Origin of the sequence: Pseudomonas versuta, assembly GCF_001294575.1 — a bacterium.
Lineage (GTDB): Bacteria > Pseudomonadota > Gammaproteobacteria > Pseudomonadales > Pseudomonadaceae > Aquipseudomonas > Aquipseudomonas versuta.
Genome location: NZ_CP012676.1, coordinates 3,880,001 through 3,994,305 on the forward strand (window position 1 = coordinate 3,880,001; position 114,305 = coordinate 3,994,305).

The 114,305-nt window shown below is 59.7% G+C and carries 106 protein-coding genes (2 of these 106 running past the window's edge); 64 read left to right on the top strand and 42 right to left on the bottom strand.

The window, feature by feature from the left end:
• A protein-coding gene (locus AOC04_RS17390) for a CoA-acylating methylmalonate-semialdehyde dehydrogenase (protein WP_060695522.1) crosses the window boundary here: on the bottom strand, window positions 1-142 show its 5' end (the start). The gene continues 1,352 nt to the left of window position 1, outside the view; 142 of the gene's 1,494 nt are visible here — the first part of the coding sequence; it begins with the start codon at window positions 140-142; the stop codon falls past the left edge of the window.
• 85 nt (window positions 143-227) lie between these two features.
• Window positions 228-1,577 (bottom strand): omega-aminotransferase AptA, encoded by a 1,350-nt coding sequence (aptA, locus tag AOC04_RS17395; protein ID WP_060695524.1) that lies wholly within the window; start codon window positions 1,575-1,577, stop codon window positions 228-230.
• 123 nt (window positions 1,578-1,700) lie between these two features.
• Between aptA and AOC04_RS17400 the strand changes: the two genes are divergently transcribed.
• The 4 genes from AOC04_RS17400 to AOC04_RS17415 all read left to right on the top strand — a co-directional run bounded on the left by AOC04_RS17400 (window position 1,701) and on the right by AOC04_RS17415 (window position 5,104).
• A complete protein-coding gene (locus tag AOC04_RS17400; RefSeq protein ID WP_060695527.1) occupies window positions 1,701-2,621 on the top strand; it encodes a LysR family transcriptional regulator in 921 nt (306 codons plus the stop codon).
• A gap of 47 nt (window positions 2,622-2,668) precedes the next feature.
• The gene (locus AOC04_RS17405) at window positions 2,669-3,319 is read left to right on the top strand and encodes a TetR/AcrR family transcriptional regulator (protein ID WP_060695529.1); all 651 of its coding nucleotides are present in this window, start codon (window positions 2,669-2,671) and stop codon (window positions 3,317-3,319) included.
• A gap of 13 nt (window positions 3,320-3,332) precedes the next feature.
• Window positions 3,333-3,935, top strand: a complete 603-nt coding sequence (locus AOC04_RS17410) for an IMPACT family protein (protein ID WP_060695531.1) — start codon at window positions 3,333-3,335, stop codon at window positions 3,933-3,935.
• A 482-nt stretch (window positions 3,936-4,417) separates the two neighbouring features.
• On the top strand, window positions 4,418-5,104 hold the full coding sequence (locus AOC04_RS17415; RefSeq protein WP_060695532.1) for an SDR family oxidoreductase: 687 nt from the start codon (window positions 4,418-4,420) through the stop codon (window positions 5,102-5,104).
• A 42-nt stretch (window positions 5,105-5,146) separates the two neighbouring features.
• Here the strand turns inward: AOC04_RS17415 and AOC04_RS17420 are convergent, their stop codons facing one another.
• Window positions 5,147-6,232 carry a calcium:cation antiporter gene (locus tag AOC04_RS17420; RefSeq protein WP_060695534.1) on the bottom strand — a complete coding sequence of 362 codons (1,086 nt, stop codon included), beginning with the start codon at window positions 6,230-6,232 and terminating at the stop codon, window positions 5,147-5,149.
• A 222-nt stretch (window positions 6,233-6,454) separates the two neighbouring features.
• Here AOC04_RS17420 and AOC04_RS17425 point away from each other — a divergent pair, with 222 nt between their 5' ends.
• The gene (locus AOC04_RS17425; protein ID WP_060695536.1) at window positions 6,455-7,408 is read left to right on the top strand and encodes an adenosine deaminase; all 954 of its coding nucleotides are present in this window, start codon (window positions 6,455-6,457) and stop codon (window positions 7,406-7,408) included.
• A 35-nt stretch (window positions 7,409-7,443) separates the two neighbouring features.
• Here the strand turns inward: AOC04_RS17425 and AOC04_RS17430 are convergent, their stop codons facing one another.
• Window positions 7,444-8,364 (bottom strand): LysR family transcriptional regulator, encoded by a 921-nt coding sequence (locus tag AOC04_RS17430; protein WP_060695538.1) that lies wholly within the window; start codon window positions 8,362-8,364, stop codon window positions 7,444-7,446.
• Window positions 8,365-8,486: 122 nt separating this feature from the next.
• On the opposite strand from AOC04_RS17430, the gene AOC04_RS17435 reads away from it, so the two are divergent.
• Window positions 8,487-9,500: a zinc-binding alcohol dehydrogenase family protein gene (locus AOC04_RS17435; protein WP_060695540.1), complete on the top strand. Its 1,014-nt coding sequence runs from the start codon at window positions 8,487-8,489 to the stop codon at window positions 9,498-9,500.
• A gap of 125 nt (window positions 9,501-9,625) precedes the next feature.
• The gene (locus tag AOC04_RS23990; RefSeq protein WP_167344885.1) at window positions 9,626-9,796 is read left to right on the top strand and encodes a hypothetical protein; all 171 of its coding nucleotides are present in this window, start codon (window positions 9,626-9,628) and stop codon (window positions 9,794-9,796) included.
• Between the two features lies 1 nt (window position 9,797).
• Here AOC04_RS23990 and AOC04_RS17440 read toward each other — a convergent pair whose 3' ends face one another.
• Window positions 9,798-10,994 (bottom strand): multidrug effflux MFS transporter, encoded by a 1,197-nt coding sequence (locus AOC04_RS17440; protein WP_060695541.1) that lies wholly within the window; start codon window positions 10,992-10,994, stop codon window positions 9,798-9,800.
• Window positions 10,995-11,139: 145 nt separating this feature from the next.
• Window positions 11,140-11,340, bottom strand: coding sequence for a heavy-metal-associated domain-containing protein (locus AOC04_RS17445; RefSeq protein WP_073509964.1), 201 nt, complete (start codon window positions 11,338-11,340; stop codon window positions 11,140-11,142).
• A gap of 147 nt (window positions 11,341-11,487) precedes the next feature.
• Between AOC04_RS17445 and AOC04_RS17450 the strand changes: the two genes are divergently transcribed.
• Together AOC04_RS17450 and cueR are read left to right on the top strand one after the other, a co-directional pair.
• Window positions 11,488-11,868, top strand: a complete 381-nt coding sequence (locus AOC04_RS17450; RefSeq protein ID WP_060695545.1) for a hypothetical protein — start codon at window positions 11,488-11,490, stop codon at window positions 11,866-11,868.
• Between the two features lie 43 nt (window positions 11,869-11,911).
• Window positions 11,912-12,316 carry a Cu(I)-responsive transcriptional regulator gene (gene cueR / locus AOC04_RS17455; protein ID WP_060695547.1) on the top strand — a complete coding sequence of 135 codons (405 nt, stop codon included), beginning with the start codon at window positions 11,912-11,914 and terminating at the stop codon, window positions 12,314-12,316.
• 43 nt (window positions 12,317-12,359) lie between these two features.
• Here cueR and AOC04_RS17460 read toward each other — a convergent pair whose 3' ends face one another.
• From AOC04_RS17460 to AOC04_RS17470, 3 genes are all read right to left on the bottom strand, one after another.
• Window positions 12,360-13,163, bottom strand: coding sequence for a sulfite exporter TauE/SafE family protein (locus AOC04_RS17460; protein ID WP_060695549.1), 804 nt, complete (start codon window positions 13,161-13,163; stop codon window positions 12,360-12,362).
• Window positions 13,164-13,171: 8 nt separating this feature from the next.
• Complete coding sequence (locus AOC04_RS17465; protein ID WP_073509967.1) at window positions 13,172-14,737, bottom strand: bifunctional protein tyrosine phosphatase family protein/NAD(P)/FAD-dependent oxidoreductase; 1,566 nt, start codon at window positions 14,735-14,737, stop codon at window positions 13,172-13,174.
• Between the two features lie 69 nt (window positions 14,738-14,806).
• Entirely contained in the window at window positions 14,807-15,136 is a 330-nt protein-coding gene (locus AOC04_RS17470) for an ArsR/SmtB family transcription factor (RefSeq protein ID WP_003439303.1), read from the bottom strand.
• 92 nt (window positions 15,137-15,228) lie between these two features.
• Here AOC04_RS17470 and AOC04_RS17475 point away from each other — a divergent pair, with 92 nt between their 5' ends.
• Entirely contained in the window at window positions 15,229-16,092 is an 864-nt protein-coding gene (locus tag AOC04_RS17475; RefSeq protein ID WP_060695551.1) for an MBL fold metallo-hydrolase, read from the top strand.
• A gap of 140 nt (window positions 16,093-16,232) precedes the next feature.
• On the opposite strand, the gene AOC04_RS17480 is transcribed toward AOC04_RS17475, so the two are convergent.
• Entirely contained in the window at window positions 16,233-17,126 is an 894-nt protein-coding gene (locus AOC04_RS17480; RefSeq protein ID WP_060695553.1) for a PA4780 family RIO1-like protein kinase, read from the bottom strand.
• A 272-nt stretch (window positions 17,127-17,398) separates the two neighbouring features.
• A complete protein-coding gene (locus AOC04_RS17485; RefSeq protein ID WP_060695555.1) occupies window positions 17,399-18,190 on the bottom strand; it encodes an AraC family transcriptional regulator in 792 nt (263 codons plus the stop codon).
• A gap of 82 nt (window positions 18,191-18,272) precedes the next feature.
• Here AOC04_RS17485 and AOC04_RS17490 point away from each other — a divergent pair, with 82 nt between their 5' ends.
• Window positions 18,273-19,301, top strand: a complete 1,029-nt coding sequence (locus AOC04_RS17490) for a bile acid:sodium symporter family protein (RefSeq protein ID WP_060695557.1) — start codon at window positions 18,273-18,275, stop codon at window positions 19,299-19,301.
• 102 nt (window positions 19,302-19,403) lie between these two features.
• On the opposite strand, the gene AOC04_RS17495 is transcribed toward AOC04_RS17490, so the two are convergent.
• The gene (locus tag AOC04_RS17495) at window positions 19,404-20,678 is read right to left on the bottom strand and encodes an acetyl-CoA C-acetyltransferase (RefSeq protein WP_060695558.1); all 1,275 of its coding nucleotides are present in this window, start codon (window positions 20,676-20,678) and stop codon (window positions 19,404-19,406) included.
• 122 nt (window positions 20,679-20,800) lie between these two features.
• Between AOC04_RS17495 and AOC04_RS17500 the strand changes: the two genes are divergently transcribed.
• The 7 genes from AOC04_RS17500 to AOC04_RS17530 all read left to right on the top strand — a co-directional run bounded on the left by AOC04_RS17500 (window position 20,801) and on the right by AOC04_RS17530 (window position 27,646).
• Window positions 20,801-22,153: a 3-oxoacyl-ACP reductase gene (locus tag AOC04_RS17500; RefSeq protein ID WP_060695560.1), complete on the top strand. Its 1,353-nt coding sequence runs from the start codon at window positions 20,801-20,803 to the stop codon at window positions 22,151-22,153.
• 3 nt (window positions 22,154-22,156) lie between these two features.
• Window positions 22,157-23,011 carry a MaoC family dehydratase gene (locus tag AOC04_RS17505; protein ID WP_060695563.1) on the top strand — a complete coding sequence of 285 codons (855 nt, stop codon included), beginning with the start codon at window positions 22,157-22,159 and terminating at the stop codon, window positions 23,009-23,011.
• 96 nt (window positions 23,012-23,107) lie between these two features.
• Window positions 23,108-23,413 (top strand): MazG-like family protein, encoded by a 306-nt coding sequence (locus tag AOC04_RS17510; RefSeq protein WP_060695566.1) that lies wholly within the window; start codon window positions 23,108-23,110, stop codon window positions 23,411-23,413.
• Complete coding sequence (locus tag AOC04_RS17515; RefSeq protein ID WP_060695569.1) at window positions 23,410-24,159, top strand: methyltransferase; 750 nt, start codon at window positions 23,410-23,412, stop codon at window positions 24,157-24,159. The genes AOC04_RS17510 and AOC04_RS17515 overlap by 4 nt, the downstream gene beginning before the upstream one ends.
• Window positions 24,160-24,181: 22 nt before the next feature.
• A complete protein-coding gene (locus tag AOC04_RS17520) occupies window positions 24,182-24,805 on the top strand; it encodes a DUF4136 domain-containing protein (protein WP_060695572.1) in 624 nt (207 codons plus the stop codon).
• Window positions 24,806-24,833: 28 nt separating this feature from the next.
• Window positions 24,834-25,418 (top strand): DUF4136 domain-containing protein, encoded by a 585-nt coding sequence (locus tag AOC04_RS17525; protein ID WP_060695574.1) that lies wholly within the window; start codon window positions 24,834-24,836, stop codon window positions 25,416-25,418.
• 242 nt (window positions 25,419-25,660) lie between these two features.
• A complete protein-coding gene (locus AOC04_RS17530) occupies window positions 25,661-27,646 on the top strand; it encodes a pilus assembly protein TadG-related protein (RefSeq protein WP_060695576.1) in 1,986 nt (661 codons plus the stop codon).
• A gap of 117 nt (window positions 27,647-27,763) precedes the next feature.
• On the opposite strand, the gene AOC04_RS17535 is transcribed toward AOC04_RS17530, so the two are convergent.
• Complete coding sequence (locus tag AOC04_RS17535) at window positions 27,764-30,520, bottom strand: PAS domain-containing sensor histidine kinase (RefSeq protein ID WP_060695578.1); 2,757 nt, start codon at window positions 30,518-30,520, stop codon at window positions 27,764-27,766.
• Window positions 30,517-30,960, bottom strand: coding sequence for a TadE/TadG family type IV pilus assembly protein (locus tag AOC04_RS17540; RefSeq protein WP_060696975.1), 444 nt, complete (start codon window positions 30,958-30,960; stop codon window positions 30,517-30,519). The genes AOC04_RS17535 and AOC04_RS17540 overlap by 4 nt, the downstream gene beginning before the upstream one ends.
• 71 nt (window positions 30,961-31,031) lie before the next feature.
• On the opposite strand from AOC04_RS17540, the gene AOC04_RS17545 reads away from it, so the two are divergent.
• Together AOC04_RS17545 and AOC04_RS17550 are read left to right on the top strand one after the other, a co-directional pair.
• The gene (locus AOC04_RS17545; protein WP_060695580.1) at window positions 31,032-31,505 is read left to right on the top strand and encodes a prepilin peptidase; all 474 of its coding nucleotides are present in this window, start codon (window positions 31,032-31,034) and stop codon (window positions 31,503-31,505) included.
• 105 nt (window positions 31,506-31,610) lie between these two features.
• Window positions 31,611-32,414, top strand: coding sequence for a response regulator transcription factor (locus AOC04_RS17550; protein WP_082363725.1), 804 nt, complete (start codon window positions 31,611-31,613; stop codon window positions 32,412-32,414).
• A 61-nt stretch (window positions 32,415-32,475) separates the two neighbouring features.
• Here AOC04_RS17550 and AOC04_RS17555 read toward each other — a convergent pair whose 3' ends face one another.
• From AOC04_RS17555 to cpaB, 8 genes are read right to left on the bottom strand one after another with little or no spacing between them, the layout of a single operon-like run.
• Window positions 32,476-32,742 carry a DUF3613 domain-containing protein gene (locus AOC04_RS17555; RefSeq protein ID WP_060695585.1) on the bottom strand — a complete coding sequence of 89 codons (267 nt, stop codon included), beginning with the start codon at window positions 32,740-32,742 and terminating at the stop codon, window positions 32,476-32,478.
• Window positions 32,743-32,759: 17 nt separating this feature from the next.
• Entirely contained in the window at window positions 32,760-33,452 is a 693-nt protein-coding gene (locus AOC04_RS17560) for a tetratricopeptide repeat protein (RefSeq protein WP_060695587.1), read from the bottom strand.
• Between the two features lie 14 nt (window positions 33,453-33,466).
• On the bottom strand, window positions 33,467-34,351 hold the full coding sequence (locus AOC04_RS17565) for a type II secretion system F family protein (RefSeq protein WP_060695588.1): 885 nt from the start codon (window positions 34,349-34,351) through the stop codon (window positions 33,467-33,469).
• 1 nt (window position 34,352) lies between these two features.
• The gene (locus AOC04_RS17570) at window positions 34,353-35,237 is read right to left on the bottom strand and encodes a type II secretion system F family protein (protein ID WP_060695590.1); all 885 of its coding nucleotides are present in this window, start codon (window positions 35,235-35,237) and stop codon (window positions 34,353-34,355) included.
• Between the two features lie 9 nt (window positions 35,238-35,246).
• The gene (locus AOC04_RS17575; protein WP_060695592.1) at window positions 35,247-36,521 is read right to left on the bottom strand and encodes a TadA family conjugal transfer-associated ATPase; all 1,275 of its coding nucleotides are present in this window, start codon (window positions 36,519-36,521) and stop codon (window positions 35,247-35,249) included.
• Window positions 36,518-37,717, bottom strand: coding sequence for a CpaE/TadZ family protein (locus AOC04_RS17580; RefSeq protein WP_060695594.1), 1,200 nt, complete (start codon window positions 37,715-37,717; stop codon window positions 36,518-36,520). Before AOC04_RS17580 ends, AOC04_RS17575 begins: the two co-directional genes overlap by 4 nt.
• Window positions 37,714-38,940 carry a type II and III secretion system protein family protein gene (locus AOC04_RS17585; protein ID WP_060695596.1) on the bottom strand — a complete coding sequence of 409 codons (1,227 nt, stop codon included), beginning with the start codon at window positions 38,938-38,940 and terminating at the stop codon, window positions 37,714-37,716. Before AOC04_RS17585 ends, AOC04_RS17580 begins: the two co-directional genes overlap by 4 nt.
• Before the next feature lie 27 nt (window positions 38,941-38,967).
• A complete protein-coding gene (gene cpaB / locus AOC04_RS17590; protein WP_060695598.1) occupies window positions 38,968-39,903 on the bottom strand; it encodes a Flp pilus assembly protein CpaB in 936 nt (311 codons plus the stop codon).
• A gap of 337 nt (window positions 39,904-40,240) precedes the next feature.
• On the opposite strand from cpaB, the gene AOC04_RS17595 reads away from it, so the two are divergent.
• Both AOC04_RS17595 and AOC04_RS17600 read left to right on the top strand, forming a co-directional pair.
• Window positions 40,241-40,465 carry a Flp family type IVb pilin gene (locus tag AOC04_RS17595; protein WP_060695600.1) on the top strand — a complete coding sequence of 75 codons (225 nt, stop codon included), beginning with the start codon at window positions 40,241-40,243 and terminating at the stop codon, window positions 40,463-40,465.
• A gap of 5 nt (window positions 40,466-40,470) precedes the next feature.
• Window positions 40,471-40,860 carry a response regulator gene (locus tag AOC04_RS17600; protein WP_060695603.1) on the top strand — a complete coding sequence of 130 codons (390 nt, stop codon included), beginning with the start codon at window positions 40,471-40,473 and terminating at the stop codon, window positions 40,858-40,860.
• A gap of 156 nt (window positions 40,861-41,016) precedes the next feature.
• On the opposite strand, the gene AOC04_RS17605 is transcribed toward AOC04_RS17600, so the two are convergent.
• From AOC04_RS17605 to pbpC, 4 genes are all read right to left on the bottom strand, one after another.
• Window positions 41,017-42,699, bottom strand: coding sequence for a ShlB/FhaC/HecB family hemolysin secretion/activation protein (locus AOC04_RS17605; RefSeq protein WP_060695605.1), 1,683 nt, complete (start codon window positions 42,697-42,699; stop codon window positions 41,017-41,019).
• A gap of 189 nt (window positions 42,700-42,888) precedes the next feature.
• Window positions 42,889-44,157, bottom strand: a complete 1,269-nt coding sequence (locus AOC04_RS17610) for a collagen-like triple helix repeat-containing protein (protein ID WP_335337690.1) — start codon at window positions 44,155-44,157, stop codon at window positions 42,889-42,891.
• Window positions 44,109-44,603 (bottom strand): hypothetical protein, encoded by a 495-nt coding sequence (locus tag AOC04_RS24390; protein WP_335337691.1) that lies wholly within the window; start codon window positions 44,601-44,603, stop codon window positions 44,109-44,111. Before AOC04_RS24390 ends, AOC04_RS17610 begins: the two co-directional genes overlap by 49 nt.
• 454 nt (window positions 44,604-45,057) lie before the next feature.
• The gene (pbpC, locus tag AOC04_RS17615; RefSeq protein ID WP_060696976.1) at window positions 45,058-47,349 is read right to left on the bottom strand and encodes a peptidoglycan glycosyltransferase PbpC; all 2,292 of its coding nucleotides are present in this window, start codon (window positions 47,347-47,349) and stop codon (window positions 45,058-45,060) included.
• A 137-nt stretch (window positions 47,350-47,486) separates the two neighbouring features.
• Between pbpC and AOC04_RS17620 the strand changes: the two genes are divergently transcribed.
• Entirely contained in the window at window positions 47,487-47,780 is a 294-nt protein-coding gene (locus AOC04_RS17620) for a hypothetical protein (RefSeq protein ID WP_060695609.1), read from the top strand.
• Between the two features lie 52 nt (window positions 47,781-47,832).
• On the opposite strand, the gene AOC04_RS17625 is transcribed toward AOC04_RS17620, so the two are convergent.
• Window positions 47,833-52,722, bottom strand: coding sequence for an alpha-2-macroglobulin family protein (locus tag AOC04_RS17625; RefSeq protein WP_060695611.1), 4,890 nt, complete (start codon window positions 52,720-52,722; stop codon window positions 47,833-47,835).
• Between the two features lie 246 nt (window positions 52,723-52,968).
• Between AOC04_RS17625 and AOC04_RS17630 the strand changes: the two genes are divergently transcribed.
• Entirely contained in the window at window positions 52,969-54,315 is a 1,347-nt protein-coding gene (locus AOC04_RS17630) for an MATE family efflux transporter (RefSeq protein ID WP_060695613.1), read from the top strand.
• Window positions 54,316-54,321: 6 nt separating this feature from the next.
• On the opposite strand, the gene AOC04_RS17635 is transcribed toward AOC04_RS17630, so the two are convergent.
• The 5 genes from AOC04_RS17635 to AOC04_RS17655 form a co-directional block, all read right to left on the bottom strand.
• The gene (locus tag AOC04_RS17635; protein ID WP_060695615.1) at window positions 54,322-55,188 is read right to left on the bottom strand and encodes an alpha/beta hydrolase; all 867 of its coding nucleotides are present in this window, start codon (window positions 55,186-55,188) and stop codon (window positions 54,322-54,324) included.
• Window positions 55,189-55,275: 87 nt separating this feature from the next.
• On the bottom strand, window positions 55,276-57,192 hold the full coding sequence (gene speA / locus AOC04_RS17640) for an arginine decarboxylase (RefSeq protein WP_060695617.1): 1,917 nt from the start codon (window positions 57,190-57,192) through the stop codon (window positions 55,276-55,278).
• Between the two features lie 196 nt (window positions 57,193-57,388).
• Complete coding sequence (locus AOC04_RS17645; RefSeq protein WP_060695619.1) at window positions 57,389-57,760, bottom strand: translation initiation factor Sui1; 372 nt, start codon at window positions 57,758-57,760, stop codon at window positions 57,389-57,391.
• 214 nt (window positions 57,761-57,974) lie between these two features.
• Window positions 57,975-58,514, bottom strand: coding sequence for an NUDIX hydrolase (locus AOC04_RS17650; RefSeq protein WP_060695621.1), 540 nt, complete (start codon window positions 58,512-58,514; stop codon window positions 57,975-57,977).
• A gap of 3 nt (window positions 58,515-58,517) precedes the next feature.
• Window positions 58,518-59,588: a DUF2333 family protein gene (locus AOC04_RS17655; RefSeq protein ID WP_060695623.1), complete on the bottom strand. Its 1,071-nt coding sequence runs from the start codon at window positions 59,586-59,588 to the stop codon at window positions 58,518-58,520.
• A 363-nt stretch (window positions 59,589-59,951) separates the two neighbouring features.
• Between AOC04_RS17655 and AOC04_RS24565 the strand changes: the two genes are divergently transcribed.
• From AOC04_RS24565 to AOC04_RS17720, 13 genes are all read left to right on the top strand, one after another.
• On the top strand, window positions 59,952-61,913 hold the full coding sequence (locus tag AOC04_RS24565; protein ID WP_060695625.1) for a methyl-accepting chemotaxis protein: 1,962 nt from the start codon (window positions 59,952-59,954) through the stop codon (window positions 61,911-61,913).
• A 118-nt stretch (window positions 61,914-62,031) separates the two neighbouring features.
• Window positions 62,032-63,810 carry a protein-disulfide reductase DsbD gene (locus AOC04_RS17665; protein ID WP_060695627.1) on the top strand — a complete coding sequence of 593 codons (1,779 nt, stop codon included), beginning with the start codon at window positions 62,032-62,034 and terminating at the stop codon, window positions 63,808-63,810.
• Window positions 63,811-63,940: 130 nt separating this feature from the next.
• Window positions 63,941-64,396 (top strand): type II 3-dehydroquinate dehydratase, encoded by a 456-nt coding sequence (gene aroQ, locus AOC04_RS17670; RefSeq protein WP_003439222.1) that lies wholly within the window; start codon window positions 63,941-63,943, stop codon window positions 64,394-64,396.
• 25 nt (window positions 64,397-64,421) lie between these two features.
• Window positions 64,422-64,880 carry an acetyl-CoA carboxylase biotin carboxyl carrier protein gene (accB, locus tag AOC04_RS17675; protein WP_003439221.1) on the top strand — a complete coding sequence of 153 codons (459 nt, stop codon included), beginning with the start codon at window positions 64,422-64,424 and terminating at the stop codon, window positions 64,878-64,880.
• Window positions 64,881-64,897: 17 nt separating this feature from the next.
• A complete protein-coding gene (accC, locus tag AOC04_RS17680) occupies window positions 64,898-66,256 on the top strand; it encodes an acetyl-CoA carboxylase biotin carboxylase subunit (protein WP_060695629.1) in 1,359 nt (452 codons plus the stop codon).
• A 251-nt stretch (window positions 66,257-66,507) separates the two neighbouring features.
• Window positions 66,508-67,386, top strand: a complete 879-nt coding sequence (prmA, locus tag AOC04_RS17685) for a 50S ribosomal protein L11 methyltransferase (protein WP_060695631.1) — start codon at window positions 66,508-66,510, stop codon at window positions 67,384-67,386.
• Between the two features lie 93 nt (window positions 67,387-67,479).
• Window positions 67,480-68,730, top strand: coding sequence for a DUF3426 domain-containing protein (locus AOC04_RS17690; protein ID WP_060695633.1), 1,251 nt, complete (start codon window positions 67,480-67,482; stop codon window positions 68,728-68,730).
• A gap of 195 nt (window positions 68,731-68,925) precedes the next feature.
• A complete protein-coding gene (gene dusB, locus AOC04_RS17695) occupies window positions 68,926-69,939 on the top strand; it encodes a tRNA dihydrouridine synthase DusB (RefSeq protein ID WP_060695635.1) in 1,014 nt (337 codons plus the stop codon).
• Entirely contained in the window at window positions 69,936-70,256 is a 321-nt protein-coding gene (gene fis, locus AOC04_RS17700; protein ID WP_003439210.1) for a DNA-binding transcriptional regulator Fis, read from the top strand. Before dusB ends, fis begins: the two co-directional genes overlap by 4 nt.
• An 81-nt stretch (window positions 70,257-70,337) precedes the next feature.
• On the top strand, window positions 70,338-71,945 hold the full coding sequence (gene purH / locus AOC04_RS17705; RefSeq protein ID WP_003439208.1) for a bifunctional phosphoribosylaminoimidazolecarboxamide formyltransferase/IMP cyclohydrolase: 1,608 nt from the start codon (window positions 70,338-70,340) through the stop codon (window positions 71,943-71,945).
• A 189-nt stretch (window positions 71,946-72,134) separates the two neighbouring features.
• The gene (gene purD / locus AOC04_RS17710; RefSeq protein WP_060695637.1) at window positions 72,135-73,433 is read left to right on the top strand and encodes a phosphoribosylamine--glycine ligase; all 1,299 of its coding nucleotides are present in this window, start codon (window positions 72,135-72,137) and stop codon (window positions 73,431-73,433) included.
• Between the two features lie 98 nt (window positions 73,434-73,531).
• A complete protein-coding gene (locus tag AOC04_RS17715) occupies window positions 73,532-76,309 on the top strand; it encodes a hybrid sensor histidine kinase/response regulator (protein ID WP_060695639.1) in 2,778 nt (925 codons plus the stop codon).
• 100 nt (window positions 76,310-76,409) lie between these two features.
• On the top strand, window positions 76,410-77,006 hold the full coding sequence (locus tag AOC04_RS17720; RefSeq protein WP_060695641.1) for a MarC family protein: 597 nt from the start codon (window positions 76,410-76,412) through the stop codon (window positions 77,004-77,006).
• A 161-nt stretch (window positions 77,007-77,167) separates the two neighbouring features.
• Here AOC04_RS17720 and cobJ read toward each other — a convergent pair whose 3' ends face one another.
• Genes cobJ through cobG form a run of 4 tightly spaced genes read right to left on the bottom strand, consistent with a single transcriptional unit; the run spans window position 77,168 to window position 81,486 of the window.
• Window positions 77,168-78,835 carry a precorrin-3B C(17)-methyltransferase gene (gene cobJ, locus AOC04_RS17725; protein WP_060695643.1) on the bottom strand — a complete coding sequence of 556 codons (1,668 nt, stop codon included), beginning with the start codon at window positions 78,833-78,835 and terminating at the stop codon, window positions 77,168-77,170.
• The gene (locus AOC04_RS17730; RefSeq protein WP_171970594.1) at window positions 78,832-79,566 is read right to left on the bottom strand and encodes a precorrin-2 C(20)-methyltransferase; all 735 of its coding nucleotides are present in this window, start codon (window positions 79,564-79,566) and stop codon (window positions 78,832-78,834) included. Before AOC04_RS17730 ends, cobJ begins: the two co-directional genes overlap by 4 nt.
• Window positions 79,563-80,189, bottom strand: a complete 627-nt coding sequence (locus AOC04_RS17735; RefSeq protein WP_060695645.1) for a precorrin-8X methylmutase — start codon at window positions 80,187-80,189, stop codon at window positions 79,563-79,565. The genes AOC04_RS17730 and AOC04_RS17735 overlap by 4 nt, the downstream gene beginning before the upstream one ends.
• Window positions 80,182-81,486 carry a precorrin-3B synthase gene (gene cobG / locus AOC04_RS17740; RefSeq protein ID WP_290439282.1) on the bottom strand — a complete coding sequence of 435 codons (1,305 nt, stop codon included), beginning with the start codon at window positions 81,484-81,486 and terminating at the stop codon, window positions 80,182-80,184. Before cobG ends, AOC04_RS17735 begins: the two co-directional genes overlap by 8 nt.
• Window positions 81,487-81,766: 280 nt before the next feature.
• Here cobG and AOC04_RS17745 point away from each other — a divergent pair, with 280 nt between their 5' ends.
• From AOC04_RS17745 to AOC04_RS17860, 24 genes are all read left to right on the top strand, one after another.
• Window positions 81,767-82,978, top strand: coding sequence for a bifunctional cobalt-precorrin-7 (C(5))-methyltransferase/cobalt-precorrin-6B (C(15))-methyltransferase (locus AOC04_RS17745; protein ID WP_060696979.1), 1,212 nt, complete (start codon window positions 81,767-81,769; stop codon window positions 82,976-82,978).
• Window positions 82,971-84,068, top strand: coding sequence for a cobalt-precorrin-5B (C(1))-methyltransferase (locus tag AOC04_RS17750; RefSeq protein WP_060695646.1), 1,098 nt, complete (start codon window positions 82,971-82,973; stop codon window positions 84,066-84,068). Before AOC04_RS17745 ends, AOC04_RS17750 begins: the two co-directional genes overlap by 8 nt.
• Window positions 84,065-84,793, top strand: coding sequence for a cobalt-precorrin-6A reductase (locus tag AOC04_RS17755; protein WP_060695648.1), 729 nt, complete (start codon window positions 84,065-84,067; stop codon window positions 84,791-84,793). The genes AOC04_RS17750 and AOC04_RS17755 overlap by 4 nt, the downstream gene beginning before the upstream one ends.
• Window positions 84,794-85,133: 340 nt before the next feature.
• Complete coding sequence (locus AOC04_RS17760; protein WP_060695651.1) at window positions 85,134-85,532, top strand: DUF2946 domain-containing protein; 399 nt, start codon at window positions 85,134-85,136, stop codon at window positions 85,530-85,532.
• Window positions 85,533-85,580: 48 nt separating this feature from the next.
• Window positions 85,581-86,075, top strand: a complete 495-nt coding sequence (locus AOC04_RS17765; RefSeq protein ID WP_060695653.1) for a copper chaperone PCu(A)C — start codon at window positions 85,581-85,583, stop codon at window positions 86,073-86,075.
• Between the two features lie 42 nt (window positions 86,076-86,117).
• Window positions 86,118-86,489 (top strand): DUF2946 domain-containing protein, encoded by a 372-nt coding sequence (locus AOC04_RS17770; RefSeq protein ID WP_060695656.1) that lies wholly within the window; start codon window positions 86,118-86,120, stop codon window positions 86,487-86,489.
• 98 nt (window positions 86,490-86,587) lie between these two features.
• A complete protein-coding gene (locus tag AOC04_RS17775) occupies window positions 86,588-88,666 on the top strand; it encodes a TonB-dependent copper receptor (RefSeq protein WP_060696980.1) in 2,079 nt (692 codons plus the stop codon).
• 137 nt (window positions 88,667-88,803) lie between these two features.
• Entirely contained in the window at window positions 88,804-90,180 is a 1,377-nt protein-coding gene (locus AOC04_RS17780) for a PepSY-associated TM helix domain-containing protein (RefSeq protein ID WP_060696981.1), read from the top strand.
• Window positions 90,181-90,345: 165 nt separating this feature from the next.
• Entirely contained in the window at window positions 90,346-92,463 is a 2,118-nt protein-coding gene (locus AOC04_RS17785) for a TonB-dependent receptor (RefSeq protein ID WP_060695658.1), read from the top strand.
• 90 nt (window positions 92,464-92,553) lie between these two features.
• Complete coding sequence (locus AOC04_RS17790) at window positions 92,554-93,342, top strand: ABC transporter ATP-binding protein (protein WP_060695661.1); 789 nt, start codon at window positions 92,554-92,556, stop codon at window positions 93,340-93,342.
• Window positions 93,339-94,289 (top strand): ABC transporter substrate-binding protein, encoded by a 951-nt coding sequence (locus tag AOC04_RS17795; protein ID WP_060695664.1) that lies wholly within the window; start codon window positions 93,339-93,341, stop codon window positions 94,287-94,289. Before AOC04_RS17790 ends, AOC04_RS17795 begins: the two co-directional genes overlap by 4 nt.
• The gene (locus AOC04_RS17800) at window positions 94,286-95,296 is read left to right on the top strand and encodes a FecCD family ABC transporter permease (RefSeq protein ID WP_060695667.1); all 1,011 of its coding nucleotides are present in this window, start codon (window positions 94,286-94,288) and stop codon (window positions 95,294-95,296) included. Before AOC04_RS17795 ends, AOC04_RS17800 begins: the two co-directional genes overlap by 4 nt.
• 210 nt (window positions 95,297-95,506) lie before the next feature.
• A complete protein-coding gene (gene urtA, locus AOC04_RS17805) occupies window positions 95,507-96,772 on the top strand; it encodes an urea ABC transporter substrate-binding protein (RefSeq protein ID WP_060695669.1) in 1,266 nt (421 codons plus the stop codon).
• Between the two features lie 140 nt (window positions 96,773-96,912).
• Entirely contained in the window at window positions 96,913-98,415 is a 1,503-nt protein-coding gene (gene urtB, locus AOC04_RS17810; RefSeq protein WP_060695671.1) for an urea ABC transporter permease subunit UrtB, read from the top strand.
• On the top strand, window positions 98,415-99,494 hold the full coding sequence (urtC, locus tag AOC04_RS17815) for an urea ABC transporter permease subunit UrtC (RefSeq protein ID WP_060695673.1): 1,080 nt from the start codon (window positions 98,415-98,417) through the stop codon (window positions 99,492-99,494). The genes urtB and urtC overlap by 1 nt, the downstream gene beginning before the upstream one ends.
• Entirely contained in the window at window positions 99,491-100,351 is an 861-nt protein-coding gene (gene urtD, locus AOC04_RS17820) for an urea ABC transporter ATP-binding protein UrtD (RefSeq protein ID WP_060695674.1), read from the top strand. The genes urtC and urtD overlap by 4 nt, the downstream gene beginning before the upstream one ends.
• 55 nt (window positions 100,352-100,406) lie before the next feature.
• Window positions 100,407-101,105, top strand: coding sequence for an urea ABC transporter ATP-binding subunit UrtE (gene urtE / locus AOC04_RS17825; RefSeq protein ID WP_060695676.1), 699 nt, complete (start codon window positions 100,407-100,409; stop codon window positions 101,103-101,105).
• Window positions 101,106-101,137: 32 nt separating this feature from the next.
• On the top strand, window positions 101,138-101,977 hold the full coding sequence (locus AOC04_RS17830; RefSeq protein WP_060695678.1) for an urease accessory protein UreD: 840 nt from the start codon (window positions 101,138-101,140) through the stop codon (window positions 101,975-101,977).
• 99 nt (window positions 101,978-102,076) lie between these two features.
• Window positions 102,077-102,379, top strand: coding sequence for an urease subunit gamma (gene ureA / locus AOC04_RS17835; protein WP_060695680.1), 303 nt, complete (start codon window positions 102,077-102,079; stop codon window positions 102,377-102,379).
• A 9-nt stretch (window positions 102,380-102,388) separates the two neighbouring features.
• Window positions 102,389-102,922 (top strand): GNAT family N-acetyltransferase, encoded by a 534-nt coding sequence (locus tag AOC04_RS17840; protein ID WP_060695682.1) that lies wholly within the window; start codon window positions 102,389-102,391, stop codon window positions 102,920-102,922.
• On the top strand, window positions 102,919-103,452 hold the full coding sequence (locus AOC04_RS17845; RefSeq protein WP_060695684.1) for a GNAT family N-acetyltransferase: 534 nt from the start codon (window positions 102,919-102,921) through the stop codon (window positions 103,450-103,452). The genes AOC04_RS17840 and AOC04_RS17845 overlap by 4 nt, the downstream gene beginning before the upstream one ends.
• A complete protein-coding gene (locus AOC04_RS17850; protein ID WP_060695687.1) occupies window positions 103,449-103,757 on the top strand; it encodes an urease subunit beta in 309 nt (102 codons plus the stop codon). Before AOC04_RS17845 ends, AOC04_RS17850 begins: the two co-directional genes overlap by 4 nt.
• 126 nt (window positions 103,758-103,883) lie before the next feature.
• Complete coding sequence (gene ureC / locus AOC04_RS17855; RefSeq protein WP_060695689.1) at window positions 103,884-105,584, top strand: urease subunit alpha; 1,701 nt, start codon at window positions 103,884-103,886, stop codon at window positions 105,582-105,584.
• A 99-nt stretch (window positions 105,585-105,683) separates the two neighbouring features.
• Window positions 105,684-106,817, top strand: coding sequence for a sensor histidine kinase (locus AOC04_RS17860; protein ID WP_060695691.1), 1,134 nt, complete (start codon window positions 105,684-105,686; stop codon window positions 106,815-106,817).
• Between the two features lie 119 nt (window positions 106,818-106,936).
• Here the strand turns inward: AOC04_RS17860 and AOC04_RS17865 are convergent, their stop codons facing one another.
• Together AOC04_RS17865 and cbpA are read right to left on the bottom strand one after the other, a co-directional pair.
• A complete protein-coding gene (locus AOC04_RS17865; protein ID WP_060695693.1) occupies window positions 106,937-107,245 on the bottom strand; it encodes a chaperone modulator CbpM in 309 nt (102 codons plus the stop codon).
• 2 nt (window positions 107,246-107,247) lie between these two features.
• On the bottom strand, window positions 107,248-108,159 hold the full coding sequence (gene cbpA / locus AOC04_RS17870; protein WP_060695696.1) for a curved DNA-binding protein: 912 nt from the start codon (window positions 108,157-108,159) through the stop codon (window positions 107,248-107,250).
• Between the two features lie 281 nt (window positions 108,160-108,440).
• On the opposite strand from cbpA, the gene AOC04_RS17875 reads away from it, so the two are divergent.
• Window positions 108,441-109,706, top strand: a complete 1,266-nt coding sequence (locus tag AOC04_RS17875; protein ID WP_060695697.1) for an Hsp70 family protein — start codon at window positions 108,441-108,443, stop codon at window positions 109,704-109,706.
• A 113-nt stretch (window positions 109,707-109,819) separates the two neighbouring features.
• Here AOC04_RS17875 and AOC04_RS17880 read toward each other — a convergent pair whose 3' ends face one another.
• The 3 genes from AOC04_RS17880 to AOC04_RS17890 form a co-directional block, all read right to left on the bottom strand.
• Window positions 109,820-110,830: an AI-2E family transporter gene (locus AOC04_RS17880; protein WP_060695699.1), complete on the bottom strand. Its 1,011-nt coding sequence runs from the start codon at window positions 110,828-110,830 to the stop codon at window positions 109,820-109,822.
• A 157-nt stretch (window positions 110,831-110,987) separates the two neighbouring features.
• On the bottom strand, window positions 110,988-111,278 hold the full coding sequence (locus AOC04_RS17885) for a PsiF family protein (RefSeq protein ID WP_060695701.1): 291 nt from the start codon (window positions 111,276-111,278) through the stop codon (window positions 110,988-110,990).
• A gap of 64 nt (window positions 111,279-111,342) precedes the next feature.
• Complete coding sequence (locus tag AOC04_RS17890) at window positions 111,343-112,131, bottom strand: AraC family transcriptional regulator (protein ID WP_060695703.1); 789 nt, start codon at window positions 112,129-112,131, stop codon at window positions 111,343-111,345.
• Window positions 112,132-112,228: 97 nt separating this feature from the next.
• On the opposite strand from AOC04_RS17890, the gene AOC04_RS17895 reads away from it, so the two are divergent.
• A complete protein-coding gene (locus AOC04_RS17895) occupies window positions 112,229-113,116 on the top strand; it encodes a DMT family transporter (RefSeq protein WP_060696982.1) in 888 nt (295 codons plus the stop codon).
• Window positions 113,117-113,202: 86 nt separating this feature from the next.
• Window positions 113,203-113,733 carry a ferritin-like domain-containing protein gene (locus AOC04_RS17900; RefSeq protein WP_060695705.1) on the top strand — a complete coding sequence of 177 codons (531 nt, stop codon included), beginning with the start codon at window positions 113,203-113,205 and terminating at the stop codon, window positions 113,731-113,733.
• A gap of 121 nt (window positions 113,734-113,854) precedes the next feature.
• Here AOC04_RS17900 and AOC04_RS17905 read toward each other — a convergent pair whose 3' ends face one another.
• On the bottom strand, window positions 113,855-114,305 hold the 3' portion of the coding sequence (locus AOC04_RS17905; RefSeq protein WP_060695707.1) for an AsmA family protein. Its footprint extends 1,616 nt past the window's final position; only the last 451 of its 2,067 coding nucleotides appear in the window; the start codon falls outside the window, past its right edge; its stop codon occupies window positions 113,855-113,857.

Sequence of the window (114,305 nt, forward strand, 5' to 3'; positions counted from 1 at the left end):
CATCAATAGCTTTTTGAATAGTCTCGCGACTGGCCAGTGGTACCTGGTGAATCACTTTACCGGTCGACGGGTTGTACACATCGGCAGTACGGCCAGAATCACTCACCATCTCGCCATTGATCAAATGTTGAATCGTGCTCATTGGAGCTCCAAAAAGTTGTCCACAGGCGCGAACACTGCGCGCCTGTCAAAATTCAAAAATGCCTCTTCTATATAGATAGAAGAAATCAGTCGATCTGATTAAGCGCTTCACCGACCGCATCGAACAGGCGATCCAGATCCTGCGGCTTGCTGTTGAAGGTCGGCCCGAACTGCAAAGTGTCACCGCCGTAGCGCACGTAGAAGCCTGCCTTCCACAGCTTCATCGCCGCATCAAACGGCCGCACAATCGCATCGCCATCACGCGGAGCAATCTGAATCGCACCGGCCAGGCCGTAGTTGCGGATGTCGATGATGTTTTTCACGCCCTTCAGGCCATGCAACGCATTTTCGAAGTGCGGGGCGACTTCGGCCACGCTCTGCACCAGGTTTTCTTTTTGCAAAAGATCCAGGGCCGCCAGCCCCGCAGCACAAGCCACCGGGTGAGCCGAATAGGTATAACCGTGCGGGAATTCAACTGCGTACTCAGGCGTCGGTTGATTCATGAACGTCTGATAAATCTCGCTGCTGGCAATCACTGCCCCCATCGGGATCGCGCCGTTAGTGACCTGCTTGGCAATACACATCAAGTCTGGCGTTACACCGAAGCTGTCAGCACCAAACATGGAACCTGTACGACCAAACCCGGTTATGACCTCATCAAAGACCAGCAGGATGTTGTGCTGATCGCAGATTTCACGCAGACGTTTCAGATAACCCTGCGGCGGTACCAGTACACCGGCAGATCCTGCCATCGGCTCCACGAACACGGCCGCAATGTTCGATGCATCATGCAGTTCGATCAGCTTCAGCAGCTCATCGGCCAAGGCAATACCGCCCAGTTCAGGCATACCGCGAGAGAACGCGTTACTTGCCAGCAATGTGTGTGGCAAATGATCGACATCCATCATCGCCTGACCAAACATCTTACGGTTGCCGTTCACACCGCCCAGGCTGGTACCGGCAATGTTCACCCCGTGATAACCACGGGCACGCCCAATCATCTTGGTTTTGGTCGACTGGCCTTTCAAACGCCAGTAAGCACGGACCATTTTCACTGCGGTGTCCGCACACTCCGAACCCGAGTCAGTGAAGAACACGTGATTCAGGTTGCCCGGCGTCAACTCGGTAATCTTTTCAGCCAACTGGAACGACAGTGGATGCCCGTACTGGAATGCCGGCGAGTAATCGAGGGTGCCCAACTGCTTTGAAACCGCCTCCTGAATTTCCTTGCGGGTATGCCCTGCGCCACAGGTCCACAGACCTGACAGCGAATCGTAAATTTGCCGACCCTTATCGTCCGTCAGATAGCTCCCTTTGGCCCCAACGATAAAGCGCGGGTCACGATGGAAGTTACGGTTAGCGGTGTAAGGCATCCAGTGAGCATCCAGCTTGAGCTGGCTCGTCACTGTAATTTCGGCATTTTCGGGCATGTTCATGTGCAAAACCTCGCAAAGCAGAAAGCGGCGTGGGATTGAAAGCGTTGTTGCAGCTAAATTGCCATGGCTATAAAGTCGGTGAAATCCAACTCTTCTAACCTTTAGTTAGGCATTTACTAAACTATGAGCAGCCGTCGCCCTGATGCACTGGCCCAAGTCAGCGACTTTGATATTCGCTTGCTACGCATTTTTCGCAGTGTCGTGGAATGCGGAGGCTTTTCGGCGGCCGAAACCGTGCTCGGGATCGGCCGCTCGGCCATCAGCCAGCAGATGAGCGATCTGGAACAGCGCTTGGGTTTACGCCTATGTCAGCGTGGGCGAGCGGGGTTTTCTCTGACAGAAGAAGGCCGTGAGGTTTATCAGTCATCGCTACAGTTGCTGGGTGCACTCGAAAGCTTTCGTACCGAGGTCAACGGCCTGCATCAGCACCTGCGCGGTGAACTGACAATCGGGCTGACCGACAACCTGGTCACCCTGCCCCACATGCGGATCACCCATGCCCTGTCCCAACTCAAGGAGCGCGGGCCCGACGTACAAATTCACATTCGAATGATCGCCCCCAATGAAGTCGAGCAAGGTGTGCTGGATGGTCGCTTGCATGTAGGTGTCGTACCCCAGGCCAGTGCATTGTCCGGGCTTGAATACCAACCGCTGTACAGCGAGCGCTCACTGCTCTATTGCGCTGTAGGCCACCCATTGTTTTATGTTGATGATCGGCAACTGGCCGACCAGCGACTCAACGAACAGGATGCAATTGCCCCGACTTTCCGCCTGCCGTCCGAGATTCAGGCGCACTACCAGGCACTTAACTGCACCGCCAGCGCTTCAGATCGCGAAGGCATGGCCTTTTTGATTCTGACCGGGCGCTACATCGGTTATTTGCCCGATCACTACGCCAGCCTGTGGGTTCAACAAGGCCGCCTTCGGGCCCTGAAAGCCAACACGCGGTTCTATGACTTGAGCCTGGCCTCCGTTACCCGCAAAGGTCGACGCCCGCATCTGGTGCTGGAAAGTTTCCTTGAGAGCCTCGAAGCGACGCGCTAACGTGAAAGTGCATTGAATATCCCTACAAAGATTGCTCTGGAAAACCCATGACCTTTGAAATCCCCGCCCACGATGGCAAGCCGGCCGGCCGTATTCGTCAACAGAACGAAGAGATCATTCTCAAGGCCGCGGAGGATGAGTTTGCCCGTCACGGGTTCAAAGGCACCAGCATGAACGCCATTGCGCTCAAAGCAGGCCTGCCAAAAGCTAACCTGCACTACTACTTCACCAACAAGCTGGGGCTCTATATTGCGGTTTTGAGCAATATCATCGAGTTATGGGACAGCACCTTCAATAGCCTGAGCGCCGAAGATGATCCGGCTCAAGCACTCAGCAGCTACATCCGGGCCAAGATGGAGTTCTCACGCCGCCAACCCGAGGCTTCGCGTGTATTTGCAATGGAAATCATCAGCGGTGGCGCCTGCCTGACCGAATACTTCACCCAGGACTACCGCACCTGGTTCCAGGGCCGCGCTGCCGTGTTTCAAGCCTGGATCGATGCCGGAAAGATGGACCCGGTCGACCCTGTACACCTGATCTTCCTGTTGTGGGGCAGTACCCAGCATTACGCCGATTTCGCGACACAAATCTGCCGCGTATCGGGGCGCACGCGCTTGACCAGGCAAGACATGCAAGACGCCAGCGATAACCTGATCCGTATCATCCTCAAAGGCTGCGGCCTGACGCCCACAGTCTAAGTCCGGAACCGACATGCCTTCGACCCTCGTGGATCTTTGCGAATACCGCGAAGAAATCCGAAAAAGCCGCTTTATCACGCTTGCCGCACCCATCACCAACGCCCGACAGGCACAGGACTTTATCGAGCTGCACAGCGACCTGAACGCCTCCCACAATTGCTGGGCCTGGAAACACGGTGATCAATATCGCAGCAGTGACGATGGCGAACCCGGCGGTACCGCTGGCCGGCCGATACTGTCAGCTATTGAGGCCCAGGACTGCGATCAGGTCGTGGTGCTGGTAATCCGCTGGTATGGCGGCATCCAGTTAGGGACCGGCGGCCTGGCTCGGGCATATGGCGGGGGCGCCAACAAATGCCTGCAAGGCGCAGAAAAACTGCCGCTGGTTAGCCGTGTAGCGCTGTACTGCTCCTGCAGCTTCGGCGAGCTGGCACTGATTAAACTGCGGTTAGCCGACTCAGGCGGCTTACTTGTCAATGAAACCTTCACCGGCAATGGGGTTGACCTGCACTTGGCACTGGCCGAAGAACAGATAGCCCCCCTGCAGCAGCAACTGGCCGATATCAGTCGCGGCAGGATTTTGTTGCACAGAAACGATCCCGCCACGGCGAAGTAAAAGCGTTCTATCCACACCCCCATACTTGCCCACAGTCACTGTGTACCCAGCTGTGGATAACCTGAGTACATACAGCTGCAGCCCTTATTCCACGGGCATCACACCGCTTTGTACATTTTTTGATCTGTTTTTCTCATGCTCAGCTAAATTTGTTTAAAAACAATTATTTAGCGGAGGTTATCGCGGTTAGAACAAAGCAGCCCAGTGCTTATATCTCTGCATCGAAGTTGCACACAGTAACTGTGGAACAACCTGTGGATAACCCGTGTAAATACCTCGCCGATTCAATCCCTGTAACGCCTGCTTACCTTTGTACGTTTTTTAACCAATCCAGTGCAAAGTGCACCCTGCCTCAACGCGTACTCAAACACTGCCGGGCCTGAAAAATAGTGCCCGTTCAAACCGCGAGGCTGGGCACCCGCACAACGATGGAGTAAAAACCCCTACGGTGAATTCCCTTTAGCTTTGGAAGGACGTTACTCATGACAGCAAAACATGCACTGATTATCGGAGCCTCACGCGGATTGGGTCTGGGTCTGGTTAAAGAGTTGCTCAAGGACGGCTGGAAAGTTACTGCCACCGTGCGTGATCTCCAGAAAGCCCAGGCCTTGAAATCACTGGGCCAGGTAAACATTGAGCAACTGGACATGGATAACTACCAGGCCATCAAGGCATTGAGCAACACATTGAACAACCAGGTCTTTGACCTGTTGTTCATCAATGCCGGTATCAAAGGCCCGGATGATCAATGGTCAGGTAACGCGACGCTGGCTGAGGTGGGTCAGCTGTTTTATACCAACAGCGTGGCGCCGATTAATCTGGCGAAAGAGTTTGTCAGCAAAATACGTAAAGACAGCGGCGTGCTGGCATTCATGAGTTCTGTACTGGGCAGCATTGCTGTACCGGACGCACCTGAATTGGCGCTCTACAAAGCCAGTAAGGCGGCGCTCAACTCCATGACCAACACCTTTGTGCATCATGAGCTGGGTGACAACAATCCCACTGTGCTCTCCATGCATCCGGGCTGGGTGAAAACCGACATGGGCGGTGAAGATGCCCAGATTGATGTCGAAACCAGCACCCGGGGCCTGGTGGAGCAAGTCAAAGCGTTCGCCGGTAAAGGTGGCCATCACTTCATCGACTATCAGGGGCAGACCATTCCCTGGTAACAAACAGCTGAGCCCTTCCCGACGGGATTGGCTCAGCTTCGGTTAAAGCCCCAACAACGAGAGCATGATGAACGTCGCAAACAGCACGAAATGCGTCATGCCCTCAATGGCATTGGTCTCGCCGTCATTGAGGTTGATTGCGCAAATCACCAGGGTAATCAGCACCATTACCGTCTGCACCGGAGTCATGGCCATCTGAAACGGCTGACCGGTATACAGTGCCATTCCCTCCATCACGGGTACTGTCAGAATCACAGTCGACAGTGACGCGCCCAACGCGACGTTAACCACCGACTGCATGCGATTGGCCAAGGCCGCACGCAAGGCAGTGAGGATTTCCGGCGCAGCCGAGATGGCAGCCACCAGAATCGCCGTGATCACCGGCGGCGCCCCCGTGCCCTCAAGGCCAAGGTCCAGGGTTTTGGACATCACCTCCGCCAACGCACCGATCACGATAACCCCCAGTGCCAGCACGGTAACGGACAGCTTGAGGTTGGCCGGCTCTGCTTGCGGCTCGTTTTTGCGGCGTTTCTTTTCCGGGTAGCTGTAGCTGAAGAAGTAACTGTGTGGCCCGACCTGCATCCGTAAAAACACGGTATAGAGCAACACCATCGCACCAATGGTGAAGGCTGAATAAATTTTCCAGTCTGCCTCGGGGATAAATTCCGGCACCACCATGGACACCCCCATGGCCGTCATAATCATCACGGTGTAGGTGCGGGCCGAATCATCGTTGTACGGCTGTTCGCCATGCTTGATCCCGCCCATCAGTGCTGCCAGACCCAGAATGCCGTTGATGTCGAGCATGACCGCGGAATAAATCGTGTCGCGCACCAGGGTCGGTGATGCTTCGTTGCTCATCATGATGGCCAGGATGACCACCTCAACCAGCACGGCGGACAACGTAAGGATCATCGTGCCATAGGGATCACCGACTTTTTCTGCCAGCACCTCAGCGTGATGAGCCACGCGCATCGAGGCACAAACAATCGCCGCAACCAGCACAACCCCTGCAATCAGGGCCGTAATCTGGCCGTTGCTCAGGAGCCAATGCTCCAGCGGGTAAGCCACCGCCACCATCACAATCGCCAGCAACAACAGTTTTTCGTCTTTCAATAGAGTCAGCATTGCGAACCTTTCGCCAGGGAACAAATACACGTTGATGGGTTACAGACTTCAGCAACTTGCTAACGTTTCGTTACATGTTAGTTCACAGACAAGCGCACCAAGCTCTGGCAGCCCTGGCGCCAGGTACGCTGCGACAAATAGCTTGGTCGGGTTTTACCAAATGTGTAGCAGCACCCCTGTAGAATGCTGCGATCTGCACCTGATTTAATGAGAAAACTTTTTATGTACGACTGGCTGAACGCCCTGCCAAAAGCGGAACTGCACATGCACCTTGAGGGATCTCTGGAGCCCGAATTGCTGTTCGCTCTGGCCGAGCGCAACAAGATCGCCTTGCCCTGGAACGACGTTGAAACCTTGCGCAAAGCGTATGCCTTCAACAACCTGCAAGAATTCCTCGACCTGTATTACAAGGGTGCCGACGTACTGCGCACTTCCCAGGATTTCTACGACCTGACCTGGGCGTACCTGCTGCGTTGCAAGGCGCAGAATGTGATTCATACCGAACCCTTCTTCGACCCGCAAACCCATACAGACCGCGGGATCCCCTTCGAAGTGGTGCTCAATGGCATCGCCAGTGCACTCAAGGACGGCGAGCAGCAGCTGGGGATCACCAGCGGTCTGATCCTGAGCTTTCTGCGCCACTTGAGCGAAGACGAGGCCGAAAAAACCCTCGACCAGGCATTGCCATTTCGCGAAGCATTTGTTGCCGTAGGCCTGGACAGCTCAGAAATGGGCCACCCGCCGAGCAAGTTCCAGCGAGTCTTTGATCGCGCCCGTCACGAAGGTTTTCTGACCGTTGCCCACGCCGGCGAAGAAGGCCCGCCGGAGTACATCTGGGAAGCGCTCGACCTGCTGAAAATCCAGCGTATCGACCATGGTGTACGGGCGATTGAAGACGAGCGTCTGATGCAGCGCATCATCGACGAGCAAATTCCGCTAACCGTATGCCCGCTCTCCAATACCAAACTCTGTGTGTTTGATCACATGTCGCAGCACAATATTCTCGACATGCTTGAGCGCGGCGTGAAGGTCACTGTCAATTCGGATGACCCGGCCTATTTCGGCGGTTACATGACCGAAAACTTCCATGCCCTGTACACCGACCTGGGCATGACCCAGGATCAGGCCAAGCGTCTGGCGCAAAACAGCCTGGATGCGCGGTTGATCAAGCCGTAAACCTCTTGTGGGAGCGGGCTTGCCGGCTCCCACAGTCAGGCCCCAACGCTGTCTCTGCCACGCGCCAGCACCTCGCACCGCTCAACAAGCATGTCGCGCAATAACTTCACCGGCTTGCTCAATTGCGCACGATGGCCGCACAGCAGGTTCAAGGGTGCCCGCTCGCAGGTCAGCTCGGGCAACAGCACCTTAAGCCGCCCTGCAATCACATCCCCCGCCACGTCCAGCCAGGACTTGTAGGCAATCCCCGCCCCGGCCAACGCCCACAAGCGCACCACATCGGCATCATCACTGAACCGGTCGCCAGCCACCGTCAACCCGAGCTCACGCTTGCCGTCATAGAATTGCCAATAGTCGTGGACCCGCGTGCCGAGCATGTACAGCAGGCAATTGTGTTGCAACAGCTGTTCAAGATGACGGGGCGCCGAGTGGCGCATCAGGTAATCAGGGGACGCGCACAGCACTCGGCGGTTGTCTGCCGCCACCGGCAAGGCCACAAGGCTCGAATCCTCCGGCTCACCGTAACGCAAGGCAATATCAACCGGCTGACGAAAGAGGTCGGCAATACGGTCTCCCAGTAACAGGCGCACCGTGAGCCCCGAGTGCTCACGCTGAAACTCATCCAGCCAGGGCAGCAGTAAATTACGCCCGAAGTCAGAAGGGGCCGACAGTTGCAGCACCCCACTGACCTGATCTTGCCCACGAGCCAACAGCCGCCGCCCTTCATCCAGACTGCTTAATGCCGTACGCGCATACTCGAGAAAGCCATCACCCTCTGCTGTCAGCCGCAAACTGCGGGTCGAGCGGGCCAGCAACCGCGTACCCAGCTGTGCCTCTATGCGTTTGAGTGCCGCACTGGCAACCGCGGGTGACATGTCCATCACTCGCGCAGCTGCCGACAAACTGCCCAGATCGGCGGCACGAACAAACAGTTGCAGGTCATTGAAGCGCAGCATTCAAATTTATCCGCCAATTATCAAAAAAATATTGAAAGAGACTGCTGTTTTAGCCGGTTTTATCATCCGGCGAAATAGCTAATCATGACCTCACTTTCTTACCCTCCTTCAGGACTTGTCCCATGAAAGCCATCGCCTATTACCAGTCGCTACCGGTGCAAGACCCACTGGCCCTGCAAGACATCGAATTGCCCGAGCCAGTGGCCGGCCCTCGTGACTTGCTGGTTGAGGTCAAGGCCATTTCCGTAAACCCGGTGGACACCAAGGTCCGTCAAAACGTACAGCCTGAAGCCGGCGCAGCCAAAGTCCTGGGTTGGGATGTGGCGGGTGTGGTCAAGGCGGTCGGTAGTGACGTGAGCCTGTTCAAGGTTGGCGACAAAGTGTTCTATGCCGGTTCCATCGCCCGCGCCGGGGCCAATAGCGAGCGCCATGTGGTGGATGAGCGGATCGTCGGGCACATGCCCAAGAGCCTCGGTTTCGCCGAAGCCGCAGCGCTGCCACTGACCGCAATCACCGCCTGGGAATTGTTGTTTGAACGGCTTGGCATTAACGAGAACAAGGTCGACGAACAACAGAGCCTGTTAATCGTCGGTGCGGCCGGAGGGGTGGGCTCGATCCTGACTCAACTGGCCAGCCAGCTCACGACCCTCAAGGTGATTGGTAGCGCTTCGCGCCCTGAGACCCAAGCCTGGGTGCGCGAATTGGGTGCGCACGTTATTGTCGATCACCGCCAGCCGCTGAGCGAAGAACTCAAGCGTCAGGGCATCGACTCTGTGACCCACGTCGCCAGCCTGACTCAGACCGATCAGCATCTGGATCAACTGGTCGAAGCCCTGGCGCCCCAGGGCAAGCTGGCACTGATCGACGACCCCAAGGCCCTCGACATTACCAAACTCAAGCGCAAGAGCCTGTCGCTGCACTGGGAGTTCATGTACACCCGTTCGCTGTTCGAAACCCCGGACATGATCGAGCAACATCATCTGCTCAATCGTGTCGCCGAACTGATCGACGCCGGCACATTGAGCACCACCGTGGGCGAGCACTTCGGCACTATCAATGCGGCCAACCTGCGACGCGCCCATACGCTGCTGGAAAGCGGTCAGTCCAAAGGCAAGATTGTGCTCGAAGGGTTCTGATCAAACCCGGCACCGGTGCGAAACAGCCAGGTTTGAACCGTCAGTCAGAGACTTGATCCCTGACATATTTCACCGGGGAGTGGGGGCTTACACTGGCCTCCTTTGCGAACCAAAGGAGGCCAGTAATGAAAATCCTGATCACTGCGTTAGCAAGATCCCAAGACTGCCAATGGCAGGTTCAACTTGACCGCCAGGCCGTTAATTTCCGCAGCGAGGCCGAAGCCCGCGCCTTTGTGGACAAACTGCAGTCCCGCCTGCAAGCCCCTCACACACTGCCCGCACGCTTGGCGGGCTGATTCAGACCGGTTCTTCAGCAGCGATCCGTGCGTTGTAGACACGCCGGGTCGCCATCCCGATTGCCACCGCCAGGATCCCGCACAAGGTGATAACCATCGCCATTGGCATCGCCGTGCCATCGTGCAACACACCGACCAGTGAAGCGGCCGCTGCGGCCACACTGAACTGCAAGCAACCCAGCATCGCCGAAGCGCTACCGGCCCGCGCGCCCTGCCCGCTCATGGCGCAGGCAGACGCATTGGGGATGATGCAGCCCAGGCTGGCAATACAGATAAACAACGGGATCAGCAACGGCCACAGCTGCGCCGTGTGCAGTGCACTGATCCCCAACAACACCAGACCTGCTGCCAGATAGACCCACACCGTTCGCGCCAGCAAAAAGGCCGGCCCGCGTTTGGCCAGCAAACGGGCATTGACCTGCGCCACCAAAATAAAGCCTGCGGCGTTGCTGCCAAACAGCCAGCCGTAATGCTCGGCAGGTACGCCGTAGAGTTTGATAAATACGAAAGGTGAACCCGCGATGTAGGCAAACATACCGGCCATTGCAATCCCGCCGGTGAGCGCGTGCCCCAGAAATTCGCGGTCCTTGAGCAGGCGTCCATATTGACGCAATGCACCCGACAAAGGCTGGCGCGGCACATTGGCGGGCAGGCTTTCCGGCAAACCCAGCGCCACGGCCAGGGCTGCCAGAGCACTGAACACTGTCAACACGATAAAGATCGACTGCCAGCCATGCAGATTCACCAGCAAGCCACCGAGCATTGGCGCCAGAATCGGTGCCAGCCCCATCACCAGCATCAGTTGCGAAAACACCTTGGCCGAACCCACCGCGTCGCATTTATCGCTGACAATCGCCCGCGACAGCACCATGCCCGCGCAACCGCCAAGCGCCTGGACGAACCGGGCACCAATCAACCATTCCAGGGTGGGGGCAAATGCACACGCCAGGGATGCGGCGGTGAACAGGCCGACGCCCACCAGCAGCGGTATGCGTCGACCAAAACGGTCAGCGATGGGCCCATAGGCCAGTTGGCCGATGGACAAGCCCAAAAAGTAAACCGCCAGCGTTAACTGGATGTGTTTTTCATCTGTGGCAAAAGCCTGTGCCATCGCCGGAAACCCCGGCAGATAGAAGTCGATCGCCAAAGGACCGAAGGCACTCAAGGCGCCTAGAATCAAGATTGTTCTAAAGTTCATCGGGTATCCAAATCGAGCTGCGGTTAGCGCAGCCCGATAGTCTAGCCGTGGATACAGAACTTGAACACGACGATAGCCAGCTAACTAATAAATCAGTCAGGCCTGAAACCTTCAGCGGCGAGCCCGCTCCTGCAACGTATCGGACTTAATGGGCGGTACGCGCTTCGAAGCCGGCATTGGTGATCGCGTCGATGATTTCCAGTGAAGACAATTTGCTCTCGACCTTGACGATATGGGTGTCCAGATCGACCTCGACGTTCGAGTTGGGGTCAATCCGCTGGACCGCGTTGGTCACACTGCGTACACAGCCACCACAGGTCATTCCGTCTACTTTGAATGTTTGCACGATGATTGCTCCTTGGTTTGAGATACCTGCAGCTTTCACCTTCCCACCATGGCAAGGTCAAGCCCCCTTGTTGCTATCGCGCGCTGGCAATCTGCCCCCTGCTCGGCCAAGCTGCAAGCCATGCGATTTAACACAGGATACTTAGCCATGCGCTGGTCCGCTCTGAGCCTAGTCAGCCTTTTAGCTCTTGCCAGTTTGCCGCTGTGGGCGAATGCCGATCAGGATTACGGCGTTCTGATCATCTCCCGTGAGCGCCTTGAAGTGCCGACCAATTGCGAAGTCGGCGTGTATATAGATGACCAGTTGGCCGGGCGATTGTTTCAGGAACAAACCCTGGCGTTCAATTTGCCACCGGCGACTGTCGGCATCCGCCTCAAACTTTTACCTGGCCAGGCGCCTGGCTGCTTGCCGGGCATGCTGGTGCCGCCGGCCCAACAATTCTCTTTAAAGGCCGGGGATGTACGCAAATACCGCATCGCATTGGGTAAAGACGGCATGTACCTCAAACCCGCCAGGCTGGAATATTAATTGCGGTGCACACCCGAGGATCTTGAGTAATGAGGCGACTGTCATGAATATCGGTCAGGCGGCAAGGCGCAGTGGCTTGAGTGCCAAGATGATTCGTTATTACGAGTCCATCGGGCTGCTCAAGCCCGCCAACCGCAGCGACAGCGGCTACCGCCTTTACAGCGATGACGACCTGCACACCCTGGCGTTTATCAAACGTTCGCGGGACCTGGGGTTTTCACTGGATGAAGTCGGCAAACTGCTGACCCTGTGGCAAGACCGCCAGCGCGCCAGCGGCGATGTTAAAGCGCTGGCCCGCCAGCATATTGAAGAGCTGAATCAAAAAATTCGCGAACTCACCGGCCTGCGCGACACCTTGCATGAGCTGGTGCAAAGTTGTCAGGGCGACCACCGTCCCGATTGCCCGATCCTCAAGGATCTGGAGTCCGGGCCCTATTGTGCTCACTGAAAAAAGCCCTCGCTGTCGCAAGCAAGCAGCAGTCATGTACGGCTCAAAACACCGTCATCAGCACTTTGCCGATCATCATCACGCTGACCACGGCGCACAGCACTGCGAACCCTTGCTGCAGCAGGCGTTCGCAGACCTTCGGTGCAATCACACGCCCGGCGATCATCCCGCCAAGGGTCGCGCCGATAAACAACACCGCCTCGCCCGAAAGACTGAAGCCCTGATACAGCAGATGCCCCACGGTGCCCAGTGACACCAGTGCCACCACCATCAGCGATGTAGCGACAATGCCGTGCATCGGCACGTCGCTGAACTTGCGAAAGGCCGGGACGATCAAGAAGCCGCCGCCAACCCCCAGCAATCCGGTGAGCAAGCCTGACACCGCGCCGATCGAGGCCAGGGTGGTGGAACACTTTGCGTCCCACTCCAGACGGCCGGTTGATGGGTTCACCCGGCAGTTCTTGTCATGCGCAGCCTCTACAGCGCGTCTGCATTCAGGCCTGGCCTGCATGAACATGCGTCCACTGACGAACACCATCACACAACCAAACATCGCCATCAGCGCAGAACCCGGCAGCAGCTTGGCCAGGTGAAGTCCGAGCGGGGATGCCAGCCAGCCGGCACTCGCCATCAGCCCGGCAGCCTTGTAACGCACCAGCCCCTTGCGCAAACCGTCGAGCGCGCCGACTGCCGCAGCGATACCCACGGCCAGCAGCGCTACCGGTGTCGCCTCGACCAACGACCAGCCTAGGCCCAGCGTCAGGGCCGGGATGGCCAGAATACCTCCGCCTGCTCCCGTCAGCCCGAGCAGCAGGCCCACCAGTACACCCAATACGATGATCAACATATTCTCGCTCAGTCCGGCTTGCAGTCAGTGAACCACTCGCGTCCTTTGAGCATGCCGTTCCAGTAAAACCAGGGGAGTAGCGTTGCCTTGAGCAACCAGGCCGATTTGCGCGCCACGGTCGGGTCCAGCGCGAAGGTCGGCAGCAGTTTGCCGCCATAACCGAACTCGGCCAGGATCACTTTGCCGTTTTCCACCGTCAGCGGGCAGGAACCGTAACCATCGTAGCGCTTGGGCAACACGGCCCCGTTGCGCAAGGCGAGCAGATTTTCGGCCACCACCACGACCTGCTTGCGGGCTGCCGCAGCCGTCTTGGCATTGGATGTGCCGCATACATCGCCAAGGGCGAATATCTCGGGATAGCGCGGATGCTGCAGGGTCGCCGGGTCGGTATCAAACCAGCCGGCTTTATCCGCCAGTTCACTGCGGCGGATTACATCAGGGGCCTGTTGCGGTGGTACCACATGCAGCATGTCGAACGTTTTCTCAACCCGCGTCACGCTGCCGTCTGCGCCCGTCACATCAAACCAGGCAGTTTTGTTCGGGCCATCGACCTTGACCAGCGTGGACTGAAAGGCCAACCGGGCGTTGTAGGCTTCAACGTATTTCATCAGCGGCGGGACAAACGCCGGAACGCCGAACAGTACTGCCCCTGCCAGGTTGAATTGCACTGCAATCGAATCCAGCACCCCTTGTTTACGCCAATAATCGCAGGACAGGTACATGGCCTTTTGCGGAGCACCGGCACACTTGATCGGCATTCCCGGCTGTGTGAACAACGCTGTACCGCCACGCAAAGAACGCACCAGTTCCCACGTGTAGGGCGCCAGGTCGTGGCGATAGTTGGACGTGACAGCGTTTTTGCCCAGGGTCTCTTCCAGCCCCTCGATGTTCTCCCAGGCCAATTGCAGCCCGGGGCACACGATCAACTGCTGATAGCCCAGTTCAGAGCCATCACTGAGCAACACTACCTTGCGCTGCGGGGCAAAAGCGCTGAGTGACGCTTTAATCCACACCGCCCCTTTGGGCATCACTCTGGCAGTGGGGCGAACCGTGTCTTTGACATCGTAGGCACCGCCACCGACCAGGGTCCACGCAGGCTGATAATAATGTTCGGCATTGGGTTCGATCACCGCGACACGCAGCGACGAATCGCGCTTCAACAGGCTTGCCGTCACCGAAATACCGGCCGAGCCGCCACCCACCACAACAACGTCGTACTGCTTGATTTCACGGGTGCCCAGCGTTGCCGCTTCATAGAGCCTGGAGGACCGGTTACCCGTTCGGCAGTACGCCAGAACAGGCTTTGGCAGCTCGCCAAGCAAGTGCTGCAACTGCTGCACTTGCTCTGGTGTTGCACCCGTGGTCAGCACCGGCAGGTAGGCGAAGCTCAGGCCCAGCGCTTGGGCGGCTTGCTGCATAGCCTCATGGTCAGGTTGTTCTGGCCCGCCTTCATGATCGGGGCGGTTGCAGATCACACTGCCAAACCCCTGCGCGGCCAAGGTTTGGAGATCAGACTGCTCGATCTGACCTGTCACAGAGAATGACGCGTCGATTCGCTTGATGATTTGCTCCATTGAGCACTCCAGGCACAACAAAAATGAATGAACCAGGTCGGGTGGTGAACGCTGGCAGATGAGTAGCCGTCACTTTTTAAGCGCTTGCCCGCAGTACAAACCTGACAGGGTTTGCATCACAGAAACCACTTCAAAGCTGGCGAGCGAATAGAAAATGTACTTCCCCATCCTGCGGGTATTTACCATGCCTTCATCGCGCAACACACCCAGCTGTTGCGACAGCGTGGGCTGCCTGATGCCTGTAAGGGCCTCAAGCTCGCCGACATTGCGTTCGCCTTGGGTCAGCTGGCAAAGCAACAGCAGCCTGTCTTCGTTGGCCAGGGCTTTGAGCAAGGTGCAGGCTTTGGAAGCGGAGTCGCGCAGAAGCCCGATTTCTTCGCTGGTTAGCTGAGCAGACATGGAAAGCTCCGGGACATGATGATCGACAGTCTACGACCCGATAATATATGTTTCAATATATTGAATATTTTCTGATCCATGCGAGGCCTCCCATGCACGCCGAAATTCAAGGGTTCTTCGACGCCGCTACGTCGACCGTGAGCTATGTGGTCTACGAGGCTTGCGGTGGCGAATGCGCGATCATCGATCCGGTGCTCGATTACGATGCCGCCGCCGGACGTATCAGCACCACAGGTGCCGACAAAATCGTCGCCTTCGTGCAAGCCCATGACCTGAAGGTGCAGTGGTTGCTGGAGACTCACGCCCACGCTGACCACCTTTCTGCCAGCGCTTACCTCAAGCGCACCCTGGGAGGGCGGATTGGCATCGGCGCACCTATCACTCAGGTGCAGAGTGTATTCCGTGACATTTACAACCTTGAGCCCGAATTCAAACTCGACGGTTCGCAGTTCGACCACTTGTTCCAGCCCGACGAAGAATTCCGCATTGGCAACCTTCATGTGCAGGCACTGCATGTACCCGGGCACACCCCGGCTGACATGGCTTACCAGGTAGAACACAGCAACCTGTTTGTCGGCGACACGCTGTTCATGCCCGACGTCGGCACGGCCCGTTGCGATTTCCCGGGGGGCGATGCGCAACAGTTGTATCTCTCGATCAGGCGTTTGCTGGCCTTTGCGCCGCAGACGCGCTTGTTCATGTGCCATGACTATCCGCCCGCAGAACGCTCGGCTACTTGGTCAACCACCGTGGGCGAGCAGCGCGCCAGCAATATCCATGTCAACGATGGCGTTGATCTGACAGCCTTCGTCGACATGCGTACCGCGCGCGACGCCACCCTGGGCGTTCCGGCACTGTTAATCCCCGCCATTCAGATCAACATTCGGGCCGGCAACCTGCCGCCTGCCGATGAAAGCGGACTGTGCAGCCTGAAGATACCGTTGAACCGGTTTTAGCCCCCAGGGCGCAGCAGCCCCTGTAGGAGCGAGCTTGCTCGCGAGTTCTTCCCTGGCAAGCTGAAAAGCTCGCTCCTGCAGTGGGGTCGGGCAGCGCCCATAAAAAAATCCGGCCTGGGCCGGATTTTTAATTCATCGAATTACTGCATCCACGGTGGAGGCGGCTCTTCGGCTTTGCTCGGTGGCGCATCGTCCGCAGCACGGACTGCCTGACGGAACGCTTCGTCCAGACGTGCAGCTTCAATCTCGCGCATGACACCGCCGACATCTGCCAACTCGTCCGGCTCGTCAAACTCACCGGTCAACACGCTGCCCGGGTGCAATGTGGCTGCTTCGTAAAGCGCCCACATTTCCTTGGCGTACTTGGTGGTCTTGAGCTCCGGAGCAAAACGCCCGAAGTAGGAAGCCATGTTGCCCACATCACGTTCCAGCATGCTGAACGCGTGGTTGTTGCCCGCGGCATCGACTGCTTGCGGCAAGTCGATAATCACCGGACCTGTCGGCGTCAGCAACACGTTGAACTCGGACAAGTCACCGTGGACCAGACCGGTGCACAACATCAGCACGATCTGTTGAATCAGAAACGCGTGGAATTCACGGGCCTGATCCGGCTCCAGCACCACGTCATTCAAACGCGGCGCAGCATCACCGTACTCGTCGGCCACCAATTCCATCAACAGCACGCCCTCAAGGAAGTCGTACGGTTTGGGAACCCTGACACCGGCACCCGCTAAACGGAACAGTGCCGCTACTTCGGCATTCTGCCAGGCATCTTCGGTTTCTTTACGACCGAACTTCGAGCCCTTGGCCATCGCTCGGGCCTGACGGCTGTTGCGAACCTTGCGACCCTCCTGATATTCGGCGGCCTGGCGAAAACTACGTTTGTTAGCCTCCTTATAAACCTTGGCGCATCGCAGCTCATTGCCGCAGCGGACTACGTACACAGCTGCTTCTTTACCACTCATGAGTGGGCGCAGCACCTCGTCGATCAGACCGTCTTCGATCAGGGGTTCTAAGCGTTTTGGAGTCTTCATCAGCTTTTATTGTGGGTCCTTTATTACCAAACACGCGAATGTCACTCGTTATACGGCAATCCACTCATCACGGGGAGAGGGGGGCCGTGTTAAGAGTCGCTTGTGCGCACTCCATGTGCCAACAAATCCGGAAAATCGCTTCCTGCGCCAGCCGCGATGAATGATAGACGAGCACACACATTAGAGCATCGTCTAATCCAACCCGCGGTAAGCGCAGACACTGCCAGCCCCCCCCCTTGCACCCGGCGCGGGCCTCACCCTAAACAGACAGATCAATGTCTGAATAACTCGCCCGGGGTGAACCCGAACATTTTTTTGAACGCAGCAATAAAGGCCGAGGTCGAGTCATAACCGCACGACAACGCGGCCCCCGTCACACTGCCGCCCTCCTCCAGTACCCGCAGCGAGGAAAGCAGGCGCATGCGCTGACGCCAACTGCGAAAGCTCATCCCGGTTTCACGGGTAAACAAACGCATCAGTGTTTTCTCCGACGTACCCAGGCGCTCCGCCCACAAGCTGAGGCTGACTTCGCCATCCGGGCTTGCGATCAGCTCATTGCACAACGCCAGCAACCGCGCATGACGGGGCAATGGCAGCGAGAAACCGACCTGATTCAAGTCGGCCAATTGATCAAGCAACACCTGCACCAGGCGCTGCTCGGCGCTATCCCCTTCAGGGTACTCCACCGGTAAGGCGCAAAAGCGTTTGATCAACTCCCGGGCCAGCGGCGTGACCTCCAGTACGCGGCAATGATCGGGCGCCCACAGGCAATCATCCCGCCGAATATAAAGACTGCGCATTTCTGCCCGCGTCGAGGTAACCACCTCATGCTCAAGCCCTGCCGGAATCCAGATCCCCCACTGCGGCGGCGCGAAGAAACTGCCTTCATCGGTATGCACACCCAGCACGCCACTGATTGCGTACGAAAACTGCACCCAGTCATGCCGATGACGGGGCGTCCATGAGCCCGCTCCCAGGCTTTCGGCGCGGGCATACAGCGGACGCGGCAACGTATCGAGGTATGGAATGCTGCGCTGGGCACCAGGTTGTCCGTTTGGCGGCATTGGTTGGCCTTATATCGCAAGACGTCAGATAAATGCGACGTTAGGCTAAGTCATCATTTCTTACAATATCCCGGTGCCCGGAATGCCTGTGTTCAAACATCTCAAACGAATGTTCACCGACTGGTTTCTGTGCGGGATGCTGCTGGCGACATTTCTGGCGTATGTATTCCCCCATTTCGGCAGTACCGGCGGCGCCATGCATGCTGAGTGGGTCATCAATATCGGCGTGTTTCTGGTGTTTTTCCTGCATGGGGTCAACCTGTCCAGCGAACAAATCAGTCACGGTCTGAAAAACATCCGCCTGCACTTCATGGTGCAAGGCTTCACCTTTATCGTCTTTCCGCTGATCTGGGTGGCGTTCAACAAACTGTTGGGCGCCCATATCCCGCCCTTGCTGATGCTGGGGTTCTTCTACCTGTGCGCCCTGCCCTCGACCATTTCATCCTCGGTAGCCCTCACCGGCAGTGCGGGCGGCAACGTACCGGCGGCCATTCTCAATGCCAGCCTGTCCAGCGTTCTGGGGATATTCCTGACCCCACTGCTGGTCAGCTTTGTGGTCGGCAGCGGCGCAAACGGCATTGATCTGGGCTCAACCCTGCTCGACCTGTGCGCCATGCTGTTACTGCCACTGGTACTGGGCCAACTGCTGCGCCCGCTGTTTGGACGCTTCTTCGCCCGCCACAAGCGCTACACCAGCATCGCCGACAAGGTGGTGATTCTGTTGCTGGTATACGCCGCCTTCTGCAATTCGATGGTCTCAGGCATGTGGCAACAACAAGGCACTTCGGTGATTTTCAGCGCCCTGGCCGGCAGTGCGATATTGCTCGCGATTATCCTGTGGCTGACCACCCGCACCGCCCGCGCCCTGAAATTCAGCACTGCGGATGAAATTGCCGCGGTGTTCTGCGCCAGCAAGAAATCACTGGCAGCCGGCGCTCCCATGGCAGCGTTGATCTTTGGTGCCAACCCGGGTCTGGGCCTGATTCTGCTACCGATCATGATCTACCACCCACTCCAACTGATCGTCTGCTCGGTCATGGCAGAAAACTACGCCACTCGCAATCGAGAGGAAGCGGCAGCGCAAAGCCCGGCCATAGTGCCCGCCCGCTAACAAGCGGCCTGAACAATTGTGTGGGAGCCGGCTTGCCAGCGATGCAGACGACTCGATCGAACTGAGCGCCATCGCGGGCAAGACCGCTCTCGCAGGGCCGGCTCAGCGCTCAATAATCGCCGTCACTCCCTGGCCTCCTGCCGCACAGATCGAGATCAGGCCCCGGCCTTTCCCGGCAGTGGCGAGCAACTTGGACATATTGGTCAGGATCCGCCCTCCCGTCGCGGCAAAGGGATGCCCCACCGCCAGTGAACTGCCCTTGACGTTGAGTTTGCTGCGATCAATCGACCCCAGAGGCGCTTCAAGACCCAGACGGGTTTTGCAATAGCCTGGGTCCTCCCAGGCTTTCAAGGTGCACAGCACCTGCGCAGCAAACGCCTCATGAATTTCGTAGTAGTCAAAGTCCTGCAACGTCAGCCCATTGCGCGCCAGCAACCGTGGTACGGCATACACCGGGGCCATCAGCAAACCCTCCGCCCCATGTACGAAATCCACTGCGGCCGTTTCGCCGTCGCGAAAATACGCCAGCACTGGCAAGCCTCGCTCCCTGGCCCACTCTTCACTGCCCAGTAACACCACAGACGCGCCGTCGGTCAGCGGTGTCGAATTGCCGGCCGTCAGCGTGCCCTTGGCGCTTCGCTCGAACACCGGTTTAAGGGCCGCCAGTTTTTCCAGCGTCAGGTCGGGGCGCAGGTTGTTATCACGGCTCAAACCCAGAAACGGCGTAATCAAATCGTCTTCCCAGCCCGCGTGATAGGCGGCTGTCAGCGCCTGATGGCTGTGCAGGGCCAACTCATCCTGCTCAGTGCGGGGGATGTTCCAGGTCTGCGCCATCAACTCGCAGTGCTGCCCCATCGACAGCCCGGTGCGCGGCTCGCCGTTACGCGGAAACTCGGGTTTCAGAAAATGCGGACGCAACTGCAACAAGGCTTTGAGCTTGTCCACAGGCGCCTTGGTACGATTGAGTTGCAGCAGCCATTTACGCAGCCCGTCGTTCAGGCCAACCGGCACATCAGACGTGGTATCGACACCCCCGGCGATCGCGCAATCGATCTGCCCCAAGGCAATCTTGTTGGCCACCAGCAATGCCGCTTCAAGGCCGGTGCCGCAGGCTTGCTGCAGGTCATAGGCAGGGGTTTGCGGTGACAGCCGGGAACCCAGCACGCACTCGCGGGTCAGGCTGAAGTCCCGCGAATCCTTGAGTACCGCCCCGGCCACCACTTCCCCCATCCGCAGCCCGTGCAAGTTGTACCGCTCGATCAGACCTTCCAGCGCCGCCGTCAGCATGTCCTGGTTACTGGCGTTCGCATACGGTCCGTTGGCACGCGCAAACGGGATTCGGTTACCGCCAATAATGGCTACACGACGCACACTCATACGATTCACCCTATTCTCTTACGGCCCATGATCGTTACAAGCGTAGGTCTTATCACTGATAGCGAACGACCCGCCTGTGTTTGTGGTCAACCCTTTGAACCCCATCTGTCGGAGAGTGTTCCATGTCAGACCGTTATATCGACTTCGTCAACTCATCCCTCGGCCAGCGACTGGTCGGCGCGTTGGGGCTGCCGTCACCGGTGCGGCTGGAACGCTGGCAGGCCGGACGGTTACGTCCCATCGAAGGCCCGTTGCTGATTGGCGGCGGCGCACTGGCCGGGCAGGTGAACCGCTTTGCGGCAAAACTCACCGACGCGGTATTCAGTTATGGTCCTGAACCGTTGGTCGCAACATCGTGGATTCCAGGTAGTGGCCCCAAGCTCAAGGCTGTGGTGTTCGACGCCAGCGAGTTATTGCACACCGACCAGCTCAAGCAGTTACGCGAATTCTTCCAGCCATTGCTGCGCAGCCTTGAGCACAGTGCCCACCTGGTGATTCTGGGCCGGGCGCCGGAAACGTTAAGCGATCCGTTCGCGGCCAGCGCCCAACGCGCCCTTGAAGGCTTCAGCCGCTCACTGGCCAAGGAGTTGCGCAATGGCGGCACCTTGCAGTTGCTGTATGTCGGCGAAGGTGCCGAAGACCAGCTTGAAGGCGCGCTGCGGTTCTTCCTGTCCCCCAAAAGCGCTTATGTCAGCGGCCAGGTCATCCGCCTGAGCGCGTGTGCCGACCAGGTTCAGGACTGGACTCGCCCGTTGGCCGGACGCAAGGCGTTGGTCACCGGTGCCGCCCGAGGCATAGGCGCGTCAATTGCCGAAACCCTGGCCCGGGACGGCGCCGAGGTGATCCTGCTCGATGTACCACCGGCCAAAGCCGACCTCGACGCTCTGGCTGCACGCCTGGACGGTCGCAGTATCACCCTGGATATTTGCGCCGCAGACGCCGCCACACAACTTGTCGAGCAATTGCCGGACGGCGTCGACATCGTGGTCCACAACGCCGGTATCACCCGCGACAAAACCCTGGCCAACATGACACCCGAATTCTGGGATGCAGTGCTCGCGGTCAACCTCAACGCCCCGCAAGTGTTGACCAAAGCCCTGCTCGACAGCGGCACCCTGCGCGATAACGGCCGGGTCATTTTGCTTGCCTCCATCAGTGGCATTGCCGGTAATCGCGGCCAGACCAACTACGCCGCCAGCAAAGCCGGACTGATTGGCCTGGCGCAGGCCTGGGCACCGCTGCTCAGTGAACGCGGCATCAGCATCAACGCCGTGGCGCCGGGATTTATTGAAACCCAAATGACAGCGCACATTCCCTTTGCCCTGCGCGAAGCAGGTCGGCGCATGAGCTCGCTGGGCCAGGGTGGCCTGCCCCAGGATGTCGCCGAAGCCGTGGCCTGGCTCGCCCAGCCGGGCTCGGGTGCGGTCAGCGGGCAAGCGCTGCGGGTATGCGGCCAAAGTATTCTGGGGGCATAAACCATGAGTGTTAATTGGCTCGACCTCAGCAATCCGCCGCATTTACCCACGCTGTATGCCCACGCGGCGGCCAAACGCAAAATCACCGGCAACACCTTGCCTGAACAGGGCTTGCGCTGCTGGGTACTGGTGGAGGCCAAACCTCTGGCTGCCTTTCGTGGCGTTTGCGGGCTGGCACCCGGCCCGCTGCTGCCGCCAACCTGGCCCCAGGTGCTGGCTTTCGGCCTGCAAATGCAGCTGCTGACCGACAAGCACTTCCCCTTCCCGTTGCTGGGGTTGATTCACCTGACCAACCGCATACGCGTGTTACGCCCCCTGGGCGGCGTGACGCAACTGCGCATCGGGGTCTTTGTCCACAACCTGCAAAAACACCCCAAGGGCGCGACCTTCGATGTCGTCACCCAGGTTGACGATTTAATCGGGCCATTGTGGGAGGCCGACAGCACCTTGTTGTGCAAAGGCGTGGAGCTCAGCGGCGATGTACCTCAACCCGGCACACAGCAGCCTGTGGCAATGAGCGAACTGACCCGCTGGTTCGCCCCGGCCAATATTGGCCGCCGGTACGCCAGGGTGTCGGGCGACTACAACCCCATTCACCTCAGCGCTGCCAGCGCGAGGCTGTTTGGCCTGCCAAGCGCCATCGCCCATGGCTTGTGGCTCGAAGCCCGGGCGCTGGCGGCCCTCGACTCGCATTTGCCCAAGGCCAATGTCGAGCTCAGCGTGGCCTTCAAAAAACCGGTACGCCTGCCCAGCGAGGTGATCCTGCTCAGTAGCGCGGCGGGCTCAAGCGGCGACTTCCAGCTCAATGGCCATGGAGATCTGGTGCACATGACCGGCAACTGGCGACCGATCAGCTAGCTCGCACAGGGCATGGCCAGCGGGTTGCAGCGCCTTTCACTTGCGCCAACTTCGGTTCGGCCGCAAGCTTTGCGCCTTCTGGAGAGCACACCCTCGATGAACCTCGACGAACTGACCCAACGCCTGCACCGCATCCGCGATAACAACGACTGGAAACAGTTTCACAGCCCGAAAAACCTGGCCATGGCGGCCAGTGTCGAAATGGCCGAGCTGGTAGAAATTTTTCAGTGGCTGAGCGAAGACCAATCGCGCCAGCTCCCCGCCGACAAACTGGCCCACGCCGGGCAGGAAGTGGGGGATATCGTGTTGTATCTGCTGTTGCTGTGCAGCGAGCTTGGCTTGGACATGAACGAAGTGGTGCGCAACAAACTGGCCGACAGCGAAAGGCGTTTCAGCAAATGAGTGACCGTCACTTCGATCAACTGGCGACCCGCTTCGCCGAAAAAATCTACGGCGGCGCCAAAGGTGCCATTCGCCTGGCCGTGCTTCAGGCCGACCTTACAGAGTCTCTGCCCGCCCGACCGCTGCGCGTACTGGATATCGGCGCCGGGCTGGGCCACATGTCTCTGTGGCTGGCCCAGCAGGGGCACGATGTAACCCTGGCAGAGCCAGCAGGCCCCATGCTCGAAGGCGCGCGCCAGCGCTTTGCCGACGCGGGGCAGAAGGGCACTTTCATTCAGGCACCGTGGCAAGAACTGCTGGGCCAACTGACCGAGCCTTACGACCTGGTGCTGTGCCATGCCGTGCTGGAATGGCTGGCCGAACCTCACGCCATCCTGCCCGTGCTGCACCAACTGACCACCAGGGACGGCTGGCTGTCGCTGGCGTTCTATAACCGTGATGCGCTGATCTATCGCAACCTGCTTAAAGGCCACTTCCGCAAAATGCGCAAGAACGATATGGCCGGCGAAAAACAAAGCCTCACCCCGCAGCAGCCCCTCGACCCGCGAGAGTTGGCGACCGCGCTCGAAGGCCTGTGGCAGGTCGAAGCCCAAAGCGGCGTGCGGGTATTTCACGACTACATGCCAGTGGAATTCCAGGCCCGCGCCGAACTGCAAGCGCTGGTAGAAATGGAGCTGGCCCACCGTCGCCACCCCGCCTTTGCCAGGCTGGGACGCTATCTGCATTGGGTGTGCCGCCCGGTATAAACCGCCCGCTCGGGAGAACATCATGCATCGCCGTTTAGCCTTAGTCGTTTTGAGCCTTGGCCTGGGGGCTTGCCAGAGTCCTAACCCGTATACCCCAAGCTCCATGCCGATGCCGCCAGCCCCGGCACAAGCGGCCAACACCCTGGATTTAAGCGCCTACCCTGCTCCGCCACGGGATTACGGGCGCTATCAAAGCTGGGCCTGGCTCAATGGCCGACTGCCCGCCGGAACAGCCTGGGCCGACTCGGCACAAATCGCCGACGCGGTAAACAACGTGCTCGACCAGCGCGGCTTGCGGCCTGCGCAGCCCAATCGTGCGGCTGACTTGTGGGTGAGTGCTGATTTACATACAGAAAAACGCCTGCGCCAGGTGCAGGACGACTATGGTTATGGAGCGGGTTACGGCAATGGTTACGGCCGTTACGGCCGTTACGGCAGTCAATACGGGATGTACAACTCGGTCCCGGTTGTACGCACCTATGAAGTGGAAGTCATGGTTGTGCGACTCAATTTCTACGATGGTAAAACCGGTCAGCCCGTATGGAGTTCCAGCGCAGAAACCAGCAGCAAAGGCAGCCTGAGCGAACGCAGTGACGCCTTGCGCGAATCACTGAAAAAGGCGGTGCAGGCTTATCCTCCTCAGTAAGACGGAATGTTGAAGCGGAGAAATCATCATGCTACGACGCATTGCATTATTGGGCCTGGCCCTGCTGCTCAGCGCCTGCGAAACAATGCAGGTCACCAACGATTACAACCCTTCAGTGGATTTTGCCAAATTCCAGACCTGGGCCTGGAAAGACCCTGCACTGCAATACCAGCCCAATAGCCTGATGCTTAAAAGCGACCTGACCGAGCAGCGGATCATGCAGGCCGTGAGCAGTGGCCTGGATCAGCGCGGCCTGCGCCCGGCAGCCGCCGGCAGTAAACCGGATCTGCTGGTGCAAACCTATCTGATCGTCGCCAACCGCCAGGAACAGATCGTCACCAACTACGGCTACGGCGGTCCATGGGGCGGGCCCTGGGGTTATGCCGGCGGCCCATGGGAAGGCTACTGGGGCGCACCGATGTACAACGAGACCCGTAACGTGGTCTATCAGGTGGGCACCCTGCAGATCGACTTGATCGATGCCAAAGACGGCAAATTGGTGTGGCGCGGCAGCGCAGAAAAAATCGTCGACAACAGCCCGACCCCAGCCGAGCGCAATGCGGCCATTCATGAAGCGGTGAACAAAATTCTTGCTAACTATCCGCCAAAATAAAGTCACAGGTTTATACGCAACAACTTACTCGCGATGTATATACCTCAGAAGGTATTAATACTTTCGCGAGTAAGTTAGTTACGCGACGGTCTTTCTTTTAATTTACTGATGACTTTTGATCAGTTGTTCACATCACGCCTATAAAACTGGCAACTGGCCAGCGCCTTGATCACTTTTTGGCTACACTCGCTGAAACTTTGGAGAGTTAGCGCTGGACACAGTTCCAGCATCAGGAGTGCTCGATGTCTCCCCGTCTACGCAGTATCGGTTTCAATAGCCCACAGCAGCAACAAGGTGCAATCGGTTTAATGGCCGCTGTCACCCTCGGCGTGGTGCTGCTTTTCATGTTGTTGGTGATCGACAGCGGACGGCTGTACCTGGAACAACGCAAGTTGCAACGGGTAGCGGACATGGCCGTGCTGGAAGCGGTCAGCCGGGGAGGGAGTTGTACCAGTGGCACTGCCGTAACCTACGTCAATGAAAGCGCCACGCGAAACGGCTTCACTCCCGGGGCGGTGCAAAAAATAACACCCACCTGCGGCACCCTTGTGACGGGCAGCGACAGCCTGCGTACCTTCAAACTGGACCCCAGCCAAACCAATGCTATCCGCGTTATCGCCACCACCACTGTCCCCACAAGCGTGGCCGGGGGACTATGGAGCTTGTTTGCCAAGGATGGATTTAATCTTAATACCCAGTTGACGGCGAGTGCGGTAGGCGCTGCCCCTAAGGGGTTGCTGGCTCAACTTACGATTCGAAGTACTGCCGTTACGATAGACTCTTCAAAGTCTCAGATACTCAATGCGGTATGGGGCGGACTGCTTGGGGGATCGCTCAATCTAAGCGTTGCAGGCTGGCAAGGCCTGGTCGACAGCAAAATAAACTTGCTGAGTTATTTGGATCAATTAGCTATCGACTTGAATATTAATGCCGGTAGTTACACAGACGTCCTGAACACCAAAGTACAACTCACAAAACTTATCGACACAGCAATCAAAGTACTCACCGCAAATGGCAATACAGCCAATGTTGCAGTAGACGGACTCCTCGGGCTTAAAGCCGCGGTGGGCAGTGTCCAGGTAAAACTGGCAGACATATTGAAACTGCAGACAGGTACGAACAGCGCAGGGCTGGACACTAATTTGAACGTCTTCCAGTTAGTGGAGGCTTTTGTCCAGCTCGCCAACATTAACAACGGTGTCGTAGCGACAGTCCCCCTGAACGTCCCGGGTGTGATCAATGGCGTGGTTAAATTAAAAGTCATAGAGCCGCCTCAACTTTCGGCCATTGGTGACCCGGCAAAAGCCAAGGCTAACCCTACCGATCCTGCATCCAGAATCTACGTGCGTACGGCACAAGTCCGGGCAGGCGTTAGTATCGCTCTGCCACTTCTTGATACTCCGGCCGTCGAATCAGTTCTCACTAACCTGGTCGGCCCCCTGACCGATACGTTAAATAGTTTACTAAGCCTCAATCTTGCCGCCACACTTAAATCAGTCCTGTGCGCTGTAGCCTTTCCTTGCAAGCAAACAGACCTCAAAGTTCTGCCTACCGCATCGATCAACGTTATCCTTGAGGTCGCCAGCGCCAACTCATATGTCACGGACTACTCATGCCCCAGTACGACCACAAAAACCCTGACAGTCGCGAATAACGCAGCTTTGGTAAAGGTCAAATTTGGCAGTATTGATATGACCAATGCCTTCTCTTCATCGAACGATGTTACCGTCAAACCTTTACCTATTATTGATATTGGCTCGGTCACCTGCTCCGGGCTAATCCTATTTAAAGTATGTGATCCTAAAACCCGTGTGCCCTTTTATGGTGGCGGAGTGGGACTGATGGTAGACACCAGTATCGGCAGTCTTAGCGCTCCCTATCTGACTCATACTTACAATCAACCACCCGAAATAAAACAGGACCCGCTTTTTTCCCCGGTATCATCAACAAACCTGGTAGGCAGTCTTAAAACGACACTGCAAGGTATCCAGTTAGCGGTCTATCAACCCACAGGCACCAGCGCTTTGGGCAGTTTGCTTGTTAATACCGGGAACATACTGAGCGGTTTAATTACAGCCATCAGTAATATCATCGGTACTTTACTGAGCCCGATTGTCGACCCGCTGCTGAATGGCATCCTTAATTTACTAGGGATAACGATCGACAATGTCGACGTTGGCGCCAACCTCTCCTGCGGCCAGGGTGGCCGCGCCCAACTGGTGCTTTGACCTGCTTACGACTCCTGTAGTCGCTGACGAGGAACGAGGCTGCGAGGGGTTACGCAGCAGCCTTGTTATCAGGCGGGTCCTGCAGACCCCCGCCAGCAGCTACAGATATGCCCGGCGTTACTCTTCAACCACCGGCAATTCCACGCAAAACCGGGCCCCGGGCCCGGTATTGCTCACGCTCAACCGTCCGCCCATGTTGTCGATAATGCCGTAGCTAACCGACAACCCAAGGCCGGTACCAATACCGATGGGCTTGGTGGTAAAGAACGGTTCGAAGATACGCTCCAGCAACCGCGGGTCGATGCCGTCGCCATTGTCCTGTACCCACAGCCGTACACAGTTGCCGTCTGTTTCGGCGCTCAGGGTTATCAGGGGCTGGAAGTCGCGATCTGTCTCGCGCTTGCTCAACAAGGCATCACGCGCATTGACCAGCAGGTTGATCAACACTTGCTCCAACTGGTCTGAATGACCGCGCACCTGCACGCTACACGCCAGCCCCTCGGCGTGGATCTCTACGCCTTTACAACGCAGACCTTCGCCCAGCAGGGCCAAAGTACCTTCCAGTGCCTGCACCGGGTTGAAGACCTGCTGCTCGATTTCGGAGCGCCGACCGAACACGCGCATATGGTCGACCACTCGCGCAGCGCGCTGGATTTGCGAATCGATACGGGTGAGTTTTTCCTTCAGGTAATCAATCTGTACATCGCCGTTACTCAGGCGTTTGAGTACGTTGACGATAGCCATGCGCATCACATTCAGCGGCTGGTTGATCTCATGCGCCAGCCCGGTGGCCATTTCGCCAAGCGTGGCCATTTTCGCGCCGTGGGTCAGTTGCTGTTGCGAGCGCCGTACCTCGGTATTGTCACGACCTACCGCCTGGACTTCGAGCAGTTGGCCCTGAGCGTCAAACACCCCCCGATCAGACCAGACCCACCACGCATGCTCACGGCCAGGCAGTTGCAGGCTGATTTCAGCCGTACTCACCGGGAACTCCGGGCTCAAGCTGGCAATACGCCGTTCAAACAACTCGCGCTGTTCGGCTGAGAGCCAGTCGCCCAGGTTGATCCCCGGCAGTAACTCAGGGGCGCACTCCAGATAATTGGCCAGCGGTCGGTTGCCGAAGGTCAGGGTCAAGTCTGGCAAGTAGCGGCAAATCATCGCCGGGGAGTCTTCGACCAGAATCCGGTAACGCTCCTCACTGTGTTTAACCCGCTCGGCCGCTTCGGTGGTCTCGGTAATGTCCAGCCACAACCCTACTGCCTCAACGGGCAGCCCCAGGTCGTCGCGTAATAATTTGGCCTCGTCCAGCAACCAGTGATAGTCGCCAGCGCGGTCACGCAGACGGAAACGGCTGCGGGTGCTGCCTTCACGCAGCAACTGGCGCGTACGCTCGAAGTACTGCTCGCGGTCATCGGGGTGGATCCTGTCGATCAAGGCCGCCCCTGCACAGTCGTCCAGGCTCCAGCCCAGCAAAGGTTGCAAGCTGTCGCTGAAAAATGCCGGCAGCAATGCACCTTCGTCGTAGCGCTGCACGTAGATCACGGCAGGTGAACTGGCGATCAGGTTGTCCAGTCGCGCATGGGCGGCGGCGGCCTGCAGTTGCTGGTTTTTGATGTCGCTGATATCGAGCATGTAACCCACTGTGCGCCGGCTTGCACCTGTTCCCAGCACCTGGCCCTGAATCCGGTACCACCGGGTCGGTTGCGTATTTTGGGGCTGGTGCAGCCGCGCGCACAGCATCAGCGTTTTGCCATGCTCCAGTAACGCATTGAAACCGCTGCTCAGTTCATCCCGATCCACGGGATGAAACAGCGCCAGCCACGCTTCACGGGTCAACGCCGAAGGTTCCAGCTGCGGCAATAAACTTGCGCTCAATTGCGGCGCCAGCTGCAATTGCCGGGAAGGCTGCAACCACTCCCACCACCCCGTACCCAACAGTTCCTGCAGCGCTTGCATGCGCTCCTTTTGTTGTTCGTGTTGCTGCTCACGCAGACGATCCTGCAGCGGCCCGGCCATTGCCGCACAGACCAGCAACCAGTCGCTTTCGCTCATCAGCGATGGGTGCTGCGTGGCCGGGTAAAAACCCAGCAGCAACCACACGGACTGCCCTTGCTGGTCGCAGTAAGGCACCAGCCAACCGTCGGCATTGCCAAACAGACTATTGAGCAAAGGGTTTCGGGTTCTCTCGACATCGGCGTTTATGGATCGGGGCCGTTTGGCATCCACACCATCCAGGACCTCGCCCAGGGTTTGTCCTGTGGTCCACAGCGCCGGCGCATCAAACCCGTGATACGCGCTGTATAGACGCCAACCCAGTGGCGTACCACTGCGCACGGCCAGTGCCACGCAGGGCACACGCCATTGCTGCGCTACACGACACAGCGCCTCATGCATCACCTCAGGCAAGCGGGCGGCGCTGCACTGACGCAACTGTTCACCGATGCTCAGGGCCAGTTGCGCACATTGCTCGCGGCTGCCGGCTTGCTGGCTGTCGCGTAATAAATCGCCGATATCCAGCAGTTGTAATAACCAGCAGTCAGCCTGCGGCTGTACCCAGCCACGGGTGTGTAGCACGTTCAGTCCGGGGCCTTGAAAATCCAGATCAAGACAGTGTCCGACCCAGTCCGCCGGTCCCCCTTCCAGCGCCAGCGTGCTGCCCGACACCAAATAGTCCAGCAGCAGACGCGGTGTAGCGTCACCAGCATCGCGCCCCAGGCCATGGCGCTGCAGGCCGCTAGCATCAATAACCCGCCCCTGCTGATCGAGCAGCAGTTGCATGCACCCATCGGTGCGTGACTGCAAACCAGAAGATCCGGGCAGCTGCTCGGTGGCCCGCCCCGTCAGGCGCCTAAAGAGCTTTTCACCCTGGATCAAAATTTCATACTCGATTGCGCGGTCAAGGTAGTCGGCAGTTGAGGCACGCTGACAGTGCCCAACGTGAGTACCGGCATAAGGGTTGCCAACGCAGCGGACGGAAGAGAGACAGTGGCCGTTAGAACACCCGCAACGGGGTCATAAGATGCGGTTTTGACCAGACTTGGGGCCACGGCTGTAGGTACCCAGCGCAGTTTTTCGTCCAGCACGCCTTTGGCCACTGACTCGACTGCAGTTTTATAGGCCGCCGCCGTAAGCGTCGGATCAACCGCAACACTGCGCCGCACCGCCTCGGCTGTGGAGTTATTAAATGATTGCACCAGCAACAACGGCAGGCTGTAACTGAGCACGCCATAAAGAACAGCAAAAAAAATCACGAACACCAACGCGAATTCAATTGCGGCGGCACCTTTTTGTTTCTTGGGAAGGCCTATTTTCATGACTGCGTCCACCCTGACAATCAAAAGTAATATCATCATAGAATCATCAGTAAAAAAGGGATGTTAATTACGTGATTCACTTATCTGTTGTATTTATTTGGCTCTTTGTTTGCGCCACACAAGACCTTATCCAGCGCCATATTTCCAACATTCTGACCTTCGGCGGGGCGGCACTGGCGCTGCTGTATCTGCTCTGGACCGGTGACACCTGGCTGGGCGCCAGCGCTGAAGAAGGCGGCTGGGCACTACTGATCGCGTTGCTGTTGACCCTCCCCGGCTACGCCCTGAACAAGCTGGGCGCCGGTGATGTGAAGCTAATGATAGCCTTGGCCCTGGCAACCGATCGTCTGACAATTCTGGGCACAGTGATTGGATCCAGTTTGTGTGCAGGGCTGTGGTGGTTAATAGCGTCAAAAATACTGCCTTTGTTGAATCAATGGTTTAACTCAGATGAATTTAAGGTGAAACGTTCAATGTCAAAAAAGCTTCCTTATGCACCTTTTTTGTTAGCCGGTTTTACCCTGACAACAATGCTACTTGGATAGTCAGTTTGAAGGATTAATACCTTGTACATAGTCGTAAAGTGGGTCTACGTTTAAATCAGTCACGTAAAACGTGTGGACCAAGATGTCCCAGATTGGTTTACCAGGATGGAGAACCGTGTGAATACACACCCCGCCCTTATAAAAATTCTCGTCGTCGATGATCAGCCCTTGATTGTCGAAGAACTCTGCGAGTTTCTGGAAAGCAGTGGCTACCGTTGCGTGCCTTGCCAGACAAGCCGTGAAGCCATCAGTGCGTTTATTGCCGACCCACTGATAGGTCTAGTGCTGTGCGACTTGCACATGCCGGACATGAATGGCATTGAACTCACCCAGCATTTGCAAAAAGTTGCCGGTAAGCAGCGGGTCTTTGAAAGCATTTTGCTGACCGGCCGCGCCGACAAACAGGATGTGATCAAAGCCTTGCGTATCGGTATCGCCGATTACTACCAGAAGCCGGTCGATCTGAACGAACTGCTTGAGGGCATCCAGCGCCAGGAACAGATCCTGCGCGAACAGCACAAGAGCAACCAACTGGGGCAACTGAACCAGAAGTTGCAATACCTGGCCGAGTCCATTGACGACCTCTATCAGGATATGGAATACGCCCGTCGCCCTCCCCAGTCCAGCGCTGAAAACCCGAACAATCCCTCTTCGAACGACAGTACCTGTCCTCAGATCCCGAGCATTTTCAAACAGCTGTCACCGCGCCAGCTGGACGTCGCCAAACTGGTGAGCAAAGGCCAGACCAACTACCAGATAGCCTGCGATCTGGGCATCACTGAAAACACCGTAAAACTCTACGTGTCGCAAGTGCTGCGCCTCACCCACATGAACAATCGCACCCAGCTGGCTCTCGCCCTGTCCCCCAACGCCTCAGTCCAGCATGGCCGGCAAACGGCTGGCAGCTAAGCCCCCAACAAGCACGACCCCATCCCCCTACCCTCACACCGGGCGGGAGATGGCGTCACTATCAATCCGACTTGGCTTTGCCGCCCTCATCCTGCTTGTAGTACTCAGGGATGGGGTGGGTGTAGCTGTCCAGCCAGCGCTGCAGGCTGCGCTCACGCTCCTGGGAAGTGGCCACCTGGTGTATCGGTGACCGGGCTTGCCCGCTGACCTGAAGCTGCAACCAGTTTTCGGTGTCCTGCTGGGATCTGGACACGGGTCCCGGCTCGATGGCAAAGGCGCCAAACGGCAGGACGGCTAACAACACACCTACTCGAATATACAAATTCACGGCACACCTCCAACGCATTATTTGATCGCAGCCACTTGATTGCTGGCTGTCTTGGCTTGGGTTTTAAGGGCTTGCGCCCTTGCCTGGGCATCACCCACTTGGGCGGGGGTCAATTCGGCACGACTGGCAAGCTCGGCTGCCTGGCTCCACTGGTCCTGATAAATCAGCAAGGTCACCAGATTCAACGCGGCTAGCGAGTCCCCCTGCTTAAGCTCCAGAGAGGTCAAAAACTCAAAGCGCGCTTCGTCCAGCCGTAATTGATTGAGATACACCACGCCCAGGTCATTGCGGATTTTTTCATCGGTCGGTGCCATACGTGCAGCCCGTTCCAGATGGGTCGTTGCCAGCGCGTTATCGCCCCGCCCGGCGGCCAGCTGACCCAGGCCATGTTCACCTTCCGCCGCCAGGCAAGTGCCTAGCAGCCCTTTGTACAAAGGTTCGGCTTCACTGCGGCCCAGTTGCCGATAGATTCGGGCCTTGCGCAATTGCACCTGCGCGTAGCGCTCCGGCAGACCTTGCAAGTTGGCCAGGCTGGCGTGCAGTTTGCCTTCCTTGGCCATGTCGTCAGCCAGGTTCATGGACAGTTCCTGGTCGCTACTCAACTTGGCGCAACTGCTGCCAGTCAGGCCCGCCCATGGCGAATTACCCTGGCCCCCTGTCGCACAACCGCCCAACATCAGCAACGCACACGCGGCAATGACAGCTTTCATATTCATACTCCTGATCACGAGCCAAAGGCCCGTGCAATAGCCATAAAACTCGGGCCGGCCAATACAATCATCAGCGCCGGAAACAGAAAGACCATCATCACCACCGACATCTTGGCCGACATTTTCGAGATGTATTCCTCCATTCGCGTCAGGCGACGGTCATCGAGCAGCTCTTTAAGTGCTTGTAACGATTTCATCGCGCCACCGCCCTGCTGAATCAATTGCTGAAGAATCACGCAGGTGTCATTGAATTCATCTACATCCAGCAAGGCTGCGGTTTTGCTCAACTCCTGGCTCAACTCCAGTCCAGAGTCCACCCGGACCAGCATCACTCGCAGTTCCCCTGTAAGTACTGGCAGCAATTGCCGCCCCTCCTGGCTCAGCACCCGCAGCGCCTGCTCGACCGCCATGCCCGACTCAAACAGAATGCGCAGTAAAGGGATGAAGGTTGAAACCTCTACAGCCACTTCTTGCTGACGTTGTTTCGCCACGTAGGCCAACATCCGCTTGGGAATCAGATACCCCACGGCAAGCGCAAACAGCAGCACAATCAGTAGATTCCCCGACCCGGGAAAGAACAGCTCGTGCCCCAGAAAAATCAGCCCGGCAAACGCTACCGGGGTCCCGATCTGGAAGGCGGCAAACAATGAACGCTGGCTGGCTGTGCGCCAGCCAACGCGATTGAGCAAGAGCTGGGTTTCACTGTCCATCGAGACCGACCGCTGGCCGAACTTGCTGTTACCCACCGCCCGCATCCAGAGGCTTAACGTGCCAGGGCCGGTCTTGTCACCTTCCAGGCGCTGCATAACGCGCTGCTGGCTCAGCCGCTCCTGAATCACATGGTTAATCAACAGCCCCAGGGCACCCAACAATAAAATCAAACAAATCAGCAAGGCCATGTCATATGCTCCGCACCATGCGCCATAGTCCCAGGCAACCAATCGCCTGCAATGCAACGGCGGTAAGCAGCATGTGCTGACCGCTCGGATCGCTCCACACCTTGGTCAGGTAACTGGGGTTGGTCAGCATGAAATAACCACCCACTAATAACGGCAACACCGCCAGAACCATCGCAGTGACACGTGTTTCACCGGTCATTGCCTTGAGCTTGCGAGCACCTTGATCACGCTCACGAATCAGCAGGATCAGGTTTTCCAGCAGTTCACTGGCGTTGCCGCCGTAGCGATGGTTGACCTTCAAGCCAAGGGCGAACATACGAAATTCATCGCGCTCATACAGCTCGGCAAAATCTTCCACCGCCTCGGGCAAACTCACGCCCAACTGCACATTCCTCGAGACCCGGCTGATGCTGCTTTTAAGCGGATCGCTGGACGACTCAATCGCATGCAGCACCGCATCGGACAAGGTGCGTCCCGCTTTCAGGCTACGCACGCAGTGATCGAGCAACTGCGGCAATTGCTCCACCATGCGCCGTACCCGACGCTGATAACGCCAACTGACATACAGCCTCAAAAGCAATGGCGGCAGGACCACAAAGATCAAGAAATACGCCCAGCCTCCCAACAAGCCCGCCAATACCGCTACCACGGCCCATATCCCCAACCACAAGCCAAGACGATCGGAAGGGCGGCCCAGACCTGCCTGCAAAAAGGCCCGGTCCAGCCACGCCACACTCAGGGGCTTCTGTGCAATTACCGGCTGACCTTCACCTAAGCGGTCCAGCACCCTGTTGGTGGCAGGGTCACGCAATGCGCGGTAGACAAGACTCAGCGACATCACAAACATCAAAAAGCTGATCAGAAAAAGTATCAAGGCCGGGATCATGGGAGCACCTCAGCCGTTTGCATTCAAAATGGGGTCGCGACGCAACTTGTCGCCTGCCGGGTTCAAGGCTTCGCGCATAAAACCAAAGCCCGTACGCTTATCCAGCCGGAACAGGGTGTTGGTGACATAAACATCGTCCCGTACTCCCACCACCTCCAGCACCTCACTGACGCAGCGTCGACCATCCGGCATACGCGTCAGCTGGATAATGACGTCCAGTGCGGCGCAGATCATCTGGCGCAAGGTTTTCTCCGCCACCGTGCGCCCGGTCAGGCCCACCAGAGTTTCCAGACGCAGCAACGCATCTTGCGCAGTGTTGGCATGCACGGTACTCATCGAACCATCGTGGCCAGTGTTCATCGCGGTCAGCACATCAAGCACTTCAACACCGCGAATTTCGCCAAGGATGATGCGGTCCGGACGCATCCGCAGGGCGTTGCGAATCAGATCGCTGGATTTGACTTCACCGTGCCCTTCAGCATTGGGCGGCCGGGTTTCAAGACGCACCACGTGGGGGTGGCCGAGCTGCAGCTCCGCCACGTCTTCGATGGTGACCAGACGTTCATGGGGGTTGATCAACTGACTCAAAATGTTGAGCAACGTGGTTTTACCGGTACCGGTACCGCCGCTGATCAAGATATTGCAGCGCTTGCCAACCGCCTCCTGGAAAAACTCAAAGATCGGCTGATCAATGGTTTGCATCGCGACCAGGTCGCTGCTTTTAAGCATGTCCTTGCGAAATTTCCGGATCGACAGGCAAGGACCGTCCAAGGCAATGGGCGGAATGATCGCGTTGACCCGGCTGCCGTCAGGCATACGCGCATCGACCATCGGCGAGGACTCGTCCAGGCGCCGGCCCAGCGGCGCGAGAATACGCTGCATCACCCGCTCTACGTGATGATCATCGATAAAGCGCAGGTCACTTTGACTGAGCAGGCCTTCGCGCTCGACAAATACCCGGTGCGGTCCGTTAACCAGAATCTCAGTCACCGCCGGGTCGCGCAGCAGAACTTCAAGCGGGCCGAAACCGGTCAGTTCGTCGACGATTTCTTCAGCCAGGCGTTCCATCTCGTAACGCGAGATCGCCAGATGCAGGCGCGACACGTATTCCGCGACCCGCTCGATGACAAATTGCGACAGGACCTGGCGCGAATCTTCCAGCAGGTTTTTCCCGGTTTCCTCGATGGCATCAATGATGTAACGGTGCAGCACCAGTTTCAGGCCGTCATGGTCGGCGCGACCGTCCTTGTACAGGCCCGAGCCGAACAACTGTTCATTGGTCATTTAGACCCCCACAGGCGGTTGAGCCAACTGTCCGACTTGCCCTGCGAGCGACCCGGCAGTTCTGAGCGCAAGGCCAGCCGCTCGCCGAGTTTTTTCAAACCCAGGCTCAGGGGTTCTCGCGGGCCCAGTTCGAAAAGTGTCACGGCCTGATTTTTGGCATTGATGCGCAATTCCGGGCTCGCCGGGAGTGTGGCCAGCACTGGCAAGCCAAAGCTTTTGGCCAGTGCATCGGCATCGGGGGCCACGCCACGCAGGTAGCGATCAACCAGCAGCCCCGCGTGTTCGAGCTTCATTCCCTTAGTGCGCCAGACGCCAAGCACGTCCAAGTTGCGCCGGCAATCGAGTACGTTTTGATCGGTGTAAAACAGCAACTTGTCGCAATGGCTGACAAAGGTGCGCAGCGCTTCGCTGTCAGGCTGGCCCGTCAGGTTGACCACAATATGCTGGAAGTGCTGACGCAAGGCGCTGAGCAACATATACAACTCGGCGGCGCTGGTTTGCTCCAGCGGTTCGTCGTTGTCGCTATGGACCAGGATTCGTAAACCTTCAGGGGTCTTGGTAAATGCACTGTCGATCAAGGTGCTGTCCAGCCGCCGTAAATGGCGCAGGGCATCTCCAAAAAAAAACGAGCTCTCCAGGCCCAACTGCGTCAGACCGTCGCCACGGGGCAAGCCCAGATCCAGGAACAGGGTTTTTTGATCCTGCTTTTGCACCACCAGCCCCAGGTGGCAGGCGAGCAATGCACCGTCAGCATTGCACTGGGCGCTGAACAGTACGGTCAGCCCGCCCAGCTCTGCGTTAGGTGTGACCGGCGGCAAGCGTTTACTCAAGCGCCGTACCAGACCGGCCACCTCGCTGGAACGCGAACCGTAGGCGACAAAATCCCGAGCCCCGGCGCGCATCGCATTGAGCACCAACTGGTTATCCATGCCATCGCCCAGGGCAACCACGGCCAACATTGGCTTGGCCTCAAGCAGCCCCTCGATCAATGCGCACTGAGACACGACTTTCTCTCGGTCCAGCCCGACAAAAACCAGACCAGCGAAAGTTACGTCAATCAATGCCAACAACTCATCCAGACTGCTCGTGCCTACGCCCACGACCTGGCCCAGGGGCGCCAATGCGCCTTGCAGCCACTCAAGATCAGTGTTGTTGCGCGTCAGCGCGAGAAATGTCTGGCTCAGGCTTTGGCTCATTGGGATAGCCCGCTACGGGTATTGAACTTACCGTTTTCAAGGAAATACAGTCGATACCAGTTAGGGTCGTAATTGCGCAGTTTTTCACCAGGCAGGGCTGGTAACTGCGCATTGGCCGCCAGTGGTTGAACCAGATGCGGCGTCACAATCATCAACAGTTCTTTTTCTTCGCTGGTGGTGTTGGAGTCGCGGAAAAAGGCGCCAAGAACGGGGATGTCCCCCAGCCCCGGGAATTTGTTGACCTGAGCACTGTTGCGCGAGCTGATCAAGCCGCTGATGACAAAGCTCTCGCCATCGGCCAGGGAAATACTGGTATCGGTACGGCGAACATTAAGGCCAGGGACTAATGTCCCGGCGATATTCACCGCGTTGGTGTAGTCCAGCTCGCTCACTTCGGGGGCGACTTTGAGCATGATGCGGTCACGCCCGACCACGGTCGGCGTCAACGTAAGACGGATACCGAACTCCTTGTACTCAATCGACACGTTGTCACTGCCGCTGCTCGGTACCGGGATAGGGACTTCACCGCCGGCGAGAAAGGTCGCACTCTGGCCGCTTAACGCCACCAGACTCGGACGCGCCAGGGTGTAGGCAAAACCGCTGCCCTCAAGTGCGTTAATCAACGCTTTGACCCGGCCACCGCCGAAGCCAATGTTGAAATACTTGCCGTTAGCTACCGGGCCACCGGTAATCACGTTTTCCGCATTGGAAATGAACGATCCGGGCGAGCCAAACAAAAAGTCTTTACCCATGCCAAAGATCGAAGTACTGGCTTCCTGCATCTTGGTGCGATTGACTTCGACAAAGCGAATATCGGTTTGCACCTGGCTGGGCAACGTCGGATCTTCAGAAGGCAATATTGAAACGCTGGTATAGCTGGTGGCGGCTTTGCCCTTGACGAACACCATGCTCTGGCGCGGTGATTTCGAACAGGCGGTCCAGACCATCAGGCTGGTGGTGCCCGGCGCAACGCCTGTGAGCAAGAAGGCGTTGCTGCCATTGGCGTGAACATCCGCAACAGTAGGATCCCCCACTGCAATGCGGGTAATGCTGACTGGCGAATCCAGTGCTTGCTGGGCCCCTTGGGCCACTTCCAGTACCGAGGGTAACTGACCGAGAGCAGCGCAATTGTTTGAAGCAGCCAAGGCCATTTCAAAGGGCAAGCTGCTTAAAATCAGCGTCCAGACAGCTCGTTTATACAGCGCAACGCCAGGATTTCTCATGCTGTGCTTCCCTTGCAGATCGTATTTTTATTGAGCCGGCTGTTGCGTGGTTTGGTTGCCGCGAATGATTTCAATCCCGCGCACCCTTTGAACCCCGGGGCTACCCGCCACAGGTGTGCGCACCGGGCTGGCCATGGCTAACTGGTTGAACTGGTAAAGACTGCGTTTGGCGTTCTCAAGGTTGCCTGGAGCATCCTTCTCACCCGCCCAGTACTTGCTCAAACGCTGCTCCTGGGCGCTGCGCACGGCCAGACGCAAGGTGCCGGCCTGAGTGGCCAGCATCAGTTGATTGATCAAAGGCTCTGGAACTGCCAGCACCGCCGTGCGCGCACCGACACGGCGCTGCGCTTGTTTGAGGGCTTCTTCGGCATTCAGCGGTTCACTGGCCAGTTGACCGTCGCTGGTCATGCCCAACTCATCACCCACGCTCAGCACCCGTACTGCCGGCAACACTGTTTGCGCCGACTGCTGCGGATTGGCCGTGTCCTGACGCAAAAACAGCAAGATATCGACGTAGTCACCAGGCGTTAGCTGCCCTGCTGCACCGGTCACTTCATCGATGGCCACTGCCAGTGCACGTTCATCAGGGCGAATCATGCGAGCAAGAGGGCCGCCGATTTCAAAGCTTTGCTTGGTCAGCCAGGTACCCGCACTCAACGCTCGCCATGGGGTAAGGCCAACCGCCTGATCGATAGCCGTAAGGCTGCCGGCGGGTGCGGTCTTGAGTTTTTCCAGGGTCAAGTCTTCGGCGGTCAGGGCCACATGCGGGGGAACATCACGGACCAATACCACCACTGGCTGTCGGGTCTGATCCTCAACCGAGGCGACACTTTGCTCCACCACCTGCGTCACCGGAACTTCAGCTACCGGCTGCTGACGAGTCAATACCAACCCCCAATAACCGGCCGCAATAGCCCCGATAAACAAAATGGCCGCCAGTACTAAACTGCGTCGATTGTTCATTAGCAAACTCCCTTTACCACAACGTAGCGCAGATAAAAAAAATCATTCGCAATCAGGCAGCCATAACCCAATAACGCTGTTTGAACCATTTCGCTATTTGAACGTAGCGCAGGTAAATCAAAATGCCATTAGTGACTTTAAAAATCTCTATTTAATTTTGAATTGTTTGATTTACCACACATTTTTTTTACACGCATCATTTGGATTAATACTTTGTGATTAGTGCTTTTTTACAGTTGCCTTAAACTGAATTATTGCCAATGCTGTAATGGCAGAAGGAAATCACGCAATATAATTGTTAAGCGGTGCCCGACCCGGTGCACGAAGGAGAAGTCAGATGTTTTTAAATACTGTTCTTAAAGTGTATGTACCGACGCAGGTATTCCTGACTCGCCAGGTCAAATTATTTGCACAGCGCACGGAGGGCGCTTCAGGTATTGAATATGCGCTTATTGCAGGAATGGTTGCAGTGGCAATTGTAACTTTTGTAGCCCCGATCAAAACCGAGGTCATTGCAATATTCACATCGATTAAAACTGCACTAACCAGTGCCGCAACTTAAATAGTGTGAGTATCTCACTTCTTCGCCAACAGCTACTTTTAGTTGATGACGAGGAGGATGCACTACTGGAGTTGGCCGAGCTGCTAGAGGGCGAGGGCTTTTGTTGCTATACCGCAACATCAGTCAAACTCGCTCTTTTGCAGTTGACCCAACATCCGGACATTGCGCTGGTCATCACAGACCTGCGCATGCCGGAACAAAGCGGTATAGAACTGATCAGGCGCCTGCGCCAGCACACACAACGCCAGCATTTACCGGTGATTGTCATTTCCGGACACGCCGATATGGACGATGTAAGCGACCTGCTCCGCTTGCAGGTACTGGATCTGTTCCGTAAACCCATCTACCACGTGCGCCTGCTCGATACCCTCGACAGCCTCTTCCCGAAGCCCTAGTCACCCGCCTCAGGCACGGGCTCCCCCTCATATGCTTACCTGAAAGCCTGTGGCTGCGTGCTTAGCCACAGGCTTTATGCGCGTATCGCTTATACCCCCTTTGCAGGGCGGGCAATGCAGCCCACTTGAGTGAACTGCATTGCGCAAGAGACGGCCCTACAACTGATAACTGAAGCTCAAGGTGTAACGCGGCCGACGGTTAAAGCTGTCCAGCGCGACGTCTGACATCGGCTTGGCAACTTCCAGGGCAATGTTGTAGTAACGCTTGTCACCAAAGCGCAGCCCCACCGCCGCCGAAGACATATCCGAACCCTTCAGGGGCAGTTCGTTGAACCAGGTTTTGGCCTTGTCCAGTACCGCATAGGGTTGCAGCAATTTCACCCACTCCCCGTCGCGGTTGAAGCTGTAGTTCAGCTCGTAAGCCACGCCCCAGCCCTTGTCCCCCGAGGCCTGGTCGTCCGGGTAGCCGCGGCCGAAGTTCTGCCCGCCGAAGACCGCCCGCTCGCTGTCGGGCAAACTGTCGTCGCTCCAGTACAAGGCCGCGGACGCCACGCCCTGCCAGTCACCGAAGAAACCGTCGCTCTGCACTCCCGACAAACGCAAGCGGAAGAAGTCCAGGTCATAGCGGCTGCCGGTCAAATCGGTCTCGGTCTTGGCTCCCAGGCCATTGATGCCTTGATACAACCCGCCGCTCACAATGCGTAACTGTTTGTCATTGGACTTGCGCCACTCACCTTCAAACGCCAGCGCACGCACGTTGGTTTTATCGCTGATGGTCTGGGAATATCCGACCACGTCGTAGTCCGTGTTGTCGTTGACCCCATACAGCCTTGCCGCGACGTTGAGCAATTGATCGGGGGCCGCGATCAGCGGGTGGCTGACACCCACCGAAAAGCGGTCATTCTCACGATGGGGCTTGAGTTCAAAGCCATCGCTGGTCGCGATGTTGGTGCCGGGATCACTGCGATATCGCGCGCCATACAGGCTCAATTGAGTACCTTCAGCATTAAGGAACTGGCTGTAATCAAGGCGGTAGTAGTGCTCCTTGTCATTGCCCGGCGGGAACAACCCGCTCAAGGAAAGCTGTTCTGCCATGGCTGTCTGTGAATTGCTGCTGACCCCGAACAGTGCCTGGGTACTGTCGCGACTGCCTTCAGTGAGGCTCATGCTGGTGGTGTAAGGTTTGCGGCTGGCATTGACTTGCAGGGTTGCAGCACCGTCGGTGGTTGCAGGCGGCGGTACTTGCGCCTGCAGGGTCACACCCGGAATCCGGCTCATCAGGGTGGTATAGCGCTCAAAGGTTTTACGGGTCAACGGCCGCTCGCCTTTGAGTTTATCTACCAGTTCATCGATAAAACCCTTCACGCGCCCGATATCACCGTCTACCCGGTAATCCTTGATATACCCTTCGACCAGTACGACGCGCACCAGCCCTTGATCAAAGTTCTGCGGCGGTAAAAACGCATAGGACAATAAATAACCGTCGGCCTGATAACGTTGCGTGATACTGCGCGTGGCTTCAATCAACTCGCTCAGGGTAATTTCATGATTCAACAAAGGCTTATACGCCGCCCCCAACTCCTGGAGCGGATAAACAGTACCCCCTTCAATCTGCAACTTACGGATCGTCAACTTGGTGCCCATCACTAATGGCTGGGACTCGGCAGCACCGGGCTTGGGTAATTCCAAGGCAGGCGTTTGTGGCCGATAAGCATCCACCGGCAAGTTGGGGGACGGCAAGTTCTGGATACTTTCATTGCTGTTCAAATAACGTGGAAGCGTTTCAGCACTCACATAAGGGGTAAGGGCCAATAATAAAAAGGGGACGCAAGTACGCATATGAGACTCCATGCTCAACAACCGCGGCACAACTAAACCAGGGGCAACGCATCATAGTGTGGCGAAGCTACCCGGCATTAACCTTACAATCCTGCAAATGAAAAAAGACGAGAGATTCATTTGAATCTCTCGTCTCAACCAAGCGTAGGCGCTGTAGGTAAGGCCGTCGAACCGGCCAGGTGCAATTAGTTAGTTTTTCTTGCCCAGGTTACCAAGCCCGCCCAGTACTGTGCCAAGACCACCCAAGCCTCCAGTTGTAGTGCCCCCGGTTGTATTGTCAGCCTTCACTAAACCGCCTAATGCACCCACTGTTCCACCAACGGTACCTACCAATTGACCCACCGCACTGCCGACCGGGTTTGCAGTGCCGCTATCAACCTTGGCACCCACACTGCTCACCGCGCCGCCAACTTGAGTCAGCAAGCCGCTGACGGGAGTCCCAAGACCGGTTGCTGCTCCGACATTTTGGGTAATGGTGGTCACAGCACCCGTTACCGGATTAAGCGCCGTACCTACAGTGTTGCCCACTGCCGCCAAAGGAGCCCCGGCAGCGTTGTTCGCTATACCGGTGCCGCCTACCACGCTACCGAGGGAGGCCACGACATTACCGCCACCGACAACGTTGCCGCCACCCGCCTGAACCACACCGCTGGTGCTGCCGGCCACCAGGCCTGAACCAACACCATTAACGACCCCGCCCACTGTCTCCAGCAAACCGCTGCCGCCCAGCCCTGGCAGGCCGCCGATACCACCTGTGCCACCTGTGCCGCCTGTGCCGCCAGTTGCAGCTGGTGGATTGACGTAGCCGCCGGCTTTATCAGCCACACCGCCCACACCACCCAGCACACCGCCTACCAGACTGGTTACAGGATTGTTACCCGTAGCCGCCACTTTCTGGCCCAGGTCTGTAACGACACCGCCGACCTTGTTCAGAACGCCATCCACCGGAGCACCCAGGCCGGTAGCCGTTCCCACCTTGCCGGTGACGCCCTCGACCATCGAAATCACTGGCACCAGTACCTTGTCATTGACCCCGCCAGTCACCTTGCTCAAAGCCCCGGTATTCACGGAGCCGGTCAGCGTGTTGCCAAGCATGGTGACGGTGGTACCCACCTGGTTCACCAGCCCGCCCGCCACATCCGTGACTTTGCCCGTTACCCCACCTACGACCGGAATCTGACTGATGGGCGTGTTGTCGAGCAAGGTACTGACACCTGTGCCCACTGATGAAACACCCTTGCCGACATCTGCCACTGCATTGGTCACGCCCGCCGCGGTAATGCCCAGGGAGTCTTTGTCGGTGCCGATCGAGCCGACGCCATTGGTTAAACCACTGCCTACGGAGGACACCGCATTGCCGGTATTGACCACCAGCCCCCCGCCCAACGTGCCCACTACCGGAACAGTGGTCAGTGTGCCGCCAATACCGCTGACCGTGGAGCCGACACCACTGACCACTGGACCCACTTGCCCAACAATCTGACCTGTGACCAGAGGCGTGGTACCTGCTCCAGTGCCGCCACCGGTGCCACCGCCTGTGCCACCGCCGGTACCGCCACCTGTACCGCCGCCTGTACCACCACCGGTGCCGCCACCATCGCCGCCGCCAGTACCACCACCGGTGCCGCCACCTGTACCACCGCCAGTACCACCACCGGTGCCGCCACCATCGCCGCCGCCAGTACCACCACCGGTGCCGCCACCTGTACCACCGCCAGTACCACCACCGGTGCCGCCACCATCGCCGCCGCCAGTACCACCACCGGTACCGCCACCAGTGCCACCATCCGTACCACCACCTGTGCCACCGCCAGTGCCATCACCGCCGCCTGTACCGCCACCCGTACCGCCGCCATCGGTACCACCAGTACCCGCACCGCTGTCAGGAGTGCTTGCCGATACATGGCTCTTGGAGCCGCCACCGCCGCTGCTGCAACCCGCAAGGCTCACGGTCATGACTAACAGGAGGGCTGTACTGGTTTTTAACCACAGTTGAGTGTTCATAATTAATATCCATGCACCTGGAACGCCTAGGTTCGAAAGTTCTCTGTTCTGATGTCAGAGATACATTTCACTCGTGTAGACATCACAACCCCAGGGGCCTTTTCGAACAATCCGCTACTTGGTATTAACGCCTTATATAATAAATCTACGAATTAATTAAAAGCCTTATAAATCAATGGCTTGTATAAATAAAAAGCCACTGAAAAGCAGACACTCACTAAAGTTATAACGCTATTTAACAGGCCTGAATCCCCGGGCATGCTTATTCCGACCTGCTCGCCCGGCGGTTGCCATGAAGAGGGGCACGCGCGGCCTGGGCGAAATCAGGGGTGGCCGCTACCGGCATTGGCCCTTTCAGTCCACCACGCTGAACTCAACGCGTGCGGTTTGCCCGCTTTCGTCGAGGACGCTCAGCTCATACCGCCCCTGGTGTTCAAGTGGGGTGTTGAGCGCAGCCTGATGGTCGCTGTCGCCCACCGGCTCACCATTGAGAAACCACCAGCGCCGACCCTCTCCGCCCAGGGCCGAGACCGAGAGCCGAAGCTCGGTCTGACTTGCCGCCGGGCGGCGCAGACGATCGCCGTCGCGAACCCCTGCAATTGACAGCCCTGTCACCGAATTCAAGGGCGGTGGCGGACATTGCGCCGAAGCCATTGGCAGCCGTGCCTCACGCCGCTCAATACGCGGCAACCAGGGTTCAAGCGGTGCTGGCCACAACGCCACTTGGCGCATTTGTGCTGCGGGGCATTGCGGGCCAACACGCAGCCCCTGTGCATCGACCCAAATGGTCTCCCGCAGCCCTGTGCCCAATGGCTGATCGGCGGCAAGCAAGGTAGGCGGCGTGGTGTGATCCAGCGTCCAGGCAAAGCGCTGACGCCGGCAATTGGGGTCGTTTCTGTTCAGCGGCTGACCCAGCGGCCAGCAAATGGCCGCCACCCCGACCGTAGCCGGCACCGGCTCCACTGGCGCTACAATGCCGCGCTGACTGTCGCGATTACTCAGCACATCGTGTACTTGCAGCATCAGCGGCGCGGCCGAAGCCAGGCCAAACTGCCCGGGCACCGGCGTACCATCCGGACGCCCGATCCAGACACCGATCAAGTAACGCGGCCCCACACCAATGGCCAATGCGTCGCGAAAGCCATAACTGGTACCGGTTTTCCAGGCCAGCAACGGACGCTGCACCAGTTCGGCACGCGGATCGCGATCAGGTCGGGCCTGCCCGCTGAGGATGCGCCGGATGATCCACGCCGAGCCGGGCGACAGCATGCGTTTCTCGTGCAACGCGTCCTGGGGCTGCAAGCGCAAACTGGCGCTTTTCCCACCACGGGCCAGCGCGCTATAGCCGCTGACCAGATCCTCCAGGCGACTGCCTGCACCGCCCAGAATCAACGCCAGATTGGGCTCGGCCAACGCCGGCAGACTCAGCGGTATACCGCCGTTGCGCAGGTCTGCGGCAAAGCGTTTCGGTCCATAGGCTTCAAGCAACTGCACCGCTGGAAGGTTCAGCGACAGGGCCAATGCCGAGCTGGCCGACACCGGGCCACTGAAGCCCATGGAGAAATTGCCCGGACGGTAATCGCCATAACGCCGGGGCACGTCCTGCAACAGTGACTCGGAGTGAATCAGACCGGCATCCAACGCCATCCCGTACAGGAATGGCTTGAGCGTGGAACCCGGCGAGCGCATGGCGCTGATCATGTCGACATGGCCAAAACGCCGCGTATCGTTGATGTCAACCGAGCCCAGGTACGCACGCACCGCCATACTGCGGGTTTCGACCACCACAATGGCGGCCGAGGTGTGCTCGGGCAAGCGGGCGCGCCAGCCCAATAACAGGTCTTCAAGACGGCGCTGCAAACCGGCATCGATGGTGGTGCGAATCAGCGGCGGGCTGTGGGGCCGGTTTAGCCGTCGCGCCAGTAACGGCGCCAGGCTCGGCTCCAGTCGCGGCGCCAGCAACAAGGGTTCTTCAAGTGCCTCTTGCACCGCCGGCTGCGGCCACACCTGATACTCGGCCAGACGCCGCAGCACCTTGTCCCGCGCTATTTGTGCGCGCTCCGGATGACGGTCCGGGCGCAAGCGGCTCGGTGCCTGTGGCAGCACCGCCAGCAGCGCTGCTTCAGAGCGTGTGAGCTGCTGCGGCGATTTGCCCAGATACGCCCAACTGGCCGCCGCCACCCCCTGCAGGGTGCCGCCGAACGGCGCGCGATTGAGGTACAGGTTGAGAATCTGCTCCTTGGACAGATGCCACTCCAGCTGCGCCGTGCGCCACAACTGGCGCGACTTGCCGAGCAACGTACGCTCATGGGGATCGAGCAAGCGGGCGACTTGCATCGACAAGGTGCTGCCACCCGACAGCACCCGGCCACCGCTCAGGTTCTGCCAGGCCGCCCGGGCCACTGCCAGGGGATTGACCCCGGGGTGCTGATAAAACCAGCGGTCTTCGTAGGTCAGCAACGCCTCCAGGTAATAGGGCGACACCTCATCCGTGCGCACCGGATAGCGCCACACGCCATCGGCGTCGGCAAAGCGCCACAGGGGCGTACCGTCTTCAGCCAACACCACACGGGCCAGGCCATCTGCGGGCAAGGGCAACGGCCAGAGCCGGTCAGCCAGCCACAGCAACGCGCACGCCAGCAGCAGGCTGACGGCGGTCCGGCCCAGTATTTTTTTAATGTTTGAACCCACTAACCTTCACCCGGTACGCAACTTTGCATCATGACTGGTTGCCCAATGCGTATCTCTGGCACAGTGGCCACCTTATTGATCGGGACATACCCATGCACGTCGAAAGCTTTGTTGGAAATCTGGGCCTGTGGCTTGGCACCTTTGTGCGTTTTATCGTCGAAAGCCTGAACGGACTGTTCAATACCATCACCCAGGCCGGCAGTAACTTCATCGATGGCATGGCCCGCGCACTGGGCATGGACACATCGATCGTGAGCATTGCCGTGCTGGTCATCGGCCTGCTGTTTTTGTACAACGCAGTGCGCGCCTTCATGCGTGCCTCGATCATTGGCGGGGTGATCTGGTTACTGTTGGGGCTGTGGGTACTGAGCTGGATCATCAGCTAACTACTGTCCCCGTAGGAGCGTCGACCGGCTGCTCCTACAGGTCAGGTCAGGGTCAGCGGCCCTTGATCACCATCTCTCCCGGCGTCTGGCCTACGGCTTGCCAGTCAGGGCGATACATCGACTCCACTTGCGGCGGCGGTACGCGGTAGGTGCCCGGGGTCACGGCACGAGCCAGGTACAGCAAGTGCGTGGTGCCGTAGCCATCGAGTTTCAGCGCAGCCACGTAACGATCATCCCGGTATTCCTGATGCTGCACGCTGGCGTTCTGCATCGACTCGCGCCATTGCTTGACCTGGGAACTGGCGTTTTCAAGGCTCGCGGCGCTTTGGCCCAGGTTCTGGTTCTCCAACTCCAGGCCCGCCGGCAGCAAATCGACCACCAGCGCATCGGGCACCTGCTGGCTGGCCGTCACTGCCAGATGCACCAGCACCAGATCACCACTTTTCAGCGTATTGAGATCAAGCGGCTCGCCATTCATACCCAGGTAATCGCGGCGAATGCTCATGTTCTGGCCGCCCGCCACCGGCGCCTGCTGTGGATAACCCGAAATCGTCAGCTGTTGATAAACCGCTTCGCTTCCCTCATTGCGCAGGGTCAGCGGCGTGTCCAGCAATGCCCCGTCCAGCTTGAGCCCCGGCTGGCTGTTGTTCAGCTCGCGGGACTGGCCACCGCTGGCAAGCCTGGCCGTCCAGCTGGCTTCAGGTTTGCCCAGCAACTCACGCCCCGCCAGGAACAGCGAGTTACGCTCTTGAGTCGACAACCACGGACTGGCCGCCAGTTGATCCGACAGCTCAAACAGCCGCTGCTCACGCTGGCCGTCGAGCAAATTGTTTTCTTCCAGCAGCGCCAGAATCAGCGCCTGATCACGCAGCGGGCTGCCGTAATCGCCCAGCCACTGATCGGCTTTACGGGTGACGGCCAGGCCTGCCACCAGGGCCTGATCGGCCCGCGGCTGATCCCCCATCTTCTGCAGGGCAATCGACAGTTGCACCAGTGGCAACCCGGAACGGGCATCACTGCGCCGTTCAAAAATACTGCGTAGCGCGCCCAATGGCGCCTGCTGGCTGCGGGCCAGAACCAGCGCGGCATAGGCCTGAACCGCAAAGCGGGTGTGATCGAGGTTTTCGCTGTAATCGGCTTCGATCAGATTGCGTTCCTGCACATAACGCAGCAGGCGCTCGCTGGCTTTTTTCAAGGCTTCAGGTGGTACCGCGTAGCCCTGGTCCCGTGCACGCAGCAGGAAATCGGTGACGTAAGCGCTCAGCCAATACTCTTCCTGGCCGTCGGCGCCCCATAGACCAAAGCTGCCGTTGTAGCGCTGCATCCCCAGCAGGCGCTCGATACCCAGTTCGATTTTGCGCTTGCGGTCGGCATCCGGCTCGCCTTCAAGGCCCAGCCGTTTGAGTAATGCCGCGTCGGCGTACAGCGCCGGGTACAGGCCGCTGGTGGTTTGCTCCGAGCAGCCATACGGATAGGCCTTGAGTGCGCGGATTTGCTCGCCCAGGTTCAGCGGCGGGCGGCTCGATAAACTCAGCATGGCTTCACGCCCCGCCGGCTCAAACACTTGCAACGCACCTTCGGGCAAGCTCCATGGCTGATCCTTGAGTACCGCGCGGTAATGCTTGAGCAGCGCCGGGTAAGCCGGGCGCACGCCCAGTGTCCACTCGCGGGTAAAGGGCGCTAGCGTTTCACCCGGCAGCTCCAGACCGTTGACCGTAACCTTGACCACTCCCGTGCCGAAACCGCCCAAGGCTTTGACCGGGATCTGCAAGGTGCTGCGCTGGCCGGGGCTCAGGGTGACGGGTTGCGCGGTATCGCCCGGCAGGCTCAACAGGCCTTGGGTATCGAGTTTCACTTCCAGTATTTGCGGCTTGTCAGTGAGGTTGGACAGGTCCAGCGCCAACCGGGTCTCGTCGCCACCGGCCAGAAAGCGCGGTGCTGCCAGCTCGGCGACCAGGGGGGCGGCGACAACTGTTTTGGCTTGGGCCATGCCATAACGGTCATCGGTCCAGGCCTGCGCCATCAGACGCAGCTCACCGTTAAAGTCGGGAATATCGACGCTGACTTCGCCTTCGCCCTGCTCATTCAAGGTCACGGGCGCGCTTTGCAACGCCACGATGGTCACGCTGGTGGCTGGCCGCTTGCCGCCTTTGGCCAGTGCCGCATCACCGCCAAACGCCAGGCTGGCCAGACGACCCTGCCCGGCTTCGATCAACTGCCCGTAAATATCCAGCTGATCGGCACCGTAGGCCTTGCGCCCGAACAGGCTGGCGTAGGGGTCCGGGGTTGGGTAGTCGGTGATATTCAGCACCCCGACGTCCACCGCGGCCAGCAGTACATGGGCCCGCTCTGGAATGCTGCCATCGGCGTTTTTGGCGTGGATCTTTACCGTCAACGGCTGCTTGGGGCGCATTTTTGCCGGCGCATCAAGGGTCAGCGCCAACTTGCGCGCAGTGCGGTCGAGCGGCAGATGCAGCACACCCACGGCCCGTTTGGGGGTGATATTGGTCTTGCGCTCGCCGGGGCGGATCACCAGTGCACTCACATACAGATCGTGACGGGCCCAGGCCGGATCAAGCTTGATGTCGAAAGTTTTGCCGTCGGCCGGCACCTCGATTTCTTCCCACCACAGCGGGCCATCACTGCCTTCGACCAGCAAATACCCTTTGCCGGCTGCAGGCGGCGTGACCGTCACCTTGGCGGTGTCACCATCGGCATACGCGGCCTTGTCCAGCGCCAGCTTGACCTGATCGGGGCGCACGGCACCGCCTTCTGTATTGTCCTGGGCACGATAACCGGCCCAGAAGCGCAAGCTGCTGATCAGCCCGGTTTGCGGGTCTTCGACTTCAACCCGATACGGGCCCCACTCCACCGGGAAGCTGACCTTGGCAGTTTCTCCGGCCTTGAGGCTGACCGTTTCTTCGTTGAGGTTCAGAAACTTCTCGTTGAAGTGATAGCTCCAGCCGTCATTGTCCGAGTAATTCCAGTAGTAATCGCGGCGCTCGCGCACCAGCCTGATCTTGAGGTTTTCAGCCGCCAGCTTGTGCCCTTCGCGGTCAGCCACCAGCAGTTCGAACTCAACCGGGCCATCGCCATCGGTTTGCGTGCCATCAAACAGACCGCGCAGCCCCGGCAAGCGCTCAGCGGGCCACACGGGCTGGACCAGACGCCGGGTAATCGGGCGCCCGCCCGACTCTTGCAAACTGGCCTGAACAATCAGTTGCAGCGGCGATTTGGCATCGCTCCACTGGCTTTCCAGGCTGATGGTTTCCTCGCCTTCGGCGTTGAGGACGCTTTCGTCCAGCTCCAGGTCCTGAGTCAACTCGGGCTCTGTTACTGAACCGAACTGATAACCCGGCAGCGCGCTGACCGCATCACGCAACGGGCGCACATAAACCTGGCCGCTGAGGCGATTGCCCGCAGCCGGGGCACCGTACAAATAACGGCCATTGACCTGGATTTCGGCCGTCTGATCGGGGCGCAGCGGTGTGTCGCTGCCCTTGAGTTCCAGCGCCAGGCGCTCGGGCAGGAAGTCTTCGACCAGAAACTCATACAACTGCGGTTTGCCGTCGCCCAGATCAAACACCAGTTGCCAGCGCCCGGTCGGGGCTTGAGCCGCCAGTTGCAGCGGGTATTGATAAAAGCCCGAAGCATCAGGCGACCAGACAAACTTGCGGCTCACCTGCTCGTCGGGACGACGCACCTCGACACTCACCGGCTGTGGCTTGACCGGGTTGGCGTCGCGGTCGCGCAACAAGGCATTGAGCAGCACGGTTTCGCCGGGGCGATACAGATCACGCGGGCCAAACACAAAAAATTGCAGCGGGTGCGCCTGCGGCCCGCCAATGTCGAACTCGGCCAGATCCAGCGCCGCAGTATTCAAGCGCAGCACGCTGGTCTGGTCGCCCTGACGCGCCACCAACACTTCAGCCTTGGGCGGCAACGCCAGTTCGGCGTGGCCCTGCTTGTCGGTCTTGCCCTGGGCCAGCATCTTGCCCTTGCCGTCCAGCAGTTCCAGCTCCACGCCGGCCAGGGCACTGCCACCTTCCAGCGCCTGGGTGAACACATCCAGACGTTTCTGATAACGATGCACAGAAAGGCCGATATCGCTGAGGGTGAACAACGTGGCGGGCGTCGAATAGTTGTAACTGCCGGACGCCTTCATCACTGCCAGGTAAACACCCGGCTGCTGCAACGGCTTGATCCCGGAAGTCGGCAAGATCAGGGTCTCACGGGTATTGCGCGCAGGGTTCAGGTCAAAGCGCCCGCCATACACCAGATCAGCCATGCTCAGCAGGTCCTTGGCTTCGTAGCTTTGCAGGGTGCTGTTGCGGCCCCATTGGCTGAGGAACGTCGGCAACGACTCGGGTTTGACCCGGAAGAACTCGACATCCACTTTGTCGACGTTCAACGCGATCACCGGCAAACCTTCGGCCAGGCGTGTGGGCAACAGGTTGCCGCGACTGGCAAAGCCGACAGTGGGCTGCAGGTCACGGGTTTCCAGGCGGCTGACGTACTCGGCGGCGAGCGCGGTGCCGTTGACTGCGCGCAGGCCGGGGTCGACGGTGAGGATCAATTTGCGCTGCGGTTCCAGATGGCGCAGATGCAGTTCCATCAGGTTGTCCGACAGCTCCCAGGCGCCATCGACCTTGCCGGTTTTGGCGTCGACCAGGTGCAATTTGTCGGCGAAGTTCTGCTCCGGGTCCAGCGGCACCGAAAAGCTGACGGACAAGGTGCTGGCACCGTCCAATTGCACTTCGGATACATCCACCACACTCAACTCGCGCCCGGCATAGCGCTCGGCCAGCACCTTTACGTCCTGTACCGGTCTGGCCGCCTGCGCGCTGACAGCCGCCGGTGCCACGGGTTTGCCGGAGGACGATGAATCACAAGCGCTCAGCAGCGCCAGCGCACAGGCCAGGAACAGTCCTTTGTTAAGCATGGTGTACTCGTTGACTAGGCATTGAAGGGCTCGACTATATAACAGCGCACCGCATTACCTGTAGTCGCTGCCGAGGTACGAGGCTGCGATCGGGGACGCAGTCACCGTGAACCCGATTATCACGATACTTCTGAGATACCGGGCTGCATGGTTTCGCGACTGCTACGCAGTCGATCGCAGTCTCGTACCTCGGCAGCGACTACAGGTTCACCATACCGCTACAATGCGCTCCCCAAAGGAGCCTGCATGTCTTCCCTATTAGCTGACTGGCGTGATCGCCCGACCCACCGCCGGGTATGGGCGCTGGCAGCACCGATGATGCTGTCCAATATTTCCGTGCCCCTGGTGGCACTGGTGGACAGTACGGTAATTGGCCATTTGCCCCACGCCCATCAACTGGGCGCAGTAGCCGTGGGTGCCAGTCTGTATATCTTCCTGGCCTGGATGATGGGCTTTTTGCGCATGGGCACCACGGGCTTTGCTGCACAGGCCGCCGGGCGTGAAGATGGCACTGCGCTGCGGCAGATCCTGCTGCAGGGTTTGTTGCTCAGTGTGCTGCTGTCGATGCTGCTGGGGGCGATTGCCGCTCCTTTCAGCAGCCTGGCCCTGAGTGTGATGCAACCGTCAGCCGAGCTACGTGCACTGGCCCTGGACTTCTTCCATATCCGCCTGCTTGGCTTGCCCGCGGCTTTGGCCAGTTATGCACTGGTGGGCTGGTTTCTGGGCACGCAAAACGCGCGGGCGCCACTGGCCATTCTGCTGACCACCAACCTGATGAACATTGCACTTAACCTGTGGTTTGTACTCGGCCTGGACTGGGGCGTAGCCGGTTCGGCACGGGCCTCGGTGATCGCCGAATGGAGCGGCGCGCTGCTCGGCCTGTGGCTGACCCGCGGCGCGTTGCGCAAATATCCGGGCACGATCATGTGGGCCGCCTTGCGGGTCTGGCATAACTGGCAACCGCTGCTGGGGGTCAACCGCGACATTTTCATTCGCAGCCTGATGCTGCAACTGGTGTTTTTTTCCATCACCTTGCAGGGCGCCCGGCTGGGGGATGCCACCGTGGCGGCCAATGCCCTGCTGCTCAATGGTTTGCTGCTGGCCGCCCACGCGCTGGATGGCCTGGCCCACGCCGTGGAGGCGCTGTGCGGGCATGCCATCGGCGCCCGGGATCGCCACGCGTTGCGCCGTTCAATGGTGGTTGCGTGCGGCTGGTCACTCATGGCCAGCACAGCGTTCGCGCTGTTATTCCTGTTTGGCGGGCATCTGTTTGTGGAGATGCAAACCGACATTGCGAGCGTGCGTGAAACTGCCTTCCAGTACCTGCCGTATCTGGCGCTGCTACCGCTGATTGCGGTGTGGAGTTACTTGCTCGACGGACTGTTTATCGGCGCCACCCGCGCCAGGGAAATGCGCAACGCGATGCTGGTCAGCGTAGTCATCGCCTTCCCCGCCGCCTGGGCGCTGCACGGTTATGGCAACCATGGCCTGTGGGTAAGTTTTCTGCTGTTTATGGTGCTGCGCAGCCTGACCCTGGGTGTGTATGCGTGGAAGATGCAGCGCAGGGATGAGTGGTTTACTCCAAGAGCTTGATCCGGCTCAGTGATCACTGACGAACTCGCCAATGTTATCCAGCACCGGGGCCAACCAACGTAACGGACGTGAAAGCGCCGCCACCAGGGTCACGTGGCTGGTGCGCGAGAAATAGAGTTCCTGAACCGGCACCCCGGCGCCCCGCAACGCTGTTGCCAGCCCCCCGGTATTGCGCGTCGGGTTGACCAGCGTGTCCGTCTTGGCCGCCATCAATAACGTCGGCGGTGCTGCTCGGCTCACATGCCGCACAGGTTGCGACTCGGGTGGAGAGTCCGGGTAGAAAAATACTGGCCTTACCGCTTCGTCCTTGATCGGCAAAAAGTCATACGGCCCTGCCAGACCCATCCATCCGCGCAAACTGGCAGGGCTCATGCCTACAGCCCGCAACCATTGCGGATCAAGGGCAAGCATTGCTGCGTTGTACGCCCCGGCGCTGTGGCCCATCAAAAACAGACGCTGCGGGTTGCCGCCATAGTCTGCGATGTGTTGATAAGTCCAGCCTGTGGCCTGGGCGCTGTCTTGCAGAAACTGCGGATAACGCACCTGTGGATACAGTCGGTAATCGGCGATCACCGTCGTTATCCCCCGCGAAGCCAATGCTTCACCGACAAACAAATAATCGCTGCGCGAGCCGCTGTTCCAGCTGCCACCATAGAAAAAAATCACCACGGGGGCTCCGGGGGCGGGCTGCTTGGGGCGATAGATATCGAGGGTCTGGCGCGGGTCTGCGCCGTAGGCAATATCACTGGTTTTATCGAAGCTGGCGGTCGGGGTCAGGCCGTTAATGATGCGTACCGGCGAGCAAGCGCTGAGCACCCAGCCCATCAGGCCTGCGCAAGCCAGTCCCGCTGCACGCTTGAAGCTGATCAACATGCGGTTCGACCTCCAGGCAAAAAAAAACGCTGATCTGCACATAGCACAGATCAGCGTAGTTCAGTCACCAGAGACCTGGTCGGGCTATCAGTGGCTCGACAGGTACGACGAACGGGTCAGGCCAAGACGCAGTGCATCGAGGTACTGGGTACGCTCTTTGGCACTGATATTGGCGCTGGCCACTTTGTCGCGGTAGTGGTTCATTAACTCTTCCGGCGACAAGTGCACGTAGCGCAGCATGTCTTCGATGGTGTCATGGGTCTCGATCCCGGCGTGGTACACACTGCCGTCGTCGTTCTGGTAGATGTTCACCGAGTCGGTGTCACCGAACAGGTTGTGCATGTCACCGAGAATTTCCTGGTAAGCGCCCACCAGGAAGATACCCAGCAAGTAATCTTCGCCTTCGTTCAGCCCGTGAACCGGCAGGCTGGTTTCGATGCTCTGCTCGTCGACGTACTGCTTGATCTTGCCGTCGGAGTCACAGGTCAGGTCTTGCAGTACGGCGCGGCGCATCGGCTCTTCATCAAGGCGGTGCAGCGGCAGAATCGGCAATACCTGGCCAATCGCCCAGGTGTCCGGCAGGCTCTGGAAAACCGAGAAGTTGCAGATGTACTTGTCGGCCAGCTTGTCGTTGAGTTCGTCGAGCACCTGGCGATGGGAACGCTGACGCGCTTTCAACGAGTTGTGCAGGCGACGGCAAACAGCGAAGTAGCACTGCTCGGCCAGGGCTTTTTCAGCCAGGGTGATTTTGCCGTCGGCGTACTGGGCAGCGATGTCGCTCATGTAGTGCGTGGCACGCCAGTAGGTTTCGGTGACCATCTCGATATCGGTGGGGCCCAGCAGGTCCACCAGCCATTGCACGGTTTCCGGCAGGATGTCTTTGTTCTCGATCACCGGCACGTCGTCGTTGTGTTTCTCGACGTCGGTGACCTGCACCACCAGCATGGCGTGGTGCGCGGTCAGGGAGCGGCCGCTTTCGGAGAAGATGTTGGGATGCGGCAGGTTTTGCGCATCGCAGAACTCTTTGAGCATGCCCACAACTACGCCGGCATAGTCGTCCATGTCGTAGTTGATCGAGCTGGCATTGCGCGAGTGAGTGCCGTCGTAATCCACGCCCAGACCGCCGCCCACGTCGATGTGGTCAACCGGCAGGCCAAGGTTGCGCAGTTCGCCGTAGTAGCGAATCGCTTCTTTGAAGCCGTGCTGGTAGTCCGCCAGGTTGGCGATCTGCGAGCCCATGTGGAAGTGCAACAGGCGGATGCCCTGATCCAGACCGGCCACCCGGAAGCGCTCAACCACCGACAGCAACTGCGCGGCAGACAGACCGAACTTGGATTTTTCACCGCCGGTGTCAGCCCACTTGCTCGAAGCCAGGGACGACAGACGTACGCGCAGGCCTACCTGTGGCTTGACCTTGAGCGAGGCGGCCTCTTCGATGACCAGGTCTACTTCGGATTCTTTCTCGATCACGATGAAGACATTGTGGCCGAGCTTCTGGCCCATGAGCGCCAGACGAATGAATTCGCGGTCCTTGTAACCGTTGCAGACGATGGTGCCGCCCTTGGGCGCCAGCGCCAGCACGGCCAGCAGCTCAGGCTTGGAGCCGGCTTCAAGACCGATCGACACGTCTTTGGTGGCGATGATGTTTTCGATCACGGCTTCTTGCTGGTTCACCTTGATCGGGTACAGCGCGGTGTACTTGCTCTGGTATTCCAGACGCTCGATGTTGGCATCGAAAGCGCCGGTCAATTGGCGTACGCGGTCTTGCAAGATATCGGGAAAACGCACCAGCAATGGCAGGGACAAACCACTTTTGCGCAGTTCGTCTACTTGCTCGTACAGATCGATGGGCGAGCTGTTCGGGCCGTTCGGACGTACTTCTACGCGACCGGCTTCATTGATCGCGAAATACCCGGCCCCCCAATGGCGAATCCCGTAAACACTGCGGCTGTCCGCAACTGTCCATTGGCTGCCATCGTCTTTGCGTGTGCGTCGTACGGACATCGAAGTCCCCTATAAAGAAGTCAAATAGCCCAACCTGAAGGCAGGCTGGCGCAGTCTAAAGAGTAAATATGAAGATTAGTCTGCGCAGGGGTAGACCCTGACAACAGCGCGGAGTTTAGAAACCGGTCAGAACAGGCTCTGTGAAAACCATGGCGAGCGACAAAAACACACTCGGCGGTGGTCTTCACAGAGGCTGCTAGCCGCCGGACTTCTTGGCTTTGAACCCGTGCTTGACCAGCTCGGCCAATAGCAAGTCGACGTGATCGCCCTGGATCTCGATGATGCCGTCTTTCAACGCACCACCGGTGCCACAGCGTTTTTTCAACGCCGTTGCCAAATCCTTGAGCGCGTCTTCAGCCAGCGGCACGCCGGTCACAGTGGTGACTGTCTTGCCGCCACGGCCCTTGCTTTCGCGACGTACGCGAGCAATGCCATCGCCATCAGGGATGCGGGTTTGTTTGCAGGTACAGGCGTCCACCGGCTGACGACAGTCCGGACAGTGACGACCTGCGTCGGTGGAAAATACCAGGCCACCAAGGGCGGCGAAGGATGCGGCTTTTTTGGCCACCGGCAATCCTCATATGGAGGACAAAAAATTGGCCGGTACCTGACACTGTTGCGCCAAGGTATACCGACCGCGAAGCCCCACTCTGGCAGGGGCAGCGCAACTCAGGGCGGGGAAACCGCCTGAGCCTGAAAAAGGTCGCGCAGTGTAACGACAAATGCGCTGGCGCCCAATAGCCAATCGGCGGCAATTTTAAAACCAAAAGCACAGCTCGCTCCTACGGTTTGATCTGCGCCAGGTAACGCTTGAGGGCCGCCAGCGAATCAGGGCAATAGGGCTGGGTTTGGCTCAGATGCAAGGCTTGGTCGACGCTCATGAAGCTCGCATGCTGAACTTCTTCCGGCTGCACCTGCAACGGGCCATCCCATACGGCCGAAAAAACCGCGCACCACAGGTGGTTTTCTTCACCCTCGAAGTAAAAGCGCTCGTGGGCCGTCAGCGCTACACCGCTGACGCCCAACTCTTCTTCCAGTTCGCGGGCTGCCGAGTCGGCGTAACTTTCATCAACCCCCACCATGCCACCCGCCGCCACATCCCAAAATCCGGGATACAGCGCTTTGCTCAGGGTGCGCTGATGCACGCACAACTCACCGGCAGAATTGAACAGCAGAATAAAAGTGCCACGCCCGATCAGCCCCTGCTCTCGCAATTGCTGACGGGGCAAGCCGCCCAGCAGCCGGTCATCACGATCGACCCAGGCCACCATTTCTAGATCAGAGGCCGCACGGTGTGCGGCCTCCTTCGCTGAAATCGGCATCACTCAGCCTTGTGACAGCAGTTGGCGCAGGTCCATGACTGCCGCGTTGGCGCGCGAAATATAGTTGGCCATGACCAGCGAGTGGTTCGCCAGAACGCCGTAGCCGCTGCCATTGAGAATCATCGGGCTCCAGACCGGCTCCTGGGCCGCCTCCAGTTCGCGAATGATCTGACGCACACTGACCGTGGCATTCTTTTTCGCCAGCACGTCAGCGAAGTCGACTTCAATCGCCCGCAGCAAGTGCGACAACGCCCATGCCTGACCGCGTGCTTCGTAGAACACGTTGTCGATTTGCATCCATGGGGTTTCTTCTATTTCCTCATCAACCACGGGCACCTGGCCGGGTTGCAGGCTTTCTGTCTTCAGTGCGCCATTGAGCTTGACCCGGCCCACACTGGCTGACAGGCGTTGCGACAGCGAACCCAGGCGGGTCCCCACATCCCCCAGCCAGTTATTCAGGTTATCGGCGCGCGCATAGAACAGGGCGTTCTTCTGATTGGGATCGGACAAACGTGCCTGGTAGCGGCTAAGGGAGTTGATCCCTTCCTGGTACTCCGACTCACTGGAAGGCAGCATCCAGCTCTTGTTGTCGAAGTTGAAGCGCGGTTCGGCCTTGGCCAGATCGGCATCTTCAGCCGACTGCGACTGTGAACGGGCAAAGTCCTTGCGCAGGGCACGGGTCAGGTCACGCACCTGTACCAGTACGCCATATTCCCAGCTCGGGATGTTGTCCAGAAATACGCCCGGCGGGAAACGGTCGTTTGACAGATAACCACCCGGCTTGTTGAGCAGGGTACCGGCAACTGATTTAAGGGTTTCGACAGTGGTGAAGCCCGGGACCATTTGCTTGCCATTTTTCTCGGCAGCCAGCTGGGCGTTTTGCTGCACCGGGAACAAGTCCGGTTCCTGGCTCCAGTACCAGCCCAGCCCCAGGCACACCACCACGTAGATTCCCACCAGCACAGCAATTGAGCGGCTAAACAGAATGCTTTTGAAATAGCCACGCGACGGGGCACGGGTCTCCCTGACCGACTCACGGGCACTGCTGCCCTCACGTTTTTTCCAGTCCAGCATGGCTATATCCTTTCAAATACCAAGTTCAATCGTTCGACCACAACCCTACCTCATAGTGCCTAGGGTCTGTTGGCGTTTCATTGCGTACGGGGTTTTTAATCAAGCCCTGACCACGCAGTTCGCAGGCAGCGCCACGTACGCCCGGCACTATAGAACATGGATGTGCGAACGATGAAAAATATGCCTGCACGGCCGTCAGTTGCAATCCGGGACAGCTTCATTCGAAACCCACAGGCCCAGGCAGCCATCACGGGAAGGCAAAAAGCCACTATTTGTACGAAATACCACTGATGCCGTCACACCGATGTCATACAAACGCAATAACTTCAGCCGCTTCTTACTGCGTTGTAGGCAAAAACCCGGATGCGCCTGAAACTGCTAACCAACTTGAACACACTGTTGCTGGTCGCCGTTTGCCTGGCGCTGGGCGCAACCCTATGGTGGTCGCAAAGGGCTCTGGAGCGGCCCTTTCTGTTGATGGAGCGCTACTTGAGTCTCTCTCAACAGTTCCAGAACCAGGTGGCGCGCAACGTTGAGGACTACCTTGGCAGCGGCGACGCCGTGCGCCTGAGCGATGCCAACAGTGCTCTGCACACACTCAAGACAGAACTCGTCTCACTGCCCCCGGCCATGGCCGACGCCTTGCGCCCCAGCCTTGATGACCTGAGCACCTTCAGCAATAGCCGACTGCTGGCCGCTGGCAAATTGGCCGGTGACCCGCAAGCGTTGCTGTTGCAGGCCGAGCGCGAGCTGGCGGCCAACCTGGAGCAACTGAGCCAGTACGCCAATCAGGCCGACTCTACCCAAGCCCGTCTCTATTTACCGCACCTGCTGACCGCCTCCCTGCACCTGGCCAGGCTGTCCTTGAGCCGTGACAAACTGGTCAGCAGCGCACGCAGCGAGCTGGCAGGCGACGTAGAGCGCGAACTCAGCGGCATCAAGGCCCAGACACAACAGATCCAGGCCCTGCCCTTGCTCGGGATCAGTGCTCAGAGCACTTCGGGCAGTGACGACTTTGCCGCATTGATGGGGCTCGAAGCCGATCACACGGCCCAGGCCGAAGATTCCGGGCTCGGATTCAAGCGTGAACTCAACAACCTGCTGAGCCGCTACCCCACCGAACTCAAGCGCACCCAGGAGCAAATCGAACAACGCGCCCTGCTCAGTAACAGCACTCACCAGAAACTCGGCGCCGTGCAACAGGCAATTGCCGCACTGGAACCGCAGGTGCGCGCCGAGCATGGGCACATTCAGAGTGAAGTGCGGCTGATCCAGGGTGTGATGATTGGCCTGATTCTGCTGATCGCGCTCCTGATCGACACGCTGCAGCGCAGGCTGGCCAGGGTTCTGACCTGCCTGGCCGGGCTGCTGTCGACCTGGGCAGACGGAGACTTCAGCCGCAATATCCAGCTGGGCAAGACCAATCGTGAACTGCATGACATCGAGGCTTCGCTCAATCGTCTTCGCGTATATCTGGTGAATCTGGTGGGCACCTTGCGCCTGAATGCCGAACAGGTCGCCGCCAGCAGCCAGACCCTGGCCGGGCTCAGCAGCGGTCTGCACAGCGGTGCCGAACGTCAGGCCGGTGATACCGCCCAGATCCGTGACGCGCTGGGCGAGCTGGAAGCAACCATCACACAGGTGGCGGGCGATGCCAGCCATGCCGCCGACGCCAGTCGCAGCGCAGGTACGGCCGTGGCCCAGGGGCAGCGGGTCATCGGCCAGAGCCTGAGCGGGTTACACGCACTGGTCACGGAAGTACAAGGCAACGCACAGAGCATCGAACATCTGGCAGAGGAGTCGGCAACCATCGGCGGGGTATTGACCGTGATTCGCTCCATCGCCGACCAGACCAACCTGCTGGCGCTTAATGCCGCCATTGAAGCCGCCCGCGCAGGAGAAATGGGCCGCGGCTTTGCCGTAGTGGCCGAAGAAGTGCGCTCCCTTGCCCAGCGTACGGCAGGTGCCACCAGCGAGATCCAGACCCTGATTGGCGGGCTGCAACTGGCCGCCCGCCAATCGGTTGAGGGCATGCGCATACAAGTTGAACATGCCCGGGCCACCGCGCAAAAAGCCCAGGACGCTGAAGGCGCGCTGGATGAAATTGTCGGGGCCATCACCACCATTTCCGGCACCGCAGTGCGCATCGCCGAGGTCACCGCGCAACAAAGTGCAGCGGTCGCCGAAATACGCGACCACAGCGAACGCATTCACCAATTGGGCGACGACAACCTGCAACGCATCGGCATCGCACGGGATCAAAGCCAGCAACTGCTGGAGCTGGGCGGCAAATTGAATGCAGCCGTGCACACCTTCCGCCTGTAGGAGCGAGCTTGCTCGCGAGCCGTTTGCGATTTAAAAGCTCGCGAGCAAGCTCGCTCCTAAAGGGCATCTGCGCATTCAGTCCGCTATCATGCGCCCACGTTTGATTTGCGAGATTCCTATGCGCCGCCTGCTCCTTCTTTTGTGTCTGCTGTTCGCCGTACCGGTCATGGGCGCCGGTCTGCTGGATAACCGGCCCAGTTCTACGCTGGGCGCAATCAATAACAGCAACGACTTTTTACCGGTGCGTGACGCGTTCAGGCTCAACCTGATCGACACCACGCCCGAGACGATCAAGCTGCGCTTTGTGCCGACTGAAGGCTATTACCTGTATCGACACAAGTTCGCGTTTAAAACCGAACCGGCCGATATCGCCCTGGGCACGCCACAGCTGCCGCCCGGCGAGCAAAAACACGATGAGTACTTCGGCGACGTCGAGGTCTATCACGGCATTCTCGATGTCGACATCCCGCGCCCGGCCAATGATCAGCGCCCGTTCACCCTGCTGGTCACTTACCAGGGCTGCGCTGACAAGGGGTTGTGCTATCCGCCGGAAACCGAACGCCTGAACATCGGCGGCACACCGGTTTCGACCGCTGTTGCCGAGGCTGCAGCGCCCGCAGCAAAAAGTTGGGGCTGGCGCGAGCTGGCACTGTTTTTCCTCGCCGGGCTGGGCCTGACCTTCACTCCCTGTGTGTTGCCGATGCTGCCGATACTGTCGGGGGTGGTGTTGCGCGGCCAGGTGGGCGGGCTTCGCGGCTTTAGCCTGTCACTGGCCTACGTGCTGCCCATGGCCGCCTGCTTTGCATTGCTTGGCGCGCTGATGGGGATGTTCGGCGCCCAGCTCAATCTTCAGGCACGCCTGCAATCGGTGTGGGTGCTGGCGCCGTTTGCGCTGTTTTTCGCGATTTTTGCCCTGGCCATGTTCGGCGTATTCGAGCTGAAGCTGCCGCAAGCCATCAGCAACCGCCTCGATCGCGTCGCCAATCGCACCCAGGGTGGCTCGCTATGGGGCGCTGCCGTGCTGGGGGTTGTGTCCAGCTTGCTGGTGTCGCCCTGCGTCTCGGCCCCGCTGGCCGGAGCGTTGCTCTATATCAGCGCCAGTGGCGATGCACTGGGCGGCGGTTTGAAATTGTTTGCCCTGGGGCTGGGTATGGGTGCGCCCCTGCTGCTGCTGGCCACAGGCGGCGCCGCCTGGTTGCCAAAAAGCGGGCCGTGGCTGGTCAGCGTCAAAAATGCCATTGGCGTGCTGTTGCTAGGACTGGCCATCGGCCTGCTCAGCCGCGTGCTGCCCGGGCCCATTATCTTGCTGCTGATTGGTCTGCTGGCGGCCGGGGTGAGTCTGTTTCTCGGCACTCTGGAGTTCGGCTACAAAGCACCGCGCCAACGTCTGGCGCAGTTGCTTGGCCTATTTCTGCTGGTCTATGCACTGGCCTGCTGGTACGGCGCACTCAGTGGCCAGAGCGATCCGTTTAACCCTGTGGGGCACTCACAGTCGTTGGCACGTGCCGCCAGCGCGCCTCAGACCGAGGATCAGTGGCAAACCGTCAGCACCGCAGGTGAGCTGGACAAGGTGTTGGCACAAGCCAGTGCCGCTGGCCAGCCGCTGTTGCTGGACTGGTACGCCGACTGGTGCGTCAGCTGCAAGGTGATCGAGCACGGGGTCCTGAACAACCCGCAGGTGCTGGACCGGCTCAAAGGCTACCGGCGGGTACGGTTTGACATGACCGCCAGCAATGCCGGGCAACGTGCCCTGCTCGATCGCTATCAATTATTCGGGCCACCGGCACTGATGTTCTTTGGCAAAAATGGCCACGAAATAAGTGACCAGCGGGTCATCGGCGAGATCAATGCAGCGGACTTCGCCGAACGTGTCGCCAACGCGAATGACCAGATCTAGAGGGCTGGTCACAAACTTTTCGCGAACATCGGTCATCGTGCTGGCTATTGCAGTTAACTGGACAGCGAATCCTCTTTTCGGCATAGTCGCCCGGCACTGATACCTGCACACACATAACAAGGAACAGCAGATGGCGACTTTTCTGGTTCTGCACGGCCCCAACCTGAATCTGCTTGGCACCCGTGAGCCGGGCGTCTACGGCGCCACTACCCTGGCGCAAATCAATCAGGACCTGGAACAGCGGGCCCGCGATGCCGGTCACCATTTGCTCTATCTGCAAAGTAATGCCGAGTATGAATTGATCGACCGGATTCATGCCGCCCGCGATGAGGGGGTGGACTTTATCCTGATCAACCCGGCTGCTTTTACCCACACCAGCGTGGCATTACGTGACGCGCTGCTGGCGGTGAGCATCCCATTCATCGAAGTGCATTTATCAAACGTGCACAAACGCGAACCTTTCCGCCATCACTCCTACTTCTCCGACGTTGCGGTAGGTGTGATCTGCGGCCTTGGCGCCAGCGGTTATCGACTGGCCTTGGAGGCCGCCCTGGAACAGCTTGAACTACAAGCTAAACGCCCCTGACCGACCCATTGGGAGTTGACGATTCATGGATATCCGTAAAGTTAAGAAACTGATCGAGCTGCTGGAAGAGTCCGGCATCGACGAGCTGGAAATCAAAGAAGGCGAAGAGTCCGTACGCATCAGCCGTCACAGCAAGACTCCTGCTCAACAGTTCTATGCACCAGCGCCAATGCAAGCTCCGGCCGCTGCGCCAGTTGCCGTAGCTCCGGTTGCAACCGTGACCGAAGCACCTGCTGCACCAAAACTGAACGGTTTTGTGGTCAAGTCGCCAATGGTAGGTACTTTCTACCGTACCCCGGCGCCAACCTCGCCAGCCTTCGTTGAAGTCGGCCAGACCGTTAAAGTCGGCGACACCATTTGCATCGTCGAAGCGATGAAAATGATGAACCACATCACGGCCGAGAAAGCCGGTGTTATCGAATCCATCCTGGTAGAAAACGGTCAACCGGTTGAGTTCGATCAACCGCTGTTCACCATCGTTTGAACCACGGGGAGCCAACGATGTTGAAGCCTCAGAAGCTGGAAAAAGTCCTGATCGCCAACCGCGGTGAGATCGCCTTGCGCATCCTGCGGGCCTGTAAGGAACTGGGCATCAAGACCGTTGCGGTGTACTCCACCGCCGACAAGGAGCTGATGCACCTGGGCCTGGCAGACGAAACCGTCTGCATCGGTCCTGCACCGGCCAACCTGTCCTACCTGCACATTCCGGCCATCATCGCGGCAGCCGAAGTCACTGGCGCCACGGCGATCCACCCGGGCTACGGCTTTTTGGCTGAAAACGCCGATTTCGCCGAGCAAGTCGAAAAATCCGGCTTTGCCTTCATTGGCCCGAAAGCCGACACCATTCGCCTGATGGGCGACAAGGTATCGGCCAAGCACGCCATGATCGCTGCCGGCGTTCCGACCGTTCCGGGCTCTGACGGCCCGCTGCCGGAAGACGAAGCAACGGCCCTGCGCATTGGCCGCGAAGTCGGCTACCCGGTGATCATCAAGGCCGCTGGCGGCGGTGGTGGTCGTGGCATGCGTGTTGTGCACCGTGAAGAAGACCTGATCGAAGCTGCCAAGCAGACCCGTGAAGAAGCAGGCGCCTGGTTCAGCAACCCGATGGTCTACCTCGAAAAATACCTGACCAACCCGCGTCACGTGGAAGTTCAGGTACTTTCCGACGGCCAGGGCCATGCGATCCATCTGGGCGACCGCGACTGCTCGCTGCAACGTCGTCACCAGAAAGTTCTGGAAGAAGCACCGGCACCGGGTATCGATGAAACTGCTCGCGCAGAAGTCCTGGCGCGTTGCGTCAAGGCCTGCATCGACATCAACTACCGTGGCGCGGGCACCTTCGAGTTCCTGTACGAGAATGGTCGTTTCTACTTCATCGAGATGAACACTCGTGTGCAAGTAGAGCACCCGGTTTCCGAAATGGTCACCGGCATCGACATCCTTAAAGAGATGTTGAGCATCGCGGCAGGCAACAAGCTGTCCTTCACCCAGGATGACGTGAAAATTCACGGCCACTCCCTGGAGTGCCGGATCAACGCTGAAGACCCGGCGACATTCATGCCGAGCCCTGGCCTGGTCAAGCACTTCCACGCTCCGGGCGGCAACGGCGTTCGCGTCGATTCGCACCTGTACAGCGGCTACAAGGTTCCGTCGAACTACGACTCCCTGATCGGCAAGCTGATCACCTGGGGCGCGACCCGCGACGAAGCCATGGCCCGCATGCGCAATGCGCTGGACGAAATCGTGGTCGACGGGATCAAGACCAACATCCCGCTGCACCGCGATCTGGTGAATGACGAAGGCTTCTGCAAAGGCGGCGTCAACATTCACTACCTGGAACACAAACTGGCTAACCAGTAAGTTTGATTCCAGATCAACCAGGCCGCCTTCGGGCGGCCTGGTCGTTTCTGAAACTCACCCACGCTTTGCGGGAGCTGGCTGGCCAGCGATTGTGCCGTCGCCAGCATCGCCGGCAAGCCGGCTCCCACTGACGATGTACGACGAGGGCTTTTCATCGTTTTTTGATTACCCGCCCTGCCCTCGCTCGCGTAAACTGGCGCGCTTCTCGCAGCCCACCGGTTGCACACTCCTATTTTTCAAAGGTGCCCGCCATGCCTTGGCTGCAAGTACGCCTCGCCATCAGCCCGGAACAAGCCGAAACCTACGAAGACGCGTTCCTCGAAGTCGGCGCCGTTTCGGTAACGTTCATGGATGCCGAAGATCAGCCGATCTTCGAACCTGAACTCAACACCACCCCGCTGTGGTCGCACACCCACTTGCTGGCACTGTTCGAAGGCGGCACCGAGGCCGACCTCGTTCTGTCCCATCTCGAACTGCTGACCGGCTCGCCCCTGCCTGAGCACCATGCCGAAGTCATCGAAGACCAGGACTGGGAACGCAGCTGGATGGACAACTTCCACCCGATGCGCTTCGGCCAGCGGCTGTGGATCGTCCCGAGCTGGCACGCCGCTCCGGAACCGGACGCCGTGAACCTGCTGCTCGATCCGGGCCTGGCCTTTGGTACCGGCACCCACCCGACGACCGCGCTGTGCCTGGAATGGCTCGATGGTCAGGACCTGAAGGACTGCAGCGTGCTGGACTTCGGCTGCGGCTCGGGGATTCTGGCAATCGCCGCCCTGTTGCTGGGGGCCAGACAGGCCATCGGTACCGACATTGACGTGCAGGCGCTGGAAGCCTCGCGCGATAACGCAGGGCGCAACAATGTTGCCGAGGAGCTGTTCGCGCTGTACCTGCCCGAAGACCTGCCACAGGTTCCGGCCGACGTCGTAGTCGCCAACATTCTGGCCGGCCCTCTGGTTGCACTGGCACCGCAGCTGTCGAGCCTGGTCAAACCGGGCGGCCGCCTGGCGCTGTCGGGCATCCTCGCCGAACAGGGCGAAGAAGTTGCTGCTGCCTATGCCGCAGACTTTGATCTGGACCCGATCGCCAATCGCGATGGTTGGGTACGTATCAGTGGCCGTCGCCGCTAGGGTCGGTTGACGTTTGGTTGTGAGCCGCAACGCGGCTCGCAATCCAGCGGGAACAGCACCTACAATGCACGCCTGCCCAATCCGGATGGCCACATGAGCGATAGTTTCGTTACACAGTGTCCTCACTGCCAGACCAGCTTCCGCGTCAACCATGCTCAATTGAGCGTGGCTCGCGGGGTGGTGCGCTGTGGCGCCTGCCTGCAAGTGTTCAATGCCGCACAGCAACTGCTGGATAAACGCACTGAAAATGAGCAACCGCCAACAGTAACGGCTACTAATGTGGCAGCGCCCGGGGTCATCGAGCCGCCAGCCAGGCCCGGGGCCATCAACCCTGAGCACTGGCAGGCGAGTGAACTCGACCTCGACCACCTGGACCTGGATGAAGAACTGGCCAGGCTCGAAGAGTTTGAGATCCAGCCCAGCAAAAGCTTTGGTCAGCCACACAAGGTAAAAGACAGCTCCCTGAGCGCTCGCCGCGACAGCCCTGACGCTGAAGAAAGCCAATGGTCTGACAGCCTGTTCAGCGACTCTGCCGAAGAACGTGCCGAGACTTCAGCGCTCGCTGCCAAATCTGCAGAAAAGCACATCGAGCCCACGTCAACGGGGCGTACCGAGCCCTCGTTATCGCTGGACCTCGACGAACCGGATGAAACGCCGACCCTCAGGCTTTCGGTCGATGACGAGCTGGAGCCGCCGCTGACAGGTGAACACCTGAGCGCCAGCGATGACGAGGACGACGAACCGTTTGAGCCGGTGCCTGCGGGCAAACACAAGCGCAAACGCAACGAACCGGGAGTGCGTGAAGATGCGCTGCTGGATCTGGTCGACGACCCGCTGCAACTGGACTGGCAAAAGCGCCGCACCCCCTGGGGCAAACGCCTGCTTTGGCTGTTGCTGATACTGCTTGCCGGTGCAGCACTGGCCGGCCAGTACATTGCCAATCATTTCGATGAACTGGCCAGGCAGGACCAATACCGTCCGGTCTTCCAGCAACTGTGCCCACACATCGGGTGCACGGTACCGTCCAAGGTTGATATTGATCGAATCAAGAGCAGTAACCTGGTGGTGCGCAGTCACCCGGAGTTCGCCGGGGCGCTGGTGGTAGATGCAATCCTCTACAACCGCGCACCGTTCTCCCAGCCTTTCCCGCTGCTGGAACTGCGTTTCGCCGATCTGCACGGCAAAATGATCGCCAGTCGCCGCTTCAAACCCGGCGAATATCTGAGCGGCGATCTGGCCAAGGCCGAAATGCCCCCGCAAACGCCTATCCACATTGCCCTGGATATTCTCGACCCGGGGCCAAAAGCGGTGAACTACAGCCTGAGTTTTCACTCGCCCGAGTGAACCCGCTGCGCTTTTAGCTGTTAACCGAGCCGCGAGTGAAGAGTGATTGGCCTCTGGCTTGAGGCATATAGCTCAAAACTTGCCTTTTGCTGTTCAATTTTTATCCAATTGCGTCTTTATCCGGTCATCGAGAGCGGGTATCATGCCAACCCTTTTTCGAACTCCCAAGATCCGGCCCCACAACAGGGAAGTCCTATGTCGGCGGTACGCATCGGCCCATATACATTGCACAACGGTTTGATCCTCGCCCCCATGGCGGGCGTCACCGATCAACCTTTCCGTCAGCTTTGCCGACGGATGGGCGCAGGACTGGTTGTCTCGGAAATGGTCACCAGCGACATGAGTCTCTGGAATAGCCGCAAGTCACGCTTGCGCATGATTCACGACGGTGATCCCGAGCCCCGCTCGGTACAGATCGCCGGCGGTGACGCGCAAATGCTGGCAGATGCCGCCAGGGCCAATGTGGAACTGGGCGCGCAGATTATTGATATCAACATGGGGTGCCCGGCAAAGAAGGTCTGCAACAAGGCCGCCGGCTCCGCACTGCTGAAAGACGAAGCACTGGTAACCGAGATCCTGCAGGCCGTCGTGGCTGCGGTTGATGTGCCGGTCACCCTGAAGATCCGTACCGGCTGGGACCGGGACAACAAAAACGGCCTGACCGTGGCGAAAATAGCCGAACAGGCCGGGATTGCGGCGCTGGCGGTACACGGCAGAACCCGCGCCGACCTGTACACCGGCGAAGCCGAGTACGACACCATCGCTGCGATCAAGCAGGCGGTGTCGATGCCGGTGTTTGCCAACGGCGACATAGATTCACCCCACAAGGCCCGGCACGTGCTGCAAGCGACCGGGGCTGACGGACTGTTAATTGGCAGGGCGGCTCAAGGGCGGCCCTGGATTTTCCGCGAAGTTGATCACTTTCTGCGTACCGGGCAACTCTTGCCGGCACCACAGATGAGCGAAGTGGAACGTATTCTGCTAGAGCATTTGGCTGCACTGCACACCTTCTATGGGGAGGTATTGGGGGTACGTATTGCCCGCAAGCATGTCGGCTGGTATCTCGCAACCTTGCCGGGCGCCAAGGAGTTTCGCGCCCACTTCAATCGTTTAGAAGATACGGAAGCACAATGCGCCAACGTTCAGGCGTTTTTCGCCGAACGACACAAGAGCCTGGGGACAGGGGACGAAGGATGGGTGGCCGCATGACGATGATGACCGAGACATTAGTGAGTGGAACAACGCCCGTGAGCGACAACGTCAACCTGAAACAGCACCTCAATACACCGAGCGAAGAAGGTCAGACCCTTCGTGGCAGTGTCGAAAAGGCGCTGCACAATTACTTCGCCCACCTGGAGGGCGCTGAAGTCACGGACGTGTACAACCTGGTACTTTCCGAAGTCGAGGCCCCTCTGCTCGAGTGCGTCATGAACTACGTCAAGGGCAACCAGACCAAAGCCTCCGAGCTGCTGGGACTTAATCGCGGCACCTTGCGCAAAAAACTCAAACAGTACGATCTGCTGTAAGCATTCAATCAAACCTGAAAGGCGTCCCGGTAAAACGGGTCGCCTTTTTTGCTGACTCCTTTGCTTTTGATGGAAATCGAGATGACCGATCAGACTACCCGCCTGCCGATCCGCCGCGCTTTAATCAGCGTTTCCGACAAAACCGGAATCCTTGATTTCGCTCGTGAACTGGAAGCCCTCGGCGTCGAGATCCTCTCCACCGGCGGTACGTTCAAGCTGCTGCAAGACAACGGCGTGGCCGCTGTTGAAGTTGCCGACTACACCGGCTTTGCTGAAATGATGGACGGGCGGGTTAAAACCCTGCACCCGAAAATCCACGGCGGCATCCTGGGCCGTCGCGGCATTGACGACGACATCATGAACGAGCACGGCATCAAACCGATCGATCTGGTAGCCGTTAACCTCTATCCCTTCGAAGCAACCATCAACAAGCCGGGCTGCGACCTGCCGACCGCCATCGAGAACATCGATATCGGCGGCCCGACCATGGTCCGTTCGGCAGCAAAAAACCACAAAGACGTAGCGATCGTGGTCAATGCCAGCGATTACGCCAACGTCCTGGAAAACCTCAAGGCCGGTGGCCTGACCTACGCCCAGCGTTTCGACCTGATGCTCAAGGCGTTCGAACACACCGCCGCCTACGACGGCATGATCGCCAACTATCTGGGCACCGTTAACCAGACTGCCGAAACCCTGAGCACCGAAGGCCGCAGCCTGTTCCCGCGCACCTTCAACAGCCAGTTCATCAAGGCCCAGGAAATGCGCTACGGCGAGAACCCGCATCAAAGCGCGGCGTTCTACGTTGAGGCCAAGCCGGCTGAAGTCAGCATTGCGACCGCCACCCAGCTGCAAGGCAAAGAGCTGTCGTTCAACAACGTGGCCGACACCGATGCCGCGCTGGAATGCGTAAAAAGCTTCGTTAAGCCGGCCTGCGTGATCGTCAAACACGCCAACCCGTGCGGCGTTGCCGTCAGCCCGGACGCGGAAGGCGGCATCCGTCAGGCTTACGAGCTGGCTTACGCCACTGACACCGAGTCGGCATTCGGCGGCATCATCGCCTTCAACCGCGAGCTGGACGCCGAAACGGCCAAGGCGATCGTCGAGCGTCAATTCGTTGAAGTGATCATCGCCCCGTCCGTGAGCGAAGAAGCCCGCGCCATCGTGGCCGCCAAAGCCAACGTGCGCCTGCTGGCCTGCGGCGAGTGGAGCGCAGACCGCGCACCGGCCTGGGACTTCAAACGGGTCAACGGCGGCTTGCTGGTACAAAGCCGTGACATTCAGATGATCGGCAGCGAAGACCTGAAAGTCGTGACCAAGCGTGCACCGACCGAGCAAGAGATCCACGACCTGATCTTCGCCTGGAAAGTAGCCAAGTACGTGAAGTCCAACGCCATTGTCTACGCCAAGAACCGTCAGACCATCGGTGTCGGCGCCGGCCAGATGAGCCGCGTAAACTCGGCCCGGATTGCCGCGATCAAGGCTGAACACGCCGGTTTGCAGGTACAGGGTTCGGTCATGGCCTCCGACGCGTTCTTCCCGTTCCGTGACGGTCTGGACAACGCAGCCAAGGCGGGCATCACTGCGGTGATCCAGCCGGGCGGCTCGATGCGTGACAACGAAGTGATTGCTGCTGCCGACGAAGCCGGGATTGCCATGGTGTTCACCGGTATGCGCCACTTCCGTCACTAACTAGACGACGGTCGTACTGAACCCGGCATCTGCTGCGTTGGAGTCGACCTCGATGATGCTCATTGCCAAAAGGCAACTCCGCTCATCAAGGTCGACTCCGCCTTGCATCTACCAGCTTCATTACGACCTCCTGAAGCGTGAAACGCTTTAGGTTTTAAACAGAATTCAGCGTCATCCGAGGTTTTTGAAATGAATGTTTTGATCATTGGCAGCGGTGGCCGTGAACACGCACTGGCCTGGAAAGTAGCTCAGGACCCGCGTGTCGCCAAAGTGTTCGTTGCCCCGGGCAACGCCGGCACCGCCATTGAAGCCAAGTGCGAGAACGTCGCTATCGACGTGCTGGCCCTCGAGCAGCTTGCAGATTTCGCAGAGAAAAATGTCTCGCTGACCATCGTTGGTCCTGAAGTGCCACTGGTTGCAGGCGTGGTTGACCTGTTCCGTGCCCGCGGCCTGGATTGCTTCGGCCCGACTGCCGGCGCTGCCCAGCTCGAAGGCTCCAAGGCTTTCACCAAGGACTTCCTGGCTCGCCACAAGATCCCGACTGCCGATTATCAGAACTTCACTGAAATCGAGCCGGCACTGGCGTACCTGCAAAAAGTCGGCGCACCTATCGTGATCAAGGCTGACGGTCTGGCAGCGGGCAAAGGCGTGATCGTCGCCATGACCCTGACTGAAGCCGAAGATGCCGTGCGCGACATGCTCGCGGGCAACGCATTTGGCGAAGCCGGTTCGCGCGTCGTTATCGAAGAATTCCTCGATGGCGAAGAAGCCAGCTTCATCGTGATGGTCGACGGCAAGAACGTCTTGCCGATGGCCACCAGCCAGGACCACAAACGCGTAGGTGACGCCGACACCGGCCCGAATACCGGCGGCATGGGTGCTTACTCCCCGGCGCCAGTGGTCACTGCGCAAGTACACCAGCGCGTGATGGACCTGGTTATCTGGCCAACCGTTCGCGGCATGGCCGAAGAAGGTAACGTCTACACCGGTTTCCTGTACGCAGGCCTGATGATCGACAAAGCCGGCAACCCTAAAGTCATCGAGTTCAACTGCCGCTTCGGCGACCCGGAAACCCAACCGGTGATGTTGCGCCTGCAATCGAGCCTGGTGCTGCTGGTAGAGGCCGCTCTGGCCCAGGCGCTGGACAAGGTTGAAGCACAATGGGATCCGCGCCCGAGCCTGGGCATCGTGCTGGCAGCAGGCGGTTACCCTGGCGACTACGCCAAGGGTGCCGTGATCCACGGGCTGGATGCGGCAGCCAAGCTGGAAGGCAAGGTGTTCCACGCCGGAACCGCGCTCAACGCAGCTGGCGAAGTGGTGACTGCCGGTGGCCGCGTGCTGTGCGCAACCGCCATGGGCGACACCGTGCAGGCGGCTCAGGAAAAAGCGTATGCACTGGCCAAAACCATCGAATGGGATGGCTGTTTCTACCGTAACGACATTGGCTACCGGGCCATTGCACGTGAGCGTGGCGAAAACCAGGAATAAGTAGCCCATATGGACAGGCAGGGGATCGAACCCTTGCCTTACTATTCCAGCGCCGCGCATAGTTACCGTCAAGCTTCAATATACGAAGGGATTTCAGCGTGCGCTGGCTTAGGATCGCCATAGGTTTCACCGTCAGTCTTATGACTGCCCTGCTCTGTTCAATGTCGGCGCAGGCGGCAGAAGGCAACCTGTGGTCTGCCCTTTTGGACCATCGGGGCGACCTGCAACTGGGCGATGTAAGTTCCGCCCGGTTCAGCAACCAGTTCAGCCCCATAGAACTCGAAGCAATCACCGCCGCCAACCCCGACCAAGCGTTGTGGTTGCGATTTCGGCTCAAGCCAGACAAGCATGAGCAGGTCCTGCGCGTCTTCGCGCCAGATCTGTTACAGCTGGAACTCTACGTTCTGGACGGTAACAAACTGATCAGTGAAGTCAGCACCGGCAGTAACTCGCCTGCGGCACAGAAGCCGTTGTTGAGCAGCGACTTCCTGCTGCCTTTGCCTCAGAGTTCCAAAGAGCTGGATGTCTATCTGCGCCTGGTATCGGAACATCAGTTGCGGCCACACATCACTCTGGATTCCGCAGTCATGCTCGCCGCCAATCAAGGCATGTCATTACTTTACGGGCTGTTGCTTGGCTGCCTGGCCATGCTGGTGCTGCACAACCTGATCCGCTTTGCTTTCTCGCGCGCAGTCAGCAGTCTGTGGCTCGCGGCCTGTGAAGCCTTGCTCCTGATCAGCTCGGCGCTGTTCTTGAATCTGCTGGGACCGTGGTTTCCCCTGTGGCACAGCGCACAACCCCCCGGAGCCTATCTGGCGCTCATCCTGACCGCGCCTTGCGGGCTGATGTTTACCTACACCTTCTTCTCCTCCTGCAAACCCAGCCCGCTGCACAAGCTGTTGCTGCTGGACATCCTGATCATCAGTCTTGGCAGTTTGTTGTTGCTGTTCAGCGATACCCTGCCGCTAAACCTGATCACCTATGGCCTGGTCGGGCTGGCGAGCCTGAGCATCCTGCTGGTTGCAACTCACCACTGGCAACAAGGCTATCGCCCTGCCCGCCTGTTTGTGGTTGCAATGATCATCTTCAACATTGGCACCCTGGTTATTCTTCCGGCACTGCTGGGCCTGACCTTGATCGCCCCCCAGGAACTGGTCCTGCTACTGCTGGCGGTAGTCTGTGTCTGCGGCCTGCTGCTGAGCATCGCCTTGAGCGAGCGCACTCGCAGCATCGCCGAAGATCAGTTCAGCATCAGTCGGGACCTGGCCGCCAGTAACGCCGAAGTGAATGCCAAGGCCGAATTCCTGGCCAAAATCAGCCATGAAATCCGCACACCCATGAACGGTGTACTGGGCATGACCGAACTGTTGCTGGGCACGCCTCTGTCGGTCAAGCAACGTGATTACGTGCAGACCATCCACAGCGCTGGCAATGAACTGCTCACGCTGATCAATGAGATCCTCGATATTTCCAGGCTTGAGTCGGGACAGATCGAACTGGACGATGTGCAGTTCGATCTCAATGCCCTGATCGAAGACTGCCTGAATATTTTCCGCACCAAAGCCGAACAACAAAACGTCGAACTCATCAGCTTTATTCAGCCGCAAGTACCACGGGTCATCAGCGGTGACCCCACGCGGCTGCGCCAGACCTTGCTGAGCCTGCTCGAAAGTGCGCTGAAGAAGACCGTCGAAGGCGAGATATTGATCGTCGTGGCACTGGAAGAGCGCGCCCGGCCACCGCGCCTGCGGATCGCCATCCAGGACTCCGGCCAACCGATGGATGAACAGGAGCGCGAAGCCCTGCTCAATGCCGAACTGCACAGCAAGAACTTCCTGGCGGCAACCCGCCTGGGCGGGCACTTGGGGCTGGTTATCGCCCGCCAGCTGATCAGCTTGATGGGGGGAGAGTTCGGTATCAAGGCCGGGCAAACCAAGGGCAGCAATCTCTGGCTGACCCTGCCTCTGGACCCGCAACACCTTGAACATCAAACCTCCGACCTGGACAGCCCGCTCAAGGGTGCACGGGTACTGGTGGTCGATGACAACGATACCTGCCGCAAAGTCCTGGTCCAGCAATGTTCGGCCTGGGGCCTGAGCGTAAGCGCTGCGGCATCGGGCAAGGAAGCCCTGGCCCTGTTGCGCACCAAGGCCCATCTGCGCGACTACTTCGACATTGTGCTGCTGGACCAGAACATGCCGGGCATGACGGGCATGCAACTGGCCGCCAAGATCAAGGAAGATCCAAGCCTGAACCACGATATCTTGCTGGTGATGCTGACCGGCATCAGCAACGCACCCAGCAAGATCATTGCGCGCAACTGCGGGATCAAACGCATCCTGGCCAAGCCGGTGGCGGGCTACACCCTGAAAACCACCCTGGCCGATGAACTGACCCAGCGCAGCAAAGGCCTGGCCAGTGCACAAACACTGCGCAATGGCCCGACAACGCCGGTTACGGTACCTGGCGACTTCCGCATTCTGGTCGCTGAGGACAACAGCATCTCGACCAAGGTTATTCGCGGCATGCTGGGCAAGCTCAACTTGCAGCCCGATACAGCCTGTAACGGCGAAGAAGCCTTGAAGGCCATGAAAGCCCAGCGTTATGACCTGGTGTTGATGGATTGCGAAATGCCAGTGCTCGATGGCTTCTCTGCCACTGAACGATTGCGGGCATGGGAAGTCAGCCATCAGCGAACCCGCACCCCGGTGGTCGCGTTGACCGCGCACATTCTGGCAGAGCATAAAGAACGGGCGCGCCAGGCCGGCATGGACGGGCACATGGCAAAGCCGGTCGAGCTGTCGCAACTGCGCGAGCTGGTGGATTATTGGGTCGAGCAACGCGAGCTGCGTGAATCACAGGCACAGCATTCCTAGTGCGCTGGCCGGTAGCCTGCAGTTGCTGCTCAACACCGGCCGACAGAGTGCAAGAGGCCTGATAGACTTTCGTCGCCTTTCTTCGGTGTGAGCTCAGACCATGCTCCATGTTTTGTTCAGTGTGTATTTGAAGATGCTGGTGCTCTACAGCCCGTTCTTCGTGCTCTCATGCTTTATCAGCCTGACCCGGGGTTACTCCAACAAGGAGCGGCGGCGTCTGGCCTGGAAAGTCGCGCTGGCCACCTTGATTTCCAGCGTTCTGCTCTACCTGTTCGGGCGCATGATCTTCAGTGTTTTCGGGATCACCGTAGATGCCTTCCGCATCGGCGCCGGCAGCGTGTTGTTTATCTCGGCCTTGGGCATGGCCCAGGGCAAGTCCGCGGTACAGACCGACAACGTGCAGCAAGATGTCACCATCGTGCCGCTGACCATTCCGCTGACAGTCGGGCCGGGCACCATCGGCGCCTTGCTGGTAATGGGGGTCAGTCAGCCCCATTGGGATGACAAGCTGATGGCAATCGTGAGCATCACCCTGGCCAGCCTGACCGTAGGCGTGGTGCTTTACCTGTCCAACAAGATCGAGCGGATTCTGGGAGACCAGGGTTTGCAGATTGTCAGCCGCCTGATGGGGCTATTCGTTTGCGCACTGGCGGCGCAAATCATCTTCACCGGCATCCGCGGGTATTTAGTGCCGTGACCTCCTGTAGTCGCTGACGAGGCACGAGGCTGCGATAAGGGCCGCAAGGACCTTCAACCGCGTCAGCCACGTCCACACGAGGCCTGCTGCGCAACCCATCGCAGCCTCGTGCCTCGTCAGCGAGTACATACCTTGGCCCCATTGCGGGGCCAGGGTGCCTGTCAGGGCTTATCGCCGTACCAGCGCGGCGTGTACACCCACTCTCCGCCGCCGGCACGCGGGAAGGTGCAGGTGGTCGACGAACCAATCAGCACCATCGTGCGCATGTCCACCTGGTCCGGGGTCAACGCTCCCAATGTGGTTGCCCGTAACGTCTGGCCGGGGCGGCCAATGTCACGGCCCAATACCACAGGCGTCTCTGCGCTGCGGTGCCTGGCCACGATCTCCAGTGCAACCCCCAGCTGCCAGGGCCGCGAGCGGGAAATCGGGTTGTAGAAGGCCAGCGCCAGATCCGCCTCGCCAGCAAGGTCCAGGCGCTTTTCGATAATGCTCCACGGCTTGAGGTTGTCCGACAGCGACATCACGCAGAAGTCATGACCCAATGGCGCACCGGCCTGGGCGGCAGTCGCCAGCGATGCCGAGACCCCGGGCAGGATTTCCAGGTCGACGCTGTGCCACTGTGCATCGCCGGACTCGTGCAAGGCTTCAAGCACGGCAGCAGCCATGGCAAACACCCCCGGATCACCCGAGGACACCACCACCACCGAACGGCCCTGGGCGGCCAGTTCGAAGGCATGGCGCGCGCGCTGCATTTCTTCGCGGTTGTCGGTGCAATGCAGCACTTGATCGTCGCGAAACGGCCCGGCCATCCGCACATAGGTTTCGTACCCCAGGACGTCATTGGCCCGCGCCAATTCTGCCTTGACCGCAGGCACCATCAACTCGGCAGCGCCAGGCCCGAGGCCGATAACGGCCAGGCGGCCCCGAGGACGGCCAATCAATGGTGGGTCCAGCGGCGCCGGGGCGACCCCCAGCAACAGACCATTGCCCGACTCATGCCACACCACCGGCAATATCTGCTCGCCGGCACTCACGAACCGTAACGGCACACCCAGCTCAGCCGCCGCCTCATGCAGTTGCGGGCGGGCCATCAAGGCGTCGTCGGCAACAATGCAGGCCAGCGACTGCCAGGCCAACTGCATGTCATGCAACGCCTCGCGGATTGCCTGCGCCGGGACCACAGCTGCGACCCGCGCCACAACATTGCGCGGGTAGATCAGCAGTTCGTTTGCCGCGGGCTCACGCTCGGCACTGCTGACGTGGATCGCCAGCCGCGCCTGCGGGTTTTCAGGCAATTGTGCACCGGCCAGCCAGGGCGCATCGCCTTCGATACGCACTGACTCCCCCGCGAGCAAGTCCGAGACAAAGCGCTTGCCTGTCTCCAGATCGCCCAGGGCATAGCCGCTTGGCGGGTTCAGCAGGCACGTGCCAAAGCGCAATTCGCCACTGGTGGTGATTGCCGCTGCAACCTGCAGACTGGCAGCGATTGCCCGCGCCATGTCATTCACACCGCCCAGACCGCCCAGCAACGGCACTACCGCACTGGCGTCTTCGGCAACGGCCAGCACCGGCGGCTCGGCGCCTTTCTCCAGCAGCAGCGGGGCCAGGGTGCGAATCACGATCCCTGCGGCGCACAGCGCAATAATCGGCGTGTCGTGCTGATACAGCTGGCGCAGGGTCGCGCCAAAGTCGCTGTAGGTGCAGTCTGGCGCTTCAACCCGCCCGTCCAGACCGTAAATCAGCGCCTGAGGGTAAAGCTGCTGAATGCGCCGGGCCGTGGCCAGGCTGCCATTGCCCAGAATCACAATGGCCGGGGCCGGGCGGCTCATCCTTGCCACCGTTCGCCGGGCACGATGATCAGCGAGAAGTAAGGCGACGACATCGGCTCCACGTCATTGAGCGCGACAATTTTCTGATTGCTCATGGTGGCGCGCTCGACATACAGCGCACGCTCGGCCAGCCCCAACTCCCCCAGCACCTCGCGGACTTTATGGAAATTGCGCCCCAGCTTCATGATCACCGCAGCATCGGCATCGGCCAGACGACGCTTCAACTCATCGTGGGGCAACACCCCCGACAACACCGACAAGCTTTGATTGCGATACACCAGCGGCACGCCCAGCACCGAAGCGCCGCCCAGCATCGAGCACACTCCCGGCACCACTTGCGCTTCAAAGCGCTCGGCCAGCCGGTCATGCAAATACATGTAGGAGCCATAGAAGAACGGGTCGCCTTCACAGATCACCGCCACATCACGACCGGCCTGCAAGTGCACGGCCACCTCTTCGGCCGCCTGATCGTAGAAGTCGCTGATGATTTGCTCATACGACAACGGCTCGGGCAGTACCTCGGTGGTCACCGGGTACACCAGTGGCATCAGGGTTTGCGCGCCCTGCAGGTGCGCTTCGATGATGCCGAAGGCATTGCCTTTTTTGCCCTTGGCAACGAAGTACGCCACCACCGGCGATTCGCGCAGCAAGCGCAGGGCTTTAACGGTAATCAGTTCCGGATCACCGGGCCCCACGCCCAGGCCGAGCAAACGTCCAGGTTGAGCCATCATTCGATCTCCGTAGCCAGTGCGTTAACGGCTGCCGCTGCCATCGCACTACCGCCGCGGCGGCCCTGCATAATCACAAACGGCACCCCGCGGCTGTCTGCCGCCAGCATTGCCTTGGACTCTGCCGCGCCGACAAAACCGACCGGGAAGCCCAAAATCAGGGCCGGTTTCGGAGCACCGGCGTCAATCATCTCCAGCAGGTAAAACAGCGCGGTCGGCGCATTGCCGATCACCACTACGCTGCCTTCCAGATACGGGCGCCACAGTTCAAGGGCCACCGCCGAGCGAGTATTGCCCTGCTCCAGCGCCATTTCGGCCACGCCCTCTTCCTTGAGCGTGCAAATCACTTTGTTATTGGCCGGCAAACGCGTGCGCGTCACGCCTTCGAGCACCATGCGCGCATCGCACAGGATCGGTGCACCGCCAGCCAGCGCATCACGCCCGGCCTTGCCCGCACCGGGCGAAAAACGCAGATCTTCGATGGCATCGACCATGCCGCAGGCGTGAATGACCCGCACCGCGAGTTTTTCCAGGTCTGGCGGGATGCTCTCGAGGTTGGCTTCAGCCCGAATAATGGCGAAAGAGTTGCGATAGATCTCTTGACCATCGCGGATGTAATCAATCATCGGTGTTGCTCCGTTGGCGGGCCTCAAGCCAGGCGCCTGCCGCTTCAATAGTAAGGTTGCGCCCATGCAGAACGCCGAAACCCGGCTGTTCTGGAGCACGTAAATAGAGGTCGTAATGACCGGGCGCCACGGCCAGCAAAGTGACCGGCGCAACATGGGCTGCCGCGCACGAACGCCGGCAACCGGTGAGGTGCACATTCAGCACCCGGGACAAGCGCCCGGCGAGCTCACGGGCATCCTGTTTGGTGTCCGCCAGGCCTTTGGCGCACGCGTCGGAGCCAGTGCAGGCAACCAGATGTGCCAGCGGCTGCGCCACATCACACAGAAAACCCAGCGCCTCTAGCTGAAGGGTCACAGCTGGCGCATCGCGGGTCTTGATCTCAGGCAGCAACACACTTTGCCAGGGGGTGAACCGCAGGGTGGCGTCGCCAAATTCGTCAGCCAGTTGCGCCAGCCCCCGCAGCATGGGGGCATCCAGTCGCCCCAGCCCGGGCACCGCGCCGATATACACCCGGCCTTGTTGGCGCTGGGCAAACGTCCCGATATGCAACACCTGCGGCGCCACACCCCGAGGCCCCAGGGCCAGCGCAATTAACGGCACACTGAGCCGTTGCTGCAACTGCTCGACAAAGCGCTCAACGGCAACCTCCTCAAGCAGATGTCGCATGCGCGTTTGCTCGGGCCGGGCCAGGTCGAGAAACAACAGCAGCACCTGCATGACCAGTTCATGGGCTTGCGCCAGCGGCACAGCGGCCAATGCCGGGTTGTGCGCCGGGCAACCGGCCAGACCGAAAGCCATCACCCATTGGCCGTCCAGCTCAATCGCTGATAACCACAAATCGTGCGGATGCTCCAGCATCGCCAGGGCTTCGCCACCATCCAGTTGCAGCGCGAACTTGGCTGACAACTCGGCCAGACGCGGGGTGTTTTGCAAACTGGCGAGCAGCGCCATGGCCAGCGGCCGTGTATCAATGCGCATCTGCGGGTCGATGCCCGCGGCCGGGCTGAGCATCAGGTTGCGCACATCGTCACCCGCCGCAGTGGCAGGCCCCAGCCCTGCCGCCATCAGCGGTTCAACCAGCGCCCGATGCTGCGCCCCGACCCCGCGAATCTGCAGGTTGCCGCGATTGGTCGCTTCAATGACACCACTGGCAAAGCGCTGCGCCACATCGGCGACCACACGGGCCTGCACCGCAGTGATGCAGCCACCATCGAGCTTGACCCGGCAAATCCCGCCATCCAGCGCCTGCACGATGCGCAGTAACCCCGGGCAAGCCGTAGGGCGCACGGGCGTCATGACAGGGAGTTGAGGTGGCAAGGTCAAAGGTCGATCCAGGCAGGTAACGGGCTGTTGCAGGTGGCGCATTATGCCTGCTTTGGGCGACAGCATGAAAAGCTTGCCGGACGGAATACCCGCTGCGGGCCACCTTATGCGGCATTACCCGCGACGGCGCCCGCCCGGCGGCTTTATGGGCGAGGCGCCGGGAGGCCAAGGCGCGCTATCATGCGCGCCCTGCCCGCGCGTCTTGCAAGAGTGCTGGCGGATGAAAAAATCAGCGTTTACCAAGAGGATCGGCATGTCGCCCTGGCTAACAATTGTGGGAATAGGTGAAGACGGCTTCAGCGGTCTGGGCAAAAACGCCCGACGCGCGTTGCTCAGTGCCAGCAACGTATTCGGCGGCCCGCGCCAGCTGGACTTGCTGCCTGCCTGCATCCGCGCCGAACGCCAGGCATGGCCGAGCCCGTTCTCACTGGCGCCGGTCCTGGCGTTGCGCGGCGAACCGGTGTGCGTGCTCGCCAGCGGCGACCCCATGTGGTTCGGTGTGGGTGCCAGCCTTGCGCGGGTCGTTGCCCGCGATGAAATGCAGGTGCTGTCGGCGCCCTCATCCTTCTCGCTGGCCGCCGCCCGAATGGGCTGGGCCTTGCAGGATGTGCTGACGCTGTCAGTGGTGGCGCGGCCAGTCGCTGCTCTCAATGCACATTTGCACAGCGGCGCGCGCCTGCTGGTGCTGAGCAACGACGCCAGCAGCCCGGCCAGCGTGGCCGCCCTGCTACGCGAACGGGGCTTTGGCCCGAGCCGCCTGTGTGTACTGGAACACTTGGGTGGCCCGGCCGAACGCCGGGTCGCGGCCAGTGCCGATGACTGGAACGACCCGCCCGTGGCGGCGCTCAACCTGATCGCCATCGAGTGCCTGGCCGATGCCGACTGCCGCCCGCTGTCGCGAATCGGCGGGCTGCCCGACAGCGCGTTCCGCCATGACGGCCAACTGACCAAACGGGATGTGCGCGCCATCACCCTGGCCCGCCTGGCCCCCTTGCCGGGCCAGTTGTTGTGGGACGTGGGCGCCGGCAGTGGCTCGATCGGTATCGAGTGGATGCGCACTTACCCCAGCTGCCGCACCCTGGCCATCGAAGCCGATGCCGGGCGCCAGCAACTGATCGAACACAATCGCGAGGCGCTGGGTGTACCGGGCCTGCAACTGATTCGCGGCAAGGCTCCGCAAGCCCTTGAGGGGCTGGAGCGCCCGGACGCGATCTTTATCGGCGGCGGCGTGACCCGCGAAGGCGTGCTCGACACCTGCTGGCAACAGCTCAAACCCGGTGGGCGGCTGGTGGCCAATGCCGTCACCCTGCAAAGCGAAATGCTGCTGATGAACTGGCGCGAGCGCCATGGCGGCGAACTGACGCGCATTCATATCGCCCAGGCGCAACCGCTGGGCGAATTTGACACCTGGCGTCAGGCCTTGCCCATCACCCTGCTCGACATGACCAAGCCTCTCGATGCGTGACGAAACCGCCGAACAACCCGCACCGCTGCGCAGCGGCCTGACCACCGGCAGCTGCGCCACAGCCACCAGCCTGGCTGCGGCGCGCCTGCTGCTCAGTGGCGTCAGCAATGACGCCGTCGCCATCACCTTGCCCAAAGGCAAGGTCGTCACCATGCGCCTGGAGTTTTGCCGCCTGAGCGAACAGGGTGCCGAAGCCGGCACCATCAAGGACGCCGGGGATGACCCGGACGTGACCCACGGCGCGCTGCTTTACTCGCAGGTGAGTCTCAGGCCGCAACCGGGTATCGGTTTTGTTGCAGGCCAGGGGGTGGGGACCGTGACCCGACCGGGGCTGGTGCTGGCCGTGGGGGAACCCGCGATCAACCCGGTGCCACGCAAAATGATCACCGATCACCTGCTGCTGCTGGCAGCCGAGCTGGGCTACCACGGCGGCTTTACCGTCACCGTCAACGTGCAGGACGGCGCGGCCCTGGCCTTGAAAACCATGAACCCGCGGCTGGGCATTCTGGGTGGCCTGTCGATATTGGGCACCAGCGGTATCGTCCGCCCGTTCTCCTGCGCGGCTTACATTGCCTCGATCCACCAGGGCATCGACGTGGCAAAGACCAACGGCTACCTGCACATCGCAGCCTGCACCGGCAATGCCAGTGAAGACACCATGCGCCGGGTCTACAACCTGCCGGAAATCGCCCTGATCGAAATGGGCGACTTTGTCGGAGCGGTACTCAAGCACCTGCGCAAAGTACCTGTGGATAAGTTGAGCCTCTGCGGTGGCTTCGGAAAAATCAGCAAACTGGCGGCCGGGCATATGGATTTGCACAGTCGCCATTCCAGTATCGACCTGCCGCAGTTGGCCGAATGGGCCGCCGCCATCGGCGCCGACAGCGCGCTGCAAGAAGCGATTCGCCAGGCCAATACCAGCCAGCAGGCACTGGCAATGGCCAGTGCTGAGGGCATCGCCCTGGGTGATGCGGTGTGCCAGCACGCCCTGGACTTCGCCCGCAGCGTGGTGCCGGCACAGGTGCAAGTTGAAGTATTTGCCATCGACCGCCAGGGTGAAATTGTCGGTCACGCCGGAGCCTTTGAATGAAGCGAATCCTGTTGTTGGGCGGCGTCACTGAAGCGCTGGCCATGGCCCGTCGCCTGGGTGCGCAACACGTTTACAGCCTGGCCGGGGTCGGTCGCGTGCCCGCGGACTTGCCCTGTGAAGTGCGGGTTGGCGGTTATGGTGGCGCCGAAGGGCTGGCGCAGTACCTCCGCGAGCAGCGCATTGATGTGCTGCTCGACGCCACTCACCCCTACGCGGCACAAATCAGCCACAACGCGGCCAGCGCTGCCGCCCTCGCCGGTATCCCGTGCTGGGCCTTGCGCCGCCAGGCCTGGCAGCCCCAGGCCGGGGATGACTGGCGTGAAGTGGCTGACTGGGCCGAACTGGTCGAGGCGCTAAAACCGTTTCAGCGCCCGCTGTTCACCCTGGGCCGCGAGCCACTTGAGCATTTGCATGAAATCCCCGAAGGACAGTTCTGGGCTTTGCGCGCCCTGGACACTTACCCCGGCAATGCCCGTTGCGAAATGATCGGCGCCCGGGGGCCATTTGTGATCGAAGATGAGCGCACCCTGTTCGCCCAACGCCGCATCGACGTACTGATCAGCAAAAACAGCGGCAGCAGCGCCACTGAACCCAAGCTCGAAGTCGCCCGCGAACGCGGGACTCCGGTGTTGATTCTCAAACGCCCGAAGCTGCCAGAGGTTGACCGGACATTTTTGACCAGCGATGAGGTGCTGGAGGCGCTGAAGCGGGAGAGTTATTTGTGAATGTGGACCAATGCTGCGCTGAAAAACCCGCAGGATGTCTCAGCTCTTCTGCCTGGGGCAACGCCATTGTGGGAGCCGGCTTGCCGGCGATTAGATCAACGCGGTGCGACTGTAAAACCGCAGCGTCTGCATCGCTGGCAAGCCAGCTCCCACAGGGAATGGGTAAGTTTTCAACTCCTGAACCAAGACAGTTGCTCGCACGCACTCTCCTCGATGTGCCATCGGGAGAAATCCCGTGAACTACACTGACGTGACACTTCGCCACACAGACTGTGTTTTTACTTACGCCGGTCATTCAGGCTAAATAGCCGCCCTGATCGCACCACCCATGGAATTCTTCATGTCCCGACAGCGCTTTGCATTTGCCTGGATCGCCTGCTTCGCAGTGCTGTTCAACATGCTCGCCATGTCGACGGCCGGAGCCATGGCCGGGTCAAGGCAAGACAGTGGCGAGCAGTTCATGCTGAGCAGCTTCTGCACCGCCACCGGCACCAAGATGGTCGCCGTATCACTGGGCAAGCTTGACGCCGGCGACAGCCGCAAAGACGATCACTCGAACATGCAGCATTGCTGGTGCTGCTCGGGCTCGGCACCTCTGGTGGCATTGCCGGCGCATATCCCGAAACTGTATTTCGCCGCCATCGAACATGGCCACAGCCAAATCCCCGATCACCTCAAACGCCCCACTCCGCGCCAGCAACGGCCGAGCCTTAGCCCCCGCGCTTCCCCTCTGGCCTGATTGCTCCTCGCAACCTTTTTGCGTTTTGAATCGTTCCGGAGAATTGCCATGTTGAACCTGTCACTGGTCAAAAACGTCCTGATTGCGGCGGCTGTGCTGCTGCCTGCCTGTTTCGCCAACGCTCACCAATACCAGAGCGGCGCGCTGCAAATCGCTCATCCGTGGTCCCAGCAACTGCCGCCCAACGCGCCGACCGTGGCCGCGTATTTCGTGATTCAAAACACCGGCAATAGCGCCGACCGCCTGGTCAGTGTCGACACGCCGATTGCCGATAAAGCCGAACTGCATCAACACGTGATGCAGGGCGACTTGATGAAGATGCAACCGGTGGCCAGCGTCGAGGTCCCGCCCGGCGGCACCGTCACGTTCGCGCCCATGGAGTACCACGTGATGCTGGTCGGCCTCAAAGACCGCAGCCTGCTGCAGGACGGCAAACACTTCCCCATGACCCTGCACTTTGAAAAGACCGGTGCCATTGCGGTTGATGTGAACGTGCAAAAACAGGCGCCGCCCGACAGCATGGAAGCCATGCACACCCACTAACGGTCACTGATCCCCGTGGGCGCCCCTCGCGCCAGGCACGCCATGTCGCAAATTCGCGGCAGCTGGCTGAGCCTGTTTGCCATGCTGATGATCTTTATCGGCCCGCTGATTTCCCAAGCGGTGCCGATGGACCATCACGCCTCCATGAACATGACGATGCCGATGTCGGCCGGCATGTCGATGGAGGCTCACGGCGAGCATAAAAAACCGTCCGCCGATCACCACGCCATTTGGGAAAAGTGCGGCTATTGCACCCTGCTGTTCAGTTGCCCGGCCCTGCCCAACGCCCCGACTCTGACCCTCCGGGCAGCGCCCCCGCACGGCCATTATCTGGCCGCGACCACACGGCTGGGCCATGCCCGGCAACCGGTTTTCCCCGGCGCCCGCTCCCGCGCCCCGCCGGCATTCCTTTAGGCACCGACACAACAAATTCACAGGCCCGCCTGCAACTGCCGCTTTAGACGGCCGCAGGCCGCTGGCCGTGTTGTACTCGCTTGAATATTGGAATGTTTATGTCGCGTTTTACTGCTGCCTCCCGTTTGCCTCACGCCCAAAGGGTATTCCCTTTCGCCCTGAGCGCACTGTGCTGCGCCTTGTTCACGCCAATGACCATGGCCGACGAACACACAGAGCATGCCAACGAAATCAGCCCGCTGGTGATCACGGCCATTGCCCCCAGCTCGCCACTGACGATAGTCACCAACCCCAAGGACCCGCGCCAACCGGTGCCGGCCAGTGACGGTGGCGACTACCTCAAGACCATCCCCGGCTTTGCCCTGATCCGCAACGGCGGCACCAACGGCGACCCGGTGTTGCGCGGCATGTTCGGCTCACGCCTGAACATCCTCACCAATGGCGGCATGATGCTCGGCGCCTGCCCCGGCCGCATGGATGCCCCCACGTCCTATATCTCGCCGGAAACCTACGACAAGCTCACCGTTATCAAAGGTCCGCAAACCGTGCTCTGGGGCCCGGGAGCCTCAGCCGGCACCATTCTGTTCGAGCGTGAACCCGAGCACTTCGGTGAACTGGGCACGCGGGTCAACGCCAGCGTACTGACCGGTTCCAACGGCCGTTTCGACAAGACCGTCGACGCTGCCGCCGGCGGCCCGCTGGGCTACGTGCGGGTGATTGGCAACACCGCGCACGCCGATGACTACAAGGACGGCAACGGCGACACCGTGCCGTCGCGCTACGACAAATGGAACGGCGATGTCGCCCTGGGCTGGACCCCGGACCCGGACACCCTGCTGGAGCTCACTGCGGGCAAGGGCGATGGCGAAGCCCGCTCTGCCGGGCGTGGCATGGACGGCAGCCAGTACAAGCGCGAGAGCCTGGGCCTGCGCTTCGAGAAAGCAAATATCGGCGATGTTCTCGACAAGATCGAAGCACAGGTCTACTACAACTATGCCGATCACGTCATGGACAACTACAGCCTGCGCACTCCGTCGGGCACCGGCATGATGAGCGGGCCGATGGCCTCCAACGTCGACCGGCGCACCCTCGGCGCACGGATCAAGGCCACCTGGCACTGGGCCGACTACCAGTTGATCAGCGGGATCGACGCGCAGACCAACGAACACCGCAAACGCTCCGGCATGGGCATCGATACGTATAAGGATCAGAACTGGAGCAAAGACGCCGACTTCCACAACTACGGTGTCTTCAGCGAACTGACCTGGTACGCCGCCGAGCGTGACCGGGTGATTACCGGAGCCCGTCTGGACCGTGCTTCGGCCAAGGATTACCGCGCCCGGATCGGCTCCGGGATGATGACCAGCCCCAACCCGACCCTGGACAAAACCCGCGCCGATACCCTGCCCAGCGGCTTTGTGCGTTATGAGCATGAGCTGGCCGACAGCCCGACCACGCTGTATGCCGGTCTGGGGCACGCCGAACGCTTCCCGGATTACTGGGAGCTGTTCTCTCCGACCTCGGGCCCTGCCGGTTCAGTCAACGCTTTCGATGCAATCAAGCCGGAAAAAACCACTCAGCTCGACATGGGCCTGCAATACAAAACCCGGGACCTCGACGCCTGGGTCTCGGCCTACGCAGGTGTGATTCACGACTACATCCTGTTCGACTACGCCCGGGGCTCGTCCCAGGCACAAAACATCAACGCCCGGATCATGGGCGGCGAACTGGGCGCGGCGTATCAGCTGACTTCCAACTGGAAAGCCGACGCCACCCTCGCCTACGCCTGGGGCAAGAACACCACGGACGGCAAGGCACTGCCGCAAATGCCACCGCTGGACACCCGCCTGGGCCTCACTTACAGCCAGGACGACTGGAGTGCCGGGGCCTTGTGGCGGCTGGTCGCGCCACAAGACCGCATCGACCGCAACGCAGGCAACGTGGTCGGCAAGGACTTCGACAAGAGCGCCGGTTTTGGTGTGTTCTCGTTGAACGGCGCGTACCGCATCAACAAAAACCTCAAGGTCAGTGCCGGGGTCGACAACCTGCTGGACAAAAACTACAGCGAGCACCTGAACATGGCGGGCAACGCCGGTTACGGCTACCCGGCGAACGACCCGACCCCGATCAACGAACCGGGCCGCACGTTGTGGACCAAGGTTGATGTGAGCTTCTGACAACAGATTGCTCTGTAGGAGCTGGCTTGCCAGCGATGAACGCGACTCGGTATTTCTGGAAAACCGAGGTGATGCCATCGCTGGCAAGCCAGCTCCCACAGGGTTCAAAGACCAATTACCTTGCGGAGCCGCTCCTGATGAGCCGACCAACCCCCTCTTTCTACAACCTGGCCTGGCGCTGGCATTTTTATGCCGGGCTGTTTGTCGCCCCCTTCATGATTCTGCTGGCATTGACCGGGATCATTTACCTGTTCAAGCCCCAGCTCGATCCCTTGATGTATGACCACCTGCTCAATGTCACCCCGGGCCATCACCGCCTCAGTGCCGATGAGCAACTGCAACGCGTGCGCCTCGACTATCCACAGGGCCATGTCAGCCAGTACCTGCCCCCGGTCAACCCTGAGCGCAGCGCTCAATGGGTGGTCAGCCATGACGGGCGCGAGCTCAACGTGTTTATCAACCCCTACAGCGGCGAAGTGCTGGGCGAGCAGGATGCCAGGTTCAATCTGCAAGCCGTGGCCCGGGCGCTGCACGGGGAATTGATGATCGGCACTGTCGGAGATCGGCTGGTCGAACTCGCCGCCGGCTGGGGCGTGGTGCTGGTGGTTTCCGGCCTGTACCTGTGGTGGCCGCGCGGGCAATCCGCCGCCGGGATTTTATGGCCACGCCTGAGCCGTCGCGGCCGCGTGCTGTGGCGCGACCTGCATGCTGTCACCGGCTTCTGGGGCGCCGCCCTGTTGCTGTTCATGCTGCTCAGCGGCATGACCTGGACCGGTTTCTGGGGCAAGCAATACGCCGATCTGTGGAACCGCTTCCCGGTGGCAATGTGGAATAACGTCCCGCAGTCAGACATCGAGGCACGCAGCCTCAACACGCCAACCCGTCAAACCGTGCCCTGGGCGCTGGAAAACACCCCGCTGCCGGTCTCCGGTGCCCACGCTGAACACATGGCCCATGCCGCCCACGCAAGCGGCCCGGCGGCGCCCGGCATCAGCCTGCAACAGGTGGTCGACACCGCCACTGCTCGCAAGGTCGAACCCGGCTACAGCATCACCTTGCCCGCCACCGCCACCGGCGTATTCACCATCGCCGTATTCGCGGACGACCCGCGCAACGACGCCACCCTGCATGTCGATCAATACAGCGGCCAGGTGCTGGCCGATGTGCGCTGGGAGCAATACGCCAGCCTCGCCCGCGCCACCGAAATGGGGGTGATGCTGCATGAAGGCAAACTGTTCGGCACCTTGAACCAGATTGTGATTTTGCTGGTGTGCCTGATGATCCTGCTGAGCTCGGTCAGCGGTCTGGTGATCTGGTGGAAACGCCGTCCGCAGGGCCGCCTGGGCGTCCCGCCGCTGCGCCACGACTTGCCGACCTGGAAGACCGGCGTGCTGATCATCCTGGCCCTGGCGATTGCCTTTCCGCTGGTGGGCGCCTCGCTGCTCGCGGTGTGGCTGCTGGACCGCCTGCTGATGATTTTGCGCAAAACACCGCCGCTTGAGCTTCGCTCATAAACAACATGAAGCATCCGAGATGCGCGATCTAGAGCCTTGGCTATACTGGCATGCCAGTATCAGCCAGAAAACCATTGTTACTGTATAACAAATGCATTTAAGCTCCATCACCCGCCGCCAGGAGGCAGCGGGTACACCTCTTGAAATAAGCGACTCACTGCCCCGATGAACAAGTACCTTTTTTCCAGCCTTTGCCTGTTGGCGATCAACAACGCGCATGCGGATGACACCGCCCCGTCCCTGATGCTGCCGGCCGCGAGCATTACCGCACCTGAAATCGATGCCGAACACATCGACCTCAAGACCGCCACCAGCGCCGGTTCGCGCCTGAACCTCAACAGTCTCGAAACCCCGGCCAGCGTCGAAAGCCTGAGCGGCGAACGGATTCGCGCCCGCGGCGACCGCAGCGTCCAGGATGCCGTGACGCGCACCACCGGCATCACCAATAACGGCACCCCGGGCAACGGCGGCTCGTCGTACTCGGCCCGTGGTTTTGTCGGCCAGGGCTCGGTCATGCAGCTGTATGACGGGATTCGCATGTACAGCGGCGCCGGCACCGTGACCTTCCCCGTGGACGACTGGTCGGTGGAACGCATCGACGTGCTGCGCGGTCCGGCATCGGTGCTGTACGGCGAAGGTGCGACCGGCGCGGTGATCAACGTGATTCCGAAAAAACCGTTCAGCGGCGAAATCGAAAATCATCTGCGGGTTGGCTACGGCTCTTACGACAGCCAGCAGCAAGCGCTGGACAGCGGCGGCTCGCTGACCGACACCCTGAGCTACCGGTTGAACCTCAACCACACCCAAAGCAATGGCTGGATCGACCACGGCGACTCCGAAAACATCTTTATCAGCGCCGCCCTGCGCTGGCAGGCCCGGGATGATCTGGCGTTTACCCTGAGCCACGATTACGGCGACCAGGAGCCGCAGATCGACTTCGGCGTGCCCCTGATCAATGGCCGGTATCACAAGAGCCTGCGGGACAAGAACTACAACGTGCGCGACGCCAAGCTGCATTACAACGATCAGTGGACGCGCCTCAATACCGAATGGCAGATCAACGACGACCTGGTTGCCAGCAACGAACTGTATTACCTCAAGGCGCAGCGCCGCTGGCAGAACGCTGAAAAGCACGGCTGGGACGAAAACCGCCAAAGCCTGATACGCAGCGGTTACTACAGCATCAAACACCAGCAGGAACAGGTCGGCGACCGTCAGACCTTCACCCTCAACCACGACCTGTTCGGCCTGAAAAGCAAAACCCTGGTGGGCGTGGACTACAACCGTATCCACTTCGACCTGCACAGCAACTCGCCTTACAAGGATGTAGTGGCTGGCGGCACACCAATTGACATGTACCACCCCGATCGTGGCGAGTTCACCAGCCATTCGCCCTACCGCGACCAGTTCAAGACCACCACCCGGCAAGTGTCGCTGTTTGCCGAAAACCGCACGCAACTGAGCGAGCAACTGTCACTGGTCACCGGCGTGCGGCGCGACATCGTGCATCTGGACCGTGACGACTTGATCGAAGACTCGCGCAGTGATCGCAGCCTGTCGGCCAACAGCTGGAAAGTCGGCCTGGTGTATGAACTGACGCCGGACATGTCGGTGTATGCGCAACAAGCCACCAGTGTCGATGGCGTGGCCGGTCTGATCAGCCTGTACCCGGCCGAGCAAGGCTTTGACATGGCCCATGCGCGCCAGACCGAAGTGGGCTTCAAGCAAATGTTCTGGGACCAGCGCGGCGAGTGGACCCTGGCGGCGTATCACATCGTCAAAAAAGACTTGCTGACCCCCGACCCGAACACCCCGGGCAACTCGCTGCAAGTTGGCCAGCAGTCGTCCAATGGCCTTGAAGCCAGTCTCGATTTGCAACTGCCGAACCGCTGGCAGCTGCAGGCCAATGCCGCCTTCGTGCGGGCCGAATACGACAAGTTCGATGACGAAGGCGTGTCCCGCAAAGGCAACCGCCCCACCGACGTACCCCGTCGCACCGCCAACCTGTGGTTGAGCAAAACCCTTACCGACGACGTGAACGCCGGTGCCGGGGTGCGTTATGTGGACTCGCGTTACGCCGACCTTGCCAACACCGTCGAATTGCCGAGCTACACCGTGGTAGACGCCACTGTCAGCTGGAAAGCGCTGCCAAAAACCACCCTGGGCCTGCGCCTGAATAATTTGTTCAACCGCCAGTACGCTGTAAGCCAATACAATGGCGGCCAGCAATGGATCATGGGCGAACCGCGCTCGTTCTTCGTCACGGCGGATTACACCTTTTAAGCACCCACCCCCTGTAGGAGCGAGCGTGCTCGCGAGATTTTCAAAAGCTCGCGAGCACGCTCGCTCCTACAGGATCAACACCGGAATTTTATGACCCGCCTCACCCTCACCCAACTCGCCTGGACCCCGCTGGGCCATGGTCACTGTCATCACCAGTTCCAGCTGCGTGATGCCAATCTGCACGTGGCCGCAGGCGAGTTCGTGGGGCTGATCGGGCCCAACGGCAGCGGCAAAACCAGCCTGCTGCGTTGCGCTTATCGCTTCAGCAAGCCCGAGTCGGGCCTGGTCAGCCTCGGCCCGCACAACCTCTGGCAGCAATCGCCGCGCTGGTGTGCTCAACGCATCGCCGTGGTGCTGCAGGAATTTCCGGATGCCTTTGGCCTGACCGTCGATGAAGTGGTCGCCATGGGCCGTACCCCGCATAAAGGCCTGTTCGACGGCGACACCGAGGCCGACCGGGAGCTGGCGAAACACGCCCTCGAATCGGTCGGCCTGCAGGGCTTCGAAGACCACGCGTTCGCCACCCTGTCCGGCGGTGAAAAGCAGCGGGTGATTCTGGCCCGGGCCCTGGCCCAGCAACCCGAATTGCTGATCCTCGACGAGCCGACCAATCATCTCGACCCGCGCTACCAGCTGGAGTTGCTGCAACTGGTCAGGCGCCTGAACATCGGCACCCTGGCCAGCATCCACGACCTCAATCTGGCCGCGGCTTTTTGCGACCGGCTGTACGTGATCGACCACGGCAGGATCATCGCCAGCGGCACCCCGCGCGAGGTGCTGACGGTCGAGTTACTGCGTGAGGTGTTTGGCGTCGACGCGCTGATCGACGATCACCCGCTGTCCGGCTACCCGCGCATTACCTGGATAACCCAAGCATGAAATTGATCCGCCTGGCCCTCTGCCTCAGCGCGTTGTCCGGTGCCCAGTGGGCACAGGCCCAAGTCACGAAATACCCGCTGACCGTCACCAGCTGCAACCGCGAGGTGACCTTTAACCAGGCGCCCGAACACGCCGTCAGCCATGACATCAACATGACGCAAATGATGCTCGCCCTGGGCCTCAAACCGCGCATGGCCGGCTACAGCGGCATCAGTGGCTGGAAAGCGGTAACGCCCGAGATGAAGGTCATTCTCGATGGCCTGCCGGAGCTGGCGAGCAAGTACCCGTCGGTGGAAACCCTGCTCAACGCCAACGTCGACTTCTTCTTTGCCGGCTGGGATTACGGCATGCGCGTAGGCGGCGACCTCACGCCGCAAACCCTGACCCCGCTGGGCATCAATGTGTACGAGCTGACCGAGTCCTGCGCGTTCGTGATGAAGCGTCCGCCCGCCAGCATGGAGGACACTTACAACGACCTGCGTAACCTGGGCAAAATCTTCGACGTGCAAGACCGCGCCACCGCGCTGATCACGCAAATGCAGGAGAAAATTGCCACCGTGCAAAAGACCCTGCCCGCCTCAAGACCGCGGGTGTTCCTGTATGACAGCGGCGAAGACCGTGCCATGACCTCGGGCAAGCTGGGCATTCCCCATGCATTGATCGAAGCCGCGGGCGGCAACGATATTCTCCGTGACATCGACGCCAGCTGGACCCGCATCAACTGGGAAACCGTGGTCGAGCGCAACCCTGAAGTGATCGTCATCGTCGATTACAGCGAAGTCAGCGCCGCGCAAAAACAGCGCTTCCTCGAAACCAACCCGGCCCTGCAATCGGTCGACGCGATTCGCAACAAACGCTTCATCGTCATCCCTTACGTGCAGGCCACCCCCGGCATCGACAACGTGCTGGCCATCGAAACCCTGGCCAAAGGTTTCCACCCCCAATGATGACGCGCCGCTATGCCTTGTTGCTGGTCGGCCTCGGCGCGCTGCTGCTGGTGTCGTGCGTGGTCTCGCTGGGCTTTGGCCCGGCGCGGGTACCGGTGGACGTGGTGTGGCACATTTTGCTCAATAAACTGTTCGGCCTCGGTGAGGTCAGCTGGAGCGCCGGGCAGGAACATATCGTCTGGCTGATCCGCGTGCCGCGCATGCTGCTCGGGGCGCTGGTCGGCGCCGGGCTGGCATTGATCGGTGCGGTGCTGCAAGCCGTAACCCGTAACCCGCTGGCGGACCCGCACCTGCTGGGCGTAACCAGCGGCGCCACCCTGGGCGCAGTGATCGTGGTGCTGCACGTGGGCCAAATCGTCGGCTTGCTGACCTTGCCCATCGCGGCCTTTATCGGTGCGTTGCTGAGCATGGTTCTGGTGCTCGCCATTGCCAGCCGCCAGGGCCGCCTGGACAGCGACCGGCTGCTGCTGTGCGGCGTGGCCGTGTCATTCGTGATGATGGCCATCGCCAATACCCTGCTGTTTTTGGGCGACCACCGCGCCAGTTCGGCCGTACTGTTCTGGATGCTCGGCGGCCTGGGGCTGGCGCGCTGGGAGCTGCTGCTGGTGCCCAGTACCGTGGTGTTGCTGGGGCTGGTGCTGCTACTGGGCATGGCCCGCCCGCTCAACGCCTTGATGGCAGGCGAGCAAACCGCTGTCACCCTGGGCCTGAATGCACGCAATGTGCGGCTCAAGGTGTTCTTGATCGCCTCACTGATGACCGGCGTACTGGTGGCCATCAGCGGCTCGATCGGCTTTGTCGGGCTGATGATTCCACACATCGCCCGACGCCTGGTGGGCGCCGAGCACCGGCGCTTGCTGCCGGTGTCGGCGTTGCTGGGCAGCGTGTTCCTGGTGTGGGTCGACGTTGCCGCGCGCACCCTGATCGCCCCCGAAGACCTGCCCATCGGCGTGGCCACGGCAGCGATTGGCGGACTGTTCTTTATTGGCCTGATGCGCAAGCGTTAACGCCTCCCCCCGTAGCAGGTCTGGCACCAACACGGCGCATGCCGCGCACCAAAAGCGTCTTTAGGCGCTGCGCTGGTGCACGCACTCCTCAAATATCACCGCAAAGCCCCGTTCCAGAGCCTGCGCACCATTTCGGCACAGCCCTTGCTATAGACCTTCCCAGTGTCCCCGTCGAACCATTAAAAAAATCAGACATCTGGAGATCGCCCCATGAAGCGTCGTAGCGTGCTCAAAGCTTTCACCCTCACGGCATCCATTGCCGCCATGGGCATGACCTGGACGGTGCAAGCCGCCGAGACCATCAAGGTGGGGATTTTGCATTCGTTGTCCGGGACCATGGCGATCTCCGAAACGTCGCTCAAGGACATGGCGCTGATGACCATCGACGAGATCAACGCCAAAGGCGGCGTGAACGGCAAGATGCTCGAAGCGGTCGTGGTCGACCCGGCGTCCAACTGGCCACTGTTTGCAGAAAAGGGTCGTCAATTGCTGACCCAGGACAAGGTCGCCGTGGTGTTCGGTTGCTGGACCTCGGTGTCGCGCAAATCGGTGTTGCCGGTATTTGAAGAACTCAACGGCTTGCTCTTCTACCCGGTGCAATACGAAGGTGAAGAGATGTCGCCCAACGTCTTCTACACCGGCGCCGCACCTAACCAGCAGGCGATTCCGGCGGTTGAATACTTGATGAGCGAGGACGGCGGCAGCGCCAAACGCTTTGTGTTACTGGGCACCGACTACGTGTACCCGCGCACCACCAACAAGATCCTGCGCGCCTTCCTGCATTCCAAAGGCGTGGCCGACAAGGATATCGACGAGGTCTACACCCCGTTTGGCCACAGCGATTACCAGACCATCGTCTCCAACATCAAAAAATTCTCCGCCGGTGGCAAGACGGCGGTGATCTCCACGGTCAACGGCGACTCCAACGTGCCGTTCTATAAAGAGCTGGCCAACCAGGGCCTGAAAGCCACCGACGTGCCGGTGATTGCATTCTCGGTGGGCGAAGAAGAGCTGCGCGGCATCGACACCAAACCGCTGGTGGGCAACCTCGCGGCCTGGAACTACTTTGAGTCGGTGCAGAACCCGGTGAACCAGAAGTTCGTCACCGACTGGAAAGCCTACGCCAAGGCCCACAACCTGCCGGGTGCAGACAAGGCTGTGACCAATGACCCGATGGAAGCCACCTACGTCGGCATCCACATGTGGGCGCAGGCAGCAGAAAAAGCCAAGTCCACCGATATCGATAAAGTCCGCGAAGCCATGGCCGGCCAGACATTCGCCGCGCCGTCGGGCTACACCCTGACCATGGACAAGACCAACCACCACCTGCACAAGCCGGTGATGATCGGCGAGATCCAGGATGACGGTCAGTTCAACGTGGTGTGGCAAACCAAGGAGCCGATCCGCGCCCAGCCGTGGAGCCCGTATATCCCGGGCAATGACAAAAAGCCGGATTACGCAGTGAAGAGCAACTAACGGTCACTGTCATTCCCTTGTGGGAGCCGGCTTGCCGGCGATGCAGCCAACGTGGTCGATCATGAACCGACGCGACTCCATCGCCGGCAAGCCGGCTCCCACGGGATTTGAGTTAATCCTGTCAGCGCAAGGCCCTGTCTATGCCAACTGCCCTTTACCGTTTTATCTTCGCCTGCCTGCTGTTGCTGCCCCTGGGCGCATACGCCGACGATGCCAGCGACTTCGCAGCGGCCGACAATTCCCGCCAGGCCCAGCTGCTTGAAAGCTGGGCGGCACAACCGATACCTGAGCGCGCGGCACTGATCAACGACCTGCAACAAGGCCAGATCAGCATCGACGGTCAAACCAGAACGCTGCGCCTGAACAACCGTCTGCGCGGTTTGATTGAAACCGCGCAGGCCAGTCAGCACTTGCTCGCCCCAGACCCGGCATTGCGTCTGGCGGCCGCCCTGCAACTGCAAAAATCCGCCAAACCGGCACAACTGGCATTCCTCGACCGGCAACTGGCCGGCGAAACCGACAGCGCTGTGCATACCGCTTTGAGCCTGGCGCTGGCCAACCTGCAACTGGTGGACCCCGACCCGGCAGTGCGTCTGGCGGCCGTGCGCCTGCTCGGTGAAACCGGCGAGCCACTGGCCCGCACCCGCCTCGAAACCCTGCTGCAAGCCGGTGTTGAAACCGATGCCAATGTACGCACCGCTGCCGAAACCAGCCTGGCGCAAGTCAAACGCAAACTGCTGATCGGTGACTGGCTGGGCCAGGCCTTCAGCGGTTTGTCCCTGGGTTCGATTCTGTTGCTGGCAGCGCTGGGGCTGGCCATCACCTTCGGCCTGCTCGGGGTGATCAACATGGCCCATGGCGAGATGCTGATGCTCGGCGCCTACTCGACCTACTGCGTGCAGTTACTGTTTCAGCGCTTCGCACCCGGCGCCATCGAGTTCTACCCGCTGCTGGCGTTACCTGTGGCGTTCTTTGTGACGGCCTGCGTGGGCATGTTTCTGGAGCGCACCATCATTCGCCACCTCTACGGCCGGCCGCTGGAAACCCTGCTCGCCACCTGGGGCATCAGCCTGATCCTGATTCAACTGGTGCGGGTGCTGTTCGGCGCGCAAAACGTCGAGGTGGCCAACCCGGCCTGGCTCTCGGGCGGGCTGCAAGTGCTGCCCAACCTGGTGCTGCCGTACAACCGGCTGGTGATCATCGTCTTCGCCCTGGCCGTGGTGTTCCTGACCTGGCTGCTGCTGAACAAAACGCGCCTGGGCCTGAACGTGCGTGCGGTCACCCAGAACCGCAACATGGCGGCTTGCTGCGGCGTACCCACCGGCCGTGTCGACATGCTCGCCTTTGGCCTCGGCTCGGGGATTGCCGGGCTCGGCGGCGTGGCCTTGAGCCAGATCGGCAACGTCGGCCCGGACCTGGGCCAGGGCTACATCATCGACTCGTTTCTGGTGGTGGTGCTGGGTGGCGTCGGCCAACTGGCGGGCACGGTATACGCGGCCTTCGGCCTGGGCATCGCGAACAAGATTCTTGAACCGCAGATCGGCGCCGTGCTGGGCAAAATCCTGATCCTGGGGCTGATCATTCTGTTTATCCAGAAGCGTCCGCAAGGTCTCTTCGCGCTTAAAGGACGGGTGATCGACTGATGAATCAACCTCTGATGATTACTGCCACGCAAAAGGCCGGGCCTGCCGTCACCGCCATTGTCGGTGGCCTGGTATTGCTGGTGCTGCTGGCCCTGCCGTTGCTGTCGCTGCTGCCTGCCGACAGCCCGTTTCAGGTCTCGGCCTATACCCTGACGCTGACGGGCAAGATCCTCTGCTATGCCATCGTTGCCCTGGCGCTGGATCTGGTCTGGGGCTACGCCGGTCTGCTGTCGCTGGGCCACGGCCTGTTCTTCGCCCTGGGCGGCTACGCCATGGGCATGTACCTGATGCGCCAGGCCTCGGGCGATGAATTGCCGGCCTTTATGACCTTTCTGTCGTGGACCGAGTTGCCCTGGTACTGGATCGGCACCGAGCATTTCTGGTGGGCCATGTGCCTGGTGGTGCTGGCCCCCGGTTTGCTGGCGCTGGTGTTCGGCTTTTTCGCCTTCCGTTCGCGGATCAAGGGCGTGTATTTCTCGATCATGACCCAGGCCCTGACCTTCGCCGGGATGCTCCTGTTTTTCCGTAACGAGACCGGCTTTGGCGGCAACAACGGCTTCACCAACTTTCGCAGCATTCTGGGTTTTGGCATCACCGAGCCCGGCACCCGCGCGGTGCTGTTTTTCGCCACCGTGATGTTGCTGGTGGCCAGCCTGTTTCTCGGCTGGCGCCTGGCGCGCAGTAAATTCGGGCGCGTGCTGACTGCGCTGCGCGACGCTGAAAACCGCCTGATGTTCTGCGGCTACGACCCTCGCGGCTTCAAGCTGTTCGTCTGGGTGCTCAGTGCTGTGTTATGCGGCCTGGCCGGAGCGCTGTATGTACCGCAAGTGGGCATTATCAACCCCGGCGAAATGTCGCCGACCAACTCCATAGAAGCTGCCGTGTGGGTTGCCCTGGGCGGGCGCGGCACCCTGATCGGTCCGTTGCTGGGCGCGGGCGTGGTCAACGGCATGAAGAGCTGGTTCACCGTAGCCTTCCCCGAGTACTGGCTGTTCTTCCTCGGCGCGCTGTTTATCGTCGTGACCCTGTACTTGCCCAAAGGCGTGATCGGCCTGCTGAAGAAAAGGGGTGAACAATGAGAATCACTGCAACGGCTGAATTCATGCTCGAACCCGCATTCGATCCAAACAAGGATGCCGGCAGCAGCCGCGATGCCATCGGTCTGGGCCAGGCCGCCGGAACCGGCCTCAATACCCGCCACGGCACCATCCTCACGCTGGAAGACATCAGCGTCAGCTTTGACGGTTTCAAGGCCCTGAACAACCTCAACCTGTACATCGGCGTCGGCGAGTTGCGCTGCATCATCGGCCCCAATGGCGCAGGCAAGACCACCATGATGGACGTGATTACCGGCAAGACCCGCCCCAGCGAAGGCCAGGCCTGGTTCGGTGAAACACTGGACCTGCGCCAGATGAGCGAAGTGCAGATCGCCCAGTCCGGGATTGGCCGCAAGTTCCAGAAGCCCACGGTATTTGAAGCCCTGAGCGTGTTTGAAAACCTGGAGCTGGCGCAAAAAACCGACAAGTCGGTGTGGGCCAGCCTGCGCGCCCGGCTCACGGGCGAGCAACGGGACCGCATCGGCGAAGTGCTGGAAACCATCCGCCTGCATACCTCGGCCCGGCGCCCGGCAGGCCTGCTGTCCCATGGCCAGAAACAGTTTCTGGAGATCGGCATGCTGCTGGTGCAAGACCCACAACTGTTACTGCTGGATGAACCGGTGGCGGGCATGACCGATGCCGAAACCGAGTTCACCGCCGAGCTGTTCAAAAGCCTGGCCGGCAAGCACTCGCTGATGGTGGTGGAGCACGACATGGGGTTTGTCGGCTCGATTGCCGACCACGTCACCGTGTTGCACCAGGGCAGCGTGCTGGCCGAAGGCTCGCTGGAACAGGTGCAGGCCGATGAGCGGGTGATCGAGGTGTATCTGGGCCGCTAACGCCCCGCTGCAATCGCTGGCAAGCCAGCTCCCACAGGGTATGAGGGATTCAACGATGCTACAGATACAAAATCTGCATCAGTTCTACGGCGGCAGCCACATTCTTCGCGGCCTGTCGTTTGAGGCAAAAGTCGGCGAAGTCACTTGCCTGCTGGGCCGTAACGGCGTGGGCAAGACCACATTGCTCAAGTGCCTGATGGGTTTGCTGGCGGTCAAGGAAGGCAGCGTGACCTGGGAGGGTAAACCGATCACCATGCTCAAGCCCCACCAGCGGGTTCACGCCGGGATCGCTTATGTGCCCCAGGGCAGGGAGATTTTCGGGCGCCTGACGGTGGAGGAAAACCTGTTGATGGGCCTGTCCCGCTTCCCCGGAGCCGAGGCCCGGGAGGTGCCCGGTTTTATCTATGAACTGTTCCCGGTGCTGCTGCAAATGAAGCATCGGCGCGGTGGCGACTTGTCCGGCGGTCAGCAGCAACAGCTGGCGATTGGCCGGGCGCTGGCCAGCCGCCCGCGCTTGCTGATCCTCGATGAGCCCACCGAAGGGATTCAACCGTCTGTGATCAAGGAGATCGGCGCGGTGATCAAGATGCTCGCGGCCCGGGGCGATATGGCCATCCTGCTGGTGGAGCAGTTCTACGACTTTGCCGAAGAACTGGCGGACCAGTATCTGGTGATGTCCAGAGGCGAAATCGTGCAGCAGGGCCGTGGTGAAAATATGCAAACAGAGGGTGTGCGCGGGCTGGTGACGATTTAATCTGTAACTCTTTTTGACGATAACAACGACCTATGAATCTGCCTGCCAACACCGCATTGTTCACCCCCAGCTGGCACGCCGAGCTGGAGCTGGGCTATGGCCGTTTTGGCGACAGCACGCGCCCCACCCTGCGCCGTCATTTCGGCCCGCTGCGGGTGCAGAAGCACCTGTATGCCGAAGGCCCCGAGGTGTGCCAGCACATCATTGTCCACCCGCCCGGCGGCATTGCCGGCGGCGACCGGCTGAACATCTGCGCCAGTGTGGGGCCTGATGCCTGGGCACAACTCACCAGCCCCGGCGCGGCCAAGTGGTATCGCGCGGCCGGCCCGGCCTATCAGAGCCTGACCTTGAACGTGGCTGCCGGCGCGACCCTGGAATGGCTGCCGCAAGAAACCATCGTGTTCAGCGGCGCCCGGGCCGAACTGACGACCCGCATTGAACTTGAAGGCGATGCGCGCCTGTTTTATTGGGACATGGTGGCGCTGGGACGACTGGCCAGCGGTGAACGTTTTGAGCACGGGCACTTTCAGTCGCAACTGGATATTCGCCGCGACGGCCAGTTGCTCTGGCATGAACGCCAGCGCATTAGCGGCGGCGACGGCTTGCTGGATTCGCCGATCGGGCTGGACGGCAACCCGGTGTTTGCAACGTTATTGGTGACGGGGGAAATCAGTGCGCAGCTGCTGGAAATATGCCGCAACCTGCCCGGCCCGGTCCGTGCCGACCTGACTCAGTTGCCGGGGTTGCTGGTCGCTCGCTGCCTGGCGGTAGAAGCCCTGCAGGCCCGCGCCTGGCTGATTGAACTGTGGCGCTTGCTACGCCCGGCACTGCTGGGGCGTGAAGCCTTGGCCCCAAGGATCTGGAGTACCTGAGAACCGTCGCGATTTTTTTGAGGACCTCTGTGGGAGCTGGCTTGCCAGCTCCCACAGAGGTCCTCGACCAATAATCCTTAATTAAACAACGGACCCACCATGGACCTGACCTCACGCGAAAAAGACAAGATGATGATCTTTACCGCCGGCCTGCTGGCCGAGCGGCGGTTGGCACGCGGGGTGATGCTTAACTACCCGGAAACCATCGCCTATATTTCCGCCGCCCTGCTCGAAGGCGCCCGCGATGGCCGTACCGTCGCCGAGCTGATGCACTACGGCACCACCCTGCTGACCCGCGAGCAGGTGATGCAGGGCATTCCGGAAATGATCCCCGACATCCAGATCGAAGCCACCTTCCCCGATGGCACCAAGCTGGTCACTGTCCACCAACCCATCGCCTGAGGCTGCCCCATGTCTTATGTCACCCGTGGTGCTGTCGCGGCCGACCTGCCGGCGATTCGCGACATCTACAACGATGCGGTGCTCAACACCCTCGCGATCTGGAACGAACAGACGGTCGATCTGGCCAACCGTCAGCAATGGTTCGATGCCCGCCTGGCCCAGGGTTATCCGGTGCTGGTGATCGTCGATGACAGCAATGTGCCGCTGGGCTACGCCTCGTTTGGCGACTGGCGCCCGTTTGAAGGGTTCCGCCATACCGTGGAGCATTCGGTGTACGTGCACCCCGAGCAACGGGGCAAGCGCCTCGGCCCGCAGTTGCTGGCAGCGCTGATTGAACGCGCCAGAGCCTGCGGCAAACACGTGATGGTCGCGGCCATCGAGAGCGGCAATGGTGCCTCGATCCATGTGCATAAACAGCTTGGTTTTGTAACCAGCGCACACATGCCGCAAGTCGGTATCAAGTTTGGCCGCTGGCTGGACCTGACCTTTATGCAACTGATGCTCTACCCCGGCGCGCTGCCGCCTCAGGAGTGCGGTAAATGAATAGCGAACAGGTGCTGCAAGTGACCGCCCAGAGCTTTGCCCAGTATCGCGACGGGTTGATTGCGTTGCTGGTGGATGCGGTTCACTACGGGGCGTCCGTGGGGTTCATGGACGACCTGGACCACCCCCAGGCCAGCCACTACTTCAACGAAGTGCATGCCCAACTGGAGCAAGGCTCCCTGCTGTTGTGGGTGTTGATCGAAGACGGGCAGGTGCTGGCCAGCGTGCAGTTGGCCCTGTGCCAGAAGCGCAACGGGCTCAATCGCGCCGAGGTCCAGAAACTGCTGGTGCTCAATGAAGCGCGGCGTCGGGGTCTGGGGCAAATAATGATCCATGCCCTGGAACAAGGGGCACGGGAACTCAAACGCGGTTTACTGCACCTGGACACCGAAGCCGGCTCGCCCGCTGAAAACTTCTACAGCGCACTGGGTTACACCCGGGTCGGCGAGTTGCCCAACTATTGCCGCAGCCCCGACGGTCACTACAGCCCCACCGCCATCTATTACAAAACCCTGGGTGAGCCGCAATGATTCCAGGCCAATACCGCATTGCATCCGGGGACATCGAGCTGAATGCCGGCCGCCGCACCCTGAGTATCAGCGTGTCGAATCGAGGCGACCGCCCGATCCAGGTGGGTTCGCACTATCACTTTTTCGAAACCAACGATGCCCTGATGTTTGAACGTGCTGACAGCCGCGGCATGCGCCTGAATATCCCGGCGGGCACCGCCGTGCGTTTCGAGCCGGGGCAGACCCGCGAAGTGGAACTGGTGGAACTGGCCGGGCTGCGTCGGGTGTTCGGCTTTGCCGGTCGGGTCATGGGCAATCTGGACTGACCCCACTGCCCAATCCCTGAAGGAGCGAGCTTGCTCGCGAGCTTTTTCTCAAGAGCGCTTAAGGGCTCGCGAGCAAGCTCGCTCCTACAGGGGATGGGGCTTGGTTTATCTATTTAGGAACTCACAATGAAAATTTCCCGCCAGGCCTATGCCGACATGTTCGGCCCTACCGTTGGCGACAAGATCCGCTTGGCCGACACCGAGTTGTGGATCGAGGTCGAGCAGGACTTCACCACCTATGGCGAAGAAGTGAAGTTTGGCGGCGGCAAGGTGATTCGTGACGGCATGGGCCAGAGCCAGCTGCTCGCCAGCGAGGTGGTCGACACGCTGATCACCAACGCGCTGATTGTCGATCACTGGGGCATCGTCAAAGCCGATGTGGGCCTGAAAAACGGCCGGATCCACGCCATCGGTAAAGCCGGCAACCCGGATATCCAGCCCGATGTGACCATCGCCATCGGCGCCAGCACCGAAGTGATTGCCGGCGAAGGCATGATCCTCACGGCAGGCGGCATCGATACCCATATTCACTTCATCTGCCCGCAACAGATCGAAGAAGCCTTGAACAGCGGGGTCACCACCATGATCGGCGGCGGCACCGGCCCGGCCACCGGCACCAATGCCACCACCTGCACCTCGGGCCCGTGGCACATGGCGCGCATGCTGCAGGCCGCCGATGCGTTCCCGATGAACATGGGCTTTACCGGCAAAGGCAACGCCAGCCTGCCGCAACCGCTGATCGAACAGGTCGAAGCCGGGGCCATCGGCCTCAAGCTGCACGAAGACTGGGGCACCACGCCCGCAGCCATCGACAACTGCCTGAACGTGGCCGACCTGTATGACGTGCAAGTGGCAATTCACAGCGACACGCTGAACGAGTCGGGCTTTGTCGAAACCACTCTGGCCGCGTTCAAGGGCCGCACCATCCACACCTATCACACCGAAGGCGCGGGGGGCGGCCATGCCCCGGACATCATCAAGGCCTGCGGCCTGAGCAACGTGCTGCCAAGCTCGACCAACCCGACCCGGCCTTTTACCCGCAATACCATCGACGAGCACCTGGACATGTTGATGGTCTGTCATCACCTCGACCCGGCCATCGCCGAAGACGTCGCCTTCGCGGAAAGCCGTATCCGTCGTGAAACCATCGCCGCCGAAGATATCCTGCATGACCTCGGCGCGTTTTCGATGATCAGCTCCGACAGCCAGGCCATGGGCCGGGTCGGCGAGGTCATCACCCGTACCTGGCAAACCGCCGACAAGATGAAAAAACAGCGCGGCCCGCTACCCGAAGATGCACCGGGCAATGACAACTTCCGCGCCAAACGCTACATCGCCAAGTACACCATCAACCCGGCCATTACCCACGGCGTCAGCCATGAAGTGGGCTCGATCGAGGTGGGTAAATGGGCCGACCTGGTGCTCTGGCGTCCGGCGTTTTTCGGGGTCAAGCCGACCCTGATTCTCAAGGGCGGTGCGATTGCCTCAAGCCTGATGGGCGACCCCAATGCTTCGATCCCGACCCCGCAGCCGGTGCACTACCGCCCGATGTTTGCCAGCTACGGCGGCTCGCGTCATGCCACCTGCCTGACCTTTATCAGCCAGGCGGCGGCGGAGGCCGGGGTACCCGCAGCACTGGGGCTGAAGAAGCAAATCGCCGTGGTCAAAGGCTGTCGCGACGTGCAGAAAACCGACCTGATCCACAACGGCTACCTGCCTGAAATCGAAGTCGATCCACAGACCTATCAAGTCAAGGCTGACGGTGTACTGCTGTGGTGCGAGCCCGCAGACGTATTACCGATGGCGCAGCGTTACTTTCTGTTTTGAGCACAGGGTGCTGTCCCGGCAAGCGGTTGTATTGAAAGCCATCATTAGGGGCTAAGATGCGACACCTTTTTATAACCGCTCTCGCAGCAAGGTTTGGCTATGCGCCTATCTGAGTTCATCGTGCAAAACGCTGACCGTATTGTCGATGAATGGGAGCAGTTCGCCGAAACCATCACCCCGGCTGCCGAATCAATGGACAGCGTGGCCCTGCGTGATCATGCCAAGGCCATTCTGCTGGCCGCCTCGCGGGACATGAACACGGCGCAAACAGCCAGCGAACAACAGGCCAAGGCCGAAGGCGAAGGCGCGGAGAAAACCCCGGCCCTGGACGTTGCCGCGGCCAGTCATGGCGAGTTGCGCCATACCGTGGGCTTTGATCTGGTGCAGATGACTTCCGAGTTCCGGCACTTGCGCGCCTGCGTGATCCGCCTGTGGGTCGCCAGCCTCGAAACGCCACAGGCAGTGCACTTCCAGGACATGATCCGGTTCAATGAGGCCATTGATGAGGCCCTGGCCGAATCCACCGCGGCCTATGCCGAGCAGGTCAACCGTTCGCGGGATATCTTTTTGGCGATTCTGGGCCATGACCTGCGCGCGCCGCTGCAAGCGGTGAGCATGTCCACCGAGATGCTGGAGCGCAAAACCACCCTGGACGCCAATGCCCAGAACTACGTGAAGGCCATCAAGACCGGGGCTCATCACATGCATGGGATGGTCAGCGACCTGCTGGAGTTTGTGCGCAGCCGCCTGGGTACCCAGTTGCCTGTGGAACCCTGTGCCATGAACATGGCCCACGCTTGTCAGACCGCACTGGACCAGGCCCGTGCCGGGCACCCCGACTCTGAGCAGAGCTTGCAGGTCAACGGCAATGTTGAAGGCCACTGGGATCCGCGACGCCTTGGCCAGCTGTTGCAAAACCTGATCGGCAATGCGCTGCAGCATGGCGCCAGCAAGAGTGCTGTAAGCCTGACCCTCAATGGCGCAGCGGATAGCGTGACCCTCAAAGTGCACAACAACGGCACTCCGATTGCAGAAGAGGCACTGGCCACCTTGTTCGACCCGCTGGTACGCAGCCCGAGCGAAGACATCTGCGAACCGGGGGCCTCCACCAGCCTTGGCCTGGGATTATTTATCGTCAAGGAAGTGGTGGATGCACACAAAGGCAGCATCGAAGTGACCTCGACCAAAGACGAGGGCACGACGTTTACCGTGGTGTTGCCGAAAAATATCTAACAGATAGAAAACCTGTAGGAGCGAGCTTGCTCGCGATCTCTATCTGGCGTGCAGCCCGCCATGGTGGACAGCACATTGAAAAGATCGCGAGCAAGCTCGCTCCTACAGAGAGGTGGCGCTTACAGGTCGCCGACAAAGCGTCCCAATTGCTGCTTGAGCCGCTGGTTCTCGGCGCGCAATTGCTGCACTTCCTCGATCAGGTCCAGCGCCAGGGCGACGCCTTCCCACTCCATCTCCAGGTCGTTGTGCAACTTGGTCGCACGCTGTGCGATGGCCAGTTCGTAGTCGTCAAAACGCCACACGTCCGGCGTGCGGCCCTGAGGTTCGATAATTCCGTGTTCGACAATCTCTATCACGTAAGTGGCCGGGATACCGGCCTCTTCGCAGAACCTTTCCATGTCCAGCTGAACGATCAGGGTGCTGCTCATGATCAGTTACTCCATTGGGCTCTCGGGTCGAATGCCGATTTGTCGGCCAGGTCTTGCCACAGGGCTTTTGTGGCCTCGTCGCTCTGTTTGGGCATGACCACTTTCAATTGGGCATACAAATCGCCGCGCTCGCCTTGCTTGTTCGCCAGGCCATGACCTTTGATGCGCAAGCGTTGACCGCTCTGGCTGTCGGGGCGAATGGTCAGGTTGATTTTGCTGGTCAGGGTCGGCACGGCCACTTTGGTGCCCAATGCAGCTTCCCACGGTGCCACTGGCACAGTGATGACCAGATCATGACCTTCCACATCGAACTTCGGATGCGGGGCAAAGCGAATGATCAGGTATAGATCACCATTGGCACCGCCACCAACACCCGGACCACCCTGCCCTTTAAGGCGAATACGCTCACCGTCGGTGACACCGGCCGGGATTTTTACGTTCAGGGTCTTGCTGGCCCCGCCAATCTGGAAGCTGATCTGCTTCGATTCGCCAGACAGGGTCTCTTCAAGGAAAATCGGCAGTTCCATTTCTACATCCTGTCCGCGACGTCCCGCGCTGCGACCGCTCTGGCCGCCGAAACCATTACCGCGCGAACCGAAGATCGAGCTGAAAAAGTCTGAAAAATCGCCCTGATCCTCGAAACCGCCGCTCGAGTGACCCTGCCAGCCAGGTGGCCCCTGGAACGGTTGGCCATGCTGGCCGTATTTGCGCATTTCATCGTATTCGGCGCGTTTATCGGCACTTTTCAGTGCTTCATACGCTTCGTTGACGTCCTTGAATTTCTCTTCGGCGTCCTTTTCCTTGCTCACATCCGGGTGATATTTGCGCGCGAGCTTGCGATAAGCGGTCTTGATTGCCTTATCGTCAGCCGTGGGCTCGACACCCAGGATCTTGTAATAGTCTTTGAAGTCCATGTAAGGATCACCATCCGTTATCAATATCGCGCAGCTCGAAGCCACCCAGAATGCTCTGGCTGACCGGCCTGAGGGTTGACCGATCTCAATCGTGTGACTGATCAGCGCTGCAAAAGTTTATCGGCAGCCTTAAGACCACCAAACCAATGTCTGGAAGTTTGGGGGTCAAGGATAGTCTTTCAAGGGGATTAAAACCTGCGATTTAAAGAATCGTCGCGCTTCGATTCTGCGAGCGTCTGACATACACTGCGCGGCCGTTTTTTAACCGGAACTCGAAAGACATGAAAAGCGCCTCTCCAGCACGTGCCTGCGGCATCGACTTTGGCACGTCCAACTCCACCGTCGGCTGGCTGCGTCCAGGCGTGGAAACCCTCATCGCGCTGGAGGACGACAAGATCACCCTGCCCTCCGTAGTGTTCTTCAACATTGAAGAGCGCCGCCCGGTGTACGGTCGTCTGGCGCTGCATGAGTACCTGGAAGGCTACGAGGGCCGCCTGATGCGGTCGCTCAAGAGCCTGCTGGGTTCCAAGCTGATCAAGCACGACACCAGCGTTCTGGGCACGGCCATGCCGTTCAAGGACCTGCTGGGGCTGTTTATCGCCCAGCTTAAAAAACGAGCTGAAGCAACCGCCGGTCGTGAATTTGAAGAAGTGGTACTGGGCCGTCCGGTGTATTTCGTCGATGACGACCCCCTGGCCGACCAGGAAGCCGAGAACACCCTGACCGACGTGGCCCGCGCCATTGGCTTCAAGGAAGTCTCGTTTCAGTACGAACCCATCGCCGCGGCATTCGACTATGAGTCGACCATCGAACGCGAAGAGCTGGTGCTGATTGTCGACATCGGCGGTGGTACCTCCGACTTCTCGCTGGTGCGCCTGTCGCCCGAGCGCCGGGGCATGGACCACCGCCAGGACGACATCCTGGCCACGGGCGGCGTGCACGTGGGCGGCACCGACTTCGACAAGCAACTGAGCCTGCAAGGGGTCATGCCGCTGTTCGGCTACGGCAGCCGGATGAAAAGCGGTGCCTACATGCCCACCAGCCATCACATGAACCTGGCGACCTGGCACACCATCAACTCGGTGTATGCACAGAAAACCCAGATCGCCCTGAACAGCATGCGCTACGACATCGTCGATACCGGCGGGATCGACCGTTTGTTCAAGTTGATCGAACAGCGTGCCGGTCACTGGCTGGCGATGGAAATCGAAGAAACCAAAATCGAACTGACCCACGCCCAAAGCCGCCATGTGCCGCTGGACCGGGTTGAGCCGGGGCTAAGTGTTGAACTGAGCCGGGCGCTGTTTGAAGCCTCTATCGACAACCAGCTGGAGCGCATCCGCAACAGCGTGAACGACTTGCTCAGCAGTGCAGGTGTGGGTGTCGAGCAAGTGGATACGGTGTTCTTCACTGGCGGTTCGAGCGGTATTCCGGCGTTGCGCCAGAGCGTCGCGGCCATGTTGCCTAACGCCAATCACGTCGAAGGCAACATCTTCGGCAGCATCGGCAGCGGTTTGGCGATTGAAGCCAAAAAGCGTTACGGCTAGAACGAGACCTGTGTAGTCGCTGGCGCAGGCTGCGATGGGCTGCGCAGCGGCCCCGCTGTCAGAAGGACCTGCGGCCCTTATCGCAGCCTGCGCCAGCGACTACAGATTGCGGGTTAAACCAGCTCCACCTGCTTGAGTTCACTCTTCAAATACGCGTAGTAGATCGGCCCGGCCACCACCCCCGGCAGGCCGAAGGCTGCCTCGAATACCAGCATCGCCAGCAATAGCTCCCACGATTTGGCACTGATCTGGCCGCCAACGATCTTGGCGTTGAGGAAGTATTCGAGCTTGTGGATAACGATCAGATAGCCCAGTGCCGCTACCGCGACCCAGATCGACAGGGACAGGCCGACGATGGTGATCAGGGTGTTGGAGATCAGGTTGCCGATCACCGGCAGCAAGCCCAGCAGGAAGGTCAGCACAATCAGGGTTTTGGTCAGCGGCAGATGCACGCCGAACAGCGGCAGGATCACCGCCAGAAATATCCCGGTGAACGCGGTATTGAGCAGCGCGATTTTGATCTGCGCAAACACGATGTTGCGAAATGCCTGCACCAGCAGGTGCAAACGGTCGAACAACGCGGCTGACAGTGGCTTGCGACGGCTGATATCCGGGATACGCTGCAACGCGATGATGGCGCCCAGCACCATGCCGATCAGCAACGTTACGAACATGTGCGCGGCATCTTTGCCCACCAGTTGCAGATCGCTGAGGTGCTTGTTGCCCCATTCGCCGATCGCCACCCGGAATTCAGCCGCGCTGGCCGGCAGGTAGCCGTCCAGAAACGGCGGCAATTGCCCGCGCGCCCGATCAACCACGACCATGAATTTGTTCAGCGATGCTCCGGGGTTTTCTGCTTCATGCAGCAAAAAGCTGATGGCACCGGCAAAGATCAACGCCAGGACGCTGACCACCAGCGTGCCCAGCAACGCCACTGCCAGCCAGCGCGCACGGCGCCCGGCAATCAGCCGCTGCAGTTGTGGCGTGAGCATGTTGACCAGTTCGAATACCAGCAAACCGGCCAGCAGGCTGGGTAACAGGCGCAACGGAAAAACCAGCAACAGGCCGCCAGCAATGATGATGTAGCTGGCAAACAAAATGTGACGCTGAGAAAACGATGGCATACAGCCTCAAAACAAGCAGCGCGAAAGGACGGGCAGTCTGCCAGCCTTCAGCGGGTAGCACTAGAAATTGTGATACAGGCCAGCTGCAAGAGCGGGGCTGCTCGCGATTGCGCTGTGTCTGACAGCTTCGCGAGCAAGCCCGTTCCTGCAGGGTGCATTATTTCTTCTTCAGGCAATCGCTCATAAAGGCTTTGCGTGCATCCCCTTTGAGGGCCTGGGTGCCGGCAGTGGCGTTACAGGTTTTCATTTTTTCCTGCTGGGTCGCAGGTGCTGCCGGAGTGGCTTTAAGGCAGGTGCTCATAAACGCTTTGCGCTCATCGCCCTTGAGGGTCTTGGCACTCGCCTCGGCATTGCAGGTGGTCATTTTGTTTTGTTGGGCCGTGGCCGCAAAACCCTGGGTGCACAGCAACAGGCCCATCAGCAGCAGAGGAATACGCAGCATCTTCATGGAGTTTTCTCCTTGTAGCCGCACCGGGTGGCAGCGGACTTCCCAGGAGTGTAGACAAACTCTGTTACATCACTCCACGGGCCTGGCGCCGATATTGCTCAGGCGTACACCCGGCCTGACGCGCGAACATGGCAATAAATGCCGATGACGTGCTGTAGCCCAGGTCAAAGCCCACATCCTGCACGCTGCGCGCAGACTCCAGCGCTTCAATCGCCGCCAGAAACCGCAGACGCTGGCGCCACTCGCCAAAGCTCATCCCCAGTTCACGTGCAAACAGTCGCGCCAGGGTCCGCTCGCTGACATGCACCTGCCCGGCCCACTCCCCCAGCGGCCGGTTGTCGCCGGGCTGGCTCTGCAGCGCCTCAAGGACCACCTGCAGACCGGGATGACTGGCGTAAGGCAAATAGCATTGATGCACCGGCGCCTGACGCAACTGGTCAACCAGAACCTGGGCCAGCCTCTTGTCAGATTCGCTGCGGGGAATGTTGATATCGCGCCGGGCAAAATCGCTGAGGATGGCTTTGAGGATGTCGCTGATGGCCAGCGTGACGGGTGTTTTCGGCAAGTTCTGGCAATGGTCGACATCCAGGTAGACCGAGCGATAGACAATCGCCTGCGAGTTGTAGGCACTGTGCTCGGTATGGGGCGGCACCCAGACCGCGTACTGCGGCGGCGACATGAAGCGCTGGCCGTTGACCTCGTAGCGCATCACCCCGTGGGCCACATAATCCAGCGAACCCCAGGCATGGACATGGGGCGCGGCATGGCTGTCGGCATCAAATTCGGCATAACGGAAGTACACCGGAGCCGGCAAGCCATCGAATTCGGGGACGTTGATCAGATTCTTGCGCATGCTGTCTGGATTCAGGGGGAGATTGGCCGGAACGAAGTATAGCCTTGCAGACAGACAGGCGGATAATCGCTGCTCATTAACCCTGTGGTTGTTCCTGATGCAATACGCTTACCCGCTACTGGCCATTTTTATCTGGGCCGGCAATACCGTTATCAACAAACTCGCGGTCGGGGCCATCTTCCCGTCCGAGATCGGTTTTTATCGCTGGCTGCTGGCCGGCCTGCTGTTCACCCCGTTCATGCTCAAGCCGGTGATCGCCAACTGGTCGGTGATCCGCCCCAACCTGGGCAAGATCTTTGTCCTTGGCGTACTGGGCATGGCGATCTATCAAAGCCTGGCCTACTACGCGGCGGCCCGTACCTCGGCCACCAACATGGGGATCATCCTGTCGTTGATGCCGTTGATGGTGCTGGCCATGTCGATCATCAGCCTGGGGCAGCGCCTGACCGCAGGAGCCTTGGTCGGCGCGATAGTCTCGTTTATCGGGGTGCTGGTGGTGGTATCGAGCGGCAGCCTCAGTGCCTTGCTCGACCACGGCCTTAACTTGGGCGATGCGATGATGCTGGTTGCCACCCTGGCTTATGCGATCTACAGCACCTTGCTGAAAAAATGGCAGTTGCGCCTGCCGCCCCTGCAAATGCTGTACATGCAGATTCTGGTGGCGATCCTGGTGTTGCTGCCGCTGTACCTGATGTCCGCCAAAGTCGGCCTCACGGTGCACAACATCGGGCTGGTGCTGTATGCCTGCATTCTGGCCTCCATGCTCGCGCCGCTGGCCTGGATGAAGGCCGTCACCGTGCTGGGGCCGAGCCGTACCACGTTATTCTTCAACCTGTTGCCGTTGATCACGGCGCTGATTGCGGCGGTGGTACTCAAAGAACAATTGCATGCTTACCACCTGATTGGCGGCGCACTGACGCTGGCCGGGGTGATCCTCTCGGAACGCTGGACCACGCCGTTAAGGAAAGCGCCCAAAATCGGATAAAACTTTCTCCTCGCGCTGAACTCACAACTTGTGAACCGATCTTGCCAGCAGAGCGAGGCGGCAACCTGATGAGTGAGGAGATTGAAATGAGCGACATGCAATTGACCGATAAACAGACCCTGCGCGAGCGTGCCCGCAAGAACGTCGAGGAAGGTGCCGTCACCGAAGGCTACAGCGCTAACCGCGAAGAGATCCTTCGCCTGCTCAACGAATCTCTGGCCACAGAGTGGGTGTGCGTACTGCGCTACAAGCGCCACTACTTCATGGCTACCGGGATCAAGGCGCACGTGGCCGCGCAAGAGTTCCTGGAGCACGCCACCCAGGAGATGGAGCACGCCGACAAACTGGCCGAGCGCATTGTGCAGCTGGGAGGCGAACCTGAGTTCAACCCGGACTTGTTGTCCAAGAATTCCCACGCCCAGTACGTGGCGGGCAAGAATCTGAAGGAAATGGTCTACGAAGATTTGGTGGCCGAGCGCATTGCGGTCGACAGCTATCGCGAAATCATTCAGTACATCGGCGACAAGGATCCGACCACACGCCGGATCTTCGAAGAGATCCTCGCCCAAGAGGAAGAGCATGCCGATGACATGGCGGACCTGCTCAAAGGGCTGTAAACAGACCCGCAAACGCAAATGCCCGCCCTCATGAGATGAGGGCGGGCATTTTTTTGTCTGAATCTAACCCTGTAGGAGCGAGCTTGCTCGCGAGCAAGCTCGCTCCTACAGGGTTTATAGTTTATTTCACCGTTTTCGGGACTTTGCCCTGCTGCATCTGTTGCAGCAGCGGCGCGCACTGGTTGGGTTCGCCGCCACTGGGGGCGATCAACGCCAGCAGACCGGCCGCCGGGCCGGCAATCACGCCCAATGCCACCATGCCTGCACCGCGCAGCAGCAGCGGTACCGCCTCTACTCCCGCCGAAGGGTTGCCAAAGGTGCCTTTCACGTACAGCGGTGAGCGCAACGAGAACAAACGCAGGCCCTTGGACTCGGGGGTAATTTTCAGGTCGAGCTGTTCGGTGGCGAAGTTGGCAGTGCCGTCTATGTAGATGATCGCGTTCTCGGTATCAAACACAAACAACTGCGAAGTGGCCAGACCATTCTTGATCCCGAAGTCTGCCGCCGCACAGTTGATCTTCACGTCTTCGTCGCCAAAGATTTTACCCACCACATAGTTACCGACGTTCAGA

Excerpts from the sequence above, each read along its gene's own strand:
- aptA (WP_060695524.1), bottom strand. The coding sequence starts at position 1,577 with ATGAACATGCCCGAAAATGCCGAAATTACAGTGACGAGCCAGCTCAAG.
- AOC04_RS17400 (WP_060695527.1), top strand. The coding sequence starts at position 1,701 with ATGAGCAGCCGTCGCCCTGATGCACTGGCCCAAGTCAGCGACTTTGAT.
- AOC04_RS17405 (WP_060695529.1), top strand. The coding sequence starts at position 2,669 with ATGACCTTTGAAATCCCCGCCCACGATGGCAAGCCGGCCGGCCGTATT.
- AOC04_RS17410 (WP_060695531.1), top strand. The coding sequence starts at position 3,333 with ATGCCTTCGACCCTCGTGGATCTTTGCGAATACCGCGAAGAAATCCGA.
- AOC04_RS17415 (WP_060695532.1), top strand. The coding sequence starts at position 4,418 with ATGACAGCAAAACATGCACTGATTATCGGAGCCTCACGCGGATTGGGT.
- AOC04_RS17420 (WP_060695534.1), bottom strand. The coding sequence starts at position 6,232 with ATGCTGACTCTATTGAAAGACGAAAAACTGTTGTTGCTGGCGATTGTG.
- AOC04_RS17425 (WP_060695536.1), top strand. The coding sequence starts at position 6,455 with ATGTACGACTGGCTGAACGCCCTGCCAAAAGCGGAACTGCACATGCAC.
- AOC04_RS17430 (WP_060695538.1), bottom strand. The coding sequence starts at position 8,364 with ATGCTGCGCTTCAATGACCTGCAACTGTTTGTTCGTGCCGCCGATCTG.
- AOC04_RS17435 (WP_060695540.1), top strand. The coding sequence starts at position 8,487 with ATGAAAGCCATCGCCTATTACCAGTCGCTACCGGTGCAAGACCCACTG.
- AOC04_RS23990 (WP_167344885.1), top strand. The coding sequence starts at position 9,626 with ATGAAAATCCTGATCACTGCGTTAGCAAGATCCCAAGACTGCCAATGG.
- AOC04_RS17440 (WP_060695541.1), bottom strand. The coding sequence starts at position 10,994 with ATGAACTTTAGAACAATCTTGATTCTAGGCGCCTTGAGTGCCTTCGGT.
- AOC04_RS17450 (WP_060695545.1), top strand. The coding sequence starts at position 11,488 with ATGCGCTGGTCCGCTCTGAGCCTAGTCAGCCTTTTAGCTCTTGCCAGT.
- cueR (WP_060695547.1), top strand. The coding sequence starts at position 11,912 with ATGAATATCGGTCAGGCGGCAAGGCGCAGTGGCTTGAGTGCCAAGATG.
- AOC04_RS17460 (WP_060695549.1), bottom strand. The coding sequence starts at position 13,163 with ATGTTGATCATCGTATTGGGTGTACTGGTGGGCCTGCTGCTCGGGCTG.
- AOC04_RS17465 (WP_073509967.1), bottom strand. The coding sequence starts at position 14,737 with ATGGAGCAAATCATCAAGCGAATCGACGCGTCATTCTCTGTGACAGGT.
- AOC04_RS17470 (WP_003439303.1), bottom strand. The coding sequence starts at position 15,136 with ATGTCTGCTCAGCTAACCAGCGAAGAAATCGGGCTTCTGCGCGACTCC.
- AOC04_RS17475 (WP_060695551.1), top strand. The coding sequence starts at position 15,229 with ATGCACGCCGAAATTCAAGGGTTCTTCGACGCCGCTACGTCGACCGTG.
- AOC04_RS17480 (WP_060695553.1), bottom strand. The coding sequence starts at position 17,126 with ATGAAGACTCCAAAACGCTTAGAACCCCTGATCGAAGACGGTCTGATC.
- AOC04_RS17485 (WP_060695555.1), bottom strand. The coding sequence starts at position 18,190 with ATGCCGCCAAACGGACAACCTGGTGCCCAGCGCAGCATTCCATACCTC.
- AOC04_RS17490 (WP_060695557.1), top strand. The coding sequence starts at position 18,273 with ATGCCTGTGTTCAAACATCTCAAACGAATGTTCACCGACTGGTTTCTG.
- AOC04_RS17495 (WP_060695558.1), bottom strand. The coding sequence starts at position 20,678 with ATGAGTGTGCGTCGTGTAGCCATTATTGGCGGTAACCGAATCCCGTTT.
- AOC04_RS17500 (WP_060695560.1), top strand. The coding sequence starts at position 20,801 with ATGTCAGACCGTTATATCGACTTCGTCAACTCATCCCTCGGCCAGCGA.
- AOC04_RS17505 (WP_060695563.1), top strand. The coding sequence starts at position 22,157 with ATGAGTGTTAATTGGCTCGACCTCAGCAATCCGCCGCATTTACCCACG.
- AOC04_RS17510 (WP_060695566.1), top strand. The coding sequence starts at position 23,108 with ATGAACCTCGACGAACTGACCCAACGCCTGCACCGCATCCGCGATAAC.
- AOC04_RS17515 (WP_060695569.1), top strand. The coding sequence starts at position 23,410 with ATGAGTGACCGTCACTTCGATCAACTGGCGACCCGCTTCGCCGAAAAA.
- AOC04_RS17520 (WP_060695572.1), top strand. The coding sequence starts at position 24,182 with ATGCATCGCCGTTTAGCCTTAGTCGTTTTGAGCCTTGGCCTGGGGGCT.
- AOC04_RS17525 (WP_060695574.1), top strand. The coding sequence starts at position 24,834 with ATGCTACGACGCATTGCATTATTGGGCCTGGCCCTGCTGCTCAGCGCC.
- AOC04_RS17530 (WP_060695576.1), top strand. The coding sequence starts at position 25,661 with ATGTCTCCCCGTCTACGCAGTATCGGTTTCAATAGCCCACAGCAGCAA.
- AOC04_RS17540 (WP_060696975.1), bottom strand. The coding sequence starts at position 30,960 with ATGAAAATAGGCCTTCCCAAGAAACAAAAAGGTGCCGCCGCAATTGAA.
- AOC04_RS17550 (WP_082363725.1), top strand. The coding sequence starts at position 31,611 with ATGGAGAACCGTGTGAATACACACCCCGCCCTTATAAAAATTCTCGTC.
- AOC04_RS17560 (WP_060695587.1), bottom strand. The coding sequence starts at position 33,452 with ATGAAAGCTGTCATTGCCGCGTGTGCGTTGCTGATGTTGGGCGGTTGT.
- AOC04_RS17565 (WP_060695588.1), bottom strand. The coding sequence starts at position 34,351 with ATGGCCTTGCTGATTTGTTTGATTTTATTGTTGGGTGCCCTGGGGCTG.
- AOC04_RS17570 (WP_060695590.1), bottom strand. The coding sequence starts at position 35,237 with ATGATCCCGGCCTTGATACTTTTTCTGATCAGCTTTTTGATGTTTGTG.
- AOC04_RS17575 (WP_060695592.1), bottom strand. The coding sequence starts at position 36,521 with ATGACCAATGAACAGTTGTTCGGCTCGGGCCTGTACAAGGACGGTCGC.
- AOC04_RS17580 (WP_060695594.1), bottom strand. The coding sequence starts at position 37,717 with ATGAGCCAAAGCCTGAGCCAGACATTTCTCGCGCTGACGCGCAACAAC.
- AOC04_RS17585 (WP_060695596.1), bottom strand. The coding sequence starts at position 38,940 with ATGAGAAATCCTGGCGTTGCGCTGTATAAACGAGCTGTCTGGACGCTG.
- cpaB (WP_060695598.1), bottom strand. The coding sequence starts at position 39,903 with ATGAACAATCGACGCAGTTTAGTACTGGCGGCCATTTTGTTTATCGGG.
- AOC04_RS17595 (WP_060695600.1), top strand. The coding sequence starts at position 40,241 with ATGTTTTTAAATACTGTTCTTAAAGTGTATGTACCGACGCAGGTATTC.
- AOC04_RS17605 (WP_060695605.1), bottom strand. The coding sequence starts at position 42,699 with ATGCGTACTTGCGTCCCCTTTTTATTATTGGCCCTTACCCCTTATGTG.
- AOC04_RS24390 (WP_335337691.1), bottom strand. The coding sequence starts at position 44,603 with ATGTATCGGCAAGCACTCCTGACAGCGGTGCGGGTACTGGTGGTACCG.
- AOC04_RS17620 (WP_060695609.1), top strand. The coding sequence starts at position 47,487 with ATGCACGTCGAAAGCTTTGTTGGAAATCTGGGCCTGTGGCTTGGCACC.
- AOC04_RS17625 (WP_060695611.1), bottom strand. The coding sequence starts at position 52,722 with ATGCTTAACAAAGGACTGTTCCTGGCCTGTGCGCTGGCGCTGCTGAGC.
- AOC04_RS17630 (WP_060695613.1), top strand. The coding sequence starts at position 52,969 with ATGTCTTCCCTATTAGCTGACTGGCGTGATCGCCCGACCCACCGCCGG.
- AOC04_RS17635 (WP_060695615.1), bottom strand. The coding sequence starts at position 55,188 with ATGTTGATCAGCTTCAAGCGTGCAGCGGGACTGGCTTGCGCAGGCCTG.
- speA (WP_060695617.1), bottom strand. The coding sequence starts at position 57,192 with ATGTCCGTACGACGCACACGCAAAGACGATGGCAGCCAATGGACAGTT.
- AOC04_RS17650 (WP_060695621.1), bottom strand. The coding sequence starts at position 58,514 with ATGCCGATTTCAGCGAAGGAGGCCGCACACCGTGCGGCCTCTGATCTA.
- AOC04_RS17655 (WP_060695623.1), bottom strand. The coding sequence starts at position 59,588 with ATGCTGGACTGGAAAAAACGTGAGGGCAGCAGTGCCCGTGAGTCGGTC.
- AOC04_RS24565 (WP_060695625.1), top strand. The coding sequence starts at position 59,952 with ATGCGCCTGAAACTGCTAACCAACTTGAACACACTGTTGCTGGTCGCC.
- AOC04_RS17665 (WP_060695627.1), top strand. The coding sequence starts at position 62,032 with ATGCGCCGCCTGCTCCTTCTTTTGTGTCTGCTGTTCGCCGTACCGGTC.
- aroQ (WP_003439222.1), top strand. The coding sequence starts at position 63,941 with ATGGCGACTTTTCTGGTTCTGCACGGCCCCAACCTGAATCTGCTTGGC.
- accB (WP_003439221.1), top strand. The coding sequence starts at position 64,422 with ATGGATATCCGTAAAGTTAAGAAACTGATCGAGCTGCTGGAAGAGTCC.
- accC (WP_060695629.1), top strand. The coding sequence starts at position 64,898 with ATGTTGAAGCCTCAGAAGCTGGAAAAAGTCCTGATCGCCAACCGCGGT.
- prmA (WP_060695631.1), top strand. The coding sequence starts at position 66,508 with ATGCCTTGGCTGCAAGTACGCCTCGCCATCAGCCCGGAACAAGCCGAA.
- AOC04_RS17690 (WP_060695633.1), top strand. The coding sequence starts at position 67,480 with ATGAGCGATAGTTTCGTTACACAGTGTCCTCACTGCCAGACCAGCTTC.
- dusB (WP_060695635.1), top strand. The coding sequence starts at position 68,926 with ATGTCGGCGGTACGCATCGGCCCATATACATTGCACAACGGTTTGATC.
- fis (WP_003439210.1), top strand. The coding sequence starts at position 69,936 with ATGACGATGATGACCGAGACATTAGTGAGTGGAACAACGCCCGTGAGC.
- purH (WP_003439208.1), top strand. The coding sequence starts at position 70,338 with ATGACCGATCAGACTACCCGCCTGCCGATCCGCCGCGCTTTAATCAGC.
- purD (WP_060695637.1), top strand. The coding sequence starts at position 72,135 with ATGAATGTTTTGATCATTGGCAGCGGTGGCCGTGAACACGCACTGGCC.
- AOC04_RS17720 (WP_060695641.1), top strand. The coding sequence starts at position 76,410 with ATGCTCCATGTTTTGTTCAGTGTGTATTTGAAGATGCTGGTGCTCTAC.
- cobJ (WP_060695643.1), bottom strand. The coding sequence starts at position 78,835 with ATGAGCCGCCCGGCCCCGGCCATTGTGATTCTGGGCAATGGCAGCCTG.
- AOC04_RS17730 (WP_171970594.1), bottom strand. The coding sequence starts at position 79,566 with ATGATGGCTCAACCTGGACGTTTGCTCGGCCTGGGCGTGGGGCCCGGT.
- AOC04_RS17735 (WP_060695645.1), bottom strand. The coding sequence starts at position 80,189 with ATGATTGATTACATCCGCGATGGTCAAGAGATCTATCGCAACTCTTTC.
- cobG (WP_290439282.1), bottom strand. The coding sequence starts at position 81,486 with ATGACGCCCGTGCGCCCTACGGCTTGCCCGGGGTTACTGCGCATCGTG.
- AOC04_RS17745 (WP_060696979.1), top strand. The coding sequence starts at position 81,767 with ATGTCGCCCTGGCTAACAATTGTGGGAATAGGTGAAGACGGCTTCAGC.
- AOC04_RS17750 (WP_060695646.1), top strand. The coding sequence starts at position 82,971 with ATGCGTGACGAAACCGCCGAACAACCCGCACCGCTGCGCAGCGGCCTG.
- AOC04_RS17755 (WP_060695648.1), top strand. The coding sequence starts at position 84,065 with ATGAAGCGAATCCTGTTGTTGGGCGGCGTCACTGAAGCGCTGGCCATG.
- AOC04_RS17760 (WP_060695651.1), top strand. The coding sequence starts at position 85,134 with ATGTCCCGACAGCGCTTTGCATTTGCCTGGATCGCCTGCTTCGCAGTG.
- AOC04_RS17765 (WP_060695653.1), top strand. The coding sequence starts at position 85,581 with ATGTTGAACCTGTCACTGGTCAAAAACGTCCTGATTGCGGCGGCTGTG.
- AOC04_RS17770 (WP_060695656.1), top strand. The coding sequence starts at position 86,118 with ATGTCGCAAATTCGCGGCAGCTGGCTGAGCCTGTTTGCCATGCTGATG.
- AOC04_RS17775 (WP_060696980.1), top strand. The coding sequence starts at position 86,588 with ATGTCGCGTTTTACTGCTGCCTCCCGTTTGCCTCACGCCCAAAGGGTA.
- AOC04_RS17780 (WP_060696981.1), top strand. The coding sequence starts at position 88,804 with ATGAGCCGACCAACCCCCTCTTTCTACAACCTGGCCTGGCGCTGGCAT.
- AOC04_RS17785 (WP_060695658.1), top strand. The coding sequence starts at position 90,346 with ATGAACAAGTACCTTTTTTCCAGCCTTTGCCTGTTGGCGATCAACAAC.
- AOC04_RS17790 (WP_060695661.1), top strand. The coding sequence starts at position 92,554 with ATGACCCGCCTCACCCTCACCCAACTCGCCTGGACCCCGCTGGGCCAT.
- AOC04_RS17795 (WP_060695664.1), top strand. The coding sequence starts at position 93,339 with ATGAAATTGATCCGCCTGGCCCTCTGCCTCAGCGCGTTGTCCGGTGCC.
- AOC04_RS17800 (WP_060695667.1), top strand. The coding sequence starts at position 94,286 with ATGATGACGCGCCGCTATGCCTTGTTGCTGGTCGGCCTCGGCGCGCTG.
- urtA (WP_060695669.1), top strand. The coding sequence starts at position 95,507 with ATGAAGCGTCGTAGCGTGCTCAAAGCTTTCACCCTCACGGCATCCATT.
- urtB (WP_060695671.1), top strand. The coding sequence starts at position 96,913 with ATGCCAACTGCCCTTTACCGTTTTATCTTCGCCTGCCTGCTGTTGCTG.
- urtC (WP_060695673.1), top strand. The coding sequence starts at position 98,415 with ATGAATCAACCTCTGATGATTACTGCCACGCAAAAGGCCGGGCCTGCC.
- urtD (WP_060695674.1), top strand. The coding sequence starts at position 99,491 with ATGAGAATCACTGCAACGGCTGAATTCATGCTCGAACCCGCATTCGAT.
- urtE (WP_060695676.1), top strand. The coding sequence starts at position 100,407 with ATGCTACAGATACAAAATCTGCATCAGTTCTACGGCGGCAGCCACATT.
- AOC04_RS17830 (WP_060695678.1), top strand. The coding sequence starts at position 101,138 with ATGAATCTGCCTGCCAACACCGCATTGTTCACCCCCAGCTGGCACGCC.
- ureA (WP_060695680.1), top strand. The coding sequence starts at position 102,077 with ATGGACCTGACCTCACGCGAAAAAGACAAGATGATGATCTTTACCGCC.
- AOC04_RS17840 (WP_060695682.1), top strand. The coding sequence starts at position 102,389 with ATGTCTTATGTCACCCGTGGTGCTGTCGCGGCCGACCTGCCGGCGATT.
- AOC04_RS17845 (WP_060695684.1), top strand. The coding sequence starts at position 102,919 with ATGAATAGCGAACAGGTGCTGCAAGTGACCGCCCAGAGCTTTGCCCAG.
- AOC04_RS17850 (WP_060695687.1), top strand. The coding sequence starts at position 103,449 with ATGATTCCAGGCCAATACCGCATTGCATCCGGGGACATCGAGCTGAAT.
- ureC (WP_060695689.1), top strand. The coding sequence starts at position 103,884 with ATGAAAATTTCCCGCCAGGCCTATGCCGACATGTTCGGCCCTACCGTT.
- AOC04_RS17860 (WP_060695691.1), top strand. The coding sequence starts at position 105,684 with ATGCGCCTATCTGAGTTCATCGTGCAAAACGCTGACCGTATTGTCGAT.
- AOC04_RS17865 (WP_060695693.1), bottom strand. The coding sequence starts at position 107,245 with ATGAGCAGCACCCTGATCGTTCAGCTGGACATGGAAAGGTTCTGCGAA.
- cbpA (WP_060695696.1), bottom strand. The coding sequence starts at position 108,159 with ATGGACTTCAAAGACTATTACAAGATCCTGGGTGTCGAGCCCACGGCT.
- AOC04_RS17875 (WP_060695697.1), top strand. The coding sequence starts at position 108,441 with ATGAAAAGCGCCTCTCCAGCACGTGCCTGCGGCATCGACTTTGGCACG.
- AOC04_RS17880 (WP_060695699.1), bottom strand. The coding sequence starts at position 110,830 with ATGCCATCGTTTTCTCAGCGTCACATTTTGTTTGCCAGCTACATCATC.
- AOC04_RS17885 (WP_060695701.1), bottom strand. The coding sequence starts at position 111,278 with ATGAAGATGCTGCGTATTCCTCTGCTGCTGATGGGCCTGTTGCTGTGC.
- AOC04_RS17890 (WP_060695703.1), bottom strand. The coding sequence starts at position 112,131 with ATGCGCAAGAATCTGATCAACGTCCCCGAATTCGATGGCTTGCCGGCT.
- AOC04_RS17895 (WP_060696982.1), top strand. The coding sequence starts at position 112,229 with ATGCAATACGCTTACCCGCTACTGGCCATTTTTATCTGGGCCGGCAAT.
- AOC04_RS17900 (WP_060695705.1), top strand. The coding sequence starts at position 113,203 with ATGAGCGACATGCAATTGACCGATAAACAGACCCTGCGCGAGCGTGCC.